The organism is Gemmiger sp. An120 (assembly GCF_002160955.1).
GTDB classification, from domain to species: Bacteria; Bacillota; Clostridia; order Oscillospirales; family Ruminococcaceae; genus Gemmiger_A; species Gemmiger_A avium.
In genome coordinates, this window is the sequence record NZ_NFLN01000005.1 from 1 (window position 1) to 114,125 (window position 114,125).

At 64.5% G+C, this 114,125-nt stretch carries 105 protein-coding genes and 1 tRNA gene (1 of these 106 running past the window's edge); 89 read left to right on the top strand and 17 right to left on the bottom strand.

Translation table 11 applies throughout. The annotated features are described in order from the left end of the window. Positions 1–123: 123 nt before the first annotated feature. Positions 124–1,572 (top strand): hypothetical protein, encoded by a 1,449-nt coding sequence (locus B5E65_RS05840; protein WP_087170834.1) that lies wholly within the window; start codon positions 124–126, stop codon positions 1,570–1,572. 132 nt (positions 1,573–1,704) lie between these two features. Here B5E65_RS05840 and galT read toward each other — a convergent pair whose 3' ends face one another. The 5 genes from galT to B5E65_RS05865 all read right to left on the bottom strand — a co-directional run bounded on the left by galT (position 1,705) and on the right by B5E65_RS05865 (position 8,556). After that, complete coding sequence (gene galT, locus B5E65_RS05845; protein ID WP_087170835.1) at positions 1,705–3,198, bottom strand: UDP-glucose--hexose-1-phosphate uridylyltransferase; 1,494 nt, start codon at positions 3,196–3,198, stop codon at positions 1,705–1,707. A gap of 30 nt (positions 3,199–3,228) precedes the next feature. Next, positions 3,229–4,518: a galactokinase gene (locus B5E65_RS05850; protein WP_087170836.1), complete on the bottom strand. Its 1,290-nt coding sequence runs from the start codon at positions 4,516–4,518 to the stop codon at positions 3,229–3,231. Between the two features lie 221 nt (positions 4,519–4,739). Further along, on the bottom strand, positions 4,740–6,101 hold the full coding sequence (locus tag B5E65_RS05855) for a sensor histidine kinase (protein WP_242957490.1): 1,362 nt from the start codon (positions 6,099–6,101) through the stop codon (positions 4,740–4,742). Beyond that, entirely contained in the window at positions 6,085–6,771 is a 687-nt protein-coding gene (locus B5E65_RS05860; RefSeq protein WP_087170837.1) for a response regulator transcription factor, read from the bottom strand. Before B5E65_RS05860 ends, B5E65_RS05855 begins: the two co-directional genes overlap by 17 nt. Before the next feature lie 15 nt (positions 6,772–6,786). Further along, positions 6,787–8,556, bottom strand: a complete 1,770-nt coding sequence (locus B5E65_RS05865) for a Na/Pi cotransporter family protein (protein WP_087170838.1) — start codon at positions 8,554–8,556, stop codon at positions 6,787–6,789. Positions 8,557–8,803: 247 nt separating this feature from the next. On the opposite strand from B5E65_RS05865, the gene ruvC reads away from it, so the two are divergent. From ruvC to B5E65_RS16170, 16 genes are all read left to right on the top strand, one after another. Continuing rightward, positions 8,804–9,301 (top strand): crossover junction endodeoxyribonuclease RuvC, encoded by a 498-nt coding sequence (gene ruvC, locus B5E65_RS05870; RefSeq protein ID WP_087170839.1) that lies wholly within the window; start codon positions 8,804–8,806, stop codon positions 9,299–9,301. A 16-nt stretch (positions 9,302–9,317) separates the two neighbouring features. Further along, positions 9,318–9,923, top strand: a complete 606-nt coding sequence (ruvA, locus tag B5E65_RS05875) for a Holliday junction branch migration protein RuvA (protein WP_087170840.1) — start codon at positions 9,318–9,320, stop codon at positions 9,921–9,923. Positions 9,924–9,926: 3 nt separating this feature from the next. Continuing rightward, positions 9,927–10,985, top strand: a complete 1,059-nt coding sequence (gene ruvB / locus B5E65_RS05880; RefSeq protein ID WP_087170841.1) for a Holliday junction branch migration DNA helicase RuvB — start codon at positions 9,927–9,929, stop codon at positions 10,983–10,985. A 192-nt stretch (positions 10,986–11,177) separates the two neighbouring features. Continuing rightward, positions 11,178–12,533, top strand: coding sequence for a phosphoglucosamine mutase (glmM, locus tag B5E65_RS05885; protein ID WP_087170842.1), 1,356 nt, complete (start codon positions 11,178–11,180; stop codon positions 12,531–12,533). A gap of 13 nt (positions 12,534–12,546) precedes the next feature. Beyond that, positions 12,547–13,413, top strand: coding sequence for a class I SAM-dependent methyltransferase (locus B5E65_RS05890; RefSeq protein WP_087170843.1), 867 nt, complete (start codon positions 12,547–12,549; stop codon positions 13,411–13,413). A gap of 21 nt (positions 13,414–13,434) precedes the next feature. After that, a complete protein-coding gene (locus B5E65_RS05895) occupies positions 13,435–14,271 on the top strand; it encodes an energy-coupling factor transporter ATPase (protein WP_087170844.1) in 837 nt (278 codons plus the stop codon). Positions 14,272–14,339: 68 nt separating this feature from the next. Beyond that, entirely contained in the window at positions 14,340–15,206 is an 867-nt protein-coding gene (locus B5E65_RS05900) for an energy-coupling factor transporter ATPase (protein WP_087170845.1), read from the top strand. Continuing rightward, positions 15,207–16,022, top strand: a complete 816-nt coding sequence (locus B5E65_RS05905) for an energy-coupling factor transporter transmembrane component T family protein (protein ID WP_087170846.1) — start codon at positions 15,207–15,209, stop codon at positions 16,020–16,022. Positions 16,023–16,027: 5 nt separating this feature from the next. Further along, positions 16,028–16,774: a tRNA pseudouridine(38-40) synthase TruA gene (gene truA, locus B5E65_RS05910; RefSeq protein WP_087170847.1), complete on the top strand. Its 747-nt coding sequence runs from the start codon at positions 16,028–16,030 to the stop codon at positions 16,772–16,774. A 23-nt stretch (positions 16,775–16,797) separates the two neighbouring features. Continuing rightward, positions 16,798–18,012, top strand: a complete 1,215-nt coding sequence (locus tag B5E65_RS05915) for a DUF5711 family protein (RefSeq protein ID WP_087170848.1) — start codon at positions 16,798–16,800, stop codon at positions 18,010–18,012. A gap of 25 nt (positions 18,013–18,037) precedes the next feature. Next, a complete protein-coding gene (locus B5E65_RS05920; RefSeq protein ID WP_087170849.1) occupies positions 18,038–18,715 on the top strand; it encodes a CvpA family protein in 678 nt (225 codons plus the stop codon). A 60-nt stretch (positions 18,716–18,775) separates the two neighbouring features. After that, positions 18,776–21,070 (top strand): ATP-dependent Clp protease ATP-binding subunit, encoded by a 2,295-nt coding sequence (locus tag B5E65_RS05925; RefSeq protein ID WP_087170850.1) that lies wholly within the window; start codon positions 18,776–18,778, stop codon positions 21,068–21,070. Positions 21,071–21,091: 21 nt separating this feature from the next. Beyond that, a complete protein-coding gene (gene gloA2, locus B5E65_RS05930) occupies positions 21,092–21,472 on the top strand; it encodes an SMU1112c/YaeR family gloxylase I-like metalloprotein (RefSeq protein WP_087170851.1) in 381 nt (126 codons plus the stop codon). A 113-nt stretch (positions 21,473–21,585) separates the two neighbouring features. Next, the gene (locus tag B5E65_RS05935; RefSeq protein WP_087170852.1) at positions 21,586–21,885 is read left to right on the top strand and encodes a DUF2089 family protein; all 300 of its coding nucleotides are present in this window, start codon (positions 21,586–21,588) and stop codon (positions 21,883–21,885) included. A gap of 3 nt (positions 21,886–21,888) precedes the next feature. After that, complete coding sequence (locus B5E65_RS05940) at positions 21,889–22,200, top strand: hypothetical protein (protein ID WP_087170853.1); 312 nt, start codon at positions 21,889–21,891, stop codon at positions 22,198–22,200. A 60-nt stretch (positions 22,201–22,260) separates the two neighbouring features. Beyond that, the gene (locus tag B5E65_RS16170) at positions 22,261–23,211 is read left to right on the top strand and encodes an NTP transferase domain-containing protein (protein ID WP_158098528.1); all 951 of its coding nucleotides are present in this window, start codon (positions 22,261–22,263) and stop codon (positions 23,209–23,211) included. A gap of 38 nt (positions 23,212–23,249) precedes the next feature. Here B5E65_RS16170 and B5E65_RS05950 read toward each other — a convergent pair. Then, positions 23,250–23,325 (bottom strand) — tRNA-Lys (locus B5E65_RS05950). 63 nt (positions 23,326–23,388) lie between these two features. Further along, a complete protein-coding gene (locus B5E65_RS05955) occupies positions 23,389–24,774 on the bottom strand; it encodes an MATE family efflux transporter (protein ID WP_087170854.1) in 1,386 nt (461 codons plus the stop codon). 159 nt (positions 24,775–24,933) lie between these two features. On the opposite strand from B5E65_RS05955, the gene B5E65_RS05960 reads away from it, so the two are divergent. The 15 genes from B5E65_RS05960 to B5E65_RS06030 all read left to right on the top strand — a co-directional run bounded on the left by B5E65_RS05960 (position 24,934) and on the right by B5E65_RS06030 (position 40,071). Beyond that, the gene (locus B5E65_RS05960; protein WP_087170855.1) at positions 24,934–25,407 is read left to right on the top strand and encodes a methylated-DNA--[protein]-cysteine S-methyltransferase; all 474 of its coding nucleotides are present in this window, start codon (positions 24,934–24,936) and stop codon (positions 25,405–25,407) included. 99 nt (positions 25,408–25,506) lie between these two features. Beyond that, positions 25,507–26,922 carry a glycine--tRNA ligase gene (locus B5E65_RS05965; RefSeq protein WP_087170856.1) on the top strand — a complete coding sequence of 472 codons (1,416 nt, stop codon included), beginning with the start codon at positions 25,507–25,509 and terminating at the stop codon, positions 26,920–26,922. 69 nt (positions 26,923–26,991) lie between these two features. Beyond that, complete coding sequence (locus B5E65_RS05970; RefSeq protein ID WP_087170988.1) at positions 26,992–28,230, top strand: aminopeptidase; 1,239 nt, start codon at positions 26,992–26,994, stop codon at positions 28,228–28,230. Next, positions 28,218–29,396: an acyltransferase family protein gene (locus B5E65_RS05975; protein WP_087170857.1), complete on the top strand. Its 1,179-nt coding sequence runs from the start codon at positions 28,218–28,220 to the stop codon at positions 29,394–29,396. The genes B5E65_RS05970 and B5E65_RS05975 overlap by 13 nt, the downstream gene beginning before the upstream one ends. A 91-nt stretch (positions 29,397–29,487) precedes the next feature. Beyond that, positions 29,488–29,976: a ribosome maturation factor RimP gene (locus B5E65_RS05980; RefSeq protein WP_087170858.1), complete on the top strand. Its 489-nt coding sequence runs from the start codon at positions 29,488–29,490 to the stop codon at positions 29,974–29,976. Positions 29,977–30,031: 55 nt separating this feature from the next. Beyond that, on the top strand, positions 30,032–31,090 hold the full coding sequence (gene nusA / locus B5E65_RS05985; protein WP_087170859.1) for a transcription termination factor NusA: 1,059 nt from the start codon (positions 30,032–30,034) through the stop codon (positions 31,088–31,090). Positions 31,091–31,145: 55 nt separating this feature from the next. After that, the gene (rnpM, locus tag B5E65_RS05990) at positions 31,146–31,424 is read left to right on the top strand and encodes an RNase P modulator RnpM (protein WP_087170860.1); all 279 of its coding nucleotides are present in this window, start codon (positions 31,146–31,148) and stop codon (positions 31,422–31,424) included. Further along, positions 31,414–31,731, top strand: a complete 318-nt coding sequence (locus B5E65_RS05995; RefSeq protein WP_087170861.1) for a L7Ae/L30e/S12e/Gadd45 family ribosomal protein — start codon at positions 31,414–31,416, stop codon at positions 31,729–31,731. The genes rnpM and B5E65_RS05995 overlap by 11 nt, the downstream gene beginning before the upstream one ends. Beyond that, positions 31,731–34,073, top strand: coding sequence for a translation initiation factor IF-2 (infB, locus tag B5E65_RS06000; RefSeq protein WP_087170862.1), 2,343 nt, complete (start codon positions 31,731–31,733; stop codon positions 34,071–34,073). Before B5E65_RS05995 ends, infB begins: the two co-directional genes overlap by 1 nt. A 14-nt stretch (positions 34,074–34,087) precedes the next feature. After that, a complete protein-coding gene (rbfA, locus tag B5E65_RS06005) occupies positions 34,088–34,459 on the top strand; it encodes a 30S ribosome-binding factor RbfA (RefSeq protein WP_087170863.1) in 372 nt (123 codons plus the stop codon). A gap of 18 nt (positions 34,460–34,477) precedes the next feature. Continuing rightward, entirely contained in the window at positions 34,478–35,461 is a 984-nt protein-coding gene (locus tag B5E65_RS06010) for a DHH family phosphoesterase (RefSeq protein WP_087170864.1), read from the top strand. After that, positions 35,458–36,342 carry a tRNA pseudouridine(55) synthase TruB gene (gene truB / locus B5E65_RS06015; protein WP_206406283.1) on the top strand — a complete coding sequence of 295 codons (885 nt, stop codon included), beginning with the start codon at positions 35,458–35,460 and terminating at the stop codon, positions 36,340–36,342. The genes B5E65_RS06010 and truB overlap by 4 nt, the downstream gene beginning before the upstream one ends. Positions 36,343–36,350: 8 nt before the next feature. Further along, positions 36,351–37,295 carry a riboflavin biosynthesis protein RibF gene (gene ribF / locus B5E65_RS06020; protein ID WP_242957491.1) on the top strand — a complete coding sequence of 315 codons (945 nt, stop codon included), beginning with the start codon at positions 36,351–36,353 and terminating at the stop codon, positions 37,293–37,295. A gap of 153 nt (positions 37,296–37,448) precedes the next feature. Next, on the top strand, positions 37,449–37,706 hold the full coding sequence (gene rpsO / locus B5E65_RS06025) for a 30S ribosomal protein S15 (RefSeq protein WP_087170866.1): 258 nt from the start codon (positions 37,449–37,451) through the stop codon (positions 37,704–37,706). A 226-nt stretch (positions 37,707–37,932) separates the two neighbouring features. After that, entirely contained in the window at positions 37,933–40,071 is a 2,139-nt protein-coding gene (locus B5E65_RS06030; protein ID WP_087170867.1) for a polyribonucleotide nucleotidyltransferase, read from the top strand. 80 nt (positions 40,072–40,151) lie between these two features. Here the strand turns inward: B5E65_RS06030 and B5E65_RS06035 are convergent, their stop codons facing one another. The 3 genes from B5E65_RS06035 to rny all read right to left on the bottom strand — a co-directional run bounded on the left by B5E65_RS06035 (position 40,152) and on the right by rny (position 43,701). Next, positions 40,152–41,489 carry a DUF6056 family protein gene (locus tag B5E65_RS06035; RefSeq protein WP_087170868.1) on the bottom strand — a complete coding sequence of 446 codons (1,338 nt, stop codon included), beginning with the start codon at positions 41,487–41,489 and terminating at the stop codon, positions 40,152–40,154. Further along, positions 41,486–42,025 carry a hypothetical protein gene (locus tag B5E65_RS06040; RefSeq protein ID WP_087170869.1) on the bottom strand — a complete coding sequence of 180 codons (540 nt, stop codon included), beginning with the start codon at positions 42,023–42,025 and terminating at the stop codon, positions 41,486–41,488. The genes B5E65_RS06035 and B5E65_RS06040 overlap by 4 nt, the downstream gene beginning before the upstream one ends. A 113-nt stretch (positions 42,026–42,138) precedes the next feature. Next, on the bottom strand, positions 42,139–43,701 hold the full coding sequence (gene rny / locus B5E65_RS06045) for a ribonuclease Y (protein WP_087170870.1): 1,563 nt from the start codon (positions 43,699–43,701) through the stop codon (positions 42,139–42,141). A gap of 676 nt (positions 43,702–44,377) precedes the next feature. Between rny and thrS the strand changes: the two genes are divergently transcribed. Continuing rightward, positions 44,378–46,312 (top strand): threonine--tRNA ligase, encoded by a 1,935-nt coding sequence (gene thrS, locus B5E65_RS06050; protein WP_087170871.1) that lies wholly within the window; start codon positions 44,378–44,380, stop codon positions 46,310–46,312. 59 nt (positions 46,313–46,371) lie between these two features. On the opposite strand, the gene B5E65_RS06055 is transcribed toward thrS, so the two are convergent. Beyond that, on the bottom strand, positions 46,372–47,220 hold the full coding sequence (locus B5E65_RS06055; protein ID WP_087170872.1) for an SDR family oxidoreductase: 849 nt from the start codon (positions 47,218–47,220) through the stop codon (positions 46,372–46,374). Positions 47,221–47,463: 243 nt separating this feature from the next. Here B5E65_RS06055 and B5E65_RS06060 point away from each other — a divergent pair, with 243 nt between their 5' ends. The 4 genes from B5E65_RS06060 to B5E65_RS06075 all read left to right on the top strand — a co-directional run bounded on the left by B5E65_RS06060 (position 47,464) and on the right by B5E65_RS06075 (position 51,509). Further along, entirely contained in the window at positions 47,464–48,402 is a 939-nt protein-coding gene (locus B5E65_RS06060) for a transporter substrate-binding domain-containing protein (RefSeq protein WP_087170873.1), read from the top strand. 98 nt (positions 48,403–48,500) lie between these two features. Next, on the top strand, positions 48,501–49,286 hold the full coding sequence (locus tag B5E65_RS06065; protein WP_087170874.1) for an amino acid ABC transporter permease: 786 nt from the start codon (positions 48,501–48,503) through the stop codon (positions 49,284–49,286). A 1-nt stretch (position 49,287) separates the two neighbouring features. Beyond that, positions 49,288–50,046, top strand: coding sequence for an amino acid ABC transporter ATP-binding protein (locus B5E65_RS06070; protein WP_204656902.1), 759 nt, complete (start codon positions 49,288–49,290; stop codon positions 50,044–50,046). A 17-nt stretch (positions 50,047–50,063) separates the two neighbouring features. Then, positions 50,064–51,509, top strand: a complete 1,446-nt coding sequence (locus tag B5E65_RS06075) for a M20 family metallopeptidase (RefSeq protein ID WP_087170876.1) — start codon at positions 50,064–50,066, stop codon at positions 51,507–51,509. A gap of 128 nt (positions 51,510–51,637) precedes the next feature. Here B5E65_RS06075 and B5E65_RS06080 read toward each other — a convergent pair whose 3' ends face one another. The 5 genes from B5E65_RS06080 to B5E65_RS06100 form a co-directional block, all read right to left on the bottom strand. Further along, positions 51,638–51,862 (bottom strand): DUF378 domain-containing protein, encoded by a 225-nt coding sequence (locus tag B5E65_RS06080; RefSeq protein WP_087170877.1) that lies wholly within the window; start codon positions 51,860–51,862, stop codon positions 51,638–51,640. Between the two features lie 110 nt (positions 51,863–51,972). After that, positions 51,973–53,301, bottom strand: a complete 1,329-nt coding sequence (locus B5E65_RS06085; protein WP_087170878.1) for a DUF6056 family protein — start codon at positions 53,299–53,301, stop codon at positions 51,973–51,975. Next, positions 53,298–53,789 (bottom strand): hypothetical protein, encoded by a 492-nt coding sequence (locus tag B5E65_RS06090; RefSeq protein ID WP_087170879.1) that lies wholly within the window; start codon positions 53,787–53,789, stop codon positions 53,298–53,300. The genes B5E65_RS06085 and B5E65_RS06090 overlap by 4 nt, the downstream gene beginning before the upstream one ends. A 16-nt stretch (positions 53,790–53,805) precedes the next feature. Beyond that, positions 53,806–55,173, bottom strand: a complete 1,368-nt coding sequence (locus B5E65_RS06095) for a PFL family protein (RefSeq protein WP_087170880.1) — start codon at positions 55,171–55,173, stop codon at positions 53,806–53,808. 21 nt (positions 55,174–55,194) lie between these two features. After that, positions 55,195–55,464 (bottom strand): ACT domain-containing protein, encoded by a 270-nt coding sequence (locus B5E65_RS06100; RefSeq protein WP_087170881.1) that lies wholly within the window; start codon positions 55,462–55,464, stop codon positions 55,195–55,197. A gap of 155 nt (positions 55,465–55,619) precedes the next feature. Between B5E65_RS06100 and B5E65_RS06105 the strand changes: the two genes are divergently transcribed. The 10 genes from B5E65_RS06105 (at position 55,620) to B5E65_RS06150 (ending at position 65,484) form a co-directional block, all read left to right on the top strand. After that, positions 55,620–56,096, top strand: a complete 477-nt coding sequence (locus B5E65_RS06105) for an Lrp/AsnC family transcriptional regulator (RefSeq protein ID WP_087170882.1) — start codon at positions 55,620–55,622, stop codon at positions 56,094–56,096. Between the two features lie 2 nt (positions 56,097–56,098). Further along, complete coding sequence (locus tag B5E65_RS06110) at positions 56,099–57,274, top strand: pyridoxal phosphate-dependent aminotransferase (protein ID WP_087170990.1); 1,176 nt, start codon at positions 56,099–56,101, stop codon at positions 57,272–57,274. Next, complete coding sequence (locus B5E65_RS06115; protein WP_087170883.1) at positions 57,268–58,422, top strand: DUF362 domain-containing protein; 1,155 nt, start codon at positions 57,268–57,270, stop codon at positions 58,420–58,422. Before B5E65_RS06110 ends, B5E65_RS06115 begins: the two co-directional genes overlap by 7 nt. Positions 58,423–58,430: 8 nt before the next feature. Then, positions 58,431–59,321: a 4-(cytidine 5'-diphospho)-2-C-methyl-D-erythritol kinase gene (gene ispE / locus B5E65_RS06120; protein WP_087170884.1), complete on the top strand. Its 891-nt coding sequence runs from the start codon at positions 58,431–58,433 to the stop codon at positions 59,319–59,321. A gap of 62 nt (positions 59,322–59,383) precedes the next feature. After that, entirely contained in the window at positions 59,384–59,998 is a 615-nt protein-coding gene (locus tag B5E65_RS06125) for a stage II sporulation protein R (RefSeq protein WP_087170885.1), read from the top strand. Between the two features lie 54 nt (positions 59,999–60,052). Next, positions 60,053–60,844 (top strand): peptidoglycan-binding domain-containing protein, encoded by a 792-nt coding sequence (locus tag B5E65_RS06130; protein ID WP_087170886.1) that lies wholly within the window; start codon positions 60,053–60,055, stop codon positions 60,842–60,844. Positions 60,845–60,970: 126 nt separating this feature from the next. Continuing rightward, a complete protein-coding gene (locus tag B5E65_RS06135; protein WP_087170887.1) occupies positions 60,971–61,651 on the top strand; it encodes a response regulator transcription factor in 681 nt (226 codons plus the stop codon). Beyond that, complete coding sequence (locus B5E65_RS06140) at positions 61,648–62,640, top strand: sensor histidine kinase (RefSeq protein WP_087170888.1); 993 nt, start codon at positions 61,648–61,650, stop codon at positions 62,638–62,640. The genes B5E65_RS06135 and B5E65_RS06140 overlap by 4 nt, the downstream gene beginning before the upstream one ends. Positions 62,641–62,771: 131 nt before the next feature. Further along, the gene (locus tag B5E65_RS06145) at positions 62,772–63,539 is read left to right on the top strand and encodes an ABC transporter ATP-binding protein (RefSeq protein WP_087170889.1); all 768 of its coding nucleotides are present in this window, start codon (positions 62,772–62,774) and stop codon (positions 63,537–63,539) included. Beyond that, positions 63,532–65,484 (top strand): FtsX-like permease family protein, encoded by a 1,953-nt coding sequence (locus B5E65_RS06150; protein ID WP_087170890.1) that lies wholly within the window; start codon positions 63,532–63,534, stop codon positions 65,482–65,484. Before B5E65_RS06145 ends, B5E65_RS06150 begins: the two co-directional genes overlap by 8 nt. A 155-nt stretch (positions 65,485–65,639) precedes the next feature. On the opposite strand, the gene B5E65_RS06155 is transcribed toward B5E65_RS06150, so the two are convergent. Then, on the bottom strand, positions 65,640–65,987 hold the full coding sequence (locus tag B5E65_RS06155) for a hypothetical protein (protein ID WP_087170891.1): 348 nt from the start codon (positions 65,985–65,987) through the stop codon (positions 65,640–65,642). A gap of 236 nt (positions 65,988–66,223) precedes the next feature. Here B5E65_RS06155 and B5E65_RS06160 point away from each other — a divergent pair, with 236 nt between their 5' ends. The 42 genes from B5E65_RS06160 to B5E65_RS06365 all read left to right on the top strand — a co-directional run. Further along, positions 66,224–69,499, top strand: a complete 3,276-nt coding sequence (locus B5E65_RS06160) for a PD-(D/E)XK nuclease family protein (protein ID WP_087170892.1) — start codon at positions 66,224–66,226, stop codon at positions 69,497–69,499. Next, positions 69,496–72,960: a UvrD-helicase domain-containing protein gene (locus tag B5E65_RS16700; protein ID WP_087170893.1), complete on the top strand. Its 3,465-nt coding sequence runs from the start codon at positions 69,496–69,498 to the stop codon at positions 72,958–72,960. Before B5E65_RS06160 ends, B5E65_RS16700 begins: the two co-directional genes overlap by 4 nt. Before the next feature lie 220 nt (positions 72,961–73,180). Continuing rightward, the gene (gene infC, locus B5E65_RS06170) at positions 73,181–73,732 is read left to right on the top strand and encodes a translation initiation factor IF-3 (protein ID WP_242957492.1); all 552 of its coding nucleotides are present in this window, start codon (positions 73,181–73,183) and stop codon (positions 73,730–73,732) included. 21 nt (positions 73,733–73,753) lie between these two features. Next, complete coding sequence (gene rpmI / locus B5E65_RS06175) at positions 73,754–73,951, top strand: 50S ribosomal protein L35 (protein WP_087170894.1); 198 nt, start codon at positions 73,754–73,756, stop codon at positions 73,949–73,951. 77 nt (positions 73,952–74,028) lie between these two features. Further along, positions 74,029–74,382, top strand: coding sequence for a 50S ribosomal protein L20 (gene rplT, locus B5E65_RS06180; RefSeq protein WP_087170895.1), 354 nt, complete (start codon positions 74,029–74,031; stop codon positions 74,380–74,382). A 97-nt stretch (positions 74,383–74,479) separates the two neighbouring features. Then, entirely contained in the window at positions 74,480–75,265 is a 786-nt protein-coding gene (locus B5E65_RS06185) for a TrmH family RNA methyltransferase (RefSeq protein WP_087170896.1), read from the top strand. Further along, complete coding sequence (dprA, locus tag B5E65_RS06190) at positions 75,265–76,347, top strand: DNA-processing protein DprA (RefSeq protein WP_087170897.1); 1,083 nt, start codon at positions 75,265–75,267, stop codon at positions 76,345–76,347. Before B5E65_RS06185 ends, dprA begins: the two co-directional genes overlap by 1 nt. Before the next feature lie 21 nt (positions 76,348–76,368). After that, the gene (gene topA / locus B5E65_RS06195) at positions 76,369–78,465 is read left to right on the top strand and encodes a type I DNA topoisomerase (protein WP_087170898.1); all 2,097 of its coding nucleotides are present in this window, start codon (positions 76,369–76,371) and stop codon (positions 78,463–78,465) included. Beyond that, a complete protein-coding gene (trmFO, locus tag B5E65_RS06200) occupies positions 78,458–79,780 on the top strand; it encodes a methylenetetrahydrofolate--tRNA-(uracil(54)-C(5))-methyltransferase (FADH(2)-oxidizing) TrmFO (RefSeq protein ID WP_087170899.1) in 1,323 nt (440 codons plus the stop codon). Before topA ends, trmFO begins: the two co-directional genes overlap by 8 nt. Before the next feature lie 48 nt (positions 79,781–79,828). Continuing rightward, on the top strand, positions 79,829–80,842 hold the full coding sequence (gene plsX / locus B5E65_RS06205) for a phosphate acyltransferase PlsX (protein WP_087170900.1): 1,014 nt from the start codon (positions 79,829–79,831) through the stop codon (positions 80,840–80,842). Next, the gene (rnc, locus tag B5E65_RS06210) at positions 80,839–81,507 is read left to right on the top strand and encodes a ribonuclease III (RefSeq protein ID WP_087170901.1); all 669 of its coding nucleotides are present in this window, start codon (positions 80,839–80,841) and stop codon (positions 81,505–81,507) included. Before plsX ends, rnc begins: the two co-directional genes overlap by 4 nt. A 25-nt stretch (positions 81,508–81,532) precedes the next feature. Further along, positions 81,533–85,090 (top strand): chromosome segregation protein SMC, encoded by a 3,558-nt coding sequence (smc, locus tag B5E65_RS06215; protein ID WP_087170902.1) that lies wholly within the window; start codon positions 81,533–81,535, stop codon positions 85,088–85,090. A 22-nt stretch (positions 85,091–85,112) separates the two neighbouring features. Continuing rightward, on the top strand, positions 85,113–86,033 hold the full coding sequence (gene ftsY / locus B5E65_RS06220; protein WP_087170903.1) for a signal recognition particle-docking protein FtsY: 921 nt from the start codon (positions 85,113–85,115) through the stop codon (positions 86,031–86,033). An 85-nt stretch (positions 86,034–86,118) separates the two neighbouring features. Then, positions 86,119–86,763 (top strand): RdgB/HAM1 family non-canonical purine NTP pyrophosphatase, encoded by a 645-nt coding sequence (gene rdgB, locus B5E65_RS06225; RefSeq protein WP_087170904.1) that lies wholly within the window; start codon positions 86,119–86,121, stop codon positions 86,761–86,763. Between the two features lie 59 nt (positions 86,764–86,822). Further along, on the top strand, positions 86,823–87,119 hold the full coding sequence (locus tag B5E65_RS06230; RefSeq protein WP_087170905.1) for a YhbY family RNA-binding protein: 297 nt from the start codon (positions 86,823–86,825) through the stop codon (positions 87,117–87,119). A gap of 15 nt (positions 87,120–87,134) precedes the next feature. Continuing rightward, positions 87,135–88,301: a bis(5'-nucleosyl)-tetraphosphatase (symmetrical) YqeK gene (gene yqeK / locus B5E65_RS06235; RefSeq protein ID WP_087170906.1), complete on the top strand. Its 1,167-nt coding sequence runs from the start codon at positions 87,135–87,137 to the stop codon at positions 88,299–88,301. A 2-nt stretch (positions 88,302–88,303) separates the two neighbouring features. Next, entirely contained in the window at positions 88,304–89,584 is a 1,281-nt protein-coding gene (locus B5E65_RS06240) for an LCP family protein (protein ID WP_087170907.1), read from the top strand. Between the two features lie 32 nt (positions 89,585–89,616). Then, positions 89,617–89,994 carry a ribosome silencing factor gene (rsfS, locus tag B5E65_RS06245; protein ID WP_087170908.1) on the top strand — a complete coding sequence of 126 codons (378 nt, stop codon included), beginning with the start codon at positions 89,617–89,619 and terminating at the stop codon, positions 89,992–89,994. Between the two features lie 56 nt (positions 89,995–90,050). Beyond that, the gene (gene leuS / locus B5E65_RS06250; RefSeq protein WP_087170909.1) at positions 90,051–92,459 is read left to right on the top strand and encodes a leucine--tRNA ligase; all 2,409 of its coding nucleotides are present in this window, start codon (positions 90,051–90,053) and stop codon (positions 92,457–92,459) included. A 146-nt stretch (positions 92,460–92,605) separates the two neighbouring features. Then, positions 92,606–92,782 (top strand): 30S ribosomal protein S21, encoded by a 177-nt coding sequence (rpsU, locus tag B5E65_RS06255; RefSeq protein WP_087170910.1) that lies wholly within the window; start codon positions 92,606–92,608, stop codon positions 92,780–92,782. A 134-nt stretch (positions 92,783–92,916) separates the two neighbouring features. Then, the gene (locus tag B5E65_RS06260; protein WP_087170911.1) at positions 92,917–93,420 is read left to right on the top strand and encodes a YqeG family HAD IIIA-type phosphatase; all 504 of its coding nucleotides are present in this window, start codon (positions 92,917–92,919) and stop codon (positions 93,418–93,420) included. Next, positions 93,417–94,280, top strand: a complete 864-nt coding sequence (locus B5E65_RS06265; RefSeq protein ID WP_242957493.1) for a TIM barrel protein — start codon at positions 93,417–93,419, stop codon at positions 94,278–94,280. The genes B5E65_RS06260 and B5E65_RS06265 overlap by 4 nt, the downstream gene beginning before the upstream one ends. Before the next feature lie 86 nt (positions 94,281–94,366). Then, positions 94,367–94,612, top strand: coding sequence for an IreB family regulatory phosphoprotein (locus B5E65_RS06270; RefSeq protein WP_087170912.1), 246 nt, complete (start codon positions 94,367–94,369; stop codon positions 94,610–94,612). Between the two features lie 147 nt (positions 94,613–94,759). Further along, entirely contained in the window at positions 94,760–95,866 is a 1,107-nt protein-coding gene (locus B5E65_RS06275; protein WP_158098529.1) for a glycosyltransferase family 1 protein, read from the top strand. After that, on the top strand, positions 95,863–96,840 hold the full coding sequence (locus tag B5E65_RS06280; protein ID WP_158098530.1) for a glycosyltransferase family 2 protein: 978 nt from the start codon (positions 95,863–95,865) through the stop codon (positions 96,838–96,840). Before B5E65_RS06275 ends, B5E65_RS06280 begins: the two co-directional genes overlap by 4 nt. Before the next feature lie 28 nt (positions 96,841–96,868). Then, positions 96,869–98,107 carry a glycosyltransferase family protein gene (locus tag B5E65_RS06285; RefSeq protein ID WP_087170915.1) on the top strand — a complete coding sequence of 413 codons (1,239 nt, stop codon included), beginning with the start codon at positions 96,869–96,871 and terminating at the stop codon, positions 98,105–98,107. Then, positions 98,104–99,345 carry a glycosyltransferase family 4 protein gene (locus B5E65_RS06290; RefSeq protein WP_087170916.1) on the top strand — a complete coding sequence of 414 codons (1,242 nt, stop codon included), beginning with the start codon at positions 98,104–98,106 and terminating at the stop codon, positions 99,343–99,345. Before B5E65_RS06285 ends, B5E65_RS06290 begins: the two co-directional genes overlap by 4 nt. Before the next feature lie 11 nt (positions 99,346–99,356). Next, complete coding sequence (locus tag B5E65_RS06295; protein ID WP_087170917.1) at positions 99,357–100,307, top strand: glycosyltransferase family 2 protein; 951 nt, start codon at positions 99,357–99,359, stop codon at positions 100,305–100,307. Next, positions 100,304–101,317 (top strand): glycosyltransferase family 2 protein, encoded by a 1,014-nt coding sequence (locus tag B5E65_RS16175; RefSeq protein WP_087170918.1) that lies wholly within the window; start codon positions 100,304–100,306, stop codon positions 101,315–101,317. The genes B5E65_RS06295 and B5E65_RS16175 overlap by 4 nt, the downstream gene beginning before the upstream one ends. Positions 101,318–101,341: 24 nt before the next feature. Further along, positions 101,342–102,355, top strand: coding sequence for a glycosyltransferase family 2 protein (locus tag B5E65_RS06305; protein ID WP_087170919.1), 1,014 nt, complete (start codon positions 101,342–101,344; stop codon positions 102,353–102,355). Beyond that, complete coding sequence (locus B5E65_RS06310) at positions 102,348–103,298, top strand: glycosyltransferase family 2 protein (protein WP_087170920.1); 951 nt, start codon at positions 102,348–102,350, stop codon at positions 103,296–103,298. Before B5E65_RS06305 ends, B5E65_RS06310 begins: the two co-directional genes overlap by 8 nt. A 54-nt stretch (positions 103,299–103,352) precedes the next feature. After that, positions 103,353–103,766, top strand: a complete 414-nt coding sequence (locus B5E65_RS06315) for a sugar 3,4-ketoisomerase (protein ID WP_087170993.1) — start codon at positions 103,353–103,355, stop codon at positions 103,764–103,766. Further along, positions 103,763–104,860 (top strand): DegT/DnrJ/EryC1/StrS family aminotransferase, encoded by a 1,098-nt coding sequence (locus tag B5E65_RS06320; protein WP_087170921.1) that lies wholly within the window; start codon positions 103,763–103,765, stop codon positions 104,858–104,860. Before B5E65_RS06315 ends, B5E65_RS06320 begins: the two co-directional genes overlap by 4 nt. Then, positions 104,829–106,136, top strand: a complete 1,308-nt coding sequence (locus B5E65_RS06325; RefSeq protein WP_143402980.1) for a glycosyltransferase family 4 protein — start codon at positions 104,829–104,831, stop codon at positions 106,134–106,136. Before B5E65_RS06320 ends, B5E65_RS06325 begins: the two co-directional genes overlap by 32 nt. Positions 106,137–106,155: 19 nt before the next feature. Continuing rightward, positions 106,156–107,268 carry a glycosyltransferase family 2 protein gene (locus B5E65_RS06330; RefSeq protein ID WP_158098531.1) on the top strand — a complete coding sequence of 371 codons (1,113 nt, stop codon included), beginning with the start codon at positions 106,156–106,158 and terminating at the stop codon, positions 107,266–107,268. A 13-nt stretch (positions 107,269–107,281) separates the two neighbouring features. Beyond that, positions 107,282–108,316, top strand: a complete 1,035-nt coding sequence (locus B5E65_RS06335) for a glycosyltransferase family 2 protein (RefSeq protein WP_087170924.1) — start codon at positions 107,282–107,284, stop codon at positions 108,314–108,316. 102 nt (positions 108,317–108,418) lie between these two features. Continuing rightward, on the top strand, positions 108,419–109,294 hold the full coding sequence (locus B5E65_RS06340; RefSeq protein WP_087170925.1) for an ABC transporter permease: 876 nt from the start codon (positions 108,419–108,421) through the stop codon (positions 109,292–109,294). Positions 109,295–109,309: 15 nt separating this feature from the next. Beyond that, positions 109,310–110,605 carry an ABC transporter ATP-binding protein gene (locus B5E65_RS06345; RefSeq protein WP_087170926.1) on the top strand — a complete coding sequence of 432 codons (1,296 nt, stop codon included), beginning with the start codon at positions 109,310–109,312 and terminating at the stop codon, positions 110,603–110,605. Positions 110,606–110,607: 2 nt separating this feature from the next. Beyond that, positions 110,608–111,624 carry a polysialyltransferase family glycosyltransferase gene (locus tag B5E65_RS06350; protein WP_087170927.1) on the top strand — a complete coding sequence of 339 codons (1,017 nt, stop codon included), beginning with the start codon at positions 110,608–110,610 and terminating at the stop codon, positions 111,622–111,624. 6 nt (positions 111,625–111,630) lie between these two features. After that, the gene (gene kdsB / locus B5E65_RS06355) at positions 111,631–112,368 is read left to right on the top strand and encodes a 3-deoxy-manno-octulosonate cytidylyltransferase (RefSeq protein ID WP_087170928.1); all 738 of its coding nucleotides are present in this window, start codon (positions 111,631–111,633) and stop codon (positions 112,366–112,368) included. 9 nt (positions 112,369–112,377) lie between these two features. Further along, complete coding sequence (gene kdsA, locus B5E65_RS06360; RefSeq protein WP_087170929.1) at positions 112,378–113,157, top strand: 3-deoxy-8-phosphooctulonate synthase; 780 nt, start codon at positions 112,378–112,380, stop codon at positions 113,155–113,157. A 10-nt stretch (positions 113,158–113,167) separates the two neighbouring features. Then, positions 113,168–114,125 carry the 5' portion of a KpsF/GutQ family sugar-phosphate isomerase gene (locus tag B5E65_RS06365; protein ID WP_087170930.1) on the top strand. It continues 17 nt past the right edge of the window, so only the first 958 of its 975 coding nucleotides appear in the window; the start codon lies at positions 113,168–113,170; its stop codon lies off the right edge, out of view.

The window sequence follows — 114,125 nt, forward strand, 5'->3', positions numbered from 1 at the left end:
CTCCGGCTGGGTAATATCCACCCAGACCGGGGCTTCTTCCTCTGTGTTTGTCCGGGAAGTGCTGGCCGGTTCCAGCCGCACGGCACAGCAGCACAGGGTCACCGCCAGCGCCCCGGCACCGAAATGACCGACGAAGAAATTTACGCCCTGGCGGAGGACCTGATCAAGCGCGGTGAAGCGTGGGAAGCCTGGGCCGGGGATACAGCCCGGTATGCGCTGATCGAAGCCGACCATGTGACGTGGACTTGGGAAGGCGAAGCGGGTGTTGGTTACCGGCTGCTGGACGTTACCGACGCGGTACAATTACGGGCCGTGCTGGAAAGTTTGTTCTCCCGGGCATATGTGGAAGAGAAATGGCAGCATTTGGTGACGCAGGAAGAGAACTACCTGTACACGGGCACGCTGCTGGAGCGGGACGGCAAACTCTACGCCAACGAAAAGCGGGCATTTGACAGTTCAAGTGCCTACCAATATGACCCGGCTTCTATACAGATCATGGGCGTGACCGAAGAGAGCATCAGCCTGCAGGTGAAACTGCGCTTTACAGTAGATTCAACGGCGGATCGTTCCTATCCCCTGACACTGCGCCGGGAACGGGGCCGGTGGGTGCTGGATGGTTGGGAAAACGATGGGCGATCGGACAACTCGTACATACGGCTGCCGGAGAAATTGGACGCTCGTGTTGCCGCTGACCCGGAGCTGGGCACCCGGCTGCGGTATGTCTGGGCACTTGGCGAGGGCCTGCGGGACGGCGACCAGACCCGGGTGGACTGGGCATTTTCCGGCGTGCTGGAGCCGCCCTCCCATTACGACTGGATGGGGCCTGACGCCTACTCCCTGTCGGACATCACCGGCCTGCAGGTGGCGGATTTCAAGGTGGAAGTTACCGAAGAGGATGCCATCTATCTGTGGCTGGATGTGACCGACCCCGACAATACGCCGCTGCGGCCGGGGGCGGTTTGGTATCGGGTCGTTTCCGCCCAATGGCTCGGAACTTCGCTGGAGGGAACGGTGGACAAGCTGTATCCTGAGAGCGAGACAGAGGCGTTCCGGGGCGTAGCGCGGGGCACCGAAGACGATGCCACCGCCCAGGAACTGTTGGAAACAGCCAACTTTTACCACGCTGTGACACATGGAGGCTCATTTAGCAACGATCAGAATATGCTGAGTGACACCGGCGTGATCGTGTATCTGGCCGGGCGGATGAGCCAGGAAACAGGAGAGACCAACTTCACGCGGGAACGGCTCGGGCAGGCGGCATTGGAATATTTGGACTGGTCGGACTATTTGCCCGCCCCTGAAGCACTGGCGCAGGTCTGTACCGAAGAAAATGGAGTTTATGGAACCATGCCGATGGGCTTTATAGACGAGGTGGGTACAAACTGCCGCTGGCTTGGGGCGGAACTGGCCACCGGTACCGGCTATGCGGTGCGCCGCTTTTACAAGGACGGCTTGGGCCTTGTGCCGGACTATGACCTGGTCTACACCATGCACCGTTCTCAGGGCGGAACCGGCAGCTGGGTGGTGGACGGCTGCCAGAAGATGGACGGCGGCTGGGAAGGCGTCTATTAACCTGTAATAAAACAAGCGCCGGGGGCGCGGCTTTTGGCCGCGCCCCCGGCGCCCTGTATATTGGTTCTTCCGCGGGCCGGAATTTTCCGGCCCGCAGGATGGGGTCTGGGGCCAATGGCCCCAGATTGGCTCTTACTGAACCGTGCGCAGGAACCGCTCGAAGGCTTCGCGGCCCTCGTCGGTGCACTTGTAGACGCCCGCGTCCTCCAGCACCTGACCGAACACATGGCCGATCTCCTCCTGTACGATGGCGTGCAGGTTGTCGGCGTTCATCTCGGGATGGCGGGGCAGGAACTCCTCCACCCAGTCGGCGTGCTTGGCCAGGGTCTCGTCGGCACGCAGGTCCGCGCCGGCCAGGATGGCCTTTTCCAGCGCTTCCATCTCGCCTTTCAGGCGGGCGGGCAGCACCGCCAGGCCCATCACCTCGATCAGGCCGATGTTCTCCTTCTTGATGTGATGCAGCTTGGCATGGGGATGGTACACGCCCAGAGGATGCTCCTCGGTGGTGATGTTGTTGCGCAGCACCAGATCCAGCTCGTACTTGTCGCCGTTCTTGCGGGCGATGGGGGTGATGGTGTTGTGGGGCTCGCCATCGGTCTGGGCAAACACGAAAGCCGCTTCGTCGGTGTAGCCGCGCCAGGCGGTCAGGATATGGTCGGCCAGCTCCACCAGACGCTCGTCGTCCACGCTGCGCAGACGCACCACGCTCATGGGCCAGCGCACGATGCCGCTTTCCACGTCCTCAAAGCCCGGGAACACAAACTCCCGCTCCATGGGGGCCTTGGCCATGGCAAAGGTGTAGTGGCCGCCCTGGAAGTGGTCGTGGCTCAGGATGCTGCCGCCCACGATGGGCAGGTCCGCGTTGCTGCCCACAAAGTAGTGGGGGAACCGCTTGACGAAATCCAGCAGCTTGCGGAAGGTGGCCCGCTCGATCTTCATGGGGGTGTGCTGGCTGTTGAAGACGATGCAGTGCTCGTTGTAGTACACATAGGGGCTGTACTGGAAGCCCCACTCCTGGTTGTTGATCACCACCGGCAGGATGCGGTGGTTCTGGCGGGCGGGATGGTTGCCGCGGCCCGCGTAGCCCTCGTTTTCCCGGCACAGCAGGCACTTGGGATAACCGCTCTGGGGGGCCAGCTTCGCCGCCGCGATGGCCTTGGGATCCTTTTCCGGCTTGGACAGGTTCACGGTGATGTCCAGTTCACCCCAGGGGGTTTCCGATACCCACTTCAGATCCTTGCAGATCCGGTAGCGGCGGATGTAGTCGGTGTCCTGGCTGAATTTGTAGTACCAGTCGGTGGCGGCCTTCGCGCCCTGTTCTTTATACAGCGCCGCGAACTTGGCCCGCACCACGCTGGGGGCCGGGGTCAGCGCGCCCATCAGCTTGGTGTCGAACAGATCCCGGTCGGTCACGTTGTCCTCCAGCAGGCCCTGCGCCACCGCCCAGTCCAGCAGATTGGCCAGAATGGTCTCCAGCGGGGCTTCTTCCACCGCTTCGGGGGCGTCGTAGTCGCTCTTGTGCAGGATCTCCAGCACCCGGTTGGTTACATAGATCTTGTCGGCCTCATCCACAAGGCCGGTGCGCAGGCCGTATTCCACCAGCTGCGCAATGTACTGGTCCACCATCAAAACTCCTCCTTATGTATGGACAACGGATCACAGGGTCAGCTCGGTGCCGCCCACCGGCCGGATGGCCAGCACATGGCACTTGCCCTCGCCCAGAACCGCCTCAGCCCCGGCGCGGAACGCATCCAGCTTGTCCAGGGGCACAAAGGCCTGTACGGTACCGGCAAACCCGCCGCCGTGCACCCGCACAGCGCCCGCGCCGTCCAGCAGATGCTGGCACAGCCGGATGGTCACCGCTACATCCTGATGGGTGGTGTACCCGGCGGGAATCACGTTCTGCAGGCATTCCCAGCTGCTGCGGCCGGAATCGGTCACCAGTTCCAGGAAGCTGGCAAAATCACCGCCGCGCAGGGCAGCCACCTGCTTTTCCACACGGGCGTTGTCCGCGTACACATGGGCCGCGCGCAGGGTGCCCCGGTCGCCGGCGGCCGCGCGCACCTCGGGCAGACGGGCCCAGAACTCGGCCTCGTCCACCTCGCGCAGCACCTTCTTGCCGAACACGCCGCATACCTTGGCCAGTTCGCCGGGCACCGCCGCGTACTCGTCGGTCAGATCGGCGTGGTCCGCGCCGGAATCCAGGATGCACAGCGCATGGCCCACACCGCCGAAATCAAAGTCCACACGCTCCACGATCGGGGCGGAGGGATCGTTGAAGTCGATGGTGATGATGTTGCCCACGCTGCTGGCCATCTGGTCCATCAGGCCGCAGGGCTTGCCGAAGAAGTTGTTCTCGGCCCACTGGCCGATCTGGGCAATCTGTACCGGGTCGGCCTTGCCGTTAAACAGCAGGCTGTTGACCATAACGCCCACCAGAACCTCAAAGGCCGCGCTGCTGGACAGGCCGCTGCCCTTGGGCACAAAGCTGGTGGTGTAGGCGTTGAAGCCGTGCAGCTCGCAGCCCATCTGGGCAAAGCGGGCGGCAATGCCGCGCACCAGAGAAGCGGATTTGTTCACCTCGTCCGGCTGGGGCTCCAGCTGGGACAGGTCCACCACGTCCATGGGATACCCCTCGGACTGTACCCGGATGATGTTTTCGCCGTTGGGCACGGCGGCGGCGATCACGTCCAGGTTCACGCTGGCGGCCAGAACGCGGCCGTGCTGGTGGTCGGTGTGGTTGCCGCCGATCTCGGTGCGGCCGGGCGCGCTGAACAGGCGGATACCCTCCTCCACCGGGCCAAAGGTGGCTTCCAGACCGTCCACTGCCTTCACGAACCGTTCGGCGTAGGGCAGGGTCTCGTTTGCGGGCCGGCAGTACAGCCGGGACAGCTGCTCACCGTAAGCGCCGCCCAGAAGCTGCTGACGCAGTTGCTCTGTTTTCATGCTGCTTCCTCTCCTTACCATGCAAGCTGCGCGCCCGTGCGCGGGCGCATTTCTGGTTTCATTATACTACCCCTGTCCCGTCATTCACAATAGAATATTGACGCACTCACCCTTAAAAAGGTTGCATCTTGCACAGAAAGCCGGGCAAAGCCCGGCTTTCTGTGCCAAATAAAAAGAATGGGAGAGGGCCCGCAATGCCCTCTCCCGATACTGTATCTGTTTCACACCATGGGCGGCAGCCACACCCGGATACGGGTGCCCTGGCCGGGATGGCTGTGCAGCTCCACCGAACCGCCGTGCAGCAGGGCGCAGTGCTTGACGATGGCCAGCCCCAGGCCGGTGCCGCCGGTAGCTTTGGAACGGCTTTTGTCCACCCGGTAGAACCGCTCGAATACCCGCAGCTGATGCTCCGGCGCAATGCCGATGCCGGTGTCCTCCACCTCCAGGTAGGCGCCCCGGTCGCCCCGGCCGGTGCGCAATACCACCGAGCCGCCGGGCCGGTTGTACCGGATGGCGTTGTCGCACAGGTTCTGGCACAGCTCATCCAGCAGCTGGCGGCTGCCCCGCACCATCTGGCTGCTTCCCTCACAGGAGAGGGTCACATAGGCTTTCCGTGCATTGAGCGCCTGGGCCTTGGCACAGTTTTGGGTCACCTGCTGCAGATCCACCGGCTCAAACTGGGGATCCGCCATGGGCTGATCCAGACGGCTCAGCTCCAGAATATCCCGGATCAGGGTCAGAAGCCGGCCGGCTTCGGTGCGGATGCGCCCGGCAAATACCGGGATGTCCGCCGACTGGGCAATGCCGTTTTCAATCAGCTCCGCGTAACCGCTGATGCTGGTCAGCGGGGTTTTGAGTTCATGGCTCACATTGGCGGTGAACTCCTGCCGCATCTGTTCGCCCTCCCGCAGGGCCCGCCGGTCCTGCTCCAGGGCGCGGGCAAAGGGTTTCAGTTCCCGGTAGGGCACATGGGCGGTCAGGTCGTCCAGATCCCGGCCCATCTGTTCAATGGGCCGCACCAGCCGCCGGGTCAGCAGCAGGCTGGCCGCCACCGCAAAGAACAGCACCCCGATCAGCGCCAGCGCAATGGCCGGCACCGCCTGGTCGTACAGGGCGTGCAGTTCGCTGCTCTCGGCCGCCAGCCGCAGTACCCGGCCGTCCTCCAGCAGCATCGCATAATAATAGGTATTCACCCCAAAGGTGCTGCTGGTGCGCCGGCTGGAACCCGTTCCCTCGGCGCGGGCCTGGATCACCTCCGGCCGGTCGCCATGGTTGTCCAGATCGTCGCCCTGGCTGTCGTACAGCACGTTGTCCTGCTCATCCAGCAGGGTTGCCCGCACATCGCCGCCGGCGGTCATCTCCGCCAGCTCGGCCGCTCCGCCGCCGGACAACTCCAGCGCGGCGGCCAGAACCTGTGTCTGGCGGCCCAGATCCTGCACCAGCTGGTCACCCAGGGTGCGGGTGAACATCACGCTCACCAATACCGCCGTCAGCAGCATCGAGGCAAGCCCGATCAGCACCATCCAGCCGCTGATGGTCTCCTCCATGCTGCGCACAGGCGTATCGTCATGTTTCCGGATCAAGCTTGTAGCCTACCTTTCGCACGGTCTGGATGGCACTGCCTGCCTCGCCCAGCTTCTGGCGCAGGGTACGCACATGCATGTCGATGGTGCGGCTTTCCCCGATAAAATCGGTATCCCACACCCGGCGCAGGATCGCGTCCCGGGTCTGCACCACACCCGGCTGTTCCAAAAACAGCCGCAGCAGTTCGTATTCCTTGAAAGACAATTCCACCGGCTGGTTGTTTACCGTTACGGTGTGGCGCTCGGTATCCATGCGGATAGGGCCGCAGGCCAGCTGGCCGCTTTCGGCAGCGGGGGCGCTGCCCGCACCGCTGCGCCGCAGCAGCGCCTTGATCCGGGCCGAAAACTCCATCACGCCGAACGGCTTGGCCAGGTAATCGTCCGCGCCGTCTTCCAGACCGCGCACCCGGTCCAGCTCGGCGCCCTTGGCGGTCACCAGCATCACCGGCAGCGCCCGGGTGGCCGGGTCCGCCCGCAGCTTGTGCAGGATGCTCATGCCGTCCTCATCCGGCAGCATGATGTCCAGCACCGCCAACCGGGGCGGCTGCTGGGCGCAGGCTGCCCAGAAATCCCGGGCATTGGTAAAGCCCTGCACCGTAAATCCGGCGCTGCGCAGTACATATTCTTCCAGTTCCCGGATGCTGTCGTCGTCTTCCACGATATAGATCATGGGTCGTCCTCCTGTTTATTCGCCGTCCACCGGCTCGGGCATGGTGTAGCGGCGGCGGTATTTCTCCAGCCGCTGGGCAAACTTGGCGTCGCCCGCCTTGATGCTGGCCAGGTATTCGTGGGTATCAAAGCTGTCCTGGGCCATCTCAATCACGGCCACCGCCACGTTGCTGCAGTGGTCGGCCACACGCTCGTAGTTGTTCAAAAGATCCGAGAAGATAAAGCCCAGTTCGATGGTGCACACCCCGTTCTGCAGCCGCAGGATGTGGCGGGCTTTCAGCTCACGGGTAAGCTCGTCCACCACCTGTTCGATGGGTTCCACCTTGCCCGCCAGATACACGTCGTCCTTGCGGAAAGCATCCAGCGTCTTGTCCAGGGCTTCCTGCACCGCGCCGGTCAGCACCTGCATCTCCTGCCGGGCTGCCTCAGAGAACCGCAGCTGCTTGTCGTGCAGTTCCCGGGCGGCTTTCAGCACGTTGACCGCGTGGTCGCCGATCCGCTCAAAGTCCGCGATGGTGTTCAGCAGCTTGGAGACCTCCCGGCTGTCGTCCAGGGTCATGCTGCGGCTGGACAGATGCACCAGATAGGTGCCCAGTACGTCTTCGTAGTGGTCCACCAGTTCCTCGCTCTGCTCGATCTCGGCCGCCAGCTTGTCGTCCCACTTTTCGGTCAGGGACATGGCTTTCAGCAGGGAAGTGCGGGCCAGGGACGCCATCTCACCGGCCAGGTTGCGGCTCTGCTCCACCGCCACGGCAGGGGTGGAGAGCAGACGCTCGTCCAGCAGGGTAAAGCTTTCCGGCTTGCCGGAGGGCTCGTCCGGAATCGTGATATAGGCCAGCTTTTCCAGCCAGCGGGCGAAAGGCAGCATCAGCGCAGTGGCCAGCAGGTTGAAGGTGGTGTGCACCACCGCGATGCCCATGGCGTCGATGGGCAGCTGCACAAACTGGAACTGGAAGATGGCCCGCAGCAGATAGAACACAATCAGGAAACCGGTGGCGCCGATCACGTTGAAGTACAGGTGCACCAGGGCGGCCCGGCGGGCGTTCTTGGTGGTACCCACCGAAGAGAGCATAGCGGTCACACAGGTGCCGATGTTCTGGCCAAGGATGATGGGAATGGCGCTGCCGTAGCTGACGGCGCCGGTGGCGCTCAGCGCCTGCAGGATACCCACGCTGGCGCTGCTGGACTGGATGATGCCGGTCAGGATCGCGCCGGCCAGCAGACCCAGGATCGGGTTCTCAAAGGCGGTGAACATGCGGGTGAAAGCGGGCACCTCGCTCAAAGGCGCCACCGCGTCGCTCATGGCCTCCATGCCGGTCATCAGGATGGCAAAGCCCAGCAGGATGGAACCGGTGTCCTTCTTGCGGTCGCTCTTGCAGAACATATACAGGATAATGCCGATCAGCGCCAGCACCGGCGAGAAGTTGGCGGGTTTCAGGATCTGCACCCACCAGCTGTCACCCTCGATGCCGGACAGGCTCAAAATCCAGGCCGTGACGGTGGTGCCCACGTTGGCGCCCATGATCACGTTGATGGCCTGGCCCAGCTGCATCACGCCGCTGTTGACAAAGCCGACCACCATAACGGTGGTGGCGGAAGAGCTCTGGATCACCGCGGTGACCAGAAGGCCCAGCAGAAAGCCGCGCAGCGGCTTGGAGGAAAGTTTTTCCAGAATGATCTGCAGACGGCCGCCCGCCTGCTTCTCCAGGCCCTTGCCCATTACGTCCATACCGAACAGGAACAGGGCCAGCCCGCCGAACAGGCTGAACACGTTAAAAATCGACATGAATGATCCCCCTTGTTGGTACACACTATCACTATACCACACGAACCGTGTCATACAATGTATAGTTTATGGTACTGCGTGTAAAATTCTCGTTCAGAACTATGTAAAGTTTCTGTAAAGTGGCCCCGGAACGGGTTTTGCGGCCGGTTGCAGTTGCCCTTTGACAGGATGATGTGGTATAATACATCAGTTAAACTGGCCGTGGCATACCCTGAAACAGCGCCCCGGCCCGGAGGGAGGGAACGCCATGCGGGTACTGGGCCTGGACCCCGGCTATGCCATTGTAGGCTGGGGCGTGGTGGAATATGTGAGCAACCGGTTTACGCCGGTGGATTTCGGCGCGGTGACCACCGCCGCAGGCACCCCTTTTGAGCAGCGGCTGTGCCAGGTGTACGACGGGGTGGACAAGGTGCTGGAAACCCTGCGCCCGGAGGCCATCAGCATAGAACAGCTGTTCTACCAGCATAACCAGACCACCGTGATCGGGGTGGCCGAAGCCCGCGGGGTCATCCTGCTGGCCGCGGCCCGGCGGGGGGTGCCGGTGTTCGAGTACACCCCCATGCAGGTCAAACAGGCGGTCACCGGCTACGGCAAGGCGGTCAAGAAGCAGGTGCAGGAGATGACCCGTATGATGCTGCATCTGAACGCCGTGCCCAAGCCCGACGATACCGCCGACGCGCTGGCCATGGCCATCGCCCACTGCCATTGCAGCCGCAGCCGCCTGTCCGGCCTGCCGCTGCGCTGATCGGGAGGAAACCAAGATGATCTATTGCCTTACCGGCGAACTGATAAAGAAAACCACCGAGCAGGCGGTGCTCTCCTGCGGCGGTGTGGGGTACCTGGTGCAGGTGCCCGCCACGGTGGCCGCCTCGCTGCCCGGCGTGGGAGCGCAGGCCACCTTATATACCTATATGAATATAACCGAAAATGATGTAAGCCTGTTCGGCTTTGCCACCGAGGAACAGCAGGCCTGCTTCAAGATGCTCATCGGGGTTTCCGGCGTGGGGCCCCGGGTGGGCATGGCCATCCTGAGCGTGCTCAGCCCGGAGAAGGTGGCGCTGGCGGTCTCCGCCGGGGACCACAAGGCCTTTACCGCCGCCAGCGGCGTGGGCCCCAAGCTGGCCCAGCGCATCACGCTGGAACTGAAGGATAAGGTGGGCAGGGGCCTGGCCGAGGGGCTGGGCTTCGGCGGCGGCGACGCGGCTGCCGCACCGCCCGCCGGGGCCGCGTCCCAGGCGCTGGCCGCCCTGATCAGCCTGGGCTACAGCCAGGGCGAGGCCGCCGCGGCGGTGGCCCGGCTGGACTACAGCCTGCCGGTGGAGGAACTGGTCCGCCAGGCGCTGCGCAGCATGGCCGCGAGGAGGTAACCCATGGACGAACAACTGTATCAGCCGGCCGGGCGGCTTATCAGCCCGGACCTGACCCCCGGCGAGAGCGAGGAAATAAGCCTTCGCCCCCGCACGCTGGAGGACTACATCGGCCAGGAAAAGGTCAAGGAAAACCTGCGCATCTACCTGACCGCCGCCCAGCGCCGGGGCGAGCCCATGGACCACATCCTGCTCTACGGCCCGCCGGGCCTGGGCAAGACCACCCTGGCGGGCATCGTGGCCCAGGAGATGGGGGTGCAGATCCGCATCACCAGCGGCCCCGCCATCGAAAAGCCCGGCGACCTGGCCGCCCTGCTGACCAATCTGCAGGAGGGCGACGTGCTGTTTATCGACGAGATCCACCGCCTCTCCCGCCAGGTGGAGGAGGTGCTCTATCCCGCCCTGGAGGACTACGCCCTGGACATCATGATCGGCAAAGGCCCCAGTGCCCAGAGCATCCGGATCAACCTGCCCCGCTTCACCCTGATCGGGGCCACCACCCGGGCAGGCCAGCTGACCGGCCCGCTGCGGGACCGGTTCGGCGTGCTGCTGAAACTGGAACTGTACAGCCCGGACGAGCTGGCCCGGATCATCCGCCGGTCGGCGGGGATTCTGGAACAGCCCTGCACCGAGGAGGGCGCTCTGGAGCTGGCCCGGTGCAGCCGTGGCACCCCCCGTGTGGCCAACCGGCTGCTCAAGCGGGTGCGGGACTTTGCGGTGGTGCTGGGGGACGGCACCATCGACGGGGAGACCGCCCGCCTGGCGCTGGGCCGCATGGCCATCGACAAGCTGGGCCTGGATGAGCTGGACCGCAACCTGCTGCGGGCGGTGATCGAACTGTACGGCGGCGGGCCGGTGGGCCTGGATACCCTGGCCGCCGCGCTGGGCGAGGAAGCCGTGACCCTGGAAGACGTGTGCGAGCCCTATCTGATGCAGATGGGCTTCCTCACCCGCACACCCCGGGGCCGGTGCGTCACCCGGCTGGCCTATGAACACCTGGGGCTGAAAGCCCCTGAAAAGCCCGACCCCGTGCGGGAGTCCGGGCAGCAGAGCATGTATTAAGAGCGCCGGACAAGCGGCGCGCCAAAGGAAGGGAACGGTTTGCCCGCACAGCCAGAAAAAGCGGGAGCACCCAAAGGGGACCGGTTTGCGTGCTGAGCCATAAAAAACACGAAACGTTCATATTTTGAATGTATAATGGGGCGTATCGGTCTTACAGCCGGGCGTTCCGCACAAGAAAGTGAGGAAAACAATATGGGAAAACTCTTTGGAACCGACGGCGTCCGCGGGGTGGCGGGCGAAGACCTGAGCTGTGAACTGGCTCTGAACATCGGCCGGGGGGCCGCAGCGGTGCTGACCGCCCACCTGAGCCACCGTCCCCGCATCCTGATCGGCAAGGACACCCGCATCTCCGGCGACATGCTGGAAAACGCCCTGGCCGCCGGTCTGTGCAGCGTGGGCGCCGACGTGGAACTGCTGGGCGTGATCCCCACGCCGGCCGTGGCCTATCTGGTGCGGCTGTACGGGGCGGACGCGGGCGTTGTGATCAGCGCCAGCCACAACCCGGTGGAGTTCAACGGCATCAAGATCTTCTCCTCCGACGGCTACAAGCTGCCCGACGAGGTGGAAAACGAGATCGAGGCCCATGTGCTGGAAAACTGCCAGGGCCTGTCCCTCTGCACCGGCCCGGACGTGGGCCGTGTGACCCGGCGCGACGGCGCGCTGGACGACTATGTGGACTACCTGGCCAAAGCCATCGACGCGGACCTGTCCGGCCTGCGGGTGGCGGTGGACTGCGCCAACGGCGCGGCCAGCCAGGTGGCCAAGGCCCTGTTCCCGCGGCTGGGGGCGGACTGCACCTTCATCGGCGCCGAGCCGGACGGCTGCAACATCAACCTGGACTGCGGCTCCACCCATCTGGACAAACTGGCCAAGTTTGTGGTGGAGGGCGGCTATGACTGCGGCATTGCCTTTGACGGCGACGCGGACCGCTGTCTGGCCGTGGACGAAAAGGGCGCCGAGATCGACGGCGACAAGATCATCGCCCTGCTGAGCCTGGACCTGAAAGAACAGGGCCTGCTGAACGAGGATACCGCCGTGGTCACCGTCATGAGCAACCTGGGCTTTATGCAGTTTATGGAAAGCCAGGGCATCCATACCGCCCGCACCGCGGTGGGCGACCGGTATGTGCTGGAGGAGATGCGGGCCAAGGGCTACGTGATCGGCGGCGAGCAGAGCGGCCACGTGATCCTGCTGCGCCACTCCACCACCGGCGACGGCGAACTGACCGCCGGCATGCTGCTGCGGCTGCTGGCCGCCCGGGGCTGTGCCATGAGCCAGCTGAACGGCATCTATGAAAAGTTCCCCCAGGTCATGGTCAACGTGGTGGCCAACGCCGAACAGAAGGCCGCCTATAAGGAAGACGAGTACATTGCCGGCTTTATCGAGAGCCAGCAGCAGAATCTGATGGGCATGGGCCGCGTACTGGTGCGCGTGTCCGGCACCGAACCGAAAATCCGTATCATGGTGGAGGGCAAGGACCCCGCCGCCATCGAAGCCAGCGCCCGGCGCATTGAAGAGATGATCGTCCGGCGCATCCTGAACAAGTAAGGAGAGCTGCCTCATGCGCCCCGCGCAGAATTGGAACGACTACGAACTGATCGACGCCACCGCCGGCAACCGGCTGGAACGGTGGGACAAAGCGGTGCTGGTGCGCCCGGACCCGCAGGTTGTCTGGAAGCGCGAACCCGCCGACCCCCGCTGGCAGCAGGCCGACGGGGTATACCACCGCTCTGCCCAGGGCGGCGGCCGCTGGGAGATGCGCCGCCGTCTGCCGGAAAAGTGGACCATCCGCTGGGGTGAGCTGACCCTGGTGGTCAGCCCCACCGGCTTCAAGCACACCGGCGTCTTCCCGGAGCAGGCGGTCAACTGGGAATGGTACCAGAAAAAGATCGCCGCCGCCGGCCGCCCCATCCGGGTGCTGAACCTGTTCGGCTATACCGGCGGGGCCACCCTGGCCTGCGCCGCCGCCGGGGCATCGGTCTGCCATGTGGATGCCTCCAAGGGCATTGTGGCCTGGGCACGGGAAAACGCCGCTGCCAGCGGCCTGACCGACCGGCCCATCCGCTGGATCGTGGACGACTGCGCCAAGTTCGTGGCCCGGGAGATCCGCCGGGGCTCCTTCTACGACGCCATCATCATGGACCCGCCCAGCTACGGCCGGGGCCCCGGGGGCGAGGTGTGGAAGCTGGAGGACAACATCTACGACCTGATGACCCTCTGCGAGGGGGTCCTGTCCAAGGATCCGCTGTTTGTGGCGGTCAACAGCTATACCACCGGCCTGTCCCCGGCGGTGATGGAGTATATCCTGAAAACCGGCCTGGTGCCCGTGTACGGCGGCCGCACCTGGTGCGATGAGATCGGCCTGCCGGTATCCGCCACCGGCGGCGTGGTGCCCTGCGGCGCCACCGCCGTCTGGGAACAAGCCTGACGAGAGAGGGGAAAGCATCCGATGAACGAGATGATCCAGGCAAAGGACGTGCGGTTCCGCTACGATCCGGAAAGCCCGGTATACGCGGTGGACGGCGCATCCCTGGCCGTGCGCCGGGGCGAGTTTGTGGCGGTGCTGGGGGCCAACGGCTGCGGCAAAAGCACCCTGGCCAAGCACTTCAACGCCATCCTGCTGCCGGAGAGCGGCACCGTGACGGTGGAGGGTATGGATACCGCCGACGAGGAAAAACTGTATGATATCCGCCAGAAGGTGGGCATGGTGTTCCAGAACCCGGACAACCAGATCGTGGCCACCGTGGTGGAGGAGGACGTGGCGTTCGCCCTGGAAAACCTGGGCGTGCCCCCCGCCGAGATCCGCACCCGCATCGACGAGGCCATGGAGATGGCCGGCATCTACAAGCACCGCCACAAGGCCCCGCACAAGCTGAGCGGCGGCCAGAAGCAGCGGGTGGCCATCGCGGGCGTGATCGCCATGCGGCCGGACTGCCTGGTGCTGGACGAGTCCACCGCCATGCTGGACCCCCGCGGCCGGGAAAAGGTCATGAAGACCATCCGGCACCTGAACCGGGATTTCGGCATCACGGTGGTGGCCATCACCCACTATATGGAAGAAGCCGCCCAGGCCGACCGGGTGCTGGTGATGAGCGGCGGCAAGGTGGTCATGGAGGGCACCCCGAAAGAGGTGTTCAGCCAGACCGAACGGGTGCGCAGCCTGCGGCTGGACGTGCCCCAGGCCGCCGAACTGCGGGACGAGCTGGTCAAGGCTGGCCTGCCCCTGCCCGAGGGCATCATCAACACCGAGGAATGTGCCCGGGCACTGTACGAACTTTTGAAGTGAACCAACTGGGAACAAGGGCGGGCGCGACCCGCAAAACGGGCGCACACCGCCGGTAAGGACGTGAGAAATTGGCAGCGATCATCAAGACCGAACACCTGACCCATGTGTATGGGGAGGGCATGCCGGACGCCACCACGGCGCTGGACGACATCAACATCGAGATCGAAGAAGGGGAGTTTGTGGGGGTCATCGGCTCCACCGGATCGGGCAAAAGCACCCTGATCACCCACTTCAACGGTATTCTCAAGCCCACCTCGGGCAAGGTATATGTGGACGGCCGGGACATCTGGGCCGATCCGGGCAAGATCCGGGAATTCCGGTTCCTGGTGGGGCTGGTGTTCCAGTATCCGGAATACCAGCTGTTTGAGGAAACGGTGGCCAAGGACATCGCCTTCGGCCCCCGCAACATGGGGCTGGACGAAGCCGAGATCGCCCATCGGGTGGAGGTGGCCGCTCAGTTCTGCGGCCTGCCCGCCGAATTCATGGAGCGCAGCCCCTTTGAGCTGAGCGGCGGCCAGAAGCGCCGGGTGGCCATTGCCGGCGTGCTGGCCATGCAGCCCCGCATCCTGGTACTGGACGAGCCCGCCGCCGGCCTGGACCCGGAAGGGCGGGATACCATCCTGTCCCAGATCAAGCGTTTCCACAAGGAAACCGGCACCACCGTGGTGCTGGTAAGCCATTCCATGGAGGATATCGCCAAATACGCCGACCGGGTGCTGGTCATGGACCAGCGCAAGGTGGCCATGTTCGACACCACCGCCCATGTATTCGCCCAGGCGCCCCGCCTGCTGGAACTGGGGCTCAGCGTGCCCCAGATCACCCAGATCTTTCTGCGGCTGCGGGAGATGGGGCTGGACATCGACACCGACGTCTACACCATGCCCTACGCGGTGAACAAGATCCTGGAACGGGCCCGGGAAAAGGGGGTGCTGTAAATGCTGCGTGACATTACCATCGGCCAGCATTTCCCCGGCGATTCCATCGTCCACCGCACCGACCCCCGTCTCAAACTGGTGCTGGTGCTGGCCTATATCATCCTGCTGTTCACCAGCAGCAACCCCCTGGGCCTGACCCTGAGCGTGCTGCTGCTGGGTGTGCTCTACCGGATCAGCCACATCCCCCTGAAACTGATCCTGAAAAGCCTGAAGCCGATTTTCCCCATCGTGGTGTTTACCGGCGTGCTTAACCTGTTCTTCATCGTGGGCGAGGGCGACCCCCTGTTCCAGTTCTGGTTCATCCGCATCTATAAGGACGGCGTGGTCTACGCCATCCAGATCGCGGTGCGGGTCATGGCCCTGATCGCGGGCACCAGCCTGCTCACCTACACCACCAGCCCCATCGTCCTCACCGACGCCATCGAGCGGCTGCTCAAACCCTTTGCCAGGCTGGGGCTGCCGGTGCACGAGCTGGCTATGATGATGACCATTGCTTTGCGGTTTATCCCGCTGCTGATCGAAGAGACCGACAAGATCATGAACGCCCAGAAAGCCCGCGGCGCCCAGATCGATTCCGGCAACCTGAAACAGAGGGTCACCGCCCTGATCCCGGTGCTGATCCCGCTGTTCATCTCGGCTTTCCGCCGGGCGGACGAGCTGGCCATGGCCATGGAGTGCCGCTGCTACCGGGGCGGCGACGGCCGCACCCGTCTCAAGGTGCTGCGGTTTGCCGGGCATGACTGGCTGGCGCTGGCCTTCTGCGCGGTCTGCTTCGGGATCATCTTCTGCACCCGCTTTATCATGCCGGGGTGGTGAAGCCTATGAACATCCGGCTCACCCTCTGCTTTGACGGCACCGCCTACTGCGGATTTCAGGTGCAGAACAACGGCGTTTCGGTCTGCGAAACGATGCAGAACGCGCTGGAAGCGGTGCTGGGCACCCGGCCCCCGGTCAAAGGGTGCAGCCGCACCGACGCGGGGGTGCATGCGCTGGCTTTCTGCCTGAATTTTCAGGCGGACTGCGCCGTGCCGCTGCACAAGCTGCCTCTGGCGCTCAACGCTCACCTGCCCCGGGACGTGCGGGTAACGCAGGCCGTCCAGGTGCCGGAGGACTTCCACGCCCGGTACGCTGCCCACAGCAAAACCTACTGCTACCGCATCTGGAACAGCCCCATCGACCGGCCTTTTGACGAGGCCTACTACCACCGGGTCAACGCCCCGCTGGACGAAGCGGCCATGCAGGCCGCCGCCGACCGGATGGTGGGCACCCATGATTTTCTGGCGCTCTGCGCCGCGGGCAGCGATGTGGCCGCCCGGGGCGATACCGTGCGCACCATCACCCGCTGCCAGGTGCGGCGGGAGGGTGCGCTGATCACCGTCACCGTCACGGCGGACGGCTATCTGTACAATATGGTGCGTATCCTGGCCGGCACCCTGGTGCAGGCGGGTCTGCACCGCATCCCGCCCCAGGCTGTGGACGCCATCCTGGCCGGCCGGGACCGCAAAGCCGCCGGGCCCACCCTGCCCGCCAAAGGGCTGTTTTTACAGTCGGTGGACTACGGCGACTGAACTTTTAAGAAAGGAGGCTTTCCATGGACGAGCAGCAATCCCCCCGTCCGGCGGGGCGGGTATCCCGCCTGTCGGAGATCCGGCGCCGCCGCAAGCGCCGCCGTCAGCTCACAGTGCTGGCCGCCATGCTGCTGGTGGCGGCGATCCTGGCCGGTGTGGCCGGGGTATACGGCTCGGCCATGGTGGGCCTGGGCGACGTGCTGGACTCGGTGCGTATCTGGCTGCAGCCGGGGCCGGGCTTTCCGGTGCACACCGGTGTGCGGCAGGCGCTGTCGGTACAGCCGGTAAACGGCGGGTTTGCCCTGCTGGGCACCCAGGACCTGCAGGTCTATTCCGATTCCGGGCGGCAGCTGCGCAGCATCCAGCACAGCTATGCCCGGCCGGGCCTGGCGGCGGGGGGCAGCCATCTGTGCCTGTACAGCCGCGGCGGCTATGAACTGCGGGTGGAAAGCCGCAGCCAGACCCTGTATACCGCCAGCCTGCCCGGCAGTATCCTGCTGTGCGATATGAGCAGCAACGACAGCCTGGCTGTGCTGACCACCTCCACCCGGGGTACCGCCGAACTGATCGTCTACGATTCCCGGTTCCGCCAGATCTACGGCTGGCAGATGACCGAGAGCGAGGGCGACCCGCTGGTGCTGGCCTTTGCGCCGGACAACCGGCAGCTGGCGGTGGGGGCCATCCGCACCCAGGACGGCCGTCTGGTCAGCCAGGTGCATCTGCTGGATACCGGCAGCGACTATGTCACCGCCACCTATTCCGCCACCGGCAGCCTGCTGCTGGTCGCCGAATGGCTCAGCAACAACCGTCTGCTGGCCGTGTTCGACAGTTTTGCCGTGGTGCTTTCCTCCAAAGGGGAGGAGGTGGCCCGTCTGGACTATTCCCCCGGTGAGGAGCCGATGGACGTATCGGTCTGCGGGCGCACCACCGCCCTGCTTCTGCGGGAAAACACCGTGGACGAAAGCGGCCGCCTGCTGATCCTCAACGACACCCTGACCGCGCTGGCGGATTTCAGTCTTTATGGGGCCGAACAGGTGGTGTGCGGGCGCACCGCTGCATATTGTATGACCAACGACAGCGTGCACAGCTACGATTTCTCCGGGGATCTGAACTGGGAGCATTCCTCCCTGTCCAGCCCCCAGGCGCTGCTGGTGCGGGGCGGCAAGGTGATGTTGTTCACCTCCGAAAAGGCCGAGCTGCTGGACAGCGGCAACGAAACCGGCGGCGCGTCCGCCTGATTTTACGTGAGAACCGAGGTACTTCATGACGATCGCAAACATTTTCGACATTCTGCTGCTGGTGCTGCTGGCGGTAGTGACCCTGCGCTATATGCAAAAGGGCTTTCTGGCCGGGCTGATCCAGTTTCTGGGCAACCTGCTGGGGCTGGTGGGGGCGGCGCTGCTGTCCCCCCGTGTGGCGGACTGGATCTTCGCTACCTTCTTTAAGGGCGGGCTCACCACCCAGATCCAGACCACCATCAGCCAGCAGGGCACGGTGGATCTGGCCGCCCTGGTGGACAAATACGCGGGTTTCCTGCCCGATGCCATGGAACAGAGCCTGGTACAAAGCGCCACCGACCTGATGAACAGCGGTGCCCCCGACCTGGCCCACAGCCTGGTCACCGAACTGATCCAGCCGCTGGTCACTCCGCTGATCACCGTGGTGGTGTTCTTTGTCTGCTTTGCCGTCTGCAAGATGCTGGTCAGCTTCCTGGCCGCGGTGCTCACCAACCTGAACCGGGTGCCGCTGGTGGGCGGCGTCAACCAGTTCTTCGGCTTCTTCATGGGCCTGCTGGCCGGTGCGATGGATGTGTTCCTGGTGGTCTGCGGCGTGTGGGCCGTGGTGGTCATCACCGGCAACAATCTTTCCTGGCTCAACCAGACCGTGCTGCAGGACAGTGTGGCTTTCTCCCTGTTCAGCAGCTTCAATCCCTTTATGTAATTCCGCGCGCCGCGCGATCTTTGCGGGGTGTCCCGCATCCCAAAGTGAGGTGTTGTTCCCATGATTTGTGTACGCTGCAAAAAACGCCCGGCCATCGTGTTCGTGCAACGGATGGAGGCGGGCCAGACCAAGCAGGAGGGCTACTGCCTGACCTGTGCCAAGGAACTGGGCATCAAGCCGGTGGAAGATTTGATGAAACAGTTCGGCGTGTCGGATAAAGACCTGGAAGGCATGGAGGAGCGGATGGCCAGCTTCATGGAAGAAGCCGGCGAGGACGGCATCCCCGGCCTGGCCGCCCTGATGGGCCAGCAAAACCCCGACGACGCCTCCGACAGTGAGGATACCCCGGACAGCCCGGACAACTTCACCGCGGGCGGCAGCGCCACCTTCCCCTTCGGCATCGGCCAGCGGGGCAAGGAGAAAAAGGAAGGCAAAAAGGGCGGCCCCCGGCGCAAGTTCCTGGACACCTACTGCGAGAACCTGACCGCCAAGGCCGCCGCCGGCAAGCTGGACGACATCATCGGCCGCGACCGGGAGATCTACCGCACCATCCAGATTCTCTGCCGCCGCCAGAAAAACAACCCCTGCCTGATCGGTGAGGCCGGCGTGGGCAAAACCGCCATCGCCGAGGGCATTGCCCAGCGCATCGCCCGGGGCCAGGTGCCCAGCCAGCTGCGCGGCAAGGAGATCTACCTGCTGGACCTGACCGCCCTGGTGGCCGGCACCCAGTTCCGCGGCCAGTTCGAGCAGCGGGTCAAGGGGCTGCTCAGCGAGGTTACCGCCGCGGGCAACATCATCCTGTTTATCGACGAGATCCACAATATCACCGGCGCCGGGGATTCCGAGGGCGCCATGAACGCGGGCAATATCCTGAAACCCGCCCTCTCCCGGGGCCAGGTGCAGGTGATCGGCGCCACCACCTTTGCCGAGTACCGCAAGTATATCGAGAAAGACCAGGCCCTGGAACGCCGGTTCCAGCCGGTCAAGGTGGAGGAGCCCAGCGTGGCCGACACCATCGCGGTGATGCAGGGCATCCGCCAGTATTACGAGAGCTACCATCATGTGCAGGTGCCCGCCGATGTGCTGGCCGCCACCGTCAGCCTGAGCGAGCGGTATATCACCGACCGTTTTCTGCCGGACAAGGCCATCGACCTGCTGGACGAGGCCTGCGCCTGCTGCAGCCTGCGCCATCCCGAGATTACCGAATGGCTGGAAAATACCAAAAAGCTGGAAGCCCTCAAGGCCCAGGAGGCGGAGCTGGAAAACACCCCCGCCGATCAGCCGCTGGACTATGAGAAGATGGCCAACGTGAAATCGGAACTGGCCCGCCTGGAGGAGCAGCAGCCCGCCCTGGAGGCCGCCGCCAAGGAGATCCCGGTGACCATGGAGGACGTGGCCAAGGTCATCGAGCTGTGGACCGGCATCCCGGCGGTAAAGATCCAGGAGAGCGAGTACACCAAGCTGCTGGGCCTGGAAAGCGCCCTCAAGGCCAAGATCATCGGCCAGGACGACGCGGTGGAGCGGGTGGCCCGCGCCATCAAGCGCACCCGGGCGGATCTGTCCGGCCGCCGCCGTCCCGCCAGCTTCATCTTTGTGGGCCCCACCGGCGTGGGCAAAACCGAGCTGGTCAAGCAGCTGGCCGGCCAGCTGTTCGATACGCCGGACCCGCTGATCCGGCTGGACATGAGCGAGTTTATGGAAAAGCACGCGGTGAGCCGCCTGATCGGTTCGCCTCCGGGCTATGTGGGCTACGACGAGGCGGGCCAGCTGACCGAGAAGGTGCGCCGCCGTCCCTACAGCGTGGTGCTGTTTGACGAGATCGAAAAAGCCCACCCGGACGTGATGAACATTCTGCTGCAGATTCTGGACGAGGGCCGCATCAACGACGCCCAGGGCCGTGCCGTGAGCTTTGAGAACACGGTGATCTGCATGACCAGCAACGCCGGCAGCACCGACCGGGTGGGGGAGACCGGCTTCAACAAGACCGCCGCCCAGATGAGCGAGAGCAAGACTCTGAAAGCCCTGGGAGAGTTCCTGAGGCCGGAGTTCCTGGGCCGCGTGGATGAGGTTGTGGTCTTCCGCCCGCTGGAGGGCGAGACCCTGCAGAAGATCGCCGCCCTGATGCTGGACGAGTACAAACCCGGCCTGGCCAACAAGGGCGTGGAATTCAGTTATACCCCCGCCGCCCTGGCCGCGCTGGTGGAGACGGCTTCCGGCGGCAAGTACGGCGCCCGGGATCTGCGGCGCACCATCCGCCGCCAGGTGGAGGATCCCCTGGCCGAGCGTCTGCTGCAGGGCACCCTGGGCACCGCCGTCACCCTGGACGCGGAGGACGGCAAACCCGTCCTGCGCTGACCCGAGAAAGGAGCGCAAGCTATGGCGCTGCACGCGGTGCATCATGTGGCCATTCTGGTCAGCGATTACCAGGCAAGCCGGCATTTCTATGTGGATCTGCTGGGCTTTACAGTATTGCGGGAGAATTTCCGCCCGGAGAAAAACGACTGGAAGCTGGATCTGATCCTGGACGGGGTGGAGCTGGAGATCTTCAGCGCCCCCGCCGCCCCGCCCCGGCCCGACCGGCCGGAGGCGCTGGGCCTGCGGCATCTGGCCTTCCGGGTGGAGGATGTGGAGCGGGAGGCCGCGGCCCTGGGTGCCAAAGGCATCCCCACCGAGCCCATCCGGATGGACCCCTATTCCCAAAAGCGGTTTACCTTTTTCCGGGACCCGGACGGCCTGCCGCTGGAACTGCATGAATAAAACAGAGAGCGCGTGCACAACGCGCTCTTTATTTTTTAAAAATAAAGTTTACTATTGACTTTAATATTATTCAATGATATATTGAAATAAATTCAAGAAAGGAGGGCGGAACCGTGAGCATCAATGTGGTGCCGGAGTGGATGGTAAACCTGGATCCGGAGGATGTGGCCTTTATCCGCAACTTCCTGCTGGCATCCGGCTCTCTCAAGCAGATTGCCGGGCAGTACGGGGTTACCTATCCCACGGTGCGGCTGCGGCTGGACAAACTGATCCAGAAGATTCAGGTCAGCGAGGATGTGGAGAACGACGACTACATCGCCCTTATCAAGCGGCTGGCCATCAACGACAAACTGGATGTGGCCGCCGCCCGCCTGCTGATCGAGGAATACAAGAAACGCAAAAAGGAGGAATAAAGGATGTCGATTTTCCCTGTGCTGATCATTCTGCTGGTGGGGGCGCTGGTGATGCTGGCGCTGCAGGTGGGGCTGTGCCTGCTCAAACCGCTCTGGCCCGGCCTGATCCTGCCGGCACTCTGCCTGGCATTTTCCGTTTTTCTGGCACTGAACACGGCAGCTACCGGTTCTGTGCTGGAAACTGCCATGACCATGGCGCTGACCTTCCTGCTGGGCAATGTGCCTACCCTGATCCTGCTGCTGATCCTGCTGCTCTGCCGCAAGGGCCGCAGCAGCAAAAAGCAGCTGGACAAGATGAACATTCAGGATCTGTAACCGATTTTTCCCGGCCCGCTTTGTGCGGGCCGGCCGCCTGATGACCGACGGGGAGGAACCATGAAGGTAACACTGGAACTGCGGATCTGCGACGAGGCAGGCCAGCGGTTTTTCGGGGAAGGGCCCCGGCAGCTGCTGGAGGGCGTGGAGCGCCTGGGCAGCCTGCGGGCCGCCGCTGCCGAAATGGGGATGGCCTACACCAAGGCGCTGGCCCTGGTGCGCCGGGCGGAAAAGGAACTGGGCTTCCCCCTGACCCGGCGCAGCATCGGGGGCAAGGGCGGCGGCGGAAGCTGCCTGACCCCCCAGGCAAAGGAATGGATGGAACGGTACGAAGCCTGCCGAACCGCCTGTGACCGTCTGGCACAAGAGGTGTATCAAACCTATTTTGCCGGCTTCGGGCAAACACAGCCGGCCAATCGCGCGCCCCGGGTGGGCTGCGTGGTGCTGGCGGCGGGAAAAGGCCAGCGGTTCGGCGGCAACAAGCTGCTGGCCCCGCTGGGCGGCAAACCGCTGCTGGCCCATACCCTGGCCGCTTTGCCCCGGCAGCGGCTGGCCCGGCTGCTGGCGGTGGCCAGCGCCCCCGAAACGGCCGCCCTCTGCCAGCAGAGCGGCGTGCCCTGCCTGCTCTACCCGGGCGGGCCCCAGAGCGAATCGGTGCGGCGGGGCCTGGCGGAGATGACAGATCTGGACGGCTGCCTTTTCCTGCCCGGCGACCAGCCTCTCTGCCGCCGGGAAAGCCTGGAAAAACTGCTGGATGCCTTTGCGGATCATCCGCAGTCGGTCATCCGTTTGGCCTGGCAGGGCCGTCCGGGCAGCCCGGTGGTGTTCCCGGCGGTGCTGTTTGACCGCCTGGCGGCCCTTTCCGGCGATGTGGGCGGCATGGCCGCCGTGCCCGGCAGCGGCGTTCCGGTGCGGCTGGTGGAAGCCGCCCAGCCCTGGGAACTGTGGGACGCCGATACCCCCGCCGCCCTGGCCCGGCTGGAAGAATGCCTGGCCCAGAACGATCGATAAACGCAAAAAATCCCGGATGCGGATGCATCCGGGATTTTTGGTGAGCCACCGGGGATTCGAACCCCGGACCCATTGCTTAAAAGGCAATTGCTCTGCCGACTGAGCTAGTGGCTCTCAACTAGCTTTACAAGTATAGCAGGGCTTTTCAGGATTGTCAAGGGGTTTGCGGCGGAAAAGTCAGGATTCGTCTGCCTGTACGGTGGGGCGGCTTTGATTCTCCCGGCGGCGCAGGTGCTTTTCAAATACCAGGGCGAATACGGTGCCGCTTACACAGGCGGAAATCACGTCCGCCAGAGGCTCGGCGTAGAAAGCCGCCTGCGCGCCCCAGAAGATAGGCAGAATCAGGGTGAACACCACAAAGCTGCCCTTACGGAACAGCGACAGCACCAGCGAAGTTTTGGTGCGGGCCAAAGCGGTGAGGCCGTCCACCCGGGCGTACTGCACCGCCAGCGGGATGATGGCCAGGGTGAATACCCGCAGCCCCCAGGCGGACAGATCGATCAGGGTGGGATCGGCGGTGAAGATCCGCACCACCCAGCCGGCCATCAGCTGGAATACCACGAACAGAATGGCGGTGAAGCCCAGGCACATCCGCAGCACGCAGCGGGTGGCCTGCCGCACCCGGTCACTCTGGCAGGCGCCATAGTTGTAACTGATGATGGCCTGGGTACCGCTGCTGATGCCCAGCATCGGGCCGGTGATCAGAGCCATACAGCTCTGTACGATGGTGGCGCAGGCGATCAGAAGGTCGCCCTGCTCCGGGCCGCCGTACCGCTGCAGCACCGCGTTCATGGCAATCAGGATCAGGCTGTCGGTGGCCATGATCAGAAACGGCGGAAAACCAATGGTCGCCACCCGCAGCATAAGGCGTCCGTCCGGGAGGGAGAACCCGATGCGGATGGGCGGCTTGCGGAACAAGAACCACACGGTGAAGCAGCAGCTTAAAAACTGGGCCAGCACCGTGGCCACCGCCGCACCGGCCACCCCCATGTCCAGCACAAAGATGAACACCGGGTCCAGCACGATGTTGGCCACCGCGCCGATCAGCACCGCCGCCATCCCCACCGTGCTGAATCCCTGGCAGGTGATGAAGTAGTTCAGACCTACTGCCATCAGCGCAAAGAAGGTGCCGGCCGTGTAGATGGTCATGTAGGTGTCCGCGTAGACAAAGGTGGCGCTGCTGGCACCGAAACAGAGCAGCAGCGGACGGCGGCAGAGCAAAAAGCCTACCGTCAGCACCGCCGACAGCCCGGTCAGCAGCAGAAAACAGTTGGCCAGCACCCGCCGGGCCGCTTCGTTATCGCCCTCGCCCATGCGGATGGCCATCAAAATGGAGCCGCCCAGACCTACCAGAGTGCCGAAACTGCTCAGCAGGGTCACGATGGGGCCGCATACCCCCACCCCCGCCAGGGCAAGGTCGCCGATCTCCGGAATGTTGCCGATATACACACGGTCGATCAGGCTGTATAATACATTAACAAACTGGGCGATCATGGCGGGCACCGCCAGCCCCAGCACCAGCCGGGGGATGGGCGCGCGGCCCAGATCCTGTCTGCCTTTCATAAGAACGAAACTCCCTCATTCGATACCAAATCTTACGGCCGCCCGGGCAGCCGCATTGCGGCTATTATAGCATCCGCGCCGCACGGTTGCAACGGGGTTTTGCCTTGTGGTATAGTGAAAAAAACGTCCGCTGTTCCGGCGGGCGGAAGGAGGGCCGGTATGATTGCTTTTTGCGAATATGAAAGCCCGCTGGGCATGTTGGTGCTGGCGGCGGATGAACGGGGGCTTTGCCGGGTGGGCCTGCATGCGCAGCCCGGCCCGGAGATGACGCAGAAGGACACCCCGGTGCTGGCGGCGGCCCGCACCCAGCTGGACGAGTATTTTGCCGGGCGGCGCACTGCGTTTGACCTGCCTCTTTCGGAGACCGGCACCGGGTTCCAGAAACAGGTCTGGGCGGCGCTGCGGGCCATTCCCTGGGGCGAGACCCGCAGCTACGGCCAGATCGCCGCGGCGGTGGGGCGGCCGGCGGCAGCCCGGGCGGTAGGCGGGGCCTGCCATGCGAATCCTCTGCTGATCGTGACCCCCTGCCACCGGGTGGTGGGGGCAGGCGGGGCGCTTACCGGATTTGGCGCCGGGCTGCCCGCCAAGGAGTTTCTGCTGGCGCTGGAACATCCGGAACCCTCCCGCCCTTGACGAAGCGGCGCGGGGCGGGTATGATAGGGTAGAACAGGCGGGCGGGGGCCCGCTGCAAACAACGGCGGCGCAGCCAGCGTCGCGGTAAGGAGTAGAAGAATGAAAAACAGCGAAAAGAGTTTTGAGACCATCGTAAACCTGTGCAAAAACCGGGGCTTTGTCTACCCGGGCAGCGAGATCTACGGCGGTCTTGCCAACAGCTGGGACTACGGCCCCCTGGGAGTGGAGTTCAAGAACAACGTAAAGAAAGCCTGGCTGAAGAAGTTCGTGCAGGAAAGCCCCACCAATGTGGGCCTTGACGCGGCCATCATCATGAACCCCCAGACCTGGATCACCACCGGGCATGTGGCCGGCTTCTCTGATCCTCTGCTGGACTGCCGCGCCTGCAAGGCCCGCCACCGGGCCGACAAGCTCATCGGCGACGAGTACCCCGACGTAAACGTGGACGCCATGAGCTTTGACGAGATGGACGCTTTCATCAACGAGCATACCGATCTGGTCTGCCCGGTCTGCGGCAAGCATGACTTCACCCCCATCCGCAAATTCAACCTGATGTTCAAGACCGCCATCGGCGTGACCGAGGACTCCTCCTCCACCTGCTACCTGCGTCCCGAGACCGCCCAGGGCATCTTTGTGAACTTTGCCAACATCCAGCGCACCACCCGCCGCAAGCTGCCCTTCGGCGTCTGCCAGGTGGGTAAAGCGTTCCGCAACGAGATCACCCCGGGCAACTTCACCTTCCGTACCCGCGAGTTCGAGCAGATGGAGTGCGAGTTCTTCTGCAAGCCCGGCACCGACCTGGAGTGGTTCGCCTACTGGAAGGACTTCTGCCGCGACTGGCTGCTGAGCCTGGGCATCAGGGAGGAGAACCTGCGCCTGCGTGACCATGAGCCCGCCGAGCTGGCTTTCTACTCCCGCGCCACCACCGACATCGAGTACGCCTTCCCGTTCACCGACTGGGGCGAGCTGTGGGGCATTGCCGACCGTACCAACTACGACCTGGGCCGCCATCAGGAGGCCAGCGGCAAGAGCCTGGAGTACTTCGATCAGGAGACCGGCGAGCACTACATCCCCTACGTGATCGAGCCCTCCCTGGGCGCCGACCGGGTGGCCCTGGCTTTCCTGTGCGACGCTTACGACGAGGAGCACCTGACCGACGCCAAGGGCAAGGAGGACGTGCGGGTTGTTCTGCGTCTGCATCCCTACCTGGCCCCCTTCAAGGCCGCCGTGCTGCCCCTGAGCAAGAAACTGGGCGACAAGGCTATGGAGATCCGGGGCGAGCTGAGCCGCTACTTCATGGTGGACTACGACGAGGCCGGTTCCATCGGCAAGCGTTACCGCCGCCAGGACGAGATCGGCACCCCGCTGTGCATCACCGTGGACTTTGACACCGTGGGCGATGGGGAAAAGGAAGGCGACAACTGCGTCACCGTCCGCGACCGCGACACCATGGAGCAGGTGCGTCTGCCCATCAGCGAGCTGCGCGCCTATATTGAGAAGAAGATCGAATTCTAACAGCAAGCCCGGCGGAGCGTGCCCTGTATCATGGGCCCGCGCCGCTTTTTTATCAAAAAGGAGAAAACTATGGATCGGAACCTTTTACAGGAATACGCAGACTTCGCGGTCAAGGTGGGGGTCAACGTGCAGAAAGGCCAGACCCTGATCGTGCAGGCCCCGGTGGAAGGGGCCGACTTTGCCCGCCTGTGCGCCGCCGCCGGCTACGAGGCCGGGGCCGCCCGGGTGCTGGTGCGGTATAAGGATGAAAAACTGGCCCGTCTGGACATGGAAAAGGCGGAGGAATCGGAACTCTGCGACAACAAGCCCTGGCTGCTGCGCAGCTATCTGGACTATGCTGAAGCTCCCGGCGGGGTGTGCATCCTGCATGTGGTGGCCGAGGACCCGGAACTGTACAAAGGCCTGGACGCAGGCAAGGTGAACCGGGTGGCGCTGGCCCGTCAGGCGGCGCTGCGCCCCTGGCAGGCGTATACCCATTCCAACCGGGTGCAGTGGTGCATCGTGGCTATCCCGTCCCCGGCCTGGGCCCGCAAGGTGTTCCCGGACCTGCCTCAGGAAGAGGCTATCGAGACTCTGTGGCAGCGCATCTTCACCGCCTGCCGGGTGCAGTCCGGCCGCAGCGCGGTGGACGCCTGGCGGGAGCATGTGGACGCCACGGCTGCCCGGCGGGACAAGCTCAACGAGCTGGGGCTTGTCCGGGTGCGGATGACCACCCCCGAGGGCACCGACCTGACGGTGGGCCTGGCCGATGACGCAGTCTGGGCCGGGGCCAACAGCACCACCCCCGCCGGCGCCACCTTTATCGCCAACATCCCCACCGAGGAGGTGTTCACCGCCCCTCACCGGGATAAGGTGGACGGCGTGGTCAAGGGTACCAAGCCCTTTGCCTACAACGGCCAGCTGGTGGAGGACTTCACCGTCTGGTTTGAGAACGGCAAGGTGGTGCGCTGTGCCGCCCGCGCCGGGGAGGAGCAGCTGAAGGAGATGCTGGCCAGCGACGAGGGCGCCAGCCATATCGGCGAGCTGGCGCTGGTGCCGGCCTCCAGCCCTATCAACCAGGCGGGGGTGCTGTTCTACAACACCCTGTTTGACGAGAACGCCGCCTGCCACATCGCCTTTGGCGAGGGCTATCCCGAGAATATCCGGGGCGGCGAGAGCATGGAAAAGCCCGCCCTGGCCGCCAAGGGCCTGAACCTGTCGGACATCCACGAGGACGTGATGGTGGGCAGCGCCACCATGACCGTTACCGGCTGGACAGCCGACGGCCGGGAAGTGCCCATCTTCGAAAACGGCGAATGGGTGCTGTAAGCACAATACCCGCCTGGCGCCGGGAACTGGCCCGGCCGCAGGGGGCGGACGTGTTCCGGGTGCTGGCCGTCGGGATGGTGGCCGCCTTTCACTTCTGGCAGCAGACCTGGATCGGCGGCGGAAAGCTGGACTATCTGCTGCGCACCGGCTGTGCCTGGGTGGACGGCATGATTCTGCTGTCGGCGTTCTGCCTGTACCTGCCCCACGCGCTGGACGCGGCGGAGGGCCGGCCTTTTGCGGGTACGCCGGGCTTTTTCTGGCGGCGGGTGGTGCGGCTGGTGCCTGCCTACTGGGCGGCCACCCTGCTCTGCGGTGCGGTGGACGCTGTGCAGCGGGGGCTGGATGCCCACCTGATCAAGGACATTCTGGCCCATCTGCTGCTGGTTCCCACCCTGTTTCCGGAAAGCTATATCTGGGCCCGCACCAACGGGGCCCTGTGGACGGTAGGGGTACTGGTGCAGTTCTACCTGCTGTTCCCGCTGCTGGCCCGGGCTTTCCGGGCCCGGCCAGTGCTAACCTTTGCCGGGCTGTGCGCGGTGCAGGCAGGCTGGAGTATCTGGATCACCCGCTTTGATGACTGGCGGTATTCCTTCACCTTCAACCAGCTGCCCGCCTTTGCCGGGGTGCTGGCGCTGGGCTTTGCGGCAGCGATGGCGGTGGCCGGGCTGGGCTGCCGGGTGCAGGGGCGCTGGCGGTGGGGCTTTACCCTGCTGGCGGCGGGCGCCCTGTGGGCGGCGGCCCGGGTGCTGCGGTATATGAACGACATGGGCAACATCCAGCGGGCACAGCTGCTCTGCCGCATGCCGCTGGTGTTCTGCCTGGCGCTGGCCCTTGTGGGCCTGTGCCTGGGGGTGCGGCTGCCCGGCGGGCGGGTCTGGGCTTTTCTCAGCGGGATCAGCTACCAGTTCTATCTGTGGCACCAGTGGCTGGCGGTGCAGCTGAAATACCACCTGCGCCTGCCGCCCTGGCAGGGGGACACCCCGCCCAATCAGCTGGGGGATACCGTCTGGATGTGGCGATACTTTGCGCTGATCCTGGCGGTCTCGCTGGGGGTGGCGGCGCTGCTTACCTATACGGTGGAGCGTCCGGCGGCCGCCGCACTGCGGCGGCTCTGGCCTCCGGCGCGCCCGCAAAGCGGGCAAATCTCGCAAAAGGCTTGCAAATAGCAAGGCTTTGTGGTATAGTGCTACTGTACGATGATCAGCATGGAAAGTGGGCCGCAAGGTCCGCTTTTCTTGTTTGTTTAGGAGGTTTTTCATGGCGAAGGCAAAAGGCGGCCCCAGCACCGCGCAGGTGGTGGAGACTCTGGTGCGCCCGGTCGTGGAGGGCATGGGCCTGCGGCTGTGGGACGTGCGGTTTGAAAAGGAAGGGCCGGACTGGTTCCTGCGCATCCTGATCGACCGGGATATCCCGTTGGATACCGATACCTGTGAGGCGGTGAGCCGGGCTATCGACCCGGTGATCGACGCCGCCGATCCCATCGAGCAGAGCTATTATATGGAGGTGGGCAGCCCTGGTCTGGGCCGCCGCCTGACCCGGGACGAGCATTTTACGCTTTGCCGCGGCCAGAAGGTGGCCGCCCGGCTGATCCGCCCGGATGAACAGGGCCGCCGGGAACTGGCCGGCCTGCTCACCGGCAAAGAGGGCAGCCTGGTCACCCTGGAAACCCCGGAAGGTCCGGTAAGCTTTGACGCTGCCGCCGCCAGCTTCATCAAGCTGTGCGACGACGAGGACCTGTTCGGCTGAACGACGATTCCCGCGGAAGAAAACCGCATACAATAAACAGGAGGAAACCGCAGAAATGAACAACGAGTTTTTTGAGGCGCTTGCCCAGCTGTGCAAGGAGCGGGGCATCGCTGTGAGCGATATGGTGGAGAAGATCCGCGCGGCCATCGTGATCGCCGTCAAGAAGGATTACGAGGTGGAGGACGACAACGTTCTGGTGGAGATCAACCCCGAAACCGGCAAGTTCACCGTCTCCCTGGTGCGGGACGTGGTGGAAGAGGTGGAGAACCCCCACACCCAGATGACCCTGGAGGAGGCCCACGCCATCCGCAAGACCTACGCGCTGGGCGACCGGGTGGTCACCCCGCTCAAGACCAAGGAGTTCGGCCGTATCGCCGCCCAGACCGCCAAGCACGTGATCCGGCAGGGCATCCGGGAAGCCGAGCGCAGCCTGCAGTACAGCGAGATGCAGTCCAAGGCCCATGAGATCGTCAGCGGCACCGTCACCTCCATCGACCCGGTGCGCGGCATCGTGGCGCTGGATCTGGGCAAGGGCGGCAACGCCATCCTGCCCAAGGGCGAGCAGGTTCCCGGCGAGGAGTTCTACGAGGGCCAGCACCTGCAGGTCTACGTGGTGGACGTGATCGTCACCGACCGCGGCCCCAAGGTCATGATCAGCCGTACCCATCCGGGTCTGGTCAAGCGGATGTTCGAGATGGAGGTGCCCGAGATCTTTGACGGTACCGTGGAGATCAAGGCCATCAGCCGCGAGGCCGGCGCCCGCACCAAGATCGCCGTGGCCAGCAAGGACCCCAACGTGGATCCCCAGGGCGCCTGCATCGGCGTGCACGGCAGCCGTGTTTCCAAGATCGTGGAGGCCCTGAACGGCGAGAAGATCGACGTGATCCCCTGGAGCGAGGACATCACCCAGTTCATCGCCGCCGCCCTGAGCCCCGCCAAGGTGCTGAAGGTGGAGCTGCTGGAGGGCGACACCCGCAGCTGCCGCGTTACCGTGCCCGATGCCCAGCTGAGCCTGGCCATCGGCAACAAGGGCCAGAATGCCCGCCTGTGCGCCCGGCTGACGGGGTATAATATCGATATCCGCCCCGAAAGCGGCTATTACGGCGAAGAGTAATCCGCGGAGGGCCCTGCCCTCCCGTGCAAAATCCGGAAAGGAGTGAACCCCCAAGATGCAACAACGAAAGATCCCGCTGCGCCGGTGCCTGGGCTGCAACGAATCCAAACCCAAAAAGGAGCTGGTGCGGGTGGTGCGCAGCCCGGCGGGGGAGATCTCGCTGGATCTGGTCGGCAAAAAGCCCGGCCGCGGCGCCTATGTGTGCCCCAGCGTCCAGTGCCTGGCCAAAGCCCGCAAGGCCAAACGGATCGAGCGCGCGCTGGACACGCCCATCCCCCCCGAGGTGTACGACGCCATGGAGCAGCAGATGAAGGAGGCCGCCCATGACCAGTGATAAAGCCTTTCAGGCCCTGTCGCTCTGCCGGCGGGCCGGCAAGCTCGTAATGGGCTTTGACCCGGTGGCCGACAATGTGATGCGGGGCCGGGCCCAGCTGGTGCTGCTGGCCGCCGACCTGAGCCCCAAAACGGCCAAACGGGTGCAGAATTTCTGCGAGGGGCTGGTGCCGGTTGTGGCGCTGCCCCATACCCAGGCCGAACTGGCCGCCATCGCCCACAAGCCGGTGGGGGTATTTGCCGTAATCGACCAGAACCTCGCCGTTCTGTGCAAGAACAGCCTGACGCAGACAAAGGAGGACCGCTAATGGTTATCAAATATAAAGTAAGCGAAGTAGCCAAAGACCTGAACAAGCCGGCCAAGCAGATCATCGACCTGCTGGCTGCCCGGGGCGGCGAGCCGAAGAAGACCGCTTCCAACCTGGACGAGGCCGAGCTGAACTACATTTTTGAGCATTTCACCAAGGAGACCGAGGAGCCCAGCCTGGACGCCTACCTGGATTCCGCCCCGAAGCCGAAGCCCAAGGAGAGCGAGATCCTGAAGAAGGCCGACGGCACCGTGGTGGAGATGCCCACCCCGCGCCATAAGAAGAAGGAAAAGAAGCAGGCCGAGCCCCAGGGCGAGGCCCAGCCTACCGAGACGGTAGAGGCCCCCAAGCGGGAGGTCGTGACCAAGGTGGTGGACACCCGTACCGTGGACGTGAACCTGGATAAGTTCAACGAGCGGTACACCGAGCTGGCGGGCACCAAGAACGTGGAGAACCGCCGCAAGCCCACCCCTGCCGGCAACAAGCAGAAGTTCACCAACAACAAGAACCGGGGCCGTCAGCCCTTCCAGAAGCGCCGGGAGACCGAGGCCGAGCGCCTGCAGCGCATCCAGCTGGAAAAGGCCCGCAAGGCCCAGCTGAAGGTGCAGATCCCCGACGAGATCACCGTGGGTGAACTGGCCAGCCGTCTGAAGCAGACCGCCAGCAACGTGATCAAGAAGCTGATGGGCCTGGGCGTGATGGCCAGCGTCAGCCAGGTGGTGGACTACGACACCGCCGCCATCGTGGCCGAAGAATTCGGCGCCAAGGTGGAGAAGGAAGTCCATGTGACCATCGAGGAACGCCTGTTTGAGGTGGAAGCCGACAACGAGGCCGATCTGGTGGAGCGCCCGCCGGTCGTGGTGGTCATGGGCCACGTCGACCACGGCAAGACCAGCATCCTGGACGCCATCCGCAAGACCCACGTGACCGCGGGCGAGGCCGGCGGCATCACCCAGCACATCGGTGCGTACCAGGTCATGAGCGGCGGCAAGCCCATCACCTTCCTGGATACCCCGGGCCATGAGGCGTTTACCAGCATGCGTGCCCGCGGCGCCAACATGACCGACATCGCCGTTCTGGTGGTGGCGGCCGACGACGGCATCATGCCCCAGACCATCGAGTCCATCAACCACGCCAAGGCCGCCCAGGTGTCGGTCATCGTGGCCATCAACAAGATGGATAAGCCCACTGCCAATCCCGAGCGTGTCATGGAACAGCTGACCCAGTACGAACTGGTTCCCGAGCAGTGGGGCGGCGACGTGATCTGCGTGCCCGTGTCCGCGCTGACCGGCCAGGGCATCAGCGAGCTGCTGGAGAACATCGCGCTGGTGGCCGAGGTCAAGGAACTCAAGGCCAACCCCAACCGCCGCGCCAAGGGCGCCGTGGTGGAAGCCCGTCTGGACAAGGGCCAGGGCCCCGTGGCCACCATCCTGGTGCAGAACGGTACCCTGCATAAGGGCGACTGCATCATCGCCGGCACCGCTGTGGGCCGCGTGCGTACCATGAAGAACGACAAGGGCCAGTACATCGAGCAGGCCGGCCCCTCCACCCCCGTGGAGATCACCGGCCTGACCGAGGTGCCCGCCGCAGGCGATTTGTTCGACGCGGTAGCCGACGAAAAGCTGGCCCGCGAGCTGGCCGACCAGCGCGCCACCGAGGCCAAGGAGCGTCAGTTCAGCACCTACCAGAAGGTCACCCTGGACAATCTGTTCAGCCAGATCGCCGAGGGCGAGCGCAAGGAACTGGACATCATCGTCAAGGCCGACGTGCAGGGCAGCGCCGAAGCGGTCAAGCAGAGTCTGGAGAAGATCAGCAACGACGAGGTGCGGGTCAAGGTCATCCACACCGGCGTGGGCGCCGTCAACAAGTCGGACGTCATGCTGGCCAACGCCTCCGGCGCCATCATCATCGGTTTCAACGTCCGTCCCGACCCCATCGCCAAGGAAGAGGCCGCCCAGGCCGAGGTGGAGATGCGGATGTACCGCGTTATCTACGACGCCATCAACGACGTGACCGACGCTATGAAGGGCATGCTGGCGCCCAAGATCCGCGAAGTGGAGCAGGGCCGTCTGGAAGTCCGGCAGGTCTACAAGATCAGCAGCGTGGGCCTGGTGGCCGGCAGCTATGTGCTGGAAGGCAAGATTACCCGCAACAGCAAGATCCGCGTGGTGCGCGACGGTATCGTGGTCACCGAGGACGAGATCGCTTCCCTGCGCCGCTTCAAGGACGACGTGAAGGAAGTGGCCCAGGGCTACGAGTGCGGCGTCACGCTGGAGAAGTTCTCCGACATCAAGGAGGGCGACATCTTCGAGGCCTACATCCTCGAGGAGTATCGTGACTGAGAGGAGGGCGTACCATGCCCAGTAAAAATCAGGGCCGTCTGGCCCAGGATATGAAGCGGGAGGTCATCGGCATCATCGGCCAGATGAAGGACCCGCGCCTTACCGGCGCGGGCCTGCTCACCGTCACCCGCCTGGACGTGACCCCGGATCTGGACCAGGCCCGGGTGCACATCAGCGTGATGGGGGCCTCCGACCAGGCCACCGCCGAGGCGGTCAAGGCGCTCAACAAGGCCAGCGGCCATGTGCGCACCGAGGTATCCCGCCGCATGCACATCCGCAAAGCCCCGCGCTTTGTGTTCTGCGCCGATGACGGCGCCGCCTACGCAGCTCATATCAACGAACTGCTGGCCGGGCTGGAGAAATCCGGCGAGCCGCAGGAGGAGTAAGCCGAAAGGAGAGCATCCATGACGGATCGTTTACAGCCGGAGGAGATGGTCAGCCGCCTTCTGAATGCGGAGGATATCCTGCTTCTGTGCCATAAAAATCCCGATGGGGACACCACCGGCAGCGCCGCGGCCCTGTGCCACGCGCTGCGGGCGCTGGGCAAGCAGGCGGCGGTATTCTGTGCCGACCCCATCCCGTCCATGTATAGCTATATGCAGATCCCGATGTATACGCCGGATCAGTTCACCCCCGGCTGCGTGCTGGCCATCGACGTGGCCAGCATCCAGCTGTTCGGGGACCGGGCCCGCCCCTGGAGCGAGCGGGTGGACCTGTGCATCGACCACCACGGCTCCAACGCGGGCTACGCGGGGGAGACCCTGCTGGACGACTCGGCGGCCGCAACCGCCGAGATCCTGGCGGATCTGATCCCCCTGCTGGGGATCGAGATCACCCCGCTCATCGCGGATTGCCTGTATACCGGCCTGTCCACCGACACCGGCTGCTTCAAGTTTGCCAACACCACCGCCCGCACCCACCGCACCGCTGCCCGCCTGATGGAACTGGGCGCCCGCGTGGAGGATCTGAACCCGCTGCTGTTTGAAAACAAGTCCCGGGCTCTGATGGAGATCGAGCGGATGGCGCTGGCCGGATTGGAGTATTTCTTTGACGGCCGCTGCGCCGTGATCTGCCTGACCAAGGAGCAGATTGCCAGCAGTGGCGTCACCCCCGGTGAGCTGGAGGGCATTACCAGCCTGCCCCGCATGATCGAGGGGGTGCAGGTGGGTATTACCATGCGCCAGCTGCCCGCCGGCAGCTGCAAGATCAGCGTGCGCACCATCAAAGGGGTGGACGCCTGCGCCATCGCCCGCCGTCTGGGCGGCGGCGGCCACAACCAGGCCGCCGGCTGCGAGCTGGAGGGCAACCTGGAAAACGCCAAGCAGGCGGTGCTGGATGAGGTAGAAAAGGAATTCCGCCGCATGGCCGCCGCACAGGAGGAAGAATGAGCGAGCTGAACGGGGTGCTGGTGGTAGACAAGCCCGCCGGCTGGACCAGCTTTGACGTGCTGGCCAAACTGCGCGGGGTGCTGCACACCCGAAAGCTGGGCCATTCCGGTACCCTGGACCCGATGGCCACCGGCGTGCTGCCGGTGTTTGTGGGCCCCGCCCGCAAGGCGGTGGACCTGCAGACCAATCACGACAAGGAGTACGAGGCGGTGATCCGCCTGGGCGAGCGCACCGATACCGGCGATGTGACCGGCACGGTGCTCGAAACCGCACCGGTCACGGTGGGGGAGACGGAACTCAAAGCCGTGCTGCCCCGTTTTCTGGGGCCGCAGATGCAGCTGCCGCCCATGTACTCGGCGGTCAAGGTGGGGGGCGTGCCTCTCTATAAGGCCGCCCGCCAGGGCAAAGAGGTGGAGCGCACCCCTCGCCCGGTGGTGATCCACGAACTGGAGTATCTGGGCCCCTGCGGGCCGAATGAGTACCGGTTGCGCATCCTCTGCGGCAAGGGCACCTATGTGCGGGTGCTGCTGGAGGAGATCGGCGCGGCGCTGGGCACCGTGGCCACCATGGCGGCCCTGCGGCGTACCCGGGCCGGGGCCTATACCCTGGCCGGCAGCCATACACTGGAAGAGATTCTGGCAGCGGGGGAGAACGTCTCCGCCCTGCTGATCGGGCTGGACACGGTGTTTGCGCACCTGCCCGCCCTTACCGCCGATGCGGCCACCGCGGGCCGTCTGGCCAACGGTGCGCCCACCTGGCGCTGCGGCCATCCCGTCGGCCGCTACCGGCTCTACGGGCCGGACGGCGGGTTCCTCGGCGTGGGCCGCTGCGATGCGGACGGCGCACTCCGGGCGGAAAAACTGTTTATCGAGAGAGGATGAGTCGGTTCTTGCAGATCAGCGATCGAGTACAGAGCCTGGACTGCCCGCAGGGAAGCGCGGTGGCCCTGGGCTTTTTCGACGGGGTGCACATCGGGCACCAGTCGGTCATCAAGGCCGCGGTGGACTGCGCCCGGGCTGAAGGGCTGGCCGCCGGGGTGTTTACCTTCCGGCTGCCGCTGTCCCATCAGCTGAAGGGCGGCCGCCTGGAAACCGAGGCCGACAAGCACCGGGTCATGGCGGACCTGGGCGTCCAGGTCTATCTGGAACCCCCGTTTGAGGAGGTCTGCGGCCAGTCCCCCGAGGAATTTGTGGATCAGATTCTGGTGGGGGTATTCCGCGCCAAGGCCGTGTTCTGCGGCGATAACTTCACCTTCGGCAAAAAGGCCGCCGGCAATGTGGAAACCCTGCGCACCCTCTGCGGGCAGCGGGGTATCCGGGTGGTGCAGGTGGAGATGGCCCAGTGGCAGGGAAAGAGCGTCAGCTCCACCCGCATCCGGGCCGCGCTGGAAGCCGGGGACATCACCGCCGCCAATACCATGCTGGGCCGGCCCTACCGCATCGATTTCCCGGTGCGCCGCGGCCAGGGGCTGGGCCATACGCTGGGCTTTCCCACCATCAACCAGGTGTTCCCGGAGGGCTTCATCCAGCCCCGCTTCGGCATTTACATAACCCGGGTGCAGATCGGCGGCACCTGGTACGCCGGGGCCACCGGCCTGGGCACCCGGCCCACCGTGAACAGCAGCGGCCAGAACCCCACCTGTGAGACCTTCATCCCGGGCTTTACCGGTGATCTCTACGGGGCGCAGCCGGTGCTGGAATTCTACGAGTATCTGGCCCCCAGCCGCAAATTTGATACTCTGGAAGAGCTGACCGCCTGCGTGCAGGACGCCGCCGCCAAAGCGGCCGCCTACTTCGCCCCCGGCGGGGCGGGCAGCGCGGTTGAAGCCCGGTAAAAATCATCCACAAAACCGCTTGTAATCCGGCAGGTGGTGTGGTATACTGATTATCGATACCGTGGCCCGGCGAGGGGAGTATGCCCTGCATCAGGGATTCCTCGTTCCCTCCGCTGAGCTGTCGGCAAATATATAAAAGTGAGGTAACTGAACATGGAAAACAAGCTGAACATCATCGAGTCCGCCCGCGTGCATGAGAACGACACCGGTTCTCCGGAGGTCCAGGTCGCTCTGCTGACCGCCCGTATCAACCACCTGAACGAGCATCTGCAGGCCAACCCCCATGACCACCACAGCCGCCGCGGCCTGCTGAAGATGGTCGGCCGCCGCCGCAACCTGCTGGCCTATCTGCAGAAGAAGGACATCGAGCGCTACCGTGCCCTGATCGCCAAGCTGGGTCTGCGCAAGTAATCGTCGCCTTGAGGCAGGCGGGCCGTCCCGGGCCGCCTGCCTCTCTGTTTTTTCATAGCCCGCAAAGGGCCTGTCTGCGTGTGTTTTAGCAGTGAATCGAGCCGTTTTGGTCCCCCTCAAAACGCCTGGATTTATTGCTAAAGCCGCGCCGGGCCTGTTGCGGACGAACAAAATCCCGGGCGGTCTGCGCAGCGCGCGCCGCCCCTATATGCAGGAGGTAGAACAAATGGCATTGGAATTCGCGTCCCGGCACGAGACCTTCCCCAATTACAAGACCTACCAGATGGAACTGGCCGGCCGCCCGCTGGTGGTGGAAACCGGCAAGATGTGCGGCCTGTCCAACGGCAGCTGCCTGGTGCGCTACGGCGAAACCGTGGTGCTCTGCAACGTGACCATGAGCGAGAAGCCCCGCGAGGGCATCGACTTCTTCCCGCTGAGCGTGGAGTTTGAGGAAAAGCTCTACTCTGTGGGCCGCATCCCCGGCAGCTTCCTGCGCCGTGAGGGCCGCCCCGGCGAGAAGGCCATCCTGACCAGCCGCGTGGTGGACCGTCCCATCCGTCCGCTCTTCCCCAAGGAGATGCGCAACGATGTCTGCGTCACCATGACCGTCATGAGCGTGGATCAGGACTGCAGCCCGGAGATCACCGGCATGATCGGTACCTCCATCGCCCTGTCCATCAGCGAAATCCCCTGGAAGGGCCCCATCGGCGGCGTCTTCATGGGTCTGGTGGACGGCAAACTGGTGGTCAACCCCACCCTGGAGCAGCGTGAAAAGAGCGACCTGCAGCTGACTGTGGCCGCCACCGAGCAGAAGATCGTCATGATCGAGGCCGGCGCCAACGAGGTGGACGAGACCACCATGCTGAACGCCATCAAGATGGCCCACACCGAGATCAAGAAGGTCATCGCCTTCATCAACAGCATCGTGGCCGAGATCGGCAAGCCCAAGGTGGAATTCCAGAGCGCCGATCTGGACATGAACCTGTACCATGCGGTCAAGGACAAGTACCTGGACGACTTCAAGGCCGCTATGGACACCGATGACAAGAACGTGCGGGACGCCCGCCTGAGCCCCATCCGCGCCCGTCTGGAAGAGGAGTACCCCGATCTGGACGCCGCCACCATCGAGCTGATCATGTACAAGATGCAGAAGTTCGTGGTGCGCCGCTGGCTGCTGGATGAAGGCAAGCGTGTGGACGGCCGCGGCATCAACGAGATCCGTCCTCTGGCCGCCGAAGTGGGCATCCTGCCCCGCGTACACGGCAGCGGTATGTTCACCCGTGGCCAGACCCAGGTGCTCACCGTCTGCACCCTGGGCAACACCAAGGACAGCCAGCTGATGGACGACCTGGGTACCGAGCCCTACAAGCGCTATATCCATCACTACAACTTCCCGCCCTACTCCGTGGGCGAGGCCCGCGCGCCCCGCAGCCCCGGCCGTCGTGAGATCGGCCACGGCGCTTTGGCCGAGCGTGCCCTGCTGCCCATGATCCCCTCGCAGGAGGAGTTCCCCTACACCATCCGTCTGGTCAGCGAGGTGCTGTCCTCCAACGGCTCCACCAGCCAGGCTTCCATCTGCGGCAGCACCCTGGCGCTGATGGATGCGGGCGTGCCCATCAAGGCCCCCGTGGCCGGCATCAGCTGCGGCCTGATCACCGAGGGCGACCGCTGGATGACCATGCTGGACATCCAGGGCGTGGAGGACTTCCACGGCGATATGGACTTCAAGGTGGGCGGTACCCATAAGGGCATCACCGCCATCCAGATGGACATCAAGATCGACGGTCTGACCTACGACATCATCGAGGAAGCCTTCGAGAAGTGCCGCAAGGGCCGCCTGTTCATCCTGGACGAGATCATGCTGCCGGTCATCCCCGCTCCCCGTGAGCAGCTGTCCAAGTACGCGCCCAAGATGCTGTCCATGGTCATCCCTGTGGACAAGATCAAGGATGTCATCGGCAAGGGCGGTAAGGTCATCCAGGAGATCTGCGCCAACTGCAACTGCAAGATCGACGTGGAGGAAGACGGCCATGTGTTCGTCTCCGCTGTGGACATCGACGATGCCAACCGGGCCATCCACACCATCAAGACCATCGTGGAAGATCCCGAGATCGGCGCCATCTACAAGGGCCGCGTGACCCGTCTGATGAACTTCGGCGCCTTCGTGGAGATCGCTCCCGGCAAGGAAGGCCTGTGCCACATCTCCAAGCTGGACACCAAGCGTGTAGAGCGGGTGGAGGACGTGGTCGCGGTGGGCGACGAGCTGATCGTCATGGTCACCGACATCGGCCAGCGCGGCATCGACCTGAGCCGCAAGGACGCTCTTGCCGCCATCGAGGCCCGCAAGAAGCAGCAGAACGGCTGATCTCGTTCATACAAATAACAGCAAACAGGGCGCGCTGCCAATGGCAGCGCGCCCTGTTTTGATTAAATACGGTAACCGTTTTATGCCACTGGCATGATAAAGGCACGGTACATGGTGAGAAGCCCATAAGCGGTCAGAACCGCCGAGGGCAACCAGAAAGCCCAGCGGGGTAAACGGCTCTCCACCGCGCCGCGAAATAGTTGGCGCAGGCTCAGCAGGTTGATCAGAATATTGCTCACATAGAAAGGGCGCTCCAGAGAAGCGTAGAGGGAGGGAGAAAAACCCATTACCACCAGGTTCGCCAGCACTGCCAGCCCCATCAAACCGGCTGCCCAATCGGGCTGGCCGCCGTCTGCCAGCAGAAGCCCGCAGAGCAGGAACCAGAAGAACAGTCCCAGCCAGGTCAGCAAAAGCGCATGGTTGCCGCCGCCGTACAGATTGTCACCGGACACAAAGGCAAACAGCGGTTCCACAGCCGGAACAAAATCCCGGGCACTGGCCAGCATCCAGTATCCGGTACAGAGAATCCCCATCAGCGCCGGCAGCCAGCGGCGGCACAGCAATAGACGCAGGGTCAGCAGCCCGGCCAGAATAAATACATAGCGCGCTAACGGTCCGGTCAGGGCGTCCAGCCCGTAGGTAAGACCCAGTGCCAGCTTCTGCCACAGATTGTAGCTGCCGTAATCCGGCCAGCGGGAAATGGTTTCAGCAAAGCTGCGCACACCGTTGCCCGGTGCGGCCAGGTTTACTGCGCAGTTTACGGCAGTCAGGCCCAGTACTGCCCAAAAGGGGAGGGGGATACGGCGCCGGCTCAGCAAAAAGGCGGCCAGAAGTGCCAGCAGGCAGCCCAGCAGGGTAGCAGCAGGCTGCTCAGCATAGGCGGCAAAACAGGCACAGAGAGCCGCCGCAATCCATAAAAAGGGCGAAACCGCTTCGCCGCAGAAAGCCCGGCATATGACCCAGACCGTAAACAGACAGGCGGCCAGTCCCCACACAAAGGAGAGGGAAGCGCAGCCCCAAAGTACCGTGTTGAACAGCGAGGAAGTGCACACCGTCAAGGCGCCTGCGGCCACCGTCAGGGCAGGCAGTGCGGGCTTTTCATTGGCAGGAAGAATAAAGCAGGCGGCCAGACGTTCCAGGCACCAGGCCAGCCCGGTGAGTACCAGTGCGTTCAGGGTGCGGAATATCCAGACCGGCATCCGGGTCAGGGGAACGTAGAGCAGGTGCAGAGCCCGGCCGCTCCAGTTCAGGTAATAGTAAACAAACCAGTTCCAAAGGCTGCCGTAATCTTCCGGTGCAGACATATATCGCAGATCGTCGGCACGAAATACAAGGCAGCTGTTGAAAACAAAAAACACCACAAAGATTCCCGCATACAGCAGGACGCGAGTTTGGATCCGCTGCTTTTGGGCGATCATTGGCGCACCTCCTCACCGGTATGATACAGGTACCGGCTTCCGTCCGGCAGGGTAAAGGTCACGCAGATTTCCGCTCGCTCCGGCAGTTTGGACAGCGAAACGCGGCTAGTCAGGCAGGGGCGGCCGTAGTTCAGCCCGTCCTGCGGCAGCCAGGCCGCATCCTCTGCCGGCTCGGACGCCTGCGTGGGAAGCAGATACAAGGTACCGTTCGTCGAATCCAGCAGCGCAAACCGGCTGTCATTCCAGGGGCCCCGAACCGGCCCGCCGTTGCCCCAGTTGTAGCTGTCGTACTGTACGCCCTCATCCAGGGCCCAGCCGGTCAGCACAAGAACATCATTCTCCTGCACGGCACCTTCCACGCCGGCTTGCAGGGAAGAACGCTGAGAAGCGTCGGCCCAGTCGGCGGCGGTTGAGCGCTCCACGCGGGCGCGCAGCGCATAGAGGGGCAGACACAGGGCTGCCAGCAAAGCGGCGCCCAGCGGAATGAGCAGCAGCCGGGCTGTTTTCAGGGAAGAGCGGGCGTATTGCACAGGCATGGGGAAAACTCCTTACTATGTAAAAACGGATATCAGCAAAAACACAGCGCGCCGGAGCGCAGCAGGGAAAAGGCGCAGTGCCTTTCCGCCCGCGCTCCGGCGCGTGTTGGGGTTTATTTCGCGTATTCCACCGCACGGCTCTCGCGGATCACATTCACCTTGATCTGGCCGGGGTAATCCAGCTCTTCCTCGATCTTCTTGGTGATGGCGCGGGCCATCAGAATCAGCTGATCGTCGTTGACAGCCTCGGGCTTGACCATGATCCGCACCTCGCGGCCGGCCTGCACCGCAAAGGCGGTTTCCACGCCCTCGAAGCTGCAGCTGATTTCTTCCAGGTTCTCCAGACGCTTGATATAGCTTTCCAGATTCTCACGGCGGGCACCCGGACGGGCGGCGCTGATGGCGTCGGCCGCCATGACAATAAAGGCCAGCGGAGTCTTGGGCTCCACGTCACCGTGGTGGGCCTCGATCGCGTGGATGACAGCCGGGCTCTCCTTGTACTTGCGGGCGATCTCCACACCGATCTGGATGTGGCTGCCTTCGATCTCGTGGTCCAGCGCCTTGCCGATGTCATGCAGCAGGCCGGCGCGGCGGGCCTGGGTCACATTCACGCCCATCTCGGCGGCCAGCAGCCCGGAGATCCAGGCCACTTCCAGCGAGTGATTCAGCACGTTCTGGCCGAAGCTGGTGCGGAACCGCAGGCGGCCCAGCAGCTTGACCATGTCGGGATGGATGCCGTGCAGGCCCAGATCCATCACGACCTTTTCGCCCTCCCGCTTCATGCTGATTTCCAGCTCGCGGCGGCATTTCTCCACCGTTTCCTCAATGCGGGCGGGATGGATACGGCCATCGCTGATCAGCTTCTCCAGCGCCATCCGGGCAACCTCCCGGCGGGTCTGGTCAAAGCTGGACAGGGTGATAGCTTCGGGGGTATCGTCGATGATCAGGTCCACGCCGGTGGCGGTCTCCAGAGCGCGGATGTTCCGGCCCTCACGGCCGATGATCCGGCCCTTCATCTCGTCGCTGGGCAGCGGCACCACGCTCACGGTGGTCTCGCTGGAGTGATCCGCCGCGCAGCGGGCGATGGCCTGGCCGATCATCTCACGGGCGATGTTGTCTGCCTCGTCCTTCAGGTTGGCCTCATAGGCGCTGATGCGCATGGCCTTTTCGTGAGTCAGTTCCTCTTCCAGGCGGTTCAGCAGCAGCTGCTTGGCGTCCTCCTGGGTCAGGCCGGCGATGGTTTCCAGCTTTTCCATCTGGCGCAGCTTCAGCTGTTCCAGCTCATCCAGACGGGCTTCCACCAGCTCGCTGCGGCCCTTCAGGTCTTCTTCTTTCTTTTCCAGGGCGGCGGTGCGCTTGTCCAGGGATTCTTCCTTCTGGTCCAGGCGGCGCTCCTGACGGGTCAGTTCGCCGCGGCGCTCCTTGACCTCTTTGTCAGCCTCGGCTTTCAGCCGGAACACTTCGTCCTTGGCCTCCACCACGGCTTCCTTGCGTTTTTGTTCGGCGGTGCGGATGGCTTCATTTACCAGCCGCTTGGCTTCTTCTTCGGCGCTGCCGATCTTGGCCTCGGCCGTTTTGCGCCGGTAGACCGACCCTGCGTAAAACGCAAGGGCGCCCACCACTACGGCAACGACCAGACCCACCACGACGCACGCAATTACAATGCTCGGGTTCATGGATGGTGTCAACTCCTCAAAATATACTTGCTATCTTGAGATGGACCGCCGTACAAGGGGGCGCCTTCTGCAAAAGGTTATTCAGTTTTTTATAAGTCGGGCAACAGCAATCACACGGACCGCTCCACAACGCGCCGTGCACAGAATGAAAATGCAAACTTATAAAAAGGGATTTCCCCAGAAAACAGTAAGGCGGGGCAGGCGCCCCAGACGGTCCACCAAAATATCAGTATTATTGTAAGGTAGATTTAGTGCAATGTCAAGAAAGAGTTGACTTTTGGAAACGGTGGGGGTATAGTATAGGCGACGGTGAAACGCAATGTTCCGCCGCCGGTTATCAAACTGTTTCATCTTGCAAAAGGTGTCGATGCGGCCATGAGCCGGGCGCATCCGCCGCAGCAGAGAGGGCCGCCGCTCCCCGGAGCGTGCTGTGAGCGGCCTTGCGCGGTGCCCGGTCTTACCAACCGCGGAACTGCGGGGGCGAACCCCCGCCGGGCAGGCCCGTTACAGCCGACAACGAGAGGCACCCTGTTCACAGGGCGCAATCCGGGTGGAACCGTGGAGCGTGCATACCGCCGCTTCATCCCGTGGCAGCAGTTGCGGGATGAAGCGGCTTTTTTCATTCCCGCCGCCCCAAGGGCGTGCGGAAAACAAACGAAGAATGGAGGAAACGACAATGATCAATGTGGATCTGAAAGGCACGGTACGGCAGTACGAGGCGGGCGTCACCGCCGCCGACGTGGCCAAGAGCATCGGCATGGGCCTGTACAAGAGCGCCTGCGCCGCCAAGGTGAACGGGGAAGTGTGCGACCTGCGCACCCCGCTGAATAAGGACTGCGCCCTGGAAATCCTGACCTTTGAGGACGAGGGCGGCAAGCATGCTTTCTGGCACACCGCTGCCCATGTGATGGCCCAGGCGGTGCAGCACCTGTTCCCGGGCGCGCACTTCGGCATCGGCCCCGCGCTGGAAAACGGCTGGTACTACGACATCAAGGCTGACCGCACCCTGACCCCGTCCGACTTTGCCGCCATTGAAGCGGAGATGAAGGCCATCGTCAAGGCCGACCTGCCGCTGGAGAAGCGCACCATCACCGTGGAGGAGGGCCGCCAGATCTTTGCCGGCCAGACCTACAAGCTGGAGCTGCTGGAAGAGTACGCCGAAAAGGGCTGGGAGCTGACCGTGTACCAGCAGGGTGACTTCACCGACCTGTGCGCCGGCCCCCACCTGATGAGCACCGGCGCCATCAAGGCGGTCAAGCTGACCAAGGTGGCCGCCGCCTACTGGCGCGCCGATGCGTCCCGGGACAGCCTGGACCGTCTGTACGGCATCGCTTTCCCCAAGGCCAGCCAGCTGGAGGAGTACCTGAAGCAGCAGGAGGAGGCCCTCAAGCGAGACCACAACAAGATCGGCCGTGAACTGGAATACTTCACCACCGTGGATGTGATCGGCCAGGGCCTGCCGGTCATGCTGCCCAACGGCGCCCGTGCCATCCAGCTGCTGCAGCGCTGGGTGGAGGACACCGAGCAGAAGCGGGGCTACCTGCTGACCAAGACCCCGCTGATGGCCAAGCGGGAACTGTACAAGATCAGCGGCCACTGGGACCACTATCTGGACGGCATGTTCATCCTGGGCGATCCCCACGACGAAACCAAGGAGTGCTTTGCCCTGCGTCCCATGACCTGCCCGTTCCAGTATCAGGTGTACCTGAACCGCAAGCGCAGCTACCGTGACCTGCCCATGCGCCTGGGTGAGACCTCCACCCTGTTCCGCAACGAGGACTCCGGCGAGATGCACGGCCTGATCCGTGTGCGTCAGTTCACCATCAGCGAGGGCCACATCGTGCTGCGTCCCGATCAGCTGGAGCAGGAGTTCCGCGGCTGCCTGGAGCTGGCCAAGGAGATGTTGGAGACCCTGGGCCTGGCCGAGGATGTAAGCTACCGGTTCAGCCAGTGGGACCCCAACCGCAAGGATAAGTACGAGGGCACCGCCGAGCAGTGGGAGGAAGCCCAGGGCCTGATGAAGAAGATCCTGGATCACCTGGGCCTGGAGTACAAGGTGGGTATCGACGAGGCCGCCTTCTACGGCCCGAAGCTGGATATCCAGATCAAGAACGTGTTCGGCAAGGAAGACACCCTGATCACCATCCAGATCGACATGCTGCTGGCCCAGAAGTTCGGCATGGTCTACACCGGCGAGGACGGCCAGGAGCACACCCCCTATATCATCCACCGTACCTCCATCGGCTGCTACGAGCGTACCCTGGCCCTGCTGCTGGAGAAGTACGCCGGCGCCCTGCCCACCTGGCTGATGCCCACCCAGGTCATGATCGTGCCCATTACCGACCGGCAGCATGACTACGCCCGTGAGCTGAAAGAGAAGCTGGACGCGGCCGGCATCCGGGTGGAGGCCGACTACCGCAGCGAGAAGATGGGCTACAAGATCCGCGAGGCCCAGCTGAAGAAGATCCCCTATATGCTGGTGGTTGGCGACAAGGAGATGGAGAACGGCCAGGTAGCCGTGCGCGCCCGCAAGGAAGAAAAGGGCGGCGTCATGAGCGTGGAGGACTTCATCGCCCAGATCCGCGCCGAGATCGACAGCAAAGAGCGGTAATCTCTATACCTTATAGAATAGAAAAGGGAGGAACCCGGACGGGTTCCTCCCTTTTTCTGTCAAAACTGCAGCGCCCGTACCAGCGCCTCGGCGCTGTCCGCGAACCGTATCCCCGCGGCCCGGGTTTTGGACGGGTCCATCCGCAGTTCCCGGGGCGGGTAGTCCTTGGGCCGGGCCAGCCCCGGATCCGCGCCCAGCGCCGCCAGACCTCGCCGGGCCAGTTCGCAGATGGGCAGCCCGGCCTCGTTGGGGCTGCCCCAGTTCCACACCCCGCCCGGCAGATCAAAGGCAGCGGGCAGGTTGGCCAGCAGTTCCCACACGTCGGTCACGCCCCGCCGGTCGGCGGCGGCAAACTCTGTGCTCTGGCTGCTTTGCGCCATCCGCCGCAGCGTCTGGGCCAGATCGCCCCGGCGGCAGGGATAGGGCCGGGCATCGTACAGCCAGGTCAGCCGCAGACTCACTGCGCCCGGGGCCAGCGCTGCACAAAGGCTTTCGGCGGCCAGCTTCTGCTGCCCATAGGGCTGCACCGGGGCGCAGGGCTCTTCCTCTTTATAAGGGCCGCCGTTTTCCCGGCCCGGCCGCCCCAGGTACACCTGGTCGGAACTGCAGAACACCAGCCGGGCCCCAACCTTGCCGCAGGCCTCAGCAATCAGCCGGGTGCCCTCCACATTGATCCGCTCGCTGCCCGCCGGGTCAGCGGCGCAGGCGCCCACGTCGGATACCGCCGCCGTGTGCAGCACCCGGGTGGGGCCAAATTCCCGGAACACCCGTTCCACCGCCGCCGGGTCGGTCAGATCCATCTCCCGGCGGCCCACCGCCTGTACCTGCCAGCCGCGCCGGGCGGAAAAGTATTCCGCTGCCCGGCTGCCCAGAAATCCGTTTGCCCCGGTAATCAGAAGCCGTTCCATACCGCAGCCCTCCTTTTTTGGTCAGTATACCCGCTGCCGGCACTGCCCGTCAATCCTGTATTTCCTGCATATATGCATAAAATATGCATGATAATTCGCTTGGTTAAAGTGAATTGCAGGATATTGCACAGAAAAATCAGGAAAATAAGAGGATAGTTCGGCTGCTTTACCTATTGCAAATGCATGAATATTCATGTATACTGCATATACAGTCAAACGCGACTGGAAAGGATGGGATCAATCATGAAAAAGGTATTCGCTATTGTTTGTGCGCTGACTCTGCTGGTCAGCCTGCTGGCCGGCTGCGGCAATGCTGCTTCCGGCTCCGAAACTGGTTCTTCTGCTGCCACCGGCAGCAGCGCCGCCGCCGGGGATTCTTCCGCTGCTGAGGAGAAGCCCGAAGGCTGGTGGAAGGAAGAACTGACCACCGTCACCGACGGTAAGCTCACCGTGGCTACCAGCCCGGACTTCGCCCCCTACGAATTCTACGCCATCGACGAGAACGGCAACGCCCAGCTGGCCGGTTTTGATATGGCCCTGGCGCAGTACATCGCCGATTATCTGGGCCTGACCCTGGAAGTCATCCCCATGGACTTTGACGGCGTGCTGGCTGAAGTGACCGCCGGCAACGTGGACCTGGGTATGGCCGGCCTGAGCCCGGACCCTGACCGTATGGAGGCTATGGACTTCTCCGACATCTACTACCAGGGCGGCCAGTCTCTGGTGACCGTGCAGGCCAACAAGGACAAGTGGTCCTCCCTGGCCGACCTGAACGACGCTTCCCTGAGCATCGGCGCTCAGCTGGGCTCCATCCAGTATGACCTGGCTATGGAGAACACCCCCGACGCCGACGTGGTGACCCTGGCGAAGGTGACCGACGTGATCGCCGACCTGCTGGGCGACAAGCTGGACGCCGCTTTCATTGAAACCGTGGTGGCCGAGAGCTATCAGAAGAACTACCCTGACCTGTACATTGCTTTCGACGTGCCCTACGAGGTGGAGGGTTCCTCCATCGGCGTGGTCAAGGGCAACGAAGCCCTGCTGGCCGGCGTGAACGAGGCCATTGCCGCCGCCCTGGCTGACGGCAGCATGGACACCTTCGTGGCCGAGGCCAACGAACTGGCTTCCGGCGAGACCTACGAGGGCCTGCTGGAGGATGCCAGCGCCTCCTCTGCCGCCTGATTTACCGGCACAGACTTGTATGACCGACAATTCCTCTCCGTCCTCCGGCGGGGAGGAATCGTCATTCCAGAACGAACCCCCCGAAAGGAGTTTCTGCCATGAGCATTTCTGCCGTCGGCTTTGAAAAGACCTTCCAATACGCCCAGATGTTCAAGGAAGGCATGCTCTGCACGGTCTATCTTTCCCTGTTTACGGTCATCCTGGGCTTTATGCTGGCGCTGGTGCTGGCGGTCATGCGGATGAGCAACTTCCGTCCCCTGCGATTCCTGGCCATGACCCCGGACGGCCATATGCGGGAGGAGGGCTTCCTGGCTGTTGTCAGCCGGTTCAACCCCATCAGCTTTATCGCCGCCGTCTATGTGGAGGTAATCCGGGCTACCCCCATGCTGGTGCAGCTGTTCATCGTCTATCAGGTGGTGTTCAGCAAGGATGTGATCAACCTGCCTTCGGTCACGGTGCTGGGCTTTCTGAAACTTAACCGTTTCCTGCCCGGCGTGGTGGCCCTGGCACTGAACTCCGGCGCGTACCTGTCCGAGATCATCCGGGCGGGCATTCAGTCGGTGGACGGGGGCCAGACCGAGGCATCCCGCTCGCTGGGCCTTAACCAGGGCCAGACCATGCGGTTTATCGTGCTGCCCCAGGCCATCAAGAATATCCTGCCTGCCATCGGCAACGAGTTTGTAACCATCATCAAGGAATCCGCCATCACCTACACCATCGGCGTGGCGGATCTGATGGCCGCCGTCAAGGCCGCCCAGGCCGGCACCTTCCTGGTGCTGGAGCCGCTGCTGGTCGTGGCTGCCCTCTACTTCTGCCTGACCTTCCCCACCAGCAAGATCATTGCCTATTTTGAAAGGAGGATGCGCCGTGGCGACCGTCGATAATCTGATCCAGGTCACAGACCTCAAAAAGCACTACAACCGGGGCGCCATCAAGGCGCTGGACGGCATCACCGTGGACATCAACAAGGGCGACGTGATGGTGGTGATCGGGCCTTCCGGTTCCGGTAAATCCACCTTCCTGCGCAGCCTGAACCTGATGGAGGAGCCCACCGGCGGCGCCATCGTATTCGACGGGGTGGACATCACCAAGAAAAAGGTGCGCAACGAGGCCGGCAAGATGGTCAAGCTGGACATCGACAAACACCGTCAGAAGATGGGCATGGTGTTCCAGCATTTCAACCTGTTCCCCCATATGACCATTCTGGACAACATGACCCTGGCCCCGGTGAAGGTGCTGCACATGAGCCGACCCGAAGCCGAGGAAAAGGCCAGAAAGCTGCTGGAGCGGGTAGGCCTGGCCGACCGCGCCGACGCGTACCCCATCCAGCTGTCCGGCGGCCAGAAACAGCGCGTGGCCATTGTGCGCGCGCTGATGATGGAGCCGGAGGTCATGCTGTTTGACGAGCCCACCAGCGCCCTGGACCCGGAGATGGTCGGCGAAGTGCTGGACGTTATGAAGGAGCTGGCCCGGGAAGGCATGACCATGGTGGTGGTCACCCACGAGATGGGCTTTGCCCGTGAAGTGGGCAACCGGGTGCTGTTCATGGCGGACGGCAAGCTGCTGGAACAGGGCACCCCTGCCGATATCTTTGAGCATCCCCAGCACCCCCGTCTGCGGGAGTTTTTGAGCAAGGTGCTGTGAACCGAGGCGAACCCACAATGGAACAAACGAACAAACAGGCCGCCCTGGCGGCCATTGACCGGTACGCGGACCGGATCTGCCGCCTGAGCGACGCGATCTGGGATTTTGCGGAACTGAGCCTGCAGGAGCATCGCTCCGCCGAGCTTTACTGCACCGAGCTGGAACAGCTGGGCTTTGCGGTGGAGCGGGGCGTGGCCGGCATCGACACCGCGTTCTGTGCCCGGTGGGGCAGCGGTAAACCGGTGATCGGCATTCTGGCCGAGTACGACGCGCTGAGCGGGCTGTCCCAGCAGGCGGGCGCCACCGAACCTGTGCCCCGCACCCCGGGCGGCTGCGGCCACGGCTGCGGCCACAACCTGCTGGGGGCGGGCAGCATGGCTGCCGCGGTGGCCATCAAGGAATATCTGCAGGCCACCGGCCGCCCCGGCACGGTGGAGTTCTACGGCTGCCCCGGTGAAGAGGGCGGCGCCGCCAAGGCTTTCATGGCCCGGGACAACGTCTGGCGCAACCTGGACGCGGCCCTGACCTGGCATCCGGACACGGTGAACGAGGTGGTCACCGGGTCCACCAACTCCTGCATCCAGACCCAGTATTTCTTCCATGGGCTGGCCGCCCACGCGGCGGGCGAGCCGGAACGGGGCCGCAGCGCCCTGGATGCGGTGGAGCTCATGAACATCGGTGTGCAGTTCTTGCGGGAGCACATGGGCGACAAGTGCCGGGTGCACTACGCCATTACCGACGCGGGCGGACGCAGCCCCAACGTGGTGCAGGCCGAGGCCTCGGTGCTCTACATGGTGCGGTCCAACAAGGTGGCCGAAGCCGTGGAACTGCAGAAGCGGGTGGACGACATTGCGCAGGGCGCGGCCCTGATGACCGGCACCACCCTGACCAAAAAATTCATCGACGGCCTGGCCGACACGGTGCCCAACCACACGCTGGAGAAGGTGCTGTATGCCAACTTCCAGGCACTGGGCGTGCCCCACTATACCCCGGAAGAACTGGCCTTTGCGGACAAGCTGGCCGCCACCTGCCCGGCCGGCGCGCCGGTGCCGAGCATTGCCGCGGCCAACAGCACCGAGCTGGCCAGCCAGGTGCAGGCCATGCAGCAGGCCGCCGGCCATGCCATGAACGAGTTCCTGGCCCCCTATTATGGCGGCCCGGCCTTTGAGCCCGGCTCCACCGATGTGGGGGATGTGAGCTGGCAGACCCCCACCGGCCAGATCCACCTGGCCTCCTGGCCCAACGGCACCCCCGGCCACAGCTGGCAGGCGGTCAGCTGCGGCGCCACCGCACTGGCCCACAAGGCTCTGCTGCAGGCGGGCCGGGTTCTGGCCGCCGCCGCCATCGACCTGTACGAGCAGCCGGAACTGCTGGCCGCCGCCCGGGCCGAGTTTGAGCAGGCCGCTGCCAGCGGTTATGTATGCCCCATCCCGCCGGACGCAGTTCCCACCCTGGTGGACTGACCGTTTTCCGGCGACCATCCTTTCCCGCGCCCCGGCGTCAGCAGCGCCGGGGCGCGGCCTTTTATCCCGCACAAAAAGAGACGCACGGTTTTGGTTACACAAAAACCGTGCGTCTTTCTTGTATGCGCTCAGGCCATGCCGTCGCTTTTGGCATCGTCCGGGCCGGGGGCAAACAGGCCGGGAATAGCGCAAAGTGCCGCCGCGCCGATCACCGTGAACACGATCCGGCTGATCAGCGACGCGGTGCCGCCGAACAGCCAGCCCACCGCGTCAAAGGTGAACAGACCCATCAGGCCCCAGTTTATGCCGCCCAGAATCAAAAGCAGCAGACAGATTTTATTGAAGATACCCACGTCAGGTTCTCCCTCCTTCCTTGGCATAGTCTGCCCGGAAAAGAAAGGGCTTATACCCGGCGCACGCAAAAAAGGCCGCCCCGCGCAAAGCGGGGCGGCCCTGATACCGTTCAGATTTCCCACAGGGAGATGAACTGCACGCTCAGAAGAGGCAGCAGGATCACCGCCGCCAGGACTTTCTGCCACAGCTTCTCCAGCCGCAGCCGACGGCCCACCAGCACGCCGCATACCGCCGCCGCGATGGCGAACAGAAAACCGGTGCGCTCCCCGGATACCGCCGCCGCCGGGGTGAACCCGATGGCCGCCCGGGTGGCAAAGCCGCTCAGCAGTACCGCCAGCGCCGCAAAGGCCTCCGGGGTGTGGCCCAGCGCGATGTACGCACAGCCGCACACCAGGGCAAAGCAGCCGCACAGCAGCAGAAAGGGAATCCAGGCGGTAAGCTGGTTGCAGTTGGACACATGCACCGTGCCCACGCCCCGGGCCGCAGCCACCGCGTCCCGCAGCGCCGGAACCAGGTCCTTGTAATGGCGGAACAGCAGCCCCAGGCTCAGCTCCACCGCCAGCGGCACCAGCGCCGCCGCCCGGTACAGCCAGTTGCGGCTGACCTGCCATACCACCGCCGCCAGAATCATCAGGAACAGCGCGTACAGCAGATTCCGGTCCAGGAACATCTCGCCCAGGGCGCCGGATACGCCCGCCTCCACCTTGGACAGGAAGGACTGCATCCCGAAATCCTTGTAGTAGGATACGATCTCGTTCTCGGTGCGCATGGCCGAACCCGGGCAGGCCAGCATGTAGGCAAGCCCCGCCAGCGCCAGCGCCGCCTCGGCAAAGAACAGCCGGGGCAGGGGCAGCTTGTGGAATACCCGCCAGCCGCCCCAGCAGGCCAGCAGCAGGATGGCCAGCACCATGGTCTGCTCCATGTTCACCGCGCACACCATTCCCAGGATGGCCGCCGCGATGCCCCACCGGCCGCCCCAGCCGTCCAGGGCAAGAAAGCCCAGGCACAGCCCGGCCAGCGGCCACAGGTAGTTCAGGGTGGTCACCACCCAGCCGGCGGTGCTCAGGTACCACCAGGGATACAGCCAGAGCAGAAATGCCAGCAGCCAGTTTTCCCGGCTGTCGGGGGCGTTCTGTCCCCGCAGCAGCCGTCCCAGCGCCAGGGCCAGCCCCAGCACCACGGCGCTGTCCGCCAGCCGCCAGACCCAGCGGGGCAGGGTGGAGAAGACGCAGAACAGCGTCTCGATCACCGTGCGGGAAGACCAGGTCTGGTAATGCTCTATCAGAAATTTCACCAGGGACTGCTGCCCCAGGATGCTGCCGTAAAAAATTTCGTCCGCGTCCACGATCACCAGGCCCAGATGCCACACCAGCGTCAGCAGACCGAACACAACAAAGGGGGTCAGCGGATTCCGCAGCCCCTGCCGCAATTTGTTCATACAGCGCCTCCCGTTGTGGTCTGCCCGGTGTGGATCAGGGCGTTGTGGCCGTCACTGCGGTAGGCAAAGCAGAGCTCCAGCTCCCCGGCGGGCAGCTGCTCGGTCAGCGCAAAGCCGTACAGCCCCGCGTACAGCGCGCCGGATTCCCCGGTGGCGGCCACCGCCGCCTCGCTCTGTTCCATGGTGGTGGGCAGCCGGTAATACCTATCCTGTGCCGGGTCATACAGCACATACCGGCAGTCCACCGCGCCGGGCCCCTCGCCCTGCACCATTGCCCAGCCGCTCAGGGTCAGCACCCCGCTGCCGGGCGTGATGGTGCACTCGTACACAAAGCCCTCCGGCGCCGGTTCGGTGTAGGCGGCCGGGTTCAGCCGGTGCACCGAACGCAGATCGGTGCGCAGCAGAAAGGCAAACAGCAGGATGCCCGCCGCCGCCAGCACCCAGAATCCCCACAAAAGCCGGGGATCGGCCGGTTTGGCCGGTTTCATACTCCTCACCCCTGTGTCAGTTCTTCAGCGCCTGCATGGGGGCCGGGATGCGGCCGCCCCGGGCCACAAACACCTCCGGCGACCAGGTGCTGATGGGCATGATGGGCCCATAGCCCAGCAGCCCGCCGAAATCCAGGATCTCGCCCGCCTTGCGCCCGATGGCCGGGATCACACGCACGGCGGTGGTCTTGCTGTTTACCATACCGATGGCGGCTTCGTCCGCGATCAGGCCGCTGATCACCGCGGCGGGGGTATCGCCGGGCAGCACCACCATGTCGATGCCCACGCTGCACACGGCGGTCATGGCCTCCAGCTTTTCCAGGCTCAGGCTGCCCCGCTCGGCCGCCTTGATCATGCCGTCGTCCTCACTTACCGGGATGAACGCGCCGGACAGCCCGCCCACATGGTTCGAGGCCATCACGCCGCCTTTCTTCACCGCGTCGTTCAAAAGGGCCAGGGCGGCGGTGGTGCCGCAGCAGCCGCAGCTTTCCAGCCCCATCTCTTCCAGAATGTTGGCCACGCTGTCCCCGATAGCGGGGGTGGGCGCCAGCGACAGGTCCACAATGCCGAAAGGCACGCCCAGCTGCTGGGCCGCCAGGTTGCCCACCAGCTGGCCCATCCGGGTGATCTTGAAGGCGGTGCGCTTGATCAGCTCCGCCACCTCATCCAGCGGCGCGTCCTTGGGCAGCTTGGCCAGCGCCGCGCGCACCGCGCCCGGGCCGGAAACGCCCACATGCACCACACAGTCCGGCTCGCCGGGGCCGTGGAACGCGCCCGCCATGAAGGGGTTATCCTCCGGCGCGTTGCAGAACACCACCAGCTTGGCGGCGCCCATGCACTGGTTGTCGGCGGTCAGCTCGGCGGCCTTGCGCACCACATGGCCCATCCGGGCGATGGCGTCCATGTTCAAACCGCTCTTGGTGCTGCCGATGTTCACCGAGGAGCACACCACGTCGGTCTCGGCCAGGGCGCGGGGGATGGCTTCAATCAGCCGCTCGTCCCCGGCGGAAAAGCCCTTGTGCACCAGCGCGCCGAATCCGCCGATAAAGTTCACACCCACCGCCTTGGCCGCCTTGTCCAGGGCCTTGGCATAGTCCACCGGGTCGGCCTCGGGGGCCGCGCCCAGCAGCATGGCAATGGGGGTCACGCTGATGCGCTTGTTCACGATGGGAATGCCGTAATCGGCGCTGATCTTCTCCACCACCGGCACAAGATTCGCCGCTTTGGTGGTGATCTTGTTGTAGATCTTCTCGCAGGCGCGCGCCGGGTCCGGGTCGATGCAGTCCAGCAGGCTGATGCCCATGGTCACGGTGCGCACGTCCAGGTTTTCGTCGGTGATCATCTGGATGGTCTCCAGAATGTCCCGGGTGTTCAGAATACTCATCTTTTTCCTCTCCCGCCCTGATCAGATGTGGTGCATGGCTTCAAAAACTTCCTGCCGGGTGATGGTCACCTGCATGCCCATCTCCTTGCCCAGGTCGGCCAGCGCCTCACGCACCTGCTCATGGGATACATTGCAGCGGCTCAGATCCACCAGCATGATCATGCAGAACATCTCCTGCATAATGCTCTGGGTAATGTCCTCAATGTTGATGTTCAGATTTCCACACACGCCTCCCACGCGGGCCACAACGCCCACCGTGTCCTTGCCTACAACCGTGATAACAGCTTTCATGTCTGTTCTCCTTCCAATGATCAATCTGTGCCAAGGTCATAACAATTATAGCAGGCCGCGGGCAAATATGCTATAATATTTGGCAACACGGCGCAAACAGCGCCGCAGGCTGCAAGATTACCCGGCTTGCCGGGCGGGAAAGGATGGTATCGGGAATGGAACGTATGCTGAAACTGCTGGAGCAGAACGCACGTCTGAGCGTGGAGGAACTGGCCGCCATGCTGGGGGTCACGGCGGAGGAAGTGGCCCTGCAGATGGACAAATACCGGCGGGACGGGGTCATCCGGGGCTTCAACACCCTGATCGACTGGGACAAGACCGACGACGGCCGGGTGCAGGCGGTGATCGAGCTGCGGGTGCGCCCCAAGAAGGACCGGGGCTTTGACGACGTGGCCGCTGCCGTGGCCGCCTTTGAAGAGGTGGAAAGCCTGCTGCTCATGAGCGGCGGCTACGACCTGCAGGTGGTGATGCGGGGCAAGAGCTTCCAGGACATTGCCCTGTTTGTGGCCAAGCGGCTGTCCCCGCTGGACGACGTGCTGGGCACCGCCACCCATTTTGTGCTGCGTACCTATAAAAAAGACGGCCAGCTGTTCCAGGACGATGAGCCGGAAGAAAGGGAGACGATGTTTTGAACATGGACTATGAGAAACTGATCTCCCCCCTGGCGGCGCAGATGCGGCCTTCCGGCATCCGCAAGTTTTTCGACATCGCCGCCGAGATGGAGGAGTGCATCAGCCTGAGCGTGGGCGAGCCGGACTTCAAGACCCCCTGGACCATTCGGGACGCGGCCATCAACAGCCTGCAGCGGGGCCGCACCCGCTACACCGCCAACGCCGGCATGAAGGAACTGCGCACCCAGATCGCCGCCTATATGGACCGGCGGTTTGGCCTGTCCTACGATCCGGCCAACCAGATTCTGGTCACCGTGGGCGGCAGCGAGGCCATTGACCTGACCATCCGGGCGCTGGTCTGTCCGGGGGACGAGGTCATCATCCCGGAACCCTGCTTTGTCTGCTACGACCCCATCACCAGCCTGACCGGCGGTGTGCCGGTGCCGGTGCCCCTGAAAGCGGAGAACGGCTTCAAGCTGACCGCCGAGGAACTGAAAGCCGCCATCACCCCCCGCACCAAGCTGCTGGTGCTGCCTTTCCCCTGCAACCCCACCGGCGCGGTGATGGAAAAGCAGGATCTGGAAGCCCTGGCCGAGGTGCTGCGGGACACCAATATAATTGTACTGTCCGACGAGATCTACGCCGAACTGACCTACGGCGCCCACCGGCATGTGAGCATTGGCTCGCTGCCCGGCATGGCCGAGCGCACCATCGTGGTGAACGGCTTCTCCAAAACCTACGCCATGACCGGCTGGCGGCTGGGCTACGCCTGCGGGCCCGCCCCCATTATCAAGGTCATGCTCAAGCTGCACCAGAACTGCATCATGAGCGCCCCCACCACCAGCCAGTACGGCGCCATTGTGGCCCTGCGGGACTGCGACGACCAGATCGAGCAGATGCGCCAGGAGTACGACATGCGCCGCCGCCTGCTGGTGCGGGAATTCAACAACATGGGCCTGGCCTGCTTTGAGCCGGGCGGCGCGTTCTATGTGTTCCCCTATGTGGGGGGCACCGGCCTGTCCAGCGACGAGTTCTGCCAGCAGCTGCTGCGCCGCAAGCATGTGGCCATCGTGCCCGGCACCGCCTTCGGCGCTTCCGGCGAGGGGTACGCCCGGGTCAGCTACGCCTACTCGGTGGCCCATCTGCAGGAAGCCCTCTCCCGCATCCGGGAATTTTTGTGGGAGCTGCGGGGATGCTGAGCCCGGTGATTGTGCGCCCCGTGGCCTCCTATGAGGACGCGGCGGCGCTGGACGCAGCGGTGGAGGCGGTGTTTGCCGCCCTGCCCGCCGAAAAGCAGCCCACCCCCGCCAGCCGGGTGCTGCTCAAACCCAACCTGCTGGCCCGCCATGCGCCGGACAAGGCGGTCACCACCCATCCGGCCCTGCTCCGGGCGGTGGTGGCGGCGCTGCGCCGCCGGGGCGTGACCGATATCCTGCTGGCGGATTCCCCGGGCGGGCTGTACACCCCCGCCCGGATGCGGGCACTCTACGAGGGCACCGGCATGACTACCCTGGCCAAAGAGCTGGGCATCGCCCTGTATGATGCCTGCAAAAGCGTGACGGTACCCGCCGCCCCCGATGGCCTTGTGCGGGAGTTTGAACTGATCGAGCCGGTGGCACAGCGGGATTACCTGATCGACCTGCCCAAGATGAAAACCCACGTGATGACCGGGGCCAGCCTGTCGGTAAAGAACCTGTTCGGCTGCATCCCGGGGCTGAAAAAGGCCGAGTGGCATACCCGGTTCCCGGATAAGGAGCGGTTTGGCGAGATGCTGACCGATCTGTGCCGTACCGTGCAGCCCGCCCTGACCATCCTGGACGGGGTGGTGGGTATGGAGGGGGACGGCCCCTCCGGCGGCAGCCCCCGTCCGCTGGGGCTGGTGCTGGGCGGCGCGGACCCGTTCCTCGTGGACCTGGCCGCCTGCCGCATCATGGGCATCGAGCCGGAGCGGGTGCCCTATCTGGCCGCCGGCATCCGGCGTGGCCTGTGCCCGGCGGAGTTTCCGGCGCAGGCGCTGGACGGGGACGAGACCCTGCTCCGGCCCGCGCCCTTCCGCCTGCCCGCCAGCTACGGCGCGGGCGATACCGACTTTGCCCGCCATGCCCGCGGCCCCGTGGCCTGGGTGCTGCCCCGGCTGGAGCGCTGGGCTGCCCCCCGCCCGGTGGTGGAAACGGTCAAATGCATCGGCTGCGGCCGCTGCGCCGAAATCTGCCCCCGCCATACTATTGAGCTGAACAAGACAGCCCGCATCCGCCCGGCGGATTGCATCCGGTGCTTCTGCTGCCATGAGATGTGCCCGGTGCAGGCCATCCAGGTCAAGCGGCTGCCCCTGTTCCGACATCTGTGAGGTGTGTTATGCGCAATCAAGTCACCGTGATCGCCCCCGCCAAACTGAACCTGGCGCTGGACGTGGTGGGCACCCTGCCCGGCGGCTACCACGGCCTGGATATGCTGATGCAGGCGGTAAGCCTGTATGAAACGGTCACCCTGCGCCGCAGCCAGAACCTGACCCTGCGGCTGCCCGGCAGCCGTGTGCCCGCCAACGACAAGAACACCGCCTACAAGGCGGCGCTGGCGTTCTTCCACTACACCGGCCTGCTGGCGGGTGTGGAGATGGAGATCCGCAAAACCGCCCCGGTGCGGGCGGGCATGGGCGGCGGCAGCGCCGACGCGGCCGCCGTGCTGGTGGGCCTGAACGAGCTGTACGGGGCCAAGCTGTCCATGAGCGAACTCTGCGCCCTGGGCGCCCAGCTGGGGGCGGATGTGCCCTTTGCGCTGATGGGCGGCACCTGCCGGGTGCAGGGCAAGGGCGATCTGATGAAAGCCCTGCCCCCCTGCCCGGACTGCCGGTTCGTGGTGGTGATGCCCAGTGTGGGGGTTTCCACCCCGGAGGCCTTTGCCCGGTACGATGAGATGGGAAGCCCGGTGCATCCCGACTGTGATGTGCTGGAAGCCGCTGTGCGCGCCGGGGATCTGCGGGCCCTCTGCGCCGGGATGGGCAACGCCCTGGAGATGTGCAGCGGCGCCAGGGAAACACCCCGCATCCGCCGGATGCTGGACGAAGCCGGGGCGCTGGCCAGCATGATGACCGGTTCCGGCGCGGCGGTGTTCGGGGTGTTTGAAAGCGAAGAACCCGCCCGGGCCGCCGCGGCCGCCCTGCGCCGGGTCTACCGGCAGGTGTGGGTGCTGGCCCCGGATGCGGGCGGCGCTCGCCTGGCCCCCCGGCCCCGCAAAAAAAAGGAATAAGTTTCCATACGCACGTCCATACTTCCGCTGCAAGACCAACGCGGGAAAGGACGTGCGTTTTTATGTGGACCAAGGTACTTAGAATAAACAGGGCCATTGCCCTCCGGCTGGCGGCGGCGGTGGCGCTGGGGCTGCTGACGGCGGCACTCTGGCAGGGGATCGGCTTTGCCCGGCTCTGCGCCCGGGTGCGGGGGGATACCCTGCGGCTGCACGTGCTGGCCGCTTCGGACAGCGCGGCCGACCAGGCATTGAAGCTGCAGGTGCGGGACGCGGTGCTGGAGGCTGCCGCCCCGCTGCTGGCGGACAGCGCCGACAAGCAGCAGGCCCTGGACGCGGCCGCCGACGCGCTGCCCGCCCTGGAAGCTGCCGCCGCCGAAGCGGTCCGGGCGGCGGGGCAGAGCTGCCCGGTGCAGGCGGAGCTGGTGCGCCGGTATTTCCCCACCACCGACTACGCCAACGGCCTGACCCTGCCCGCCGGCTGGTACGACGCGGTGCAGGTGAAGATCGGCGCGGCCGCCGGGCACAACTGGTTCTGCGTGCTGTATCCCTCCCTCTGCGAAGCGGCGGCCGGGGGCGGTTACGCCCGCCCGGAGGAGAACGACCTGGTGGTGGGGGACTACGTGCTGCGGTTTGCCGCGCTGGAGTGGTGGCAGCGCATCACCGGCCAGGCGGAATGAACGCACCCTTTTCCCTTTGCCGGCATAGGCTGATGCGAAGGGAGGGGATACCCCATGACAGAAGAGAAGATCACCCTGACCGCTCAGCCCCCGTTCTACGGCACGGTGCTGAAAAACGGTTCCCAGGGGCCGGACTGCGCGATGGTGCAGACCTGGATCAATGGCCTGCAGGGCCGCTGGCCCAGCCTGCCCAAGCTGACGGTGGACGGCAAATATGGTTCCGGCACCGCCAAGGCGGTGAGCCAGTTCCAGACCCTCATGGGCCTGACCGCCGACGGCGAGACCGGCCGCAACACCTGGGACGCGCTCTACACCGCCTGGGCGGGCCAGAAGGGCGCGGGCGAGGTGTTCTGCGGCATCATCATCGTGGCGGCCGCCAAGGGCGCGGTGGTCAAGAGCATGCAGCAGAAGCTGGATGTGTGCGCCGCCGTCTACAAATCCATCAACAAGCCGGAGACCGACGGGCTGTTCGGCAGCGCCACCGGCGCGGCGGTGCGCCGGTTCCAGCGGGAGATGGGCCTGTCCATCGACGGCATGGCCGGCAAAACCACCTGGAACAAGCTGGTGGAGGCCACCGCCGCCATCCGGGCAGGCAATCCGCTGCCCAGCGCCGCCCGTTACCCCAATACGGTGCTGAAGGTGGGCTCCACCGGGGATTCGGTGCGGTGCGTGCAGGCCTGGCTGGGGGCGGTGCAGAACACCTCCCTCAAGGTGGACGGCCAGTTCGGAACCGGCACCCGCAACGCGGTGATCGTGTTCCAGACCGCGGCGGGCCTGAAAGCCGACGGCATGGTGGGCAGCGCCACCTGGAACGCCCTGCGCGCCGCCTTTAACGCCACCCTGTAAACCTGTAAGTCCCGGCCGGCACAGCTGCCCGGCCGGGCGAGTTTTTGCCCCGGGCGGCAAAAACTGTCGCAATCCGCGTTCCCATCTCGTATAATAAAAAGAGCAAACGAGAGGGGGACAAGCGGTATGTATCGCATCCTGATGGTGGAGGACGACCCGGCCATCGCCGGGGAGGTGGCCCGGCAGGCGGCCAACTGGGGCTTTGAGGTAAAACAGGTGGAAAACTTTGAAACGGTAATGGAGCAGTTTGCCGCCTTCGAGCCCCATCTGGTGCTGCTGGACATCACCCTGCCCCGGTACAGCGGCTACCACTGGTGCACCCGCATCCGGGCGGCCAGCAGCGTGCCCATCGTGTTTCTGTCCAGCGCGGCGGACAACATGAATATGGTGATGGCCATGACCATGGGGGCGGACGACTTCATCGCCAAGCCCTTTGACATGGAGGTGCTCATTGCAAAACTCCAGGCGCTGCTGCGCCGCACCTACGACTTTGCCCAGCCTGCCTCGCTGCTGGGCTGCGGGGGCGCGGTGCTGGATACCGCCGCCGCCGAACTGGCCTGGCAGGGGCAGAAGATCCCCCTGACCAAGAACGAAAACCGCATCCTGCAGGTACTGCTGGAGCATAAAGGCAAGGTGGTGGAGCGGGATACCCTGATGACCCGCCTGTGGGAGACCGACAGCTATGTGGACGAAAACACCCTGACGGTCAACGTGGCCCGGCTGCGCAAAAAGCTGGAGGCGGCGGGCCTGCGGGACTTTATCCAGACCCAGAAAGGCGTGGGCTATAAGGTGGGAGGCACGGTATGAAAACAGGTCTGCGGTGGCTGGGCGGCTATCTTTGGGCCCGGCGGGGGCGGCTGGTGCTGCTGGCGGTCTGCTGCGGCATCTTTGCGGTCGTGCTGACGCTGTACGGTGAAAAAGGGGAGCCTGTGCTTTATGCCGGTGCCCTGTGCGCCGTGGTGCTGGCGGGGGCCGGGGCGCTTGGCGCGGCGCGGGAGTATGCCCTCTGCCGCCAGCTGATCCGCCTGCGGGAAGAGCTGGCCGCGGGCCTGGGGGAATTGCCTGCCCCCCGCACCCCCGCCGAAGCCGAATACGCGGCCCTGTGCGCCGCGCTGGAATCCGGCCGGGTGGACGCCGCCCGCGCCGCCGACGCCGCCCGTCAGGATATGCGGGAGTATTATACCCTCTGGGCCCATCAGATCAAAACGCCGCTGGCAGCGCTTCGGCTGCTCACCCGGGGCGATCCGGGCCGGGCGGCCATGGAGGCGGAGCTGGTGCGGGTGGAACAGTATGTGGAGATGGCCCTGTGCTATCTGCAGGCCAGCAGCGGCCAGGATCTGGTGCTGCGCACCTGCCCGCTGGACCCGGTGATCCGGGCCTCGGTGCGCCGGTTTGCCCCGCTGTTTATCCAGAAGAAACTGGCCCTTGTCTACGAGGGCACGGAGCTTTCCGCCCTGACCGATGAAAAATGGCTGGCCTTTATGTTGGAACAGCTGCTTTCCAATGCGCTGAAATACACCCCGCAGGGCTCCATTACCCTGCGGGTGCTGCCGGGCCCGGTGCTGCGTGTGGAGGATACCGGCCCGGGCATCCCGCCCGCCGACCTGCCCCGCATCTTTGAGCGGGGCTATACCGGCTGCCGGGGCCGGGCGGATAAGCGGGCCACCGGGGTAGGGCTGTATCTCTGCCGCCGCCTGGCCGACCAGCTGGGCCACCGCATCAGCGCCGAAAACCGGCCCGGCGGCGGGGCGGCGTTTGCGCTGGATATGACCCCCACCACGGTGCAGGCCGAGTAACCTTGCAAAACTGTAAGCAAGCCCCCCGCCGATTGTAAGCCTGCGCGATGGCAGGCTGCCCGGCGCGGGGGTATACTTATGCCTGTAAGGGGCCGAAAGAGGGCGCCCCGCACAAAAGGAGGCACGAAACTATGAGCATCTTACAGGTGGAAAACCTGAAAAAGACCTATACCACCCGGTTCGGCGGCAATCTGGTGCAGGCGCTGAGCGACGTTTCCTTCTCGGTGGAGGAGGGGGAGTATGTGGCCATCATGGGCGAGAGCGGCAGCGGCAAAACCACCCTGCTGAACATCCTGGCCACCCTGGACAAGCCCACCAGCGGCCGGGTGCTGCTGGACGGGCAGGACACCGGCCATATCCATGCCGGGCAGCTGGCGGCGTTCCGGCGGGATCATCTGGGCTTTGTGTTCCAGGACTTCAATCTGCTGGACAATTTCTCCCTGCGGGACAACATCCTGCTGCCGCTGGTGCTGGCCAATACGCCGGTGCGGGAGATGGACCGCCGTCTGCCCCCGCTGGCCGAAAGCCTGGGGCTGGAAAAGCTGCTGGATAAATTCCCCTATGAGGTGTCCGGCGGGCAGAAGCAGCGGGCGGCGGTGGGCCGGGCGCTGATCACCCGGCCCCGGCTGCTGCTGGCGGACGAGCCCACCGGCGCGCTGGACAGCCACGCGGCCGACAACCTGCTGCGCATCTTTGACGAGGTGAACCAGCTGGGCCAGACGGTGCTGATGGTCACCCACAGCACCAAGGCGGCCAGCCATGCCAAGCGGGTGCTGTTCATCAAGGACGGCCAGCTGTACCACCAGCTCTACCGGGCGGACCAGACCCCCGAGCAGATGTTCGGCCGCATCTCGGATACCCTGTCGGCCATCGCGGCGGGAGGCGGGCGCTATGAATAAGTGGCTGTATCCCCGGCTGGCTTTGTCCAACCTGCGCAAAAGCCGCCGGTTTGTGGTTCCCTATATCCTGGCAGGGGGCGGCGCGGTGGCCATGCTGTACATCGTGGGCATGCTGGCCATGGACAATGGCCTGGACAACATGTTTGCCGGCTATTGGGTCAGTATGCTCATGGCCATGGGCCTGGGCGTAGTGATGGTCTTCGGCGTCATCTTCATGCTGTACATCAACTCGTTCATCCAGCGCCAGCGCCTCAAGGAGTTCGGCCTGTACGCGGTGCTGGGTATGGAAAAACGCCACATGGCCCTGGTGCTGGTGTTTGAGATGCTGTTCAGCGGCCTGGCTATGCTGGTGCTGGGCCTGGCCGCCGGGCTGGGGCTGGGCAAGCTGGCGTTTCTGGTATTGCTCAAGCTGATCCAGATGCCGGTTCCCCTGGGCTTTACCGTCTCTGCCCCGGCGCTGGTTTTCTGCACCGAATGGCTCATCGGGGTGCTGGTGCTGTCGCTGCTGCTCAACCTGCGCCGGGTTCTCCGGGCCGACCCCATCCAGCTGCTGTACCAGGGCCAGAAAGGCGAGCGGGAACCCCGCACCCGCTGGCTGCTGGTGCTGCTGGGCCTGCTCACCATGGGCGGCGGATACGCCATCGCCTGGCTGGTCACCTCCCCGGTGGCTTTGATCCTGGTGTTCTTCCCGGCGGCGGTGCTGGTGATCATCGGCACCTACTGCCTGTTCACCGCCGGCAGCGTGGCGGTGCTCAAGGCCCTGCGGCGGGATCGCCGCTACTACTACCAGCCCCGCCACTTCATCACCGTGTCCGGTCTGCTCTACCGCATGAAGCAGAACGCCGCGGGCCTGGCCAGCATCTGTATCCTGTCCACCATGGTGCTGGTCATGATGATCTGTACGGTGTCCCTGTACTCGGGGGTCAGCCAGTCGCTGGATATGCGGTATCCCATGCAGTTCTGCGGCTCGCTGTCCGACACTGCCCCCGCCAAACAGGTGGTGGAGGAATCCGGCGTGCAGATCCTGCGCCAGTACGAGTATGAGTCCATTACCTTTGCCGGTCAGCTGGTGGATGATGTGCTGGTTCTGGATGGTACGGATGGTACGGTTTGCCAATTTAATGCTATCACCGCCGAAGGCTACACCAGCCTTACCGGCAAGACCCTGACGCTGGAACCCGGCCAGGCGCTGTTCAGCAGCCAGGATGGCGAGGCCTGGAACTGGCCTACCCTGACCATCGGGGATACCCGCTGGGAGATCGTAGGCAGCTGGCAGGCCCCCATCGTGGACGGCCGCGTGTATGCCTATATGGTGCCGGTTTACTATCTGGTGGTGCCCGCCCAGGCCGATCTGGAAGCGCTGGCGCAGTTCCAGCAGGAGGCCTATGGGAAACATGCCAGCGAGATTGCCACCGTCTGGGCCTTTGACACCGCCTGCACCGAGATGGCCGATATCGCCGCACTGAAAGAGTCCATTCAGGATGCTATACAGAATTCTGACCTGAGCGGCTGGATCGACTGCGGCGCCACCGACCGGCAGGAGGGCTACGCCATGTACGGCGGCTTTCTGTTCCTGGGCCTGACGCTGGGGCTGGTGTTCCTGCTGGCCACCGCGCTGATTATTTATTACAAACAGGTCAGCGAGGGCTACGACGACCGGCAGCGGTTCCACATCCTGCAGCAGGTGGGCATGAGCCGCAAGGAAGTGCAGGCCACCATCCGCACCCAGGTGCTCACCGTATTCTTTCTGCCGCTTATTACAGCGGGCATCCACACGGCGGCGGCTTTTCCCGCCATGACGCGGATGCTCTCGGTGCTGGGCATCGGCACCAACCGGGTTACCGTGTATGCGGTATGCGGCCTGGCCGCCTTTGGGGTGTTCAGCCTGATCTATGTGGCGGTCTATGCCCTTACCGCCCGCGCCTACGCCCGCATTGTGGGCTGAATATAAAAAGGCAAGCCCCCGGAACCAGATGGTTCCGGGGGCTTGCCTTACCGTACAACAGGCAAAGCGCCCCGGCAAGCCGGGGCGCTTTGCTGCGCAGGAATAATCGTAAAAGAGGAGTCGTGAAAAAGAACACGAATTGTGGAAAATATCGTTTAGGCGTTGGCGCTCTCGCTGCCGGCCTCCAGAGAAGAGCTCTCGCTGCCGGATTCGCTGCTGGCGGCATCGGAAGCGGCGCTGCTGTCCTCAGCGGCGGCGCTGTCATCCTCGGCTACGCTGCTGTCCTCAGCCACGCTGCTGTCTTCGGCAACACTGCTGTCCTCGGCAACGCTGCTGTCCTCCTGGCTGGCGGACACGCTGGAAGAGTTGTTGGCTGCAGCAGAAGAGGAAGAATCATCCTTGCCGGTGCAGCCAGCCAGCAGGCCGGCGGTCAGCAGGGCGCAAACCAGGGCAACACCCAGGCGGGTAGCGGTACGTTTCTTTTCAGTATTCTGCATATTCATGATGTTCGCTCCTTTGTTTATGTAAGAGATACACGTTCCGCTTCGGGGCAGCGGTTTCGTGGCCGCCTCCAAAAGCTTGCCCCTAGTATACCGGCGGTTTGTGTGCAATTTGTTATAAACAGCTTAAGCTTTTCTGTGGAAAAGGTGACAAATTTGTGCGCCGCCCCGCCCCTTTTGCCCCATCGGGGGCTGTGGTATAATACATTTATCCCATACAGAAAACGAGGTGGCAAGCTATGCTGCAGCTGGTGTTGGGGCCGTCCGGTTCCGGCAAAACCCATACCCTTTATACCCGTATCCTGGAACGCGCCCGCGCGGGAAAACGCAGTATCCTGCTGGTGCCTGAACAGTTTACCTCCTCCACCGAGGGGCGGCTCTACCGCCTGCTGGGGGACGAATTATCCGGTTTTGTGACCAGCTACAGCTTTACCTCCCTGGCCGAGGCGCTGCTGCAGCGGTACGGCGGCGCGGCGGTGCGCACCCTGGACGACGCGGGCCGGGCGGTATTGATCCGCCGGGCGGTGGCCTCCCTGGGGGACGAGATCGTCTGCTTCGGCCGCCACAAGCGCAGCGCGGCCTTTTGCCAGATGGCCGCCGATACCATCCGGGAGCTGAAAAACGCCGGGCTGGACGGCCCGCGCTTTCTGGAGATTGCCCGCCGCCTGGGCCCCGGCAACGAAAAATTGCAGGAACTGGGCCTGATCTTCACCGCCTACGAAGCCCTGCTGGCCCGTTCCGCCATGGACCCGGAGGACCGGGTGGACACCGCCGCCCGCCGCCTGGAACCGGATTTCTTTGCCGGGCAGGCGGTATTTGTGGACGAGTTCGACGCCTTCAACGCTTCCAAATACCGGCTGCTGGAGGCCATTCTGCCCGCAGCCGAGGAGATGACGGTGGCCCTGTGCGCCGACGGCCTGGCCGACCCGGAACAGGGCCTGGGCCTGTTCAGCCGCGCCAAGCGGGTGGCCGCCCTGCTGCTGGACGACGCCCGCCGCCGGGAGGTGCGCTGCGCCGCCCCGGTAGTTCTGACCGGGGACGAGCGCCACAAAACCGCCCCCGGCCTGGCCCGGCTGGGGCAGCTGCTCTGGCAGGGGGACTGTGAAGAGCTGGGAGCCCCGGAGATCACCCTGTCCTCGTATCCCGGCCCCCAGCAGGAGGCCGCCGCCGTGGCCGCCGCCGTGCAGAAACTGGCCCGGCAGGGGATACCCTACCGGAAGATGGCGGTGATCTGCCGCACCGCCGAGGACTACCTGCCCGCCGTGCGGTACGCTTTCCGGCTGGCGGATATCCCGCTGTTCTGCGACGAGGCTGTCACCGCCGAGCACTCTGCCCCTGCCCTGATGGTGCGGGCGGCGCTGGGCCTGGCCCGCCGCGGCCTTGCCAGCGAGCCGCTGCTGGCCCTGGTAAAATCCGGCCTGTGTGACCTGCCGGAGGAAGCCTGCTGCGCCCTGGAAAACTACGCCTACACCTGGCAGCTGCGCGCCGCCGACTGGCGCGCGCCCTTTACCCGCTCGCCGGAGGGGTTCGGCGGCCGCCTGGACGGGGAAGCCGCCCGCCAGCTGGAACTGGCCGAGCAGGCCCGCGCCTTTGTGGTGGGGGCCGCTGAACGGTTTTTGCAGCGAATCAAGGGGGATACCAATGCCGCCGCCCTGAGCCGGGCGGTCTGGCTGCTGCTGGATTCCCTCGGCGCGCCCCGGCGGCTGGCACAGCTGGCCGGGGAACTGCGCGCCCAGCAGGGGGAGGGCTACCTGGCCGCCGCCGACGCGGTGCGGGAATGGAACACCGTCTGCGCCCTGCTGGATCAGATGGACCGTCTGGTGGGGGAGGATGAGCTCACCCCCGCCGAGTACGACGAATTGTTCGGCCTGCTGCTGCGGGCCACCGATCTGGGCCGTATCCCCCAGACCCTGGACGCGGTCATCCTGACCACCGCCCGCCGCATGGGCCTGGAGGATGCCGACTACTGCTTTGTGGTGGGATTGGGAGAGGGGCAGTTCCCCCAGGCCCCCGGCGGTGCCGGTCTGCTCACCCACGCCGACCGGGACGCCCTGATCGGTCAGGGGGTGGAGATGCTGGACAGCTTTGAAAACCGGGTCATGGGCGAGCAGGGCTATTTCTATAAAGCCATCACCGCCGCCGGCAAGGGGCTGTGGCTCTCCTGGTGCGAGGGCGCGGCGGGCACCCCGCTTACCAGTGCGTTGTCCGCGGCGGTCAAGCGGCTGCATCCCGCGCCGCCTGACCTGACCCCTGCTGACTATGCACCCACCCCCGACGCGGCCCTGGACGCGCTGGGCCAGACCTGGCAGCAGGCGGGCGGCCCCGCCCCCGCGCTGCGGCAGGCATTGGCTGCCCGGCCCGAGATGGCCCCCGCCCTGGCCGCCATGGAGCGGGCCGCCCACCCGGAGGACTTCGCCGCCCAGGACACCGATGCCCTGGCCCGGCTGCTGGGGTCCTCGCTGCGGATCTCTCCCAGCCGGATGGAGCGGTACTATACCTGCCGCTTTGCCTACTTTATGGAATATGTGTTAAAGGTCAAGCCCCGCAAAAAGGCCGAGCTCTCCGCCGACCAGACCGGTACCCTGGTGCACTTTGTGCTGGAACAGGCCCTGCGCCGCAGCGGCCCGGGCTTTGTGGACCTGACCGCCGACCAGCTGGCCGCCCTGGCCCACACCCTCACCGAGGAGTATGTGCAGGCCAATATGCCCGGCCTGACCACTCGGATGGAGTATCTCATCGCCCGGCTGGAGGACAACGTGGCCGCCCTGCTGGCCTACCTGCAGGAGGAACAGCGGCAGGGCGAGTTCACCCCCGCGGCCTTTGAATTGTCCATCGGCATGGGGGCGGACGCGGTGCCGCCGGTGACCCTGACCACACCGGAGGGCCAGACCATCCAGGTGATCGGCCAGATTGACCGGGTGGACACCTTTACAAAAGACGGCCACACCTACCTGCGGGTGGTGGACTACAAAACCGGCACCAAGACCTTCAGCCTGGACGCGGTCTACAACGGCCTGAACTGCCAGATGCTGATCTACCTGTTCACCCTGACCCGGCAGGGCGCGTTTGCCAGCCCGGAACCCGCCGGGGTGTCCTACATCCTGGCTGACCCGGCGCCATTGTCCGGTACCCGGCAGGAGGCCGCCGATACCCAGCCCTACCAGGTGGACGGGCTGGTGCTGCAGGACGACGCGGTGATTCTGGCTATGGACTCCGGGGCCACCGGCCGGTTCGTGCCCTTTACCTTTAATGAAAAGACCGGCAAGCCCCGGGCCACCAAAAAACTGGCCAGCCTGGAAAAGCTGGGCCGCATCCAGCAGCACATCGACGGATTGCTGGTAGAGATGGCCCGGGGGCTGTACAGCGGCCGCATCGAGGCCGAAGCCCATTATAAAGGAGACCGGCCCCCCTGCCGCTGGTGCGACTACCGCGCCGTCTGCGGCCACGAGGAGGGCCGCCGGGAGGTGCCGGTGCAGGCCCCGGACAAGGTATTTGAGGAGGTGAGCGAGGAATGAGCGTTAACTGGACCGAAGCCCAGCGCCGGGCCATTGAATCCCGGGGCGGGGCCCTGCTGATCAGCGCCGCCGCCGGCAGCGGCAAAACCGCCGTGCTGGTGGAACGGGTGGTGCGGATGCTCTGCGACCCGGACCAGCCGGTCAGCGCCGACCGGCTGCTGATCGTCACCTTTACCAATGCGGCCGCCGCCCAGCTGCGGGGCCGCATCGGGGACGCGCTCACCGCCCGCCTGGTGGCCGACCCCGGTTCTCTGCGTCTGCGCCGCCAGCGCCTGCTGCTGCAAAAGGCCGCTATCTGCACCATCGACGCTTTTTGTCTGCAGCTGCTGCGCAGCCATTTCCATCAGCTGGACATCCCGCCGGATTTTACCACCGCCGACGAGACCGACCTGCTGGCGCTGCGGGCCGCCGCGCTGGACGAAACGCTGGAACGGGCCTACCAGGACCCGGATTTTCGCGCCTTTGCCGACCTGTACGGCCGCAGCCGCACCGACCGGGCGGCGGGTGCGGCGGTACTGGCGATCCATGATTTTGCCCGCACCCTGCCCCATTTCGGCCAGGCGCTGGAGCAGCTGGGCCGGGAATGGGCCAGCGACGCCCCCTTTGCCTCCACCCGCTGGGCGGCGGTGCTGCTGGACGAGGCCGCCCGCGCCTGCGGCCAGGCCCTGCGCCTGACCCGGGCCGCCCTGGCGGTGGCCGAGGAATTAACCGCCCCGCTGGACAAGTATGCCGCCCCCCTGAAAGAGGATCTGGAGCGGATGGAGTGTCTGGAGGGCGCCCTCGCCGCCCGGGACTGGGACAGCGCCGTCAGCCTGGCGGCGGGCTTTTCTCAGGCCCGGCTGCCCTCGATCAAGAACTCCGCCTGCCTGGAAACCGACCAGATCAAGGCCCTGCGCAAGGAGGCCAAATCGGTCATGGAGCGGCTGCCCCGGGATCTGCTGCTCTGCACCGCCGCCGAATTTGAGGAGGACCGCCGCCGGGCCGCCCCGCTGGTGGCCGCGCTGCTGCGGGCTACCGCGGACTTTGAAAAGACCTTCTTTGCCGCCCGGGTAGAGGAAAAGACCCTGGACTTTTCCGACTTTGAACACCTGGCTTTGCGGCTGCTGCAGAACGAGGACGGCACCCGTACCCCGCTGGCCGAAACGGTCAGCGCCGGGTTCGATGTGGTCATGGTGGACGAATACCAGGACACCAATGCTTTGCAGGACGCGCTCTACCACTGTCTGGCCCGGCCGGACGGGAGCAACCTGTTCTTTGTGGGCGATCTGAAACAGAGCATCTACCGGTTCCGCCAGGCGGACCCCCAGGTATTTCTGGACAAGCTGGCCGCCTTTGTGCCGCTGGACCAGGGCTGGCCCGCCAGGCTGGCGCTGGACGCCAACTTCCGCAGTGCGCCGGGGGTCATCCGGGGCATCAACTACTGCTTTGCCACCCTGATGAGCCCCCGCCTGGGCGGGGTGGAGTACGGGGACGGCCAGCGGCTGGTGCCCGGGGCCGATACCCACGGCTTTGAGGGCAGCTGTGAAATCCAGGCTGTTCCTGCCGCCGGGCCCGCCGCTGACGCGGACTATGTGGCCCGCCGCATCCGGGAGATGGTGGAGAGCGGCGTCACCGTGCGGGATAAAGAGGGGGAGCGCCCCTGCAACTGGGGGGATTTCTGCATCCTGCTGCGCAGCCGCGCCAACATGGACGCCTATCTGGACAAGCTGGAGCAGGCGGGCATCCCGGTCTACGCCGACACCACCGAAAACCTGCTGGAGGCGGTACAGGTGCGCCCGGTGGCCGCGCTGCTGCGGGTGCTGGACAACCCCGCCCAGGATGTATACCTGGCCGCGGTGATGCTCAGCCCGCTGGGCGGCTTCACCCCGGACGACCTGGTGCGGCTGCGGGCGGCTTTCCCGGAGGGCAGCCTGTACGGGGCGGTGTGCGCCGCCGCAGACGAGCAGACCGCCGCCTTCTTTGCCCGCCTGCAGGGGCTGCGCCGTCTGGCCCGCACCCTGCCGGTGGACCGGCTGCTGGAAGAAATTTTTGCCCGCACTGGCTACCTGGCCGCGGTGGGCGCCATGGAAAACGGCCTGCGCCGCCGGGAGGATCTGCTCACCTTTGCCCGTTGGGCGTCCGGGGCAGGCCGGGCGGGTCTGCCCGCCCTGGTGCGCGCGCTGGACGCCGCCGCCGAGGGGGACGGCCTGACCCAGACCGGCGGGGGCGAAAGCCGCCCCGGCTGCGTGGCCATCATGACGGTGCACCGCTCCAAAGGGCTGGAGTTCCCCATTGTGTTCGTGGCGGATACCGCCCGCCGGTTCAATCTGCGGGACCTGAGCGAAAAACTGCTGCCCCATGCCCGGCTGGGTGTGGGCCTGGTGTTGCGCGCGCCGGGCCGGGGCGGCACCTATCCCACCGCCGCCCACCGGGCGGTGCAGCGGCAGCTGCGGGCCGAATCTTTGAGCGAGGAGATGCGGGTGCAGTATGTGGCCCTCACCAGAGCAAAAGACCGGCTCATCGTCACCGTGCCTCTGGCCGACCCGGAAAAGGAGCTGGGCCGCCTGGCTTTGCGCCTAAGCGCCCTGGGCCCGGACGAGTACAGCCTGGCCCAGGCCCAGAGCCCGGGCGAGTGGTACCTGACCGCCGCTCTGCTGCATCCAGACGGGCGGGAACTGCGCACCGCCGCCGGCTGTCCGCTGCTGCCCGCCGATACGGTCAGCCGCATCACCATCGGCCTGCAGGCCCCGGCCCCCGCCGCGGAAACCGCGCCCGCCGCCCCGCCGCCCGCGCCGACACCCGACCCGGTCCTGGCTCGGCGGCTGGCGGAGCAGTTCGCCTGGCGCTATCCCGGTCAGGCCCTGACCCGGGTGCCCGCCAAGGTCAGCGTCACCGCCCTCACCCACGGCCAGCAGGAAGTCCTGCCCGCCCGGCCCGCCTTCATGAGCAAGAGCGGCCTGTCCGGGGCGGAACGGGGCACCGCGCTGCACGCCTTCCTGCAGCAGGCGGACCTGGCCCGCGCCGCCGCCGACCCGGCCGCCGAGCTGGCCCGCCAGCGGGCCGAACAGCGCATCGCGCCGGAACTGGCCGACCAGATGGACCTGGACAAGCTGCGGGCCTTCTTTGCAAGCGGGCTGTTCCGCCGCATCCAAAGCGCTGAAAAGGCCTTGCGGGAGTATGCCTTCATCACCGCCCTGCCCGCCGCCCGGGTAGCGGGGGAGAGCGACCCCGCCCTGGATGGCGCCGTAACCCTGGTGCAGGGCGTGGCCGACCTGGTGCTGCTCTTTGCCGACCATGCCGAGATCGTGGACTACAAGACCGATCGCCGGGTCACGCCCCCGGAACTGATCCGCCGCTACGGCGCCCAGCTGCGCCTCTACGCCCGCGCCCTGGCCGCCCGCCTGCCGGTGCCGGTCACCCGCTGCACCATCTACAGCTTCGAGCTGGAGCAGGAGATTGATGTGCCGAAAGAGGAAGGATGAGAAAAATCCTGCAAAAACCGCTTGACACCCCGCGGCGCGTGTGCTATGATAGACCGGTAAAGAAAGCAGCAGTCGGCTTGCCGCCGCGCTCACCTTGCGGTCGAATCACGGCCCGGGTCATACGGTATAAGCCCCTTTGGGGCGGATTACGTGTGTATTGCGCGCGGCTGCTTTCCGGCAGCCGCGTTTTTTCTTGTGTGTATTGGCCACAGATTTTGTTTTGAGTTGGAGGTGTATTACAATCGCTACGAACGGCAAAAAGGAACTGGAGATCAACGAGGCTATTCGTGACCGTGAGGTGCGAGTCATCGCGGAAGACGGCAGCCAGCTGGGTGTGCTGAACACCCGCGAGGCGCTGCGCATGGCCGAAGAAAAGAACCTGGACCTGGTGAAGATCGCCCCGCAGGCGCAGCCCCCGGTGTGCAAGTTCCTGGACTACGGCAAGTACCGCTTTGAACAGCAGAAACGCGAAAAGGAAGCCAAGAAGAACCAAAAGGTGATCGACGTCAAGGAGATCCGCCTTTCGCTGAACATCGACACGAATGACTTCAACACCAAGGTGAACCAGGCTGCGAAATTCCTCAAGGCCGGGCACAAGCTCAAGGTGTCGATCCGCTTCCGCGGCCGCGAGATGGCGCACACCAATCTGGGCCTGGAAGTGCACAAGCGGTTTGCCGAGGCTCTGCCCGGCGCCGTGGTGGACAAACAGCCCAAGCTGGAGGGCCGCAGCATGCTCATGTTCATGAGCCCCGCCCCCAACCAGAACAAGTAAATTCTTTAGGAGGAACAAACAATGCCTAAGATCAAGACCCATTCCGGTGCGAAAAAACGCTTCAAGCTCACCAAGAACGGCAAGGTGAAGCGCGGCCATGCGTTCCGCAGCCACATCCTCACCAAGAAGACCACCAAGCTGAAACGCGGCTTCCGCAAGAGCAGCTACGCTGACAAGACCAACAGCGCCGCCGTCAAGCATATGCTGCCCTACGCCTGAGCGTAAGGTTCAGCGGCTTCTGATCCCGGCGGCCCCGGCCGCCCTCTAAGATTGTGACTGAAAAGGAGATATAAACAATGGCTCGTATCAAAGGCGCGATGATGACCCGCAAACGTCGGAAGAAGACCCTGAAGCTGGCCAAGGGTTACTATGGCAGCAAGTCCAAGCATTTTAAGATGGCCAAACAGCAGGTCATGAAGAGCGGCAACTACGCCTTCATCGGCCGCAAGCAGAAGAAGCGTCAGTTCCGCAACCTGTGGATCACCCGCATCAACAACGCGGTTCGTCCTCTGGGCATGAACTACTCCAGCTTCATGAACGGCCTGAAGAAGTCCGGCGTTGAGCTGAACCGCAAGATGCTCAGCGAGCTGGCTATCCATGATCCTCAGAGCTTTGCCGCTCTGGTGGAGACCGCCAAGAAGGCTCTGTAATTACGTCAAGCGAAACGCCCGCGCCTTGTGCGCGCGGGCGTCGCTTTTGTATTTGCCCCTTTTTGCACCCAAATTCGACACAGAAGGGCCTGATGCTATGCAGCAGCCGGACATCACCAGCCGGGACAATGCCCGGATCAAATATGCCTGTAAACTGGCACAGAGCGCAGCCTTCCGCCAATCGGAGCAATCCTTTCTGGCGGAGGGCTCAAAGCTCTGCCTGGAACTTGCCAAAACCTGCCCTTTAAAGGTATTATATACTACGGCCCGTGCGCTGGAACACACCCCCGCTCTGGCCGGACTGGACGGGGAACGCTACACCATCGCCGACCATGTGGCCGAAAAGCTGGCCGGTGTGCCCTCCAGCCAGGGGGTGTTCGGGGTGTTTGGCTTTCCGCCGCCGCCCGCCGGATTCCCGGCGCCGGGCGGGCGTTATCTGGCGCTGGAAAACGTGCAGGACCCGGGCAATGTGGGGGCGCTGGTGCGCAGCGCCGCCGCCTTCGGGTACGACGCTGTCATTCTGGGCGGCGCCTGCGCCGACCCCTTTTCTCCCAAAACCCTGCGGGCCTCCATGGGGGCCTGCGGCCGTCTGCCGCTGGTGCGGGTGCCCTGCCTGCCGGATATGCTGCATGAGCTGAAAGCCGCGGGCATTGCTTGCCTGGCAGCGGCCCTCTACAACAGCCGCCCGCTGGATGAGGTCGACCCGGCCCAGCCCGGCGGGGTCTGCCTGGTTATCGGCAGCGAGGGCCAGGGCCTGACCGACGCCGCCATTGCCGCCTGCGACGCGGCAGTACGCATCCCCATCAGCCCGCTGGTAGAAAGCCTGAACGCGGGGGTGGCCGGCAGCGTGCTGCTGTGGCACTTCCGCAAAGGGGGCGCCTGATGGACCCGGAACGCTGCTGGCTCTGGCTGGCCCGGGTGCTGGGCCCCGCCGCCGAAAACGCCGGTGATCTGCTGGCTGTGTACGGCGATGCCGAGACGATCCTGAACGCTCGCTTTGCCGAGGACTTCTCCGCTTTTCTCACCCCGCCCCAGCTGGACCGGCTGCAAAGCCTGGACCCGGCGGACTGCGACCGGGAACTGGCCGCCTGCCACCGTTTGGGGGTGCAGCTGCTGTATCCCGGGCATCCGGATTATCCCGCGGCCTTTCTGGCCATTCCGGACCTGCCGGTGCTGCTTTATGCCACCGGCGAGCCGGGCCTGCTGACCGACCGCATCCTGGTGGGGATGGTGGGCAGCCGCCGTCCCAGCCCCTATGGGGTGGAGGCCGCCGCCCGCCTGGGCGGCGAGATGGCCCGGGGCGGTGCGGTGCTGGTGAGCGGTCTGGCCGACGGGCTGGACAGCCAGGCCCATGCTGCCGCCCTGGACGCGGGCGAACTTACGGTGGGGGTGCTGGGCTGCGCCATCGACAAGACCTACCCCGCCGCCAACCGGGTTCTGCGCGGCCGCATCGAGCGGCAGGGGGCGGTATTCAGCGAATACGGCCCCGGCGCCCAGACCTTTGCCGCCAGCTTTCTGCAGCGCAACCGGCTGATCGCCGCGTTGAGCGACGCGCTGGTGGTGGTGGAAGCCCGCCACAAAAGCGGCACCATGAGCACCGTGCGCCATGCTGAGCGGTATGGCCGGCCAGTGTACGCGGTGCCCGGCAGCATCTTCAGCAGCCTCAGCGAGGGCACCAACGCCCTGCTGGCCGAAAACCGGGCCCGGGCGGTCTGCCGGGGCGCGGATGTGCTGGAACCGCTGGGCCTGACCGCCCCTGCCGCGGCAAAATCCCGCCGCGCACCGCTCCCCGCCGGGGACGCGGGCCGGGTGCTGGCCCTGCTGGGCCCCACCCCCAAGGGATTTGAACAACTCAAACAGGAAAGCACGCTGAGCGCGGGCGCCCTTCTGGCCGCCCTCACCCAGCTGGAACTGGCCGGGCGTATCGACGCGCTGGCCGGCCGCCGCTACCAGCGGCGTGGATAAATCAACAACAAGGAGACGACTATGGCAAAGCTTGTCATTGTGGAGTCGCCCGCCAAGGCCAAGACCATCGGCAAATACCTGGGCGACGGCTATGAAGTGACCGCCAGCATGGGCCACATCCGGGACCTGCCCGCCAGCCAGATGGGCATTGATGTGGAACATGACTACACACCCCAGTATATCAGCATCAAGGGCAAGGAAAAACTCATCAAGGAACTGAAAGCCGCCGCCAAAAAGGCGGACGAAGTGTTCCTGGCCACCGACCCGGACCGGGAGGGGGAAGCCATCAGCTGGCATCTGGCCAACATTCTGGGCCTGCCGCTGGACGCCCCCGACCGGGTCACCTTCGGGGAAATCACCAAGAAAGGCGTGCAGGAGGGCATGGCCCATCCCCGGGTCATCGACACCAACCTGTTCAACGCCCAGCAGGCCCGCCGGGTGCTGGACCGTCTGGTGGGCTATAAGCTGAGCCCCTTCCTCTGGCGCAAGGTGCGCCGGGGGCTTTCCGCCGGCCGTGTGCAGAGCGTGGCTGTGCGGCTGATCGTGGACCGGGAAAAGGAGATCGAAGCCTTCCAGCCCGAGGAATACTGGAACCTGGACGCGCTGCTTTCGCCCCCGGGCAGCAGCCGCAAGTTCACCGCCCGGCTCACCTCCACCGCCGCCGGCAAAAAGCTGACGGTCAAGAACGGCGAGCAGGCCGAGGCCATCCGCACGTCGCTGGAGGGCCAGGACTACACCGTCACCAGCCTGGAAAAAGGCACCCGCAAAAAGGTGCCCGCGCCCCCGTTCATCACCAGTACCCTGCAGCAGGAGGCCAGCCGCCGGCTGGGCTTCACCGCCGCCCGCACCATGCGCGCCGCCCAGACCCTGTACGAAGGCGTGGAGGTGGCCGGGCATGGCATGATGGGTCTGATCACCTATATGCGTACCGACAGCCTGCGTGTGTCGGACGAAGCGGTGGCCGGGGCCAAGGCCTATATCGGCGAGCGCTGGGGCCAGGACTACGTCTGCGCCTACAAGCGCACCTATAAAACCAAAAGCGCCACCGCCGCCCAGGACGCCCACGAGGCGATCCGGCCCAGTGTGCCCAGCCTGACACCCGACGAGGTGGACAAGAGCATCACCGGCGACACCGCCAAGCTCTACCGCCTGATCTGGAGCCGGTTTATCGCCAGCCAGATGAGCGACTGCCTGCAGGACACCGTCAGCGTGGGCATCACCGCCGGGGACTATCTGTTCCGGGCCAGCGGCTATGTGGTTACTTTCGATGGCTTCACCGCCCTCTACGAGGAGGCCACCGACGAAAAGGAAAAGAAGGAAACCGCCCTGCCCCCGCTGGAAAAGGACCAGGTGCTGAAGCTGCGGGAACTCAAGAGCGAGCAGAAATTCACCCAGCCCCCGGCCCGGTACACCGAGGCCAGCCTGATCCGGGCGCTGGAGGAAAACGGCATCGGCCGCCCCTCCACCTACGCCCCCACCATCAGCACCGTCATCGACCGGGGCTATGTGGAACGGGATCAGAAAAAGCTCAAACCCACCCTGCTGGGCCGCACCATCAACGAGCTGATGATGGAGCAGTTCCCTGACATCGTGGACGTGGGCTTCTCCGCCGAGATGGAACGCAACCTGGATAAGGTGGAAAGCGGCCAGGCCGACTGGCGCAAGACGGTGGACGTGTTCTACAAGGGCTTCGAGCAGTCGCTGGAGCAGGCCGAGAAGAACATGGAGGGCAAAAAGGTCAAGGTGCCCGACGAGGAAAGCGACGAGATCTGCGAAAAGTGCGGCCGCCGCATGGTCATCAAGACCGGCCGGTACGGCAAGTTCCTGGCCTGCCCGGGCTTCCCGGAATGCCAGAACACCAAGCGCCTTGTCAAGGATACCGGCGGCCGCTGCCCCAAGTGCGGCGGGCGGATGCTGCAGCGCCGCAGCGCCAAGGGCCGTGTCTACTACGGCTGCGAGGGCTATCCCCAGTGCGATTTCATGACTTGGGACGAGCCGGTGCCCGATACCTGTGAAAAGTGCGGCGCCACCCTGTTCAAGAAAGGCGGCAAGCTCTACTGCGCCAAGGAGGGCTGCGGCTTTGAAAAGCAGGTGCGCAAGGGGGAAAACCATGAGTAAGGTCCGTGTACTGGGCGCCGGGCTGGCGGGCTGCGAAGCGGCCCTCTGGCTGGCCGCCCGGGGCGTGGAGGTGGAACTGTGGGAGCAGAAGCCCCTGCATTTTTCCCCCGCCCATAAAAGTGAGGGCTTCGCGGAGCTGGTCTGCTCCAACAGCCTGAAAGCCGAGCGGCTGGATTCCGCCTCCGGCCTGCTCAAGGCCGAGATGCGGCTGCTGGGCAGTCACATCTTGCCCGCCGCCGAACAGGCCCGGGTGGCCGCCGGCGGCGCGCTGGCGGTGGATCGGGACCAGTTCAGCGCTCTGGTCACCCAGGCGGTGACCGAATGCCCGGGCATCACCCTGCGCCGGGAAGTGGCCGATACCCTGGAACCCGACCCGGCTCTGCCCACCCTGGTGGCCACCGGCCCCCTCACCAAGGACCCGCTGGCCGGGCAGATCACCCGCCTTACCGGTGGGGAGAGCCTGTCCTTCTACGACGCGGCGGCCCCCATCGTCACCGCCGAAAGCCTGGACAGGAACCGCATCTTCGCGGCCAGCCGGTACGACCGGGGGGACGCGGATTACCTGAACTGCCCCTTTAATAAGGAGGAGTACGAGGCGTTCCACGCGGCGCTGGTCAGCGCAGAGCGGGCCCCTCTGCACGGCTTCGACGGGCCGGTCACGGTCTATGAGGGCTGTATGCCCATCGAGGTCATGGCCTCCCGCGGGGCGGATACCATGCGGTTCGGGCCCCTGCGCCCGGTGGGCCTGCGGGACCCGGCCACCGGCCACCGGCCCTGGGCCAACGTCCAGCTGCGCCGGGAGAACGCCGAAGGTACCCTGTTCAACATCGTGGGTTTCCAGACCAATTTGAAATTCGGCGAGCAGAAGCGGGTGTTCCGGATGATTCCGGGCCTTGAAAACGCCGAGTTTGCCCGCTACGGGGTCATGCACCGGAATACCTTCCTGAACAGCCCCCAGGTGCTGGGCGCGGATCTGCAGCTGAAACAGCATCCGGGCATCTGGTTTGCCGGGCAGATCACCGGCTTTGAGGGCTATATGGAAAGCGCCGCCTGCGGCCTGCTGGCCGCCCGGCATATCTGGGCCGCCCTGAACGGGCAGACCCTGCCGGCCCTGCCCGCCGATACCATGTGCGGGGCCCTGACCGGATACATCACCGCCCCCAACGCCAACTTCCAGCCCATGGGGGCCAATATGGGTCTGCTGCCCCCGCTGGCCGAGCCGGTGCGGGACAAGCGGCTGCGGTACGCCGCCCTGGCCGACCGGGCCGTGGCCTCCATGAAAGCCTGGCTGAACGAGGCCGGCGGCGAGGGCTGACCAGACAGGAGAAGCAACATGAAAGTTTATATAAAGGGGAGGAGCAAGGTGAAGATCATCGTAGACGCCATGGGCGGCGACAACGCCCCCGCGGAAATCCTCAAGGGCATCTGTGCCGCCCGGCGCTTCGGCGTGCAGCTGGTGGCGGTGGGCCGGGTGGATGAGATCCAGGCCTGCGCCAAGGCGGAAAACCTGGACCTGACCGGCATCGAGCTGGTGAACGCCACCGAGGTTATCGAAATGTGCGACGAGCCCGCCCGGGCCATCCGCCGCAAAAAGGATTCCAGCCTGGTGGTGGGCCTGCGGATGCTGGCCGAGGGCCAGGGCGACGCCTTTGTGTCCGCCGGCTCCACCGGCGCGCTGCACGTGGGCAGCAGCCTGATCGTGCGCACCATCAAAGGGGTCAAGCGCCCGGCCCTGGCCAGCGTCATCCCCGGCGCCAAAAAGCCCTACCTGCTCATGGACTGCGGCGCCAACGTGGAATGCCGCCCCGCCATGCTGGAAGCCTTCGGCGTGATGGGCAGCGTGTATATGAACAAGGTCATGGGGGTGGCAAGCCCCGCCGTGGCGCTGGTGAACAACGGCGCCGAGGAAACCAAGGGCACCCCTTTGTATAAAGAGGCCCACCAGCGGCTCAAAGCCAACACCGCCATCCGGTTTGTGGGCAACATCGAGCCCCGGGACATCCCCTCCGGCGATGCGGACGTGGTGGTCTGCGACGGGTTCACCGGCAACGTGATCCTGAAACTCACCGAAGGGCTGGCCCGCAGCCTGCTGGGCATGGTCAAACAGGTCATGATGGCCAACCTGCTCACCAAGCTGGGCGCCGCCACCATGCTGGGCGGCATGAAGCAGCTGAAAAAGAAGATGGACAGCGAGGAAGTGGGCGGCGCGCCGCTGCTGGGCACCGCCCGGCCGGTCATCAAGGCCCACGGCAGCAGCAAGGCCCGCGGCATCGAGAACGCCATCCGCCAGGCGGTGATCTGCGTGGAAAACGATATGGTGGGCACCATGGCCGCCGCCCTGGCCCAGACTGCCCCCGCAGATGAGGAAGAAGAATAATGCATCCTTTGGAAAAAACCATCGGTTATACCTTTAAGGACCCCACCCTGCTGGAGACTGCCCTCACCCACACCAGCTACGCCAACGAGAGCCGCACCCCGGTGCACCACAACGAGCGGCTGGAGTTTCTGGGGGACAGCGTGCTCTCCATCGTGGTGGCGGATCATCTGTTCCACCAGTGGAAGGACCGGCCGGAAGGGGAACTTACCCGCGCCCGGGCCAGCCTGGTGTGTGAGAGCGCTTTGTTCAACTTTGCCCAGGAGATCGAGCTGGGCCGGTACCTGCGTCTGGGCAAGGGCGAGGAACGCTGCGGCGGCCGCACCCGGCCCAGCGTGGTGTCCGACGCCTTTGAGGCGCTGATCGCCGCTTTGTATCTGGACGGCGGCATCGAGGTGGCCCGCGCCTTTATCCTGCCCTTCATCACCGAGGGCAAGACCGCCGAGGCCGACTACAAGACCCAGCTGCAGGAGGTCATCCAGCAGAACCCCGAGGAGCGTCTGCGCTACGAGGTGGAACAGGAGACCGGCCCCGACCATGACAAGCGGTTTGTGGTGGCGGTGTATCTGAACTCCAACTGCATCGGCCGGGGGTCCGGCCACAGCAAAAAGGCGGCCGAGCAGCACGCCGCCCGGGAGGCGCTGGCCCTGATGGGCCTGACCTCCTGATCCCGTTTAGGTTAGGAGCGCGCGAATGGTATTACAGGAACTGGAGATCCAGGGCTTCAAAAGTTTCCCGGATCGCACCAAGATCAAGATCGGGCCGGGCATCACCGCCGTGGTGGGGCCCAACGGTTCCGGCAAAAGCAATATATCCGACGCCATCCGCTGGGTGCTGGGCGAAACCAGCTCCAAGCAGCTGCGCGGTGCGGGCAAGATGGAGGACGTGATCTTTGGCGGCACCCAGACCCGGGGCGCTATGGGCTACGCCATGGTCAACCTGACCATGGACAACCTGGACCGCCGCATCGACGTGGACGCGGATCAGGTGACCATCGGCCGCCGGTACTACCGCAGCGGCGAAAGCGAGTACACCATCAACGGCCAGAACGTGCGGCTCAAGGATATCTACGAGCTGTTTCTGGACACCGGCGTGGGCCGGGACGGCTACTCCATCATCAGCCAGGGCCGCATCGCCGAGATCGTGGGCGCCAAAAGCAACGAGCGCCGGGAGATCTTTGAGGAGGCCTCCGGCATTGCCCGCTACCGGTACCGGAAAAACGAGGCCGAGCGCCGTCTGGCCGGGGCCGAGGACAACCTGGTCCGTCTGCGGGATATTCTGGCCGAACTGGAATCCCGGGTGGGCCCCCTGGAAAAGGAGAGCCAGAAGGCGCAGCAGTTCCTGGAACTGAGCGCCCGCCGCAAGGAGCGGGAGATCACCCTCTGGGTGGACAACATCCGCCGCAGCCGGGAAACGGTGCGGGAACAGCAGCGCCGGTTCGAGACCGCCCAGGCGGACTACGACCGGCTCACCGCCGAGCTGGAGTCCATCGACGCCGAAACCGAGGAGATCCGCCGCCGGGTGCAGCAGTACACGGTGGAGATCGAGCGGCGCAACGCGGACATCCGGGCCATCACCGAGGAGATGGCCGGCAGCGACAGCCGCATCGCCGTGCTGAACAACGACATCGCCCATAACGAAACCACCATCGCCTCCCTGCGCGGGGAGATCGAGCAGGGGCAGGCGGGCAAGGAGGCCATCGCGGCCCAGATCGCCGAGAAGCAGGCCGCCTGTGAGGAGGCCGCCGCCCGGTGCGCCCAGCTGGACGAGGCCATTGCCCGCCTGGAGGAGCGTCTGTGCCAGATCCAGGAGGGCAGCCAGGCCACCGGCGAGCGCCGGGGTCAGCTGACCGCCCAGCTGGCGGAACTGACCGACCGGCAGACCGGCCTGCGGGTGCAGGCGGCGTCCGCCGCCGGCGCCGGGGAACAGGCCCGGGAGCGGCAGACCGCCGCCGCCGCGGAACTGGAAACCGCCCGCGCCCAGCGGGAGGCTTTGCGCACCGAGCAGGCCGATACCGAAGCCTATCTGGCCCAGGTGTGCGAGACGGTCACAAGGCTGGAGAACATCAAGGGCGGCCTGCAGCTGAAGCTGGACAGCCGCCGTCGTCAGCTGGAACAGGCCGACGCGGCCGAACAGTCCCTGCAGCGGCAGGCCGAGGCCGCCCAGCAGCGGCTGCAGGTGCTGCGGGATCTGGAACGGAACATGGACGGTTTCCAGCAGAGCGTCAAAACCGTCATGCGCGCCGCCCGGGAACGGCGGCTGCGGGGGATCATCGGCCCGGTGGGCACGGTGCTCACGGTGGAACCGGGGTATGAGATGGCCATCGAGACCGCCCTGGGCTTTGCCATGCAGAACATCGTGGTGGAAGGGGAAACCTCCGCCAAAGCGGCCATCGCCTTTTTGCGGGATACCAAATCCGGCCGCGCCACCTTCCTGCCGCTGGATACGGTGCAGGGCAGCCGGTTCTCCGGCCCGCTGCCCGCCGGGGCCCGGGTGGCCGCCGACCTGGTGCAGGCCGACGCCCGCTACGCCGCCGTGGTGGATAACCTGCTGGGCCGCATCATCGTGGTGGAAGACATCAACGAGGCCAGCCGCGTGGCCCGGGAACTGCGCTACCGCAACCGGGTGGTCACGGTGGACGGCCAGGTGGTCAACGCGGGCGGTTCCTTCACCGGCGGCAGCGTGTCCCGCACCGCGGGCGTGTTCAGCCGCAAGCAGGAGATCGACGAACTGAAAGCCAAGCTGGAAGCACTGGATAAAAAGCAGGAGCAGGCCCGGGAATCCACCGACAAGTGGAAAGCCGAGGTGGACGCCCTCACCGCCGAGCTCACCGCCACCGGCAGCGAAGCCATCACCGCCGGCGGGGACAAGATCCGCGCCGAGATGGAGTGCGAGCGGCTGAAAAACGCCCTGGCCCAGGCCGACGAGACCCTGGCCGGGCTGGAGGCCGAGAACGAGCAGCTGGCCGGGCGCATCGAGTCTGCCCGTGCCCAGGCCCGGGCCGCCGCCGAAGAGGATGCCCGGCTGGGGGAGGAAATCGCCCATCTGGAAGCCCAGCTGGCCGACCTGGCCGGCAGCGACGACGAGTTCCTGGCCACCCGGGCCCGCCTGTCCGACGAGCTGAGCGAGAAGCGTCTGGCCCGTCTGGGCGCGGAAAAGGACGGGGACATGCACCGGGCCGCTATCGAGAACCTGGAAAGCCGTACCGGCGAGAACGCCGCCCGCGCCCGGGAACTGGCACGCAGCATCGGCGCGCTGGAGCAGCTCAACGAGAAGAACCGGGCGGACGTGGCCGCCATCCAGGCGGAAAAGGCCGCTGCCAACGAGCGGATCAACCAGGTGGAACAGGCCATCCGCGCCGCCACCGAGGCCCGCATGATCCAGGAGGGCCTCACCACCAGGCAGTCCCAGCAGTCCCGCAATGTGACCGACCAGCGGGAAAAGATGAGCCAAGAGATGGCCCGCCTGACCGAGCGCAAAGCCGCCGCCGAAACCGATTACGACCAGACGGTGGCCAAGCTCTGGGAGGAATACCAGCTGACCCCCCACGACGCGGAGGGCCAGTGCGTGCCCTTTGAAAGCGCCGCCGACCTGCGCCGGGAGGTGCAGGAGCTGCGGGGCAAGATCCGGGCGCTGGGCAACGTGAACGTGGGCGCCATTGAAGAATACGCCGAGGTCAGCGAGCGGTTTGAGTTTCTGCGCAGCCAGGTGCGGGATGTGGAAAAGAGCAAGGCCGAGCTGACCCGCCTGATCGCCGAGCTGGCCGGGGAGATGAAAGAGATCTTCACCGCCAACTTCAAGCAGATCAACATCAACTTTGCCCGCATCTTTGCCGAACTGTTCGGCGGCGGCACCGCCCGGCTGACCCTGTCGGACGAGGAGAACGTGCTGGAAAGCGGCATCGACATCCAGGTCTCCCCGCCGGGCAAGGTCATCAAGAACCTGGCGGCCCTTTCCGGCGGCGAGCAGTCGCTGGTGGCCATCTGCATCTACTTCGCCATCCTGGCGGTCAACCCCTCGCCCTTCTGCATCCTGGACGAGATCGAGGCCGCGCTGGACGACGTGAACGTGGCCCGGTACGCCCAGTACCTGCGCCGCATTTCGGACCGCACCCAGTTCATCGTCATCACCCACCGCCGCGGCACCATGGAAGCCGCCGACGTGCTCTACGGTGTGACCATGCAGGAGGACGGCGTGTCCAAGCTGCTGCGTCTGGACCTGGACGAGGTGGATGCCACCCTGGTATCCTGATCTATGTAAGGAGGTGCCCATCATGGGCCTGTTTGGCAACAAGAAAAAACTGGACGACGGCCTGAAAAAGACCCGCACGGGCTTTTTCGGCGCGATCCGCAACAAACTGATCGGCAGCCAGATCACCGATGATCTGTACGATGAGCTGGAGGAACAGCTGATTTTGGCCGACGTGGGGGCCGACACCGCTTTCCAGCTGGTGGAACAGCTGCGCCGCACGGTGGAAAGCCGCCACATCCGCACCGGCGAAGAAGCGCTGGAAACCCTGAAAGACCTGGTGGCCGAGCATCTGGCCGCCGACCGTCCGCTGGATCTGTCCGGTCATCCGGCCGTGGTGCTGGTGATCGGGGTCAACGGGGTGGGCAAGACCACCAGCATCGCCAAGCTGGCCGCCCTGTACAAGGGCCAGGGCCGCAAGGTCATGCTGGCCGCGGGCGATACCTTCCGCGCCGCCGCCACCGAACAGCTGGAGGTCTGGGCCGGCCGGGCCGGTGTGCCCATCGTCAAGGCGGGCGAGGGGGCCGACCCCGCCGCCGTGATCTTCGACGCGGTCAAGTCCGCCGAGGCCCGGGGCTATGACCTGGTCATCTGCGATACCGCCGGCCGCCTGCATAACAAAAAGAACCTGATGGACGAGCTTTCCAAGATCAGCCGTTCGGTGAAAAAGGCCAGCGAGACCGCCAGCGTGGAGACCTTCCTGGTACTGGACGCCATCACCGGCCAGAACGCCATCAACCAGGCCAGCCAGTTCATCGACGCCGCCGGGGCCACCGGTATCATCCTCACCAAGCTGGACGGCACCGCCAAGGGCGGCAGCGTCATCGCCGTCAAGGACAAGCTGGGCCTGCCGGTCCGGTTCGTGGGGGTGGGCGAGGGCATCGACGACCTGATGGAGTTCGATCCCCGCGCCTTTGCGGACGGTCTGCTGGGCGGGGAGAAGTAAACCCGCCGGCAAATTTTCAAAATGTTCACAAAACGGCCGCAACGATAGCGCCGGCCGATTCGTACTTAAGAAAGGAGCCCTCCCCATGCTGATCTGCGCCGCCACCGGCAACGCCGGCAAACTCAAGGAACTGCGCCGCATTCTGGAGGCCCAGGGCCATCAGGTCAAAAGCCAGAAGGAGCTGGGCATCACCTGCGAGCCGGAAGAGACCGGCACCACCTTTGCGGAGAATGCCCGCATCAAGGCCCAAACCATCAGCGCCCTGGCGGGTCTGCCCACCGTGGCCGATGACTCCGGCCTGGAGGTGGACGCGCTGGGCGGCGCGCCCGGCGTCTACAGCGCCCGGTACTGCGGCCGCCACGGGGACGACGAGGCCAACAACGACAAGCTGCTGGCCGAACTGGCCGATGTGCCGGAAGGGCAGCGCACCGCCCGCTTTGTGTCGGCGGTCTGCCTGTGGATGCCCGACGGGCGGGACCTGGTGGTCACCGGCGACTGCCCGGGCCGGGTGATCTTCGAGCGCCGGGGTACCAACGGCTTCGGCTACGACCCGCTCTTTGTGCCCGACGGGGTGGGCCTGCCGGACGGCACCACCCGCCCCAACAGCGAGGGGCTTACCTACGCCGAGCTGGCCGATGAGCAGAAGGACGCCATCAGCCACCGGGGCCACGCCCTGGCCCGGCTGCAGCAGGCGCTGCCGGAATTTCTGGCCGGCTGCGAATCCGTATAATCCGAATCCAGGCCCAGCGCCCCGCCGTGGGCGCGTGAGTTGACAAGGAGAAGAAATTCATGCTTACCAGCAAACAGCGGGCGGCCCTGCGCGGCGCCGCCAACACCCTGGACCCGGTCTTTCAGGTGGGCAAGGGGGAGATCGACGAAACCCTGATCAAGTCCACCGCCGACTGTCTGGCCGCCCGGGAACTGATCAAGATGAAGGTGCTGGACAACAGCCTGTACAGCGCCCGCGAGGCCGCCAACGTTCTGGCCGAAGCCACCGGCGCCGAAGTGGTGCAGGTGATCGGCTCCAAGTTTGTGCTGTTCCTGCAGAAGGATAAGGACAGCAAATTCACCGATATCCTGAAGTAAAAGGCGGCGTTTGTTATGCGAGTTCTGCTGTTCGGGGGCACCTTTGATCCGCCCCACAACGGCCATATCCATCTGCTGCAGCAGGCCATCCGGGCCGTCGCGCCCGACTGGGTGGTGGTGATGCCCGCCTGCCTGCCGCCCCACAAAAGTCCCAGCACCACCGCGCCGGATCTGCGCCTTGCCATGTGCCGCTGCTTTGAGCCCATCTTCCCTGATCTGGAGGTCAGCAGCTGGGAGATCGAGCAGGGCGGCGCCAGCTACACCATCGACACGGTGGCCATGCTGGAAAACCGGTTCCCCGGCGCGCAGATCTTCCTCACGGTGGGCAGCGACATGCTGCTATCCTTTACCGGGTGGAAGGACTGGCAGCAGCTGCTGGCCCGCACCATTCTGGTGGTACAGAGCCGCCGGGAAGGGGACGAGGAACAGCTGGCTGCCGCCGCGGCCGGGCTGGAACAGAAGGGCGGCCGGGTGGTATTTGCCGGCGGTACCCCGCTGGAAGTGTCCAGCAGCGAGATCCGCAGCGGCCGCGGCCGCAAGAACATCCCGCCCCAGGCCCGGGAGATCATCCGCCGGTATGATCTGTACCGGCCCCATCCCACCATCTCCATCGAGGGGGCCCGCCGCCTGGCCAAGCGTACCCTGAGCGACAAGCGGTATACCCATACCCTCAACGTGAAAAAGCTGGCGGTCAAGCTGGCAAAGCAGTACGGGGCCGACCCGGACAAGGCGGCCCTGGCCGCTCTGCTGCACGATATCGCAAAAGAACGCCCCAAGGCGGAATTATTGCAGATATTGCAGGATAATGCTATAATAGCAAAAGGTGCCGCCCAGCGGCCGGTGCCCGTGTGGCACGGGATCTGCGCGGCGCTTCTGGCACAGCACCGGTGGGGCGTGCAGGACGAGGAGGTCCTGAGCGCCATCGCCAACCACACTGCCGGAAAACCGGGCATGACCCGGCTGGACAAGATCATCTACCTGGCCGATATGTGCAGCGCCGAGCGCAGTTACCCTGAGGTAGACTGGCTGCGCGCCCTGCTGGCCCAGGATCTGGACCGGGCTATGGCGGTAAGCCTGGGGCAGAATATCCTGTGGATGCGCCAGCAGAACAAGCCCATCGACCCGGTGAGCCTGGCGGCCTATGACGAATTGCGGCGACCCTATCATCTGGAGGCTTTCTGAACATGAGCAATAACCAACAGCCCCGCCGGCTGAATACCGGCGGCGCCCGCGGCACCGGCAGCGGTTCCGGTTCTCCGGCCCGCCGCACCGTGCACACCTCGTCCGCCCGTACCGTTTACACCGCGTCTGCCCGGGGCAGTTCCCAGGGTACCCACCGGGCGCCTGCCCACAGCGCACCCGCGCACAGCGCCCCGCGCCGCGGCCAGAACAAAAAGAAAAAGCACGGCTGCGGCTTTTATATCTTCGTCACCCTGCTGGTGATCCTGGTTCTGCTGGTCGGCGCCGGTGCGGGCGTGTACCACTGGGTTATGAGCAATATCGCCCCCGAAAACCCGTCCCAGTCCATTTCCGAAGAGATCCGCACCGCTGAGGAATACCGGGGCGACGTGGTCAACGTGCTGGTCTGCGGTATCGACTACGAAGAGGGCCGAACCTATTCCAACGACGCAAGCTCCAACGACGGCATGACCGATATGATCCTTTATGTCAACTTTGACGTAAAGAATAAGAAGGTCAACATGCTGCAGATTCCCCGGGATACCTTCGTGGGCGAGATCGCCGGTACCACCGGCAAGATCAACGCGGTGGCCCTGCGCAACGACGGCATTCCCAGCCTGGCTCAGCTGATCAGCGACCAGCTCAAGCTGCCGGTGGACTACTACGCCACCATCGACATGCAGTCCCTGAAAGAGATCGTGGACCTGTTCGGTGGCATTGAGGTCTATGTGCCCCATGACATTTCCTTCAAGGGCAGTACCATCAAGGAGGGTGTGCGCACCCTGGACGGCGACGCGGCTGAGTTCTTTGTCCGCTGCCGCTACGGCGAGGGCTACGCCAACAGCGATATTGACCGTCTGAACATGCAGCGCAACTTCTATGCGGCGCTGTTCCGCCGGCTCCGTACCCTGACCGCGGGCGATCTGATCAAGATGGTTCCGGTGGCGGTCAAGTATCTGACCACCGATATGCCTGCCGGTACCATCGCCAGCGTGGGCCTGTCCCTGCTGCAGGTGGATTCCGCCGACATGATGATCTGCCAGATGCCGGTGTACAACGGTCAGCCCTACAACAAACAATCGGTGGTGGTGGCCGACCCGGTAGGCACCGCCGATCTGCTCAACACCTACTTCCGCACCTACGGCGAACAGGTCCCCGCCGAACAGCTTGAACTGGCTGAGTGGGGCACCACCTCCAGCACCCCCACCGATCCCAACGTGCAGTATATGGGCCAGCTGGATGCCGACGCCGAAGCCGAAAAAGAAGCCAACGGTGTGGATAACTGACCACATCCCCCACCCATAAAGGAGGCAAATCTATGGAAAGCAAAGAACTGGCCATTGCCGCCGCCAAGGTGCTGGACAAGAAAAAAGCTGCCAGCGTCAAGGCGCTGCATGTGCGTGATCTGACCGTGCTGGCGGATTACTTTGTGATCGCCAGCGGTACCTCGTCCACCCACGTGAAGAGCCTGGCCGAAGAACTGGAGTTCCAGCTGGAGCAGCAGGGCGTCAAGCCCCTGCGCACCGAGGGCATGGACGCCCGCAACTGGATCGTGCTGGACTACGGCGAGGTCATCGTGCATGTGTTCTATCCGGAAGCCCGCAGCTTCTACGATCTGGAGCACCTGTGGGCCGACGGCGAGGAACTGGACCTGGCCCCTTATCTGGTCGAGGAAGAGCCCAAGACCGAGGAATAAAAACACGCCGCGCCCCCGGGCGCGTTCGGGAAAGTTTATACGGGAGTTGATCGCTTGTGAAATACGATTACAAAGCCATTGAGAAAAAGTGGCAGAAGGTGTGGCAGGACGAAAAGACCTTCCATGTGGAGATCGACCATACCAAGCCCAAGTTCTACGCCCTGGTGGAGTTCCCCTATCCCAGCGGACAGGGCCTGCATGTGGGCCATCCCCGCAGCTACACCGCGCTGGACATCGTGGCCCGCAAAAAGCGGCTGTGCGGCTACAATGTGCTGTACCCCATGGGCTGGGACGCTTTCGGCCTGCCCACCGAGAACTACGCCATGAAGAACCACATCCATCCGGAGATCGTCACCCGGAACAATGTGGCCCGCTTCAAGAGCCAGCTGCAGAGCCTGGGCCTGTCCTTTGACTGGGACCGGGAGATCAACACCACCGACCCTTCCTACTACAAGTGGACCCAGTGGATCTTCCTGCAGCTGTACAAGCACGGCCTGGCCTACAAGAAGGAAATGAACGTGAACTGGTGCCCCGGCTGCAAGGTGGTGCTGGCCAACGAGGAGGTCGTGGACGGCAAGTGCGAGCGCTGCGGCACCGAAACCACCCATAAGGTCAAGAGCCAGTGGATGCTGCGCATCACCGCCTACGCCGACCGCCTGATCGACGATCTGGACGGCCTGGACTTCATCCCCCGCGTGGTCACCCAGCAGAAGAACTGGATCGGCCGCAGCCACGGCGCCGAGGTCACCTTCGGCACCACCGCCGGCGATGATCTGGTGGTCTACACCACCCGCCCGGACACCCTGTTCGGCGCCACCTACATGGTGCTGAGCCCGGAGCATCCCATCCTGAAATCCTGGGAGAATCGCCTGACCAACCTGGACGCCATCCATGCCTACCAGGCCGAGGCCGCCCGCAAGAGCGACTTTGAGCGCACCGAGCTGGCCAAGGACAAGACCGGCGTGCGCCTGGAGGGTGTGGAGGCCATCAACCCGGTCAACGGCAAGGTCATCCCCATCTTTATCTCCGACTACGTGCTGGCCAGCTACGGCACCGGCGCCATCATGGCGGTGCCCGCCCACGATACCCGCGACTACGACTTTGCCAAGGCCTTCAACCTGCCCATCATCGAGGTGGTGGCCGGCGGCGACGTCACCAAGGAAGCCTTTACCGACTGTGCCACCGGCAAGATGGTCAACAGCGGTTTCCTCACCGGCATGACGGTGGAAGAGGCCAAGAAGGCCATCACCGACTGGCTGGAAAAAGAGGGCAAGGGCCACGCCAAGGTCAACTTCAAGCTGCGCGACTGGGTGTTCAGCCGTCAGCGCTACTGGGGCGAGCCCATCCCCATGGTCTGGTGCGAGAAGTGCGGCTGGCAGCCCCTGCCCGAGAGCGAGCTGCCCCTGCGCCTGCCCGAGATCACCGACTTTGAGCCCGGCGAGGGCGGCGAGAGCCCCCTGGCCCGCCATACCGAGTGGGTCAACACCACCTGCCCCTGCTGCGGCGGCCCCGCCAAGCGGGAGACCGATACCATGCCCCAGTGGGCCGGTTCCAGCTGGTACTTCCTGCGGTATATGGATCCCCACAACGAGGAGGCCATCGCCAGCAAGGAAGCCCTGGAATACTGGAGCCCGGTGGACTGGTACAACGGCGGCATGGAGCACACCACCCTGCACCTGCTGTACAGCCGGTTCTGGCATAAGTTCCTGTACGACATCGGCGTGGTGCCCACCAAGGAACCCTACAATAAGCGCACCAGCCACGGCATGATCCTGGGCGAGAACGGCGAGAAGATGTCCAAGAGCCGCGGCAACGTGGTCAACCCGGACGAGATCATCGACGAGTACGGCGCCGACACCATGCGTCTGTACGAGATGTTCATCGGCGACTTTGAGAAGAGCGCCCCCTGGAACACCAGCAGCATCAAGGGCTGCAAGCGCTTCCTGGAGCGTATCTGGGCCCTGGGCGAAAAGGTGCTGCCCGGCGAGGGCATCCGGCCCGAGCTGGAAGGCGCGTTCCACCGCACCATCAAGAAGGTGGGCGAGGACATCGACGTGCTGAAGGCCAACACCGCCATTGCCGCCATGATGAGCCTGCTGAACGATCTGAACGACGCGGGCGGCGCTACCCGTGAGGAACTGCGCATCCTGCTGATCCTGCTGAACCCGTTTGCTCCCCACATCACCGAGGAGATGTGGCAGCAGCAGAACTACGGCGGGCAGGTGTCCGGCGCTCAGTGGCCGGAGTATGACCCCGCCAAGTGCGTGGAGAGCACCGTGGAGATCGTGGTGCAGGTGAACGGCAAGGTGCGCGCCCGTCTGAGCGTGGCCGCCGATATCGCCGCCCCCGAGGCCATTGCCCTGGCCAAGGCCCAGCCCGCTGTGGCCGCCGCCCTGGAAGGCAAGACCCTGGTCAAGGAGATCTACGTGCCCGGCAAGCTGGTGAACCTGGCAGTCAAGGGCTGATCGGGGCAGTTTGTGAACAGCCTGTGAACAGCTTTTGAAGATAACAAAATACCTGTTGACTTGACTTCGGTTGCATTGTATAATTAGAACGTTGATTACTCTGTAATCGCTAAACTCCGGTCCTCAGGCCCAAGGGAGGGAACAAGATGTCGGAAATTCGCGTGAAGGAAGGCGAGTCGCTGGAGAGCGCCCTGCGCCGTTTCAAGCGCTCCACTGCCCGCAGTGGTGTGCTCGCCGAGGTTCGTAAGCGTGAAGCTTATGAGAAGCCCTCTGTGCGCCGCAAGAAAAAGTCCGAAGCTGCCCGCAAGCGGAAATATAAGTAAGCTGCGGAACTGTGAAGACGAAAGCGTCCCGGTCACCGGGCGCTTGAGGCAGAGCCCGATGGGCTCTGCCTTTTTCATTACCATCCCGCCGCCGTGCGCGGCGCAGACATATATTGAAAAGGAGGGCGGTTCCCATGCTGCTGACCCCTGACTATCTCTTTTCCGGCGCGGCGGCCGTAACGCCGGAATTTTTGCGTGAACACGGTATCCGGGCGCTGGCACTGGATGTGGACAACACCCTCACCGCCCACAACTCCCAGACCCTGCCCGCCCCTGTGGCCGCCTGGCTGGAACAGATGAAGGCGGCCGGCATCAAACTGATGATCGTTTCCAACAACACCCGCAAGCGGGTCTCGCCCTTTGCGGCTTCGCTGGGGCTGCCCTTTGTGTCCCTGGCCTGCAAGCCGCTGCCCTGGGGCATCCGCAAGGCCGCCCGGCAGCTTGGCGTTTCCCGCCGGGAATTTGCCCTGGTGGGGGATCAGCTGTTCACCGACCGGCTGGGCGGTGCGCTGGCCGGGGTTCCGGTGCTGGTGGTGCGGCCCATGGCGCCGGAGATCAAATGGGGCATCAAGGTGCGCCGCCACCTGGAAAAGCCCTTTATCCGCCGTTACTATAAAAAGGGAGGAAAACTGCTGTGAGCGATACCATCCGTTTCGGCCCCGCCGGTACCAGCGAAAGCTTCAAGGCCATGGGCTATAAGAACAGCAAGGATATCCCCGCCCATACCGCCCGGTTCGGGCTGCATGCCTTTGAGTACCAGTGCGGCCGGGGCGTACGCCTGTCCGACGAGACCGCCGCCGCCATCCGGGCCAATGCCGAGGGACTGGATATCCGGTTCAGCGTCCACGCCCCCTACTACATCAGCATGAGCAGCCTGGAAGAGGACAAGCGCCTGGCCAGTGTGGACTACATCCTGCAAAGCTGCCGGGCAGTGCGCGCCTTGGGCGGCAGCCGGGTGATCTTCCACGCAGGCAGCTGCGGCAAGCAGAGCCGGGAAGAAGCCCTGCGCAAAGCCCTGGACACCATGGCCCGGGCCCAGGCTGCCGTGGACGAGGCGGGCTACGGGGATATCACCCTCTGCCCCGAGACCATGGGCAAGATCAATCAGCTGGGTGATCTGGAAGAGGTGCTGGCCCTGTGCAGCGTGGACAAGCGCATCACCCCCTGCATCGACTTCGGCCACCTGAACGCCCGCACCCTGGGCGGGGTGGGCGGCAAGGAACAGTTCGCCGCTATCCTGGACCGGATGGCCGAGGCGCTGGGGGATGACCGGGCCCGGTGCTTCCATTCCCATTTCAGCAAGATCGAGTATACCGCCGGGGGCGAAAAACGCCACCTGACTTTCGCGGATACCGTCTTCGGCCCGCCCTATGAGCCTCTGCTGGATCTGTGCGCCGCCCGGGGGCTGACCCCCACCTTTATCTGTGAGTCCGCCGGTACCCAGGCCGAGGATGCCCGCGCCATGCAGGATTATTTCACCGGTCTGGTTCGTGGCTGAATTGTCACGAAATACGCCTTGAATTTTCCCCGGGGCTGGGGTATACTGTTACCATAGTTTATTTTAGCAAAGAGGGGGTATGCTCCATGTCCGAACCCACCGCCATTTTCTCTATCCGGGACGAGCGGGATCAGGAGATCCGCGCCATCATGCAGGAAGTGTACGACGCGCTGAAAGAAAAGGGGTATAATCCCATCAATCAGATCGTGGGCTACATCCTTTCCGAGGACCCCACCTACATCACCACCTACAAGAACGCCCGCTCCATCATCCGCAAAGTGGACCGGGACGATCTTCTCCAGGCGCTGGTGCGCAACTTCATCACCCTGTAACGAACCCGCAAGGGCGGGCGGCACAGCTTTGTGCCGCCCGCCCTTTTTGTTGCAAACTGCCTGGTTTTCGCCTATAATATACACTATATAGGTATGCCCTGGCATACCGCAGAAACCGGGCGTTTTGCCCGGCGGGGAGGTGCGCCGATGGCTCCGGTCCGGGTGCTGCAGGTGGTGCCCGCCATGAACGCGGGCGGCATGGAAAACTTTATCATGAACGTGTACCGCGCCATCGACCGGCAGCGGGTGCAGTTTGATTTTCTCTACCATTTTGATATGCCCTGCTTTTTTGATGAGGAGATCACCGCGCTGGGCGGGCAGATCACCAAGCTGACCGTCCGGCAGGATCTCAACCTGCCCCGGTACCTGCATCAGCTGAACCAATTCTTTGCCGATCACCCGGAGTACAAGGTGGTGCACGGCCATTACAGCGGTTTCGGCATGTTCTATAACCATGTGGCCCGCCGTCACGGGGTGCCGGTGCGGGCCGGGCACAGCCACAACACTTCCAGCGAGCGCAGTCTGATCGGCCTGCTGGACGCCTCCATGTCCTGGTTCTTCAACTTCGACCTCACCGACCGGTTCGCCTGCGGGCAGGATGCCGGTAAAGCCCTGTTCCGGGGCAAGCCCTTTGTTTTCCTGCCCAACGGGGTGGACGCGGCGGCCTTTGCCTTCAGCCCGGCCCGGCGGGAAACCATGCGGGCCAGCTTCGGCTTTTTGCCGGAGCACCGGGTGCTGGGCCATGTGGGCCGTTTCAACCAGCAGAAAAACCACGGGTATCTGCTGGATATCTTTGCCGCATGGGCTGCCCGCTGCCCCGAAGCCCGGCTGCTTCTGGTGGGCACCGGCCCGCTGGAAGAAGAGGTGCGCCGCAAGGCCGAAACTCTGGGCCTGACCGACAAGGTGGTCTTTGCGGGTCTGCGGCGGGATACCGCCGCCTGCTACGACGCCATGGACGCTTTCTTGTTGCCCAGCCTGTTTGAGGGGCTGCCGGTCACCATGGTGGAGGCCCAGGCCGCGGGCCTGCCCTGCTATGTGTCCGACGTGGTGGACCGCAGCGCCGCCATCGCCGACGGGGTACAGTTTTTGCCGCTGAACAACGCGCCCGCCTGGGCGGAGGTCCTGGCGGCCCCGCTGCCCGGCCGCAACCCCCGTGCGTTGGAACAGGTGCGCGCCGCCCACTACGATATTGTGGATACCGCCCGGTATCTGCAGCGATTCTATCTGCATGCCTACGGGGAGGATATGCCGTGAACAAGACCCTGATCTCCCTGATAATCCCGGTGTACAACGCCGGGCCCTGGCTGGCCCCCTGCCTGGCCAGCGTTACCGCCCAGACCCACCCGGCCTGGGAGTGTATCCTGGTGGACGACGGCTCCACCGACCAAAGCCCGGCCGCCTGTGATGAGGCCGCGGCTGCTGATTCCCGGTTCCGGGTGATCCACCAGGCCAACGCCGGTCCCGCCGCCGCCCGGCAGACCGGGCTGGAAGCCGCCCGGGGCGAGTGGCTCTGCTTTGTGGACGGGGACGACTGGCTCCCGCCGGAGTATCTGACCCGTCTGCTGGCCCTGGCCCGGGAACGGGAGGCCACCGTGGCTGCCTGCGCCATGTGCCGCTTTACCGGCGAACGCCCCACCCCCGCGCCGGACGCGCCCGCCGTGACCCTTACCGGCGACGGCATCCGCGCTGCCCTGCTGCAGCAGGCGCAGGGGATGAACTGGGGCCTGTGCAGCAAGCTGTACCACAGAAGCCTGTTTGAAGGTTTTCGCTTTCCCACCCAGGTGCGCCACAACGAGGATCTACTGGCCAACTGGCAGCTGCTGGCCCGCTGTGAGCGGGCGGCGGCCACCCAGTGGCCCGGCTACGGCTACCGGCAGGTGGACACCTCCGCCAGCCACCGGCTGCCCGGCCCCGCTCAGCTGGCGGATCATCTGGCCGTGGCCGACGCGATTTTAGCCGACGCCGCCGGCACCGGGCTGGAATCCGCCGCCTGGGCCTTCCACTACGAAAAACTGCTGTTTATCGACAGCATGGTGCTGCGCCAGCCCGCTTCTCCGGATTTTGCGCCGCTGCACAGCGATGTGCGCCGGCGTCTGCGGGTGGGGCTGGGCCGGGCGCTGACCTGCCGCGGCCTGGCCGCCTGGCTCAAGGCGGCGGGGCTGCTTACCCTTTGTGCCCGGCCGCTGTACCGGGCCCTCTGCCGCCGCTGCCTGCCCGGCGGGGTATAAACCGGCCGTCTGGCCAAGGAGCTGCAACATGAAACTGCTTTTGATCCTGGACCGGGTGGAATACCCCCTGGCCCCCAACCCCCGCCTGGCCTGCCGGGTGGGGGAACAGCTGGCCCTGGCCGGCCATACCGTCGATCTGCTGGAGCTGAACGACGGCGCCGTTCCGCCGCTGCCCGCCCCCTGGGCGGCGTCCCACCGCTGCCTGCCCTTTGCCGACGAGGCCTGCATGGAACGCTGCCTGGAACACGGCAACCCCGGCGGCACACCGGTGCCGGTGCGGCTGCTGCGGCTGGCCGCCCATCCGGCGGCGGCACTGGCGGCGGTGCGCAAACTGGCGCTGCATCGCCCCCGGCGGCAGGGAACCGTGCGCCGTTTTCTGGAATCCCGGACCGGCTACGACTGGATGGTGGCGGTGGCCTCCCCCTATGAGGGGGCGCTGGCGCTTGCCCGGGCCCGAACCGGGGCCCGGCGGGCGGTCTGGTGCATGGACCCCTATGCCAACGACCATCCCAACGATCCCACCCCCGCCCGGGAACAGGCGCTCTGGGCGGCTATGGACAAGATCTTTGTTACCGAGCGGATGTATGCGGCGCTGGAGGAGCCCGGCTGTGTGCTGGGGGCTTTCCGGGGCAAGACCCGGGTGCTGGAATTCCCCAGCCTGACCCCGCCCCCTGCCGCGTCCCGGGCCGAAAAGGCGGACGATACGCTGGAATGCCTGTTCGCGGGCAGTCTGTACCCGGCGCTGCGCACCCCGCATTTTGCGCTGGCCCTGTTTTCTGCCATGAACCTGCCCGGGGTGCGGCTGGCCTTTGTGGGTCCGGGCTGGGAAAACTACCCGGCCGATACCCCCGCCGCCGCCCGGAAACAGCTGGGGGAGCGGCTGCGCATCCAGGGCCCGGTATCCCCGGCGGAAGCCGCCGCCCGGGTAGGCGCCGCCGATGTGCTGGTGCATCTGGGCAACGACAACAACGATCAGGTACCCAGCAAACTGTATGAATATTTTGCCGCGGGCAAGCCGGTGCTGGCGCTGCTCAAGCGTCGGGACGACCCGGCCCGGGAGGCGCTGGCCCGCTGGCCGCTGGCCTGCGTGGTCTATGAGGACGAGGGCACAGGCCCCCAGGTCTGCGCCCGGGTGGCGGAGTTTCTGCAAACCAAAGGCCGCGACCGCCTGCCCTGGCAGGAAGCCGAGCGGCTGTTTTGGGCCAACACCCCGGCCGCGGTGGCTCAGGCCCTGGCCGACGGACTGCAAACGGAGGAGATACAATGAAGGTTCTCTGGCTCGTAAGCGTTACCATGACCCCGGCTGCCCGGGCGCTGGGTCTGCCCGCCCCGGTGGGCGGCGGCTGGCTGGACGGTATGCTGGGCCGGCTGCGCGGCCGGGTGGAACTGGTGATCGCCTCGGTAAACGCCGCCGTGGGCCCGCAGCCCAAACCGGTGGAGACCGACGGTGTGCGTTTCTGGGTGCTGCCCCGGGGCGAGCAGGCGGATTTTGCCGAGCTGCTGGCCCGGGAACAGCCCGATCTGGTGCAGATCTGGGGCACCGAGTACCCGGCGGCGTCCGCGCTGCTGGCGGCGGCCGGGCCCCGGCGCACCCTGGTGACCATCCAGGGCCTGATGGGCCCCTGTGCGGAACATCTGCTGGACGGCGTGCCCGCGGAATACTGCGGTTCCGGCCCGGCCCAGCGTCTGGTGGACAAGCTGGTGCCCGGGGGCCTGCTGGACAAAAAACAGGCCTGGTTTGACGCCCAGGCCAGGCGGGAGGCCGCTCTGCTGGCCGGTACCGCCCACGTGAGTGGCCGCACCCCCTGGGACAAAGCCCAGCTGGCCCGGCTGGCCCCGCACGCCGCCTACTATTCCTGCGGGGAGATTCTGCGCCCCGCCTTTTACACCGCCCGCTGGCCGGGCATGCCGGAAAAGCCGGTGGTGTTCCTCACCCAGGGCAACTATCCGCTGAAAGGGCTGCACCGGCTGATCCAGGCGCTGCCCGCGGTGCTGCGCCGCTACCCGGATCTGACGGTGCGGGTGGCGGGCTGGCCCCCGCTGGATAAAGGCCCGCTGCTGCGCCCGGTGATCCGCTGGATGTTCCCGTACCAGCGCTATCTGGAAACGCTGGCCCGGCAGCTGGGGGTGGCCCACGCCATCCGGTACACCGGCCCGCTGGACGAGGCCGGGATGCTGCACCAGATGCAGAGCGCCAGCGTGTTTGTGCTCTGCTCTTCCATTGAGAACAGCCCCAACTCCCTGGGCGAAGCCATGCTGCTGGGGATGCCCTGTGTGGCGGCCGATACCGGCGGTGTGCCGGGCATGGCCGCCCATGAGCAGGAAGCCCTGCTTTACCCCCCGGCCGATACAGAGGCCCTCTCCGCCGCCCTGCTGCGGCTGCTGGACGATCCGGCCTATGCCGCCCAACTGGGCCGCGCCGCCCGGCAGCGCGCCCTCGTCACCCATGACCCGCAGCGCAACAGCCGGGCCCTGGAAACCATCTACCAAACCATTGCCGAATAAAGGAGCCCGCCATGGAGCAGCCGCTCGTGACCGTACTGGTCACCACCTACAACCAGGAACGATATATCCGCCAGACGCTGGACAGCGTGCTGGCCCAGCGCACCGATTTTCCGTTTGAGGTGCTGGTCAGCGAGGACGCGGGTACCGACGGCACCCGCGCCATCCTGCAGGAGTACGCCGCCCGGGACAGCCGCATCCGGCTGCGCCTGCGGGATAAGAACGTGGGCATCAGCCGCAACTGGTACGAGGGCCTGTGCGCCGCAAAGGGCGAGTTCGTCTGCACCCTGGAAGGGGATGACTGGTGGTTGTCCGAAGACAAGCTGCAAAAGCAGGTGGATTTTCTCCGCACCCATCCCGACTACGCGGCGGTGAGCCACCGCATCCAGGAGATCGACGACGCGGGCAACCGCTACAACTGCCCGCCCAGCGATCCCCGGCTTCTGAATCGGGACGCCACCATGGAGCTGTTTTTGCAGGGGGTGACCTTTTCCTGCACCGCCTGCCTGGTGCGCAATTTCTTCCGTACCCCGGATCCGGCCCGGGAGGCCTATGTTACCGCCAACCGCAGCATTGCGGACTTTGCCCTCTGCATGCTGTTTCTGGACGCGGGCCGGGTCTTTGTGATGGACGAGGCCCTTTCCGCCTACCGGGTGGCCGGGGTGGACGCTGCCCATCAGAACTACAACGCCACCACTACCGCCGTGCAGAAATACCGGGACTTTCTGCAGGTGGTGGAGGCCAGCCGCCGGTATTTCCGGGGCCGGTATCCGTTCACCCGCTGTGTGTGTGTGGGCACCTTTTTCCCGTTCTGTGACCGGCTGAAATACGGCGGCGCGGGCGCGTTTTTGAAGGAGATGAACCGGATGCCCTGGAAAGCGAAGCTGGCGTTTCCGTTCTACTTTGCGGGCCGGTGCATCCAGCTGGCCGTGCGGCGGCTGACGCGCCGGGGAGGCAACCCGTGACCGCCCCGCGGCTGAGCGTGGTGGTGCCGGTGTACAACGCCGCCGCCACCCTGGACCGGTGTGTGGAGAGCATCCTGCAGCAGACCGTTCCCGGCGGGCTGGAGCTGATCCTGGTGGACGACGGTTCCAAAGACGACAGCCCCGCCCTCTGCGATGCCTGGGCGGAGCGGGATGCCCGGGTGCGGGTGATCCACCAGCCCAACAGTGGCCCCAGCGCCGCCCGCAACGCCGGGCTGGACGCCGCCCGGGGGGCCTATATCAGTTTTGTGGATTCAGACGACCGGCTGCTGCCGGATACCTGCGCCGTCTTTCTGCCCCGGATGGGGGTGGAAGGGCTGGATCTGCTGGTCTTTGGCCTGGAACGGGCCAGCGGCTACGACGAACCGGTGCCCGACCTGACCGTGCCGGACTTCGCGGCCCTGGCCGGCCGTCTGGAATACCTGCTGGTGGATACCGGCATTCTGGCCAGCCCGGTGAACAAGCTGTACCGGGCCGCCTGCCTGAACGCGGCCCCGCCGGTGCGGTTTGATGCCCGCCTTGCCATCAACGAGGATCTGCTGTTTCATCTGCAGCTGCTGCCCCGGTGCGGGCGGATGGCGCTGTGCTCCCGGCCCGGCTACTGGGTGGACGACAGGGGAGAGAACTCCCTGTCCCGCCAGGGCCGCACCGACCTGCTGGCCGCCGAGGCGTACACCCGCCCCGCCTTTGCCGCGGTGCTGGACGCCGCCCGCCTGTCCGGGCCGGAAAAACAGCACCTGCTGCAGGCCCGCCGGGTCAGCGTGTATACCATCCAGTTCTGGCTGCTGGCGGGGCGCCCCTGCGCCGCCGGTACCCTGCAGGTGGCGGGGCTTGTGCGCCGCATCCTGCGGTATGCCCCCGCCCGCCGGGCGCTGCTGGCGCGGCTGCGCACCGATCCCAACCGGCTGGCCGCCGGATTGCTGCGGCTGTGTGTGACGCTGCGGCTGGCCCTGCCGCTGGCGATGCTGTTCCGGCTGCGCCATCCCGGCTGAACCTTGCAACAACAGGAGGACACTATGCCCCTTATCAGTATCATCACCACCGTATACGACGCCAAAGACTACCTGCCCCGCACCATCCAGAGCATCCTGGCCCAGACCCTCACGGATTTTGAGCTGATCCTGGTGGAGGACGGCAGCCCCAACGGCTGCGGCGAACTCTGCGACGAGTGGGCCGCCAAGGACAGCCGCATCCGGGTGATCCACAAGCCCAACGGCGGCCCGGCCAGCGCCAGCAACGCCGGCCTGGACGCCGCCCGGGGCCAGTACATCGGCTTTGTGGATTCGGACGATCTGATCGCGCCGGATATGTACGAAAAGCTGTACCGGGCCCTGACCGAGGCGGGCTGCGCCATGGCGGGCTGCAACGCCCGCTGCATCAACGAGCAGGACCAGAAGGTGGAACGCACCGTGTCCGCCGCGCTCTGCGGCCGGCAGGACGCGCTGGAACTGTTCCGGGATGTATTCCAGAACGGCGGCATGTACGGCATGCTCTGCTGGAACAAGCTGATCGATGCCCGGCTGTTCGAGGGGCTGCGGTTCGATACCACCCTGCTGTACGGGGATGACTGCAACATCCTGCACAAAATCTACGACGGCCAGCAGATCGTCTGCCTGCCGGACGAACTCTATTTTTACCGGGAACGGGCGGGCAGCCTGACCGCCGCTGCTTTTCGTCCCCGCATGCTGGACGACCTGACCGTCTATAAAATGTGGTATGACTACCTGCTTACCCGCCCCGGCCGGGAGGATCTGGCCCAGTGGGCGCTGGCACGGTACTGGCAGGTGTTCTACATCTTTTATGTGCATGCCCGTCAGCAGGGCGAACTGGACGAGACTGCCCGGGCGGCGTTTGCCGCCCATCTGCCGGTGCTGCGCGGCCTGAAACGGGCCATCCGGGCCTGCCCGCACATCGCCAAAGGGGAGAAGCTGCGGGCCATGCTGTTCTGCCAGAACCCGGAGCTGGTCTACCGGGCCGCCAAGGCCTGGGGCGATTTTACCGAACGGCGGAAAGGAGCGCGCCATGCCTGAGATCAGCGTCATCGTGCCGGTGTACAAGGTGCAGGAATTCCTGCCCGCCTGTCTCGCCAGCCTGACCAGCCAGACCTTCCGGGACTTTGAGTTGATCCTGGTGGACGACGGCAGCCCGGACGAGTGCGGCGCGCTCTGCGATGCCTGGGCCGGGCGGGACGGCCGTATCCGGGTGATCCACAAGCAAAATGGGGGCCTGTCCAGCGCCCGCAATGCCGGTCTGGAGATCGCCCGGGGCCGCTACATCGCCTTTGTGGACTCGGATGATCTGGTCACGGCGGATTACCTGGAAACCCTGCACACCGCCATCACCCGCGAACAGGCCGATATGGCCATCGGCGCGGTGGAGGACGTGGATGAGCAGGGCGCCTCGCTGCCCACTCCGGCGCTCACCACGCCGATGGAGGAGGGGACCTTCAGCGGCCGCAGCCTGCTGTCTTGTCTGTACAGCCCCCAGGCCACCTATTATACGGTCGCCTGGAACAAGCTGTACGCCGCCGGGCTCTGGAAATCCCTGCGCTACCCGGAGGGGCTGAACAACGAGGATGACGCGGTGGCCCACCGTCTGCTGCTGGCCAGCGGCCGGGTGGCGTGCAGCGGCCGGGTGGTCTATCACTACCGGCTGCGGCCGGGCAGCATCTGCCGCACCGGCCTGTCTCCCTCCAGCTTTGACGCGGCGGATGCCCTCTGCGACCGGTACGAGTTCTTTGTAGCCCGGGGCCTGCCCGCCGATCTGCAGGACCGGGCGCTGGCCGCCTGCTGGCGGCGGTACCTGTCCCTGAGCGCCCAGGCCGGGCATCAGCCCGCCGACGAGGCGCTGCGCACCCGCTGGCGGCAGGTACAGGTCCGGATGCGTCCGCTGGCCGGTGCCGCTGCCCGCTGCCGTCTGCTGCCGCTGCCGGTGCGGGCCCAGTGCCTGCGTCAGGCGCTGAAAAAGATTTGACTTATCCTATGAAATCGGGTATTTTGTATGATGGAAAGGCAGGTTTTCAAGGCTATGCAGTACAGGCTCCTTCCCATCCGCACCATTGAGACCCCCGGCGAGGGGTACCTGAGTTTTTTTGAGGGCGGCATCGAGCTGCCCTTTGAGATCAAGCGCATCTACTATATCCACGGCACCTCCGCGGGGGTGCTGCGGGGCGGCCATGCCCACCGGCAGCTGCGCCAGCTGCTGTTCTGCCCCTACGGGCGCATCCGCATCCTGCTGGACGACGGCCGGGAAAAGGCCGAGGTTCTGCTGGACAGCCCGGACAAGGGCCTGTTGCTGGACAGCGGCCTGTGGCGGGAAATGCTGTGGGAGCAGAGCGATTCAGTGCTCTGCGTGGCAGCCAGTGAACATTACGACGAGGCCGACTATATCCGGGAGTATGACCGGTTCCTCGCCTGGTGCAAGGAGGCGCACAAGGAATGAAGATTGAATTCAACGTGCTGGACCGGCAGTTCCGCCAGTTCCAGGACGAATATGAGGCGGCGGCCCTGCGGGCGCTGCGCAGCGGCTGGTATATTCTTGGCAAAGAGCTGGAAGCCTTTGAACAGGAATACGCCGCCTTTAACGAAAGCAAATACTGCGTGGGGGTAGGCAGCGGCCTGGACGCGCTGGTGCTGGCCTTCCGGGCGCTGGGCGTGGGCCCCGGCGACGAGGTGCTGGTGCCCGCCAATACCTTTATCGCCAGCGTCATGGGCGTTACCCTGAACGGGGCCACCCCGGTGTTTGTGGAGCCGGACGAGTTCTACCTGCTGGATGCCGCCCGGCTGGAAGCAGCCATTACCCCCCGCACCCGGGCCATCCTGCCGGTGCACCTGTACGGGCAGATCTGCGACATGGACCCCATTCTGGAGGTGGCCCGCCGCCACAACCTGTTTGTGGTGGAGGACTGCGCCCAGGCACACACCGCCCGCTATAAAGGAAAGATGGCCGGTACCTTCGGGGATATCGGCTGCTTCAGCTTTTTCCCCACCAAGAACGTGGGCGCTTTCGGGGACGCGGGCTGCATTGTCACCGATAACCCCGACCTGGCCGACAAGGTGCGCACCCTGCGCAACTACGGCAGCAAGGTCAAGTATCACAACGAGATGGAAAACGGCGTGAACAGCCGCCTGGATGAACTGCAGGCCGCCCTGCTGCGGGCCAAGCTGCCCCATGTGGCCGAACTGATCGCCCAGCGGGAAAGCGTGGCCCGGCGGTATCTGGCCGGTATCCGGAATGAAAAACTGATCCTGCCCGCCATCCGCCCCGGCTGCGGCCATGTGTGGCACCTGTTTGTGGTGCGCACCGCCGACCGGGCCGGCCTGATGGCCCATCTGGAACAGGCGGGCATCCACGCCCAGATCCACTATCCCATCCCGCCCCATCTGGCGCCCTGCTATGCCAAGCTGGGCGGCTGTCCGGGGGATTATCCCATCGCGGAGGCCTACGCCGACCAGGTGGTGAGCCTGCCGCTCTACAACGGAATGACCGATGAGGAGGTACAGTATGTCGTTGACGCCGTCAACAGCTGGCAATAAGCCCAAGCTGTTTCTGATCCCGCCTCCGGATCTTCCGGTGCCCGCCACCCGCGGCGGCGCCGTGGAGAGCCTGATCACCCATCTGATCCAGGAAAATGAGATCCAGCAGCGGCTGGACCTGATCTGCGTGAGCGCCCCGGACGACACCGCCCAGGAGCAGGCCGCGCTGTATCCCCACACCCGGATCTACTACCTGCCCCATAAGGATGAGCGGGGGCTGTGGGGGCCCATGTGCGGCGTGATGCGCCGCCTGAACCAGCCGGTGCCGCTGGATCCCTGGTACAACCGGGTGGCCAAGCTGGTCAAGGAGGAAAAACCGGATCTGGTAATTGCCGAGGGCGGCAATCTGCTGGAACTGGCCCATATCAGCCGCCAGGTCGGCCGGGACAAGATGCTGGCCCATCTGCACATGCAGACCCAGTGCACCCCTGATCTTGAAAGCCTGTACGGCGGCGTGATCGCCATCAGCCAGTATGTGGCCGGCCTGTGGACGCCCACCCGCCCCATGGCGGTGCATATGATCCCCAACTGCGTGGATGTGAGCCGCTTCTGCCCGGGTGAAAAGGCAGAAAAGGCCCAGGCGCAGGCCCTGCGGGAGGAGCTGGGCTTCTCCAAAGAGGATTTTGTGGTGCTGTTCTGCGGGCGCATCTGCCCGGAAAAGGGTATCCACCGTCTGGTGGAGGCGCTGCGCCGCTGCGAGGACCCGGCGGTCAAGCTGCTGGTGATCGGCAGCCCCTTCTTTGACGACGAGAGCGATTCCCCCTTCTTCTCCCAGCTGCGGCAGGGTGCTGCCGACCTGCAGGAGCAGGGCCGGATCGTCTTTACCGGCTTCATTCCCAATGAGAAGCTGCCCGCCTACTACCGGGCGGCCAACGCGGCCTGCTTCCCCGCGCTGTGGGACGAGCCCGCCGGCATTACCGCCATCGAAGCCATGGCCTGCGGCTGCCCGGTGGTGGCGGCCCGGTCCGGCGGTATGCCCGAGTATCTGGAGGGTTCCGGGGCGCTGCTGGTGGACCGGGACGAGATCGTCTATGGTACCCTGACCGCCCCGCTGCCGGAGGCCAAGCCCATGACCGAAAGCCTGCTGGAAGCGGTGCATTACCTGCGCATCCATCCCCGCATCCGCGCCCGCATCGGCAAGGCCGGTGTGGAACGGGCCCAGGCGTTCAGCCGCCAGACCTACTATGAGCATTTCTGCCGTCTGGCCGGCGTGGGCGCGCCGGTTCCGGCCGGGACAGAGGAAGAACTTCCGTCCGAAGCGCCGGCGCAGGAATGATTTTTCCAAGAAACAAACCATGGCAGACCTTCTGCCGGACAGGAGCATGCCCATGACCGCCCAGCCCGAGATATCGTTGGTAATTCCGGTTTATAAAGCCCGGCAGTGGCTGCCGCGGGCCGTGGACAGCGTGCTGGCCCAGAGCTGCCCGGATTTTGAACTGATCCTGGTGGACGACGGCAGTCCGGACGACAGCGGTGCAATCTGCGATGCATACGCCGCGGCGGATCTCCGGGTGCGGGTGATTCACAAACCGAACGGCGGCGCGGCCAGCGCCCGAAACGCAGGGCTGGAGGCCGCCCGGGGGCGCCGCCTGGCCTTTATGGACAGCGATGATCAGATTTCCCCGTTTCTTCTGGAATGCGCGCTGCAGCAGGCCGAGCGTTTTCCGGATGACTTTATCCTCTGGAAATACTGCACCGGAGAGTCCGGCCTGGTAAAACAGCGGGAAGAAATGAAGGTGTCGGTCTGGCGCCAGGAGCAGATCGGCAACCTGTACCGGAACGGCTGGTTCGGGGCAGTCTGGGCCATGTTGTTTGACCGGGAACTTCTTCAGACCAGCGGGGTTCGCTTCGATGAAAGCCTTCGCCTGGGCGAGGATCTGGTTTTTGTGTTTCAGTATTCCCGTGCCCTGTTTGCCAAGCATCCCCGGGGCGGCTTCCGGATGCTGGAAGCCGGTCTGTATTTTTACGACAACAACGGCAAGGAAAACAGCCTTTCCCGGCAGTTTGCGCCGGATTTCTGTGAAAATTGGAGCCGGGTGTTCCACGAGACCCTGACCATTGCCGAGCAGGTCTTTCACATCCCGGCCGCGGACAGCTGTGCCATCTATCAGAACTATCTGCGCACGATCGGGGTAGGGTTGCATTCTGTCCTCTGCCTGGAAAACGGCCCGATGGATGAGCGCCGCGCCCGTGCCCGCGCCTGGCTGGCCGGCCCTTACGCGGATCAGCTGCGCCGGGTGTTCCGGCAGCGGCACTATTTCTCCCTGTATTATTGGCCGCTTCGGCTGCGCTGGCTGGGCGGTTTTGCCCGTCTGGGACAAATGCAGGCGGAAAACGAGTCCCGCTATCTCACATGGCATTACCGGGGCCAGGCAATTCATGATCGTATTTTTGGCCCTGTAAGATAAAAGGGAGGCGTACATGCCGCTTTTTTCTGTAATCATCCCCGTTTATCGGGGCGAAGCGTTTCTGAAAGGCTGTGTGGACAGCCTGCTGGCCCAAACCATGGGAGACTTTGAAGCGCTGCTGATCGATGATGGAAGCCCGGATGGAAGCGGTGCCCTCTGCGACGCGCTGGCAGCCGGGGATTCCCGGCTGCGGGTGATCCACAAACCAAACGGAGGCGTAACCAGTGCCCGCAACCGGGGCATTCAGGAGGCGCGCGGACGGTGGATCCTGTTTTTGGATCAGGATGACCGGTTTTATCCCCATACCCTGGCAAGCATTTCCGAAGCGCTGAAACTGGCCCGTCCCGGCGAGTTGATCACCTGGCCGTTCAGTACCTGGAAAGAGGTTCATGCGCCGGGCACAGAGCCGTTTACCCGGTTCTCCCTTTCGGAACTGGGGAGATTTTATGCCTGGGGTACCACCCACTATGTATGGACCAAGCTGTTCGACCGTGAACTTCTGACGGCTCACCCGGAGATCCGGTTTGATGAATCCATCCAGGACGGCACCGACGATCTGCCCTTCTGCAACCTTTACTGTGAACAGCTGTTTGCGGATGCGCCGGCGGGTGGCCTGCTGCTGATCAATATGGCCGCCTACTATTATGAAACCGGCAATGAGGCAAGCGTCAGCAACCGGCTGCAGCCTCTGCAGCCCTGGCACCTGACAATGTTCTGGGATCTGTTCCGGGATTATACCGGCCGGTACGGTGTACCGCCCCGGGATATGCGGACAATTCTGCGCCAGTGCCTGCAGACACTGGCATACGGCATATACAGCTGCCAAACGCCGGAACAGCAGCCGGCGGTGTGGGCACTGCTGCGGGATCCGCGCCTGCGGGAGATGCTGCAATACATGAAACGCCATCACCTGGATTCGCCGTTTTACATCGCGTTCCGTATGCGGCTGCCCGGTGTGATCCGCCGTCTGTCGGCCAGCTCACAGGCGGACCGCCGTCTGCTGGACCGGGCGGATCATCTGGACCGGCTGCTGCGCCGCTGCAAATAGTGCGGCGCGTTTTGCATTTTACAGCTGTGCATGATATAATGAACCGATGTGCTGCACAGTAGCCGTTATGCGATTCTGACTATATGAAAACGAGGGAATGAAATGGCACAAACGAGCAAAAACGAGAAGTGGACAACGGTCATCCGTCCCCATACCGGATGGTTTGACATCGACATCAAGGAAGTATGGGATTACCGGGATCTGATCCTTCTGTTTGTAAAGCGCAATTTCATCATTACCTATAAGCAGACCATTCTGGGGCCGCTGTGGGTGGTTGTCAGCCCGCTGATCACCAGTGTGATCTTCACGGTGGTGTTCGGCGGTATCGCGCAGATCTCCACCGAAGGCGCCCCCCAGTTCCTGTTCTACATGGCCGGCAACGCGGTCTGGTCCTTCTTCTCCACCTGCCTGACCGGCACCGCCAATACCTTCACCAACAACGCGGGCCTGTTCGGCAAGATCTATTTCCCCCGCCTGGTACAGCCGGTTTCGCAGGTCCTCACCTCGCTGGCCAACTTCGGCATTCAGTTCTGCATGTTCCTGATCTTCTGGGTCTACTTCCTGCTGAACCCCAGCGTGGAGGGCGGCGTAGTGCGGCCCAACCTGTGGATCCTGGCACTGCCGTTTATTCTGATCATGGTTATGGCATTCGGCCTGGGCATGGGCATTATTGTGTCCAGCCTGACCACCAAGTACCGCGACCTGGCGGTGGTGGTAGGTTTTGGCGTGTCCCTGTGGATGTATGCTACCCCGGTCGTTTATCCCATGTCTCAGCTGGATTCCTCTCCCACACTGAAGTTCCTGGTGGGGCTCAACCCCATGACCGGCCCGGTGCAGGCCTACCGCTATGCGCTGCTGGGCTGCGGTTCGGTGTCGATAGGGGCGCTGCTCTACAGCCTGGCGTGGACCGCTGTGGTGCTGACCTGCGGCGTAATCCTGTTCAGCCGCATTGAAAAGACCTTTATGGATACCGTGTAAGGAGGCGTGGCAGCAATGGCAAACAATGAAATGACCCGTCCTGAAACGGTGATCAGTATCCGGGACGTAAAAAAACAGTACAAGCTGGGCCAGATTGGCGGTGGCACCTTAACCGCCGACCTGCAGAGCTGGTGGGCCCGTATTCATGGCCGTGAGGACCCCAACACCATCGTGGGTACCGATACCCGCCTTTGGGGTACCAAGTTCATGGCTCTGAACGGGGTCAGTTTTGATGTGCACAAGGGCGAGGCCGTGGGCATTATCGGCCGCAACGGCGCCGGCAAGAGCACCCTGCTCAAGATCCTTTCCCGCATTACCGCTCCTACCGAGGGCGAGATCTGCATCAAGGGCCGGGTAGCCAGTATGCTGGAGGTGGGCACCGGCTTCAACGGCGAGATGACCGGCCGGGAAAACATCTACATGAACGGCACCATCCTGGGCATGACCAAGGCAGAAATTACCGCCAAACTGGACGAGATCATTGAATTCTCCGAGTGTGCCGAATTTATCGACACCCCGGTCAAGCGGTATTCCAGCGGTATGTTCGTCAAGCTGGCTTTCTCGGTGGCCGCCCATCTGGACAGCGAAATCATGGTTATGGACGAAGTCCTGGCCGTGGGCGATATGAAGTTCCAGAAAAAGTGTCTGGGCCGTATGAGCGACGCCGCCAACCAGGAAGGCCGTACCGTGCTGTATGTAAGCCATAACATGAGCACCATCCGCCAGCTGTGTGACCGCTGCGTGGTGCTGGATCAGGGCCGGGTCATCTACGACGGCGACGTGGAAAAGGCCATCGCCCTCTATATGGACAGCAGCAATGTAAACGTGCCCCATTACGACCTGATCAATGTGGGCCGTTCCACCACCGGCGCAGGCACCCGCCTGCAGCTGCAGAGCCTGGATTTCCTGGACTGCCAGGCCACTGTATTCCCCAAAGAACAGCCGATACGCATCCGGGTCAAATGGTATGCCAATGAGGCGTTCAAGGGCGTAAACCTGAAACTGAACCTGCACCGGCGGGACTCCACACCCATCGGCATCACCCATCCGGTGGACCTGGGCCCCACTGAGCCCGGGAAAACCTACGAGACCATCTTCTCCCTGGATGTCTCCATGTTCGGTGAGGGGCAGTATTACTTCTATATGGACGTGTTTGAGGGCGTGGTAGGCCAGGGCGTCTGCCTGGACAAGCCCAATGTGGAGTTCAGCTTTGAGGTCACCGGCACCGATCTGCTGGTGCCTCAGTGGCATATGGCCTGGGGCCCCATCCACTTCAAGCCGGTAACCATTCTGGAACAGAAGGAAGTATAAGCATGGGCGCCGACGTTCTGTTTATCTGCCATACTCAGTACCAGGCAATGGTCAGTGTGGTCAAGGTGCTGTGCGCGCCGGAGGGCTTTCGCGCGGATTTTTGGCTTTCCGCCGCGCTGCCCGCCCGGGCTCAGCTGGCTGCCCGGCTGCAGGAGGCCGGCCTGGCGGGCCGTACCTTCCTGCCCCAGGACAATACAGAACAGTACCCGTCGCTGGAGAACACTTCATTGCTGATGCGCCGCACAATGGCCTTCAAGCATGCGGCAGCGGCGGGATTTCCGCTGCGCCTGGGCGAGTACCGGGAAATCTGCATCTATAACGACTGGAACAGCGCCGGGCGTTATTTGCAGGACCGGGGCGTGGCCTATGTGCTGGGCGAGGATACCTACAACAATCTGGACCATCCCAACCATTGGATTGACGACCAGGCCGCCGAGCCGGACTTCACCCGGCGGCAGCTGACCGGGGCGGGCTACCTGTTCTGGGGCGCGTACCGGGGTGTGACCGCCGTGGAGGTGGCCAGGCCGGAGACAGTGGCCTATTATCCCGGCAAACTGCGGGAATTTGATGTGTTTGCCCGGCTGAAGACGCTGGATGCGGCGGGCCGGGCCGCTTTGCGCCGGGTGTTTGCCGGCGAGGAGATCCCGCCGGTAAGCCCGGACAGCTGCCTGTTTTTGTCCCGCGGCTACTACGCGGACCGGGAGGTTTTCTGCCAGGCGGATCAGGACCGGCTGTGCCGCTATATCGTGGAAAAATACGCTGCCGGCCGCCAGCTGTTCATCAAGACCCATCCCCGGGACGAGACCGATTACAAAGCCTTGTTCCCCGACGCGGTGGTGCTGAACCGGTTCATGCCGGCCGAACTGTTGGATTATTGCTTTGACGTGCGGTTTGGCCGCGCGATAGGATTTGGCACCAATGCGGTGCGCAATCTGCGCTGTGCCGACGAGCTTATTGATATTCAGGACATCAATCTGGCGGACTTCCGCACGCCGCCGCCGGAACAAGAAAAGGGGTAAGCAACTATGAAGATCATCGGTGTGATTCCCGCCCGTTACCAGAGCAGCCGGTTCCCCGGTAAGCCCTTGGCGGACATCTGCGGCAAACCCATGGTCTGGTGGGTCTACCACCGGGCCAGCAAGGTAGCCCGTCTGGACGAGGTGTATGTGGCCACCGACGACGAGCGGATCGAGTCCGCCTGCCGCCAGTATGGCATTCCCTGCGTCATGACCAGCACCGAGCATAAAAACGGCACCGAGCGCCTGGCCGAAGTGGCCACCAAGATCGTGGCTGACATCTATGTAACCATCCAGGGGGACGAGCCCCTGCTGGAGCCCGCCACCATCGACGCGGTGCTGGACACCATCCAGTCGGAGCCGCAGATTCCCTGCGCCACCCTGAAAACCCCGTACCACAACCCGGTGGACGTGATCAACGGCACCACCCCCAAGGTGGTCTGCGATGTGAACAACGATATCCTGCTGTTCACCCGCAGCCCGGTGCCTTATCCCAAGGCGGCGCTGGATTACATCATCTACAAGCCGATCGGCGTCTATGCCTTCAAGCGGGAGACCCTGCTGTACTACGCCACGCTGGAGATGGGCCCGCTGGAAAAGGCGGAGGAGATCGAGCTGCTGCGCCTGGTGGAGCACGGCGTCAAGATCCGCATCGGCGTGGTGGATTCCGACACAGTTGCAGTGGACACCTACAAGGATCTGGAACGGGTGCGTGCCTACATCGAAGCCCACCCCGACCGGGTATAAGGAGGAACTATGGACAAGCCCATGATCTGGATTGCCGGCCCCTGTGTGATCGAATCGGAGCAGCTGGTGATGGAGATCGCCCCTCGTCTGGCGCAGATCGCCGACCGGCTGGGGCTGGATCTGTATTTCAAAGCCTCGTTTGACAAGGCCAACCGCACCAGCCTGGCCTCTTTCCGCGGCCCCGGGCTGGAAGAGGGGCTGGAGATTTTGCAGAAGGTCAAGGACCGGTACGGCCTGAAACTGGCCACCGATATCCATGAGCCCTGGCAGGCCGAGCCGGTGGGCAAGGTCTGCGATCTGGTGCAGATTCCGGCGTTCCTTTGCCGACAGACCGATCTGCTGGTGGCGGCAGCCCGCACCGGCCGCAAGATAAACGTGAAAAAGGCCCAGTTCCTGGCCCCCTGGGATATGGCCAATGTGGTGAACAAGCTGGTGGAAAGCGGCTGCCAGGATCTGATGCTCTGCGAGCGGGGCACCAGCTTCGGCTACAATACCCTGGTGGTGGATATGACCGGCATCCCGGAGATGAAAAAGCTGGGCTGGCCGGTGGTATTTGACGCCACCCACAGTGTGCAGAAGCCCGGGGGAAAGGGCAGCTGCACCGGCGGCAACCGGGCCTATGTGGAACCGCTGGCCAAGGCGGCGCTGGCCGCCGGCGCGGACGCCCTCTTTATGGAGGTGCACCCCGACCCGGACAAGGCCCTCTCCGACGGGCCCAACATGGTGCCGCTGGCTGAGCTGGAACCTATGATGGAACGGCTCATGCGGGTCTACCGCGCGGTGCGCTGAGGAGGATTCCATGAACGATACCGAAAAACTGGCCGATGCCCGCCGCGTTTTTGACGTGGAGATCGAGGCGCTGCGCCGTACCCGGGATGCGCTGGACGAAACTTTTGTGCAGATTCTGGACCTGGTCACCGGCTGCAAGGGCCGCGTGATCCTGACCGGCATGGGCAAGCCCGGCCACATCGCCGCCAAGCTGGCGGCCACGCTGGCCAGCCTGGGCACCCCTGCCTTTCATCTGCATCCCGCCGAGGCCCTGCATGGCGACCTGGGCATGGTGGGGCCGCAGGACGTGGTCATCGCCATCAGCTACAGCGGCGAAAGTGAAGAGATCACCCGCATCCTGCCCAATATCCGGATGATCGGCGCCACCCTGGTGGGCATCACCGGAAACCCCAACTCCACCCTGGCCCGTGCCTGTGATGTGGTACAGGTGTTCCCCAAGTTTGACGAAGCCTGTCATTTGGGCCTGGCGCCCACCTCCAGCACCACCGCCACCCTGGTATATGGCGACGCGCTGGCCGTGGTGGCCAGCGGCGTTTACGGCTTTACCCAGGAGAACTTCGGCATGTACCACCCGGCGGGCGCGCTGGGCAAAAAGCTGATCTACCGGGTAGGGGACATCATGTTTACCGGCGAGGCAAACGCGGTGATCGGCTCCGATGTGACCTTTAAGGACGCCATTGTGGAGATGAGCCGCAAATCCCTGGGTATCGTGACCATGGTGGATGAAAACGGCTGTCTGGCCGGTGTGCTGACCGACGGCGATCTGCGCCGCCTGCTGGGCAAGGGCGTGGATGTGTACAGCCTGCAGATCCGGGATGTGATGACCGCCCGGCCCACCTTTACCACGCCGGATACCATGGCAGTCAACGCGCTGCAGGTGCTCAAAGCCCACCGCTTCGGTGCGATGCCGGTGGTGGACGGGGACAACCGGGTGGTGGGCACCATCACCCTGCAGGCCATTCTGGCCG

Bases quoted from the DNA above. Each gene is read 5' to 3' on its own strand.
- B5E65_RS06240 (WP_087170907.1), top strand. From the start codon at position 88,304: ATGAGCAATAACCAACAGCCCCGCCGGCTGAATACCGGCGGCGCCCGC.
- B5E65_RS05995 (WP_087170861.1), top strand. From the start codon at position 31,414: ATGACCAGTGATAAAGCCTTTCAGGCCCTGTCGCTCTGCCGGCGGGCC.
- B5E65_RS06075 (WP_087170876.1), top strand. From the start codon at position 50,064: ATGGAACAAACGAACAAACAGGCCGCCCTGGCGGCCATTGACCGGTAC.
- B5E65_RS06335 (WP_087170924.1), top strand. From the start codon at position 107,282: ATGCCGCTTTTTTCTGTAATCATCCCCGTTTATCGGGGCGAAGCGTTT.
- rplT (WP_087170895.1), top strand. From the start codon at position 74,029: ATGGCTCGTATCAAAGGCGCGATGATGACCCGCAAACGTCGGAAGAAG.
- B5E65_RS05905 (WP_087170846.1), top strand. From the start codon at position 15,207: ATGCTGCGTGACATTACCATCGGCCAGCATTTCCCCGGCGATTCCATC.
- dprA (WP_087170897.1), top strand. From the start codon at position 75,265: ATGGACCCGGAACGCTGCTGGCTCTGGCTGGCCCGGGTGCTGGGCCCC.
- B5E65_RS05925 (WP_087170850.1), top strand. From the start codon at position 18,776: ATGATTTGTGTACGCTGCAAAAAACGCCCGGCCATCGTGTTCGTGCAA.
- nusA (WP_087170859.1), top strand. From the start codon at position 30,032: ATGAACAACGAGTTTTTTGAGGCGCTTGCCCAGCTGTGCAAGGAGCGG.
- B5E65_RS05865 (WP_087170838.1), bottom strand. From the start codon at position 8,556: ATGTCGATTTTTAACGTGTTCAGCCTGTTCGGCGGGCTGGCCCTGTTC.
- B5E65_RS06030 (WP_087170867.1), top strand. From the start codon at position 37,933: ATGGCATTGGAATTCGCGTCCCGGCACGAGACCTTCCCCAATTACAAG.
- B5E65_RS05940 (WP_087170853.1), top strand. From the start codon at position 21,889: ATGTCGATTTTCCCTGTGCTGATCATTCTGCTGGTGGGGGCGCTGGTG.
- B5E65_RS06145 (WP_087170889.1), top strand. From the start codon at position 62,772: ATGAGCATCTTACAGGTGGAAAACCTGAAAAAGACCTATACCACCCGG.
- B5E65_RS16170 (WP_158098528.1), top strand. From the start codon at position 22,261: ATGAAGGTAACACTGGAACTGCGGATCTGCGACGAGGCAGGCCAGCGG.
- B5E65_RS05915 (WP_087170848.1), top strand. From the start codon at position 16,798: ATGGACGAGCAGCAATCCCCCCGTCCGGCGGGGCGGGTATCCCGCCTG.
- thrS (WP_087170871.1), top strand. From the start codon at position 44,378: ATGATCAATGTGGATCTGAAAGGCACGGTACGGCAGTACGAGGCGGGC.
- B5E65_RS06065 (WP_087170874.1), top strand. From the start codon at position 48,501: ATGAGCATTTCTGCCGTCGGCTTTGAAAAGACCTTCCAATACGCCCAG.
- B5E65_RS06340 (WP_087170925.1), top strand. From the start codon at position 108,419: ATGGCACAAACGAGCAAAAACGAGAAGTGGACAACGGTCATCCGTCCC.
- truA (WP_087170847.1), top strand. From the start codon at position 16,028: ATGAACATCCGGCTCACCCTCTGCTTTGACGGCACCGCCTACTGCGGA.
- B5E65_RS05970 (WP_087170988.1), top strand. From the start codon at position 26,992: ATGGATCGGAACCTTTTACAGGAATACGCAGACTTCGCGGTCAAGGTG.
- B5E65_RS06285 (WP_087170915.1), top strand. From the start codon at position 96,869: ATGAAACTGCTTTTGATCCTGGACCGGGTGGAATACCCCCTGGCCCCC.
- rpmI (WP_087170894.1), top strand. From the start codon at position 73,754: ATGCCTAAGATCAAGACCCATTCCGGTGCGAAAAAACGCTTCAAGCTC.
- B5E65_RS06010 (WP_087170864.1), top strand. From the start codon at position 34,478: ATGACGGATCGTTTACAGCCGGAGGAGATGGTCAGCCGCCTTCTGAAT.
- B5E65_RS06270 (WP_087170912.1), top strand. From the start codon at position 94,367: ATGTCCGAACCCACCGCCATTTTCTCTATCCGGGACGAGCGGGATCAG.
- ispE (WP_087170884.1), top strand. From the start codon at position 58,431: ATGCGCAATCAAGTCACCGTGATCGCCCCCGCCAAACTGAACCTGGCG.
- B5E65_RS06330 (WP_158098531.1), top strand. From the start codon at position 106,156: ATGGCAGACCTTCTGCCGGACAGGAGCATGCCCATGACCGCCCAGCCC.
- rny (WP_087170870.1), bottom strand. From the start codon at position 43,701: ATGAACCCGAGCATTGTAATTGCGTGCGTCGTGGTGGGTCTGGTCGTT.
- B5E65_RS06305 (WP_087170919.1), top strand. From the start codon at position 101,342: ATGCCCCTTATCAGTATCATCACCACCGTATACGACGCCAAAGACTAC.
- B5E65_RS06230 (WP_087170905.1), top strand. From the start codon at position 86,823: ATGCTTACCAGCAAACAGCGGGCGGCCCTGCGCGGCGCCGCCAACACC.
- B5E65_RS06315 (WP_087170993.1), top strand. From the start codon at position 103,353: ATGCAGTACAGGCTCCTTCCCATCCGCACCATTGAGACCCCCGGCGAG.
- B5E65_RS06290 (WP_087170916.1), top strand. From the start codon at position 98,104: ATGAAGGTTCTCTGGCTCGTAAGCGTTACCATGACCCCGGCTGCCCGG.
- B5E65_RS06135 (WP_087170887.1), top strand. From the start codon at position 60,971: ATGTATCGCATCCTGATGGTGGAGGACGACCCGGCCATCGCCGGGGAG.
- B5E65_RS05840 (WP_087170834.1), top strand. From the start codon at position 124: ATGACCGACGAAGAAATTTACGCCCTGGCGGAGGACCTGATCAAGCGC.
- B5E65_RS06140 (WP_087170888.1), top strand. From the start codon at position 61,648: ATGAAAACAGGTCTGCGGTGGCTGGGCGGCTATCTTTGGGCCCGGCGG.
- B5E65_RS06350 (WP_087170927.1), top strand. From the start codon at position 110,608: ATGGGCGCCGACGTTCTGTTTATCTGCCATACTCAGTACCAGGCAATG.
- B5E65_RS06160 (WP_087170892.1), top strand. From the start codon at position 66,224: ATGCTGCAGCTGGTGTTGGGGCCGTCCGGTTCCGGCAAAACCCATACC.
- B5E65_RS05965 (WP_087170856.1), top strand. From the start codon at position 25,507: ATGAAAAACAGCGAAAAGAGTTTTGAGACCATCGTAAACCTGTGCAAA.
- galT (WP_087170835.1), bottom strand. From the start codon at position 3,198: ATGGTGGACCAGTACATTGCGCAGCTGGTGGAATACGGCCTGCGCACC.
- rbfA (WP_087170863.1), top strand. From the start codon at position 34,088: ATGCCCAGTAAAAATCAGGGCCGTCTGGCCCAGGATATGAAGCGGGAG.
- rsfS (WP_087170908.1), top strand. From the start codon at position 89,617: ATGGAAAGCAAAGAACTGGCCATTGCCGCCGCCAAGGTGCTGGACAAG.
- B5E65_RS06085 (WP_087170878.1), bottom strand. From the start codon at position 53,301: ATGAACAAATTGCGGCAGGGGCTGCGGAATCCGCTGACCCCCTTTGTT.
- B5E65_RS06260 (WP_087170911.1), top strand. From the start codon at position 92,917: ATGCTGCTGACCCCTGACTATCTCTTTTCCGGCGCGGCGGCCGTAACG.
- B5E65_RS06325 (WP_143402980.1), top strand. From the start codon at position 104,829: ATGTCGTTGACGCCGTCAACAGCTGGCAATAAGCCCAAGCTGTTTCTG.
- ruvC (WP_087170839.1), top strand. From the start codon at position 8,804: ATGCGGGTACTGGGCCTGGACCCCGGCTATGCCATTGTAGGCTGGGGC.
- rpsO (WP_087170866.1), top strand. From the start codon at position 37,449: ATGGAAAACAAGCTGAACATCATCGAGTCCGCCCGCGTGCATGAGAAC.
- ruvB (WP_087170841.1), top strand. From the start codon at position 9,927: ATGGACGAACAACTGTATCAGCCGGCCGGGCGGCTTATCAGCCCGGAC.
- B5E65_RS05890 (WP_087170843.1), top strand. From the start codon at position 12,547: ATGCGCCCCGCGCAGAATTGGAACGACTACGAACTGATCGACGCCACC.
- truB (WP_206406283.1), top strand. From the start codon at position 35,458: ATGAGCGAGCTGAACGGGGTGCTGGTGGTAGACAAGCCCGCCGGCTGG.
- B5E65_RS06100 (WP_087170881.1), bottom strand. From the start codon at position 55,464: ATGAAAGCTGTTATCACGGTTGTAGGCAAGGACACGGTGGGCGTTGTG.
- B5E65_RS06155 (WP_087170891.1), bottom strand. From the start codon at position 65,987: ATGAATATGCAGAATACTGAAAAGAAACGTACCGCTACCCGCCTGGGT.
- B5E65_RS06320 (WP_087170921.1), top strand. From the start codon at position 103,763: ATGAAGATTGAATTCAACGTGCTGGACCGGCAGTTCCGCCAGTTCCAG.
- B5E65_RS05975 (WP_087170857.1), top strand. From the start codon at position 28,218: ATGGGTGCTGTAAGCACAATACCCGCCTGGCGCCGGGAACTGGCCCGG.
- B5E65_RS06275 (WP_158098529.1), top strand. From the start codon at position 94,760: ATGGCTCCGGTCCGGGTGCTGCAGGTGGTGCCCGCCATGAACGCGGGC.
- B5E65_RS06035 (WP_087170868.1), bottom strand. From the start codon at position 41,489: ATGATCGCCCAAAAGCAGCGGATCCAAACTCGCGTCCTGCTGTATGCG.
- B5E65_RS06310 (WP_087170920.1), top strand. From the start codon at position 102,348: ATGCCTGAGATCAGCGTCATCGTGCCGGTGTACAAGGTGCAGGAATTC.
- rdgB (WP_087170904.1), top strand. From the start codon at position 86,119: ATGCTGATCTGCGCCGCCACCGGCAACGCCGGCAAACTCAAGGAACTG.
- B5E65_RS05850 (WP_087170836.1), bottom strand. From the start codon at position 4,518: ATGAAAACAGAGCAACTGCGTCAGCAGCTTCTGGGCGGCGCTTACGGT.
- rpsU (WP_087170910.1), top strand. From the start codon at position 92,606: ATGTCGGAAATTCGCGTGAAGGAAGGCGAGTCGCTGGAGAGCGCCCTG.
- ruvA (WP_087170840.1), top strand. From the start codon at position 9,318: ATGATCTATTGCCTTACCGGCGAACTGATAAAGAAAACCACCGAGCAG.
- B5E65_RS05955 (WP_087170854.1), bottom strand. From the start codon at position 24,774: ATGAAAGGCAGACAGGATCTGGGCCGCGCGCCCATCCCCCGGCTGGTG.
- B5E65_RS06095 (WP_087170880.1), bottom strand. From the start codon at position 55,173: ATGAGTATTCTGAACACCCGGGACATTCTGGAGACCATCCAGATGATC.
- kdsB (WP_087170928.1), top strand. From the start codon at position 111,631: ATGAAGATCATCGGTGTGATTCCCGCCCGTTACCAGAGCAGCCGGTTC.
- B5E65_RS06115 (WP_087170883.1), top strand. From the start codon at position 57,268: ATGCTGAGCCCGGTGATTGTGCGCCCCGTGGCCTCCTATGAGGACGCG.
- kdsA (WP_087170929.1), top strand. From the start codon at position 112,378: ATGGACAAGCCCATGATCTGGATTGCCGGCCCCTGTGTGATCGAATCG.
- B5E65_RS06105 (WP_087170882.1), top strand. From the start codon at position 55,620: ATGGAACGTATGCTGAAACTGCTGGAGCAGAACGCACGTCTGAGCGTG.
- B5E65_RS05860 (WP_087170837.1), bottom strand. From the start codon at position 6,771: ATGATCTATATCGTGGAAGACGACGACAGCATCCGGGAACTGGAAGAA.
- B5E65_RS06345 (WP_087170926.1), top strand. From the start codon at position 109,310: ATGGCAAACAATGAAATGACCCGTCCTGAAACGGTGATCAGTATCCGG.
- B5E65_RS06150 (WP_087170890.1), top strand. From the start codon at position 63,532: ATGAATAAGTGGCTGTATCCCCGGCTGGCTTTGTCCAACCTGCGCAAA.
- B5E65_RS06125 (WP_087170885.1), top strand. From the start codon at position 59,384: ATGTGGACCAAGGTACTTAGAATAAACAGGGCCATTGCCCTCCGGCTG.
- infB (WP_087170862.1), top strand. From the start codon at position 31,731: ATGGTTATCAAATATAAAGTAAGCGAAGTAGCCAAAGACCTGAACAAG.
- B5E65_RS06185 (WP_087170896.1), top strand. From the start codon at position 74,480: ATGCAGCAGCCGGACATCACCAGCCGGGACAATGCCCGGATCAAATAT.
- B5E65_RS06060 (WP_087170873.1), top strand. From the start codon at position 47,464: ATGAAAAAGGTATTCGCTATTGTTTGTGCGCTGACTCTGCTGGTCAGC.
- ftsY (WP_087170903.1), top strand. From the start codon at position 85,113: ATGGGCCTGTTTGGCAACAAGAAAAAACTGGACGACGGCCTGAAAAAG.
- B5E65_RS06055 (WP_087170872.1), bottom strand. From the start codon at position 47,220: ATGGAACGGCTTCTGATTACCGGGGCAAACGGATTTCTGGGCAGCCGG.
- topA (WP_087170898.1), top strand. From the start codon at position 76,369: ATGGCAAAGCTTGTCATTGTGGAGTCGCCCGCCAAGGCCAAGACCATC.
- trmFO (WP_087170899.1), top strand. From the start codon at position 78,458: ATGAGTAAGGTCCGTGTACTGGGCGCCGGGCTGGCGGGCTGCGAAGCG.
- glmM (WP_087170842.1), top strand. From the start codon at position 11,178: ATGGGAAAACTCTTTGGAACCGACGGCGTCCGCGGGGTGGCGGGCGAA.
- B5E65_RS05980 (WP_087170858.1), top strand. From the start codon at position 29,488: ATGGCGAAGGCAAAAGGCGGCCCCAGCACCGCGCAGGTGGTGGAGACT.
- rnpM (WP_087170860.1), top strand. From the start codon at position 31,146: ATGCAACAACGAAAGATCCCGCTGCGCCGGTGCCTGGGCTGCAACGAA.
- B5E65_RS06295 (WP_087170917.1), top strand. From the start codon at position 99,357: ATGGAGCAGCCGCTCGTGACCGTACTGGTCACCACCTACAACCAGGAA.
- B5E65_RS05960 (WP_087170855.1), top strand. From the start codon at position 24,934: ATGATTGCTTTTTGCGAATATGAAAGCCCGCTGGGCATGTTGGTGCTG.
- B5E65_RS06040 (WP_087170869.1), bottom strand. From the start codon at position 42,025: ATGCCTGTGCAATACGCCCGCTCTTCCCTGAAAACAGCCCGGCTGCTG.
- B5E65_RS05895 (WP_087170844.1), top strand. From the start codon at position 13,435: ATGAACGAGATGATCCAGGCAAAGGACGTGCGGTTCCGCTACGATCCG.
- B5E65_RS06130 (WP_087170886.1), top strand. From the start codon at position 60,053: ATGACAGAAGAGAAGATCACCCTGACCGCTCAGCCCCCGTTCTACGGC.
- yqeK (WP_087170906.1), top strand. From the start codon at position 87,135: ATGCGAGTTCTGCTGTTCGGGGGCACCTTTGATCCGCCCCACAACGGC.
- B5E65_RS16700 (WP_087170893.1), top strand. From the start codon at position 69,496: ATGAGCGTTAACTGGACCGAAGCCCAGCGCCGGGCCATTGAATCCCGG.
- smc (WP_087170902.1), top strand. From the start codon at position 81,533: ATGGTATTACAGGAACTGGAGATCCAGGGCTTCAAAAGTTTCCCGGAT.
- B5E65_RS06090 (WP_087170879.1), bottom strand. From the start codon at position 53,789: ATGAAACCGGCCAAACCGGCCGATCCCCGGCTTTTGTGGGGATTCTGG.
- B5E65_RS05920 (WP_087170849.1), top strand. From the start codon at position 18,038: ATGACGATCGCAAACATTTTCGACATTCTGCTGCTGGTGCTGCTGGCG.
- B5E65_RS06110 (WP_087170990.1), top strand. From the start codon at position 56,099: ATGGACTATGAGAAACTGATCTCCCCCCTGGCGGCGCAGATGCGGCCT.
- gloA2 (WP_087170851.1), top strand. From the start codon at position 21,092: ATGGCGCTGCACGCGGTGCATCATGTGGCCATTCTGGTCAGCGATTAC.